The sequence below is a fragment of the Salipiger pentaromativorans genome, assembly GCF_024721115.1.
GTDB lineage: Bacteria > Pseudomonadota > Alphaproteobacteria > Rhodobacterales > Rhodobacteraceae > Salipiger > Salipiger pentaromativorans.
Map to the genome: position 1 here is coordinate 1 of NZ_JAMDHK010000011.1, position 112360 is coordinate 112360.

Below are 112360 nucleotides of genomic sequence, written 5' to 3' on the forward strand. Positions count from 1 at the left end.
TAGAGCGGCTCAGTTTTTCTCTGAATCGAATTGGGATTCCCATTTGGTGGCGATTGTGATTCAGGCTTCATACTGGTGAGGGAGGCCAGCATGGATGACGAAAGCCTATTCGAATGACCTCAGGGAGCGGGTGGTCGGTGCGATGCAATCTGGAGAAAGCTGTCGCAGTGTGGCAGCGCGGTTCGGGGTTGCGCCGTCGAGTGCCGTGAAGTGGGCGGATCGGGCGCGGCGGACCGGCTCGGTCAGTCCGGCGAAGATGGGCGGGTATCGCCGCCCGATCCTGGAACCACACCGGGACTGGCTCCTGGAGCAGGTCCGCAATTGCCCCCATGTGACCCTCGCAGTCCTTCAGGGGCTGCTGGCGGATCGGGGCGTGATCGTCAGCCATGACACGGTTTGGCGGTTCCTGCGGGGGTGCGGGTTCAGTTTCAAAAAAAGACGCTGGTTGCGGACGAGCGCGAGCGCCCGGACGTGAAGCGCCGCCGCGAACGGTGGCAACGGCATCAGGACAAGATCGACCCGATGCGGCTTGTGTTCATCGACGAGACCTGGGTGAAGACGAACATGGCACCGCTCCGGGGTTGGGCACCGAGAGGCGAGCGCCTGCCGGGCGCGGCGCCGTTTGGTCATTGGAACACCTTGACCTTTATCGCGGCGCTCAGACACGATCGGATCGACGCGCCCTGGGTCTTCGACGGCCCGGTGAACGGCGATATCTTCCGAACCTATGTCGAGCGGGTCCTCGTCCCTACACTCACACCCGGCGACATCGTCGTGATGGACAATCTCGGCAGCCACAAGAGCCAGGCCGTTCGTCAGGCGATCCGCGCGGCAGGTGCCCATCTTCTGTTTCTGCCGCCCTACAGCCCAGATCTGAACCCCATCGAACAGGCCTTCTCAAAACTCAAACACTGGATGCGAGACGCCAGCGCGCGAACGCGAGACACCCTCTGGCGAACCGTCGGAACCATCCTCGACCGCTTTACGCCAGAAGAATGCTCAAACTACTTCAAAAGTGCAGGCTACGCTTCCATAAAACCATGAACCGATCTANGGAACCATCCTCGACCGCTTTACGCCAGAAGAATGCTCAAACTACTTCAAAAGTGCAGGCTACGCTTCCATAAAACCATGAACCGATCTATTTCCGGGACGGCTATTGCAACACCTGCGCGGAGGACAGCGGCAGCCATACGGTCTGCGCGGTGATGACGGCAGAGTTCCTCGCCTTCTCGGCCTATGTGGGCAACGATCTTTCGACGCCGCGCCCAGAGCTGCATTTTCCTGGTCTCGAACCCGGCGACCGCTGGTGCCTGTGTGCGCTGCGCTTCCTTCAGGCGCATGACGAGGGCTGCGCGCCCAGGGTCGCGCCGGAGGCGACGCATATCCGGGCGCTCGAGGTGGTGCCGCTGGAGGTCTTGCGCCGCCACGCGGGCTGAGCGCCGACGGGCTGTCAGCCGTCGCCGGGTTCGGTCAGGCGGGTGATCATATCGTGAATACCCTTGGCGCCCCCGCCCAGCACAAGCGTCGTGACGACCACGTCGAGCAGCGTCAGAAGCGCGTGCTGCATGCCGGGCAGGGTGTTCGGGTCGGGCAGTTGCAGGACCGGCGCCAGCAGCCGGTAACCGCCCATGGCGATGGCCCCGCCGAGAACGGTCAGGCAGATGGTGGAGAGGTATTGCTTCTGGATGGTCAGCGCGGCCGCCTGCTCGGTCCGTGTCTCGATGCTGCGGCTGTCGCCCATGGCGAGCGCCGACAGGCGCTCGGCGCTGCCGCCGGCGGACAGGAAGGTCATCCGCTCGTCGGTCGTTTCCAGCATGTCGAACACCGCCTTCTCGCGGGCCATCGCGTCTTCCTGAGATTGCCGCATGACCGCCTGACGCGCCCGGATCTCGGCTTCCTGCGGCCCGCAGATCACCTGAAGCAGCACCTCGACCGCGCGTTCCAGCAGCAGCGCGATGGCCAGCGCCGACCCCAGCGCGACGACAAGCTGCTGCGCGAGGGTGCTGTAGTCGAGCTGGAGAACCTCGACCTCCTGAAAGCCGAGTGTGCCGGCCAGCAGGATGAGCAGCGCCACGACGCCAAGACGCCGGGAGGCGCGTTTCGGGACAAGGGCGTTCGGGGTCATTCCCTGGGACGGCATGGCAGAGCTCCTCTCGTGATCGGTCGGGACTGGTCAGGACTGGGGCGCTGCGGACCAGAGGTCGGCGATCGTGAGCAGCGCGGGGGGCGCGCCTGCCGCCTTTTTCGGCACCGTCACCGTTTCCTGAAGCTGGAGCGCCAGCGCGATCAGCCCGCCAGCGATGGCGGTCGCGCCCGAGGTGCCGCTGAAGCGACAGAAGAGCGACCCCAGATCGAGGTGAAGATCGGCCGCCCTCGGTTCCCATTCATGCGGCGAGGGGTTGTAGCCGAAGGGCCCCGGAACGTCGGTCGAGATCAGATCGAGGAACGAGACCTCCTCGCCGCCGGAGGCGTTTGCCGGCAGGCCGAAGGGCTTGAAGCTGTAGGGGTCGAGGCGCACCGCCTCGCGATCGAGGCGGCCCGCGTCTCCGCTGGGGGCATAGACATCGGCCTCGGCGGTGGAATAGGGAGCCAGACCGCCTTCCGAGGTCAGCGCGCCGACCGACACGATCAGGTTGGTCGGGTCCGACAGCCGCGCGGGGTAGGTGGGGGCCGTTTCGCCGGTGTTGCCCGCCGCGCAGACGATATGGGTCTGCTGGCCGATCTCGCGGATCTTGTCGTCGAGCGCCTGCCAAGCGCTTTGAACGGCCGCATCGATCGCAAGATCGGCGTCGAGCGCCGGCGCGCTGTTGGCATCGGGCGCGGGGATGCCGCCAGCGGGGGGAAAGACCGGTTCGAGTGCGGTGGCGAAGACGATCACATCGGCGCCGATGGACTGGGCGTAGGTGAAGGCGTTTTTCAGAACCACGGGGTTCGGCTCGGACGTGGTGCTGATCGGCACGATCCGGCAATAGGGGTTCACCCCGGCGAAGGGCAGATCCTCGATGGTGCTGCTGGCCGGCTGGCCGGCGTAGCGCGCGGGCCTGTGCAGGCGGATGCCCGAGGCGGGCGGGCGCCCGCCGATCAGCCCGGCCATCGCCGTCCCGTGACCGGAAAAGGCCCCGCGCACGGCGGCACGCTCGGGCGCCTGGGGCAGTTGCGCGGCTGCGGGCAGCGCCTGCCGCTGCGCCAGCTCTGGCGGGGTGAGCGCCGCGTCGGGCACCGGAAAGACGCCTTCGGGATCGACCGAGAAATCCGCCAGGCGCGCGCGATCGACGGCATCGTAGAGACAGGGGTTTTCCCAGGCCACGGAGGTGTCGATCAGCGCGACGGTCACGGTTTTCTGCGCCGCTTCGGCGGCGTCCCAGGCCGGGCTGGCAAAGCTCTGGGCATCGCTGACCACGCCGATCTTGAGCAGCGGCCAGAGCGCCGGATATTCCGGATAGCTGTCGACGCCCTCGGGCTCTCGTGTGGTCGGGTTGAGGATGGGGGTGTTCGAGGTAACCATGCGTCCGTCTCCCTCAGCCCAGCCATTCCAGGCGGGCGGCATTCATCTGTCTTTCCAGCACGATCTCGAGCGCGGGCAGAACGCGGCGCGCAAGTTCCTGCCCGGCCAGCGTGTCGGCGGCGTAATGCAGCCCCGCCCATTCCCGGTTCTTGGCGATCTCGTCGCAGGAGCGGAACAGCGCCGGAATGCCCGGATGTTCGGGCAGGGTGCGTGACACGATCAGCGCGATGGCGCGCGACTGGAAGGCGTGGTTCGACGGGTAAGACGGGTGCCAGGGAACGGGCACGAAAGGCGTGAGCCCGGGCGACAGCTCGCTCGGCCGCAGCACATCGAAGCGCGCCTTGTAGTGCAGGCCGATTTCCTCGGTGATCGCCGCCGTGGAGGTGATCAGCCGCGCCAGCGCCTCGATCCCGCCGGCATTGGTCGCGCCCAGCGGCACGACATAGCCCTTCAGCTCGAGATCGACCTCGCGCAGAATCGCCGCCCGCCGCCATTCCAGCTCGGGCCGGGTGCGCAGCAGCTCCAGCCGTTCGCGCAGCACCGGGATCTCGTGTTCCAGCAATTCGGTATAGGGCCTGGGCAGCGTCAGCGACAGGTCCTTCCAGAGCGCCTTGACCTCGGGCAGATGCAGCATCTCGCGCTCCTGCCAGGGCGGGGCGATGTCGGCTGCGGGATATTCGAACCCGTCGGTATCGAAGGTGCTCCCCCGGTTGCCTCGGTTCCCCCGGTTTCCGCGATTGCCCCTGTTGCCGCGATTGCCCCGGTTCCCCCGGTTGCCTCTGTTCCCGCGGTTGCCGCGATTGCCCCGGTTGAGGCGGCCGCCGATCACGGTTTCGCCCGACGGGGCGCTGAGCGCCAAGGCCGCCCGGGGCGCGGCGCCGAGCGCGCCACCCTCGATGGCAATCTCAAGATCGCCCATCCCGATCCCGGCCACCTCTTTCGCCAGTGCGGGCGCCCCGGCGACCCGGCGCGCGTCGATCTTGCCCAGTTCGGTCAGCTCGGAGAGCATCTCGGGCGCGAAGGCATCGGGCGTCGCGCGGTAGGTTTCAAGCGCCGCCGAGAACGGCTGGCCTTCCAGCGTCTCGTCCTCGGCGAGCACCTCGGCGAATTTCGACAGCGGCAGCCGCATGCTGCCGGTTCTCCGCTCGAGACGGATGTCGTCCTTCCGGACGATCAGCGCGCGGCCCGCGAGCCGCTGCGAAATGGTCGATGACATGTCTTCTTCTCCCCTTGTCAGCGCAGTCCCGCGCGCTTCAGACCTGCGGTCAGTCGTTCCGGAAACTCCGCCACCCGGGGCAGATGCCCGGCGTCGAGAATTTCGGTCGTGCTGGTGCCCGGTTGCAGGAGCTGTAGCTGCCGCACCAGCCGGTGGCCGTCATTCGGATGCCCGAGATGCGCCATCGCCGCCGCCGTATAGCGGATGGCCGAGGTAAAGCGCGGCATGCGGAACAGCGCCCGGTTGCCGTATTTCGCCGCCGCGACATAGTCGCTGCGGGCGAAGGCGATGATCGCGGCGGTGGTGTCGTAGGTGTAGCGGATCGGGCTGTGCATCCCCAGGGCCTGGGCCCGCTGCGCGGCAATGGCGCCGGCATCCAGTTCGCCGAGGCTGAACAGGCACAGCGCAAGCTGATCCCAGCAAAAGGCCTGCGCCGGAGCGATTTCGACTGCCTTCTTCGCCAGATCGAGCCCCAGCTCGGCTTCGCCCGCGAGATAGGTCAGTGCATAGCCCGACATCGAGAGGCTGAAGGCGTGAAACCGGTCGGGCCGCAGCGCATCGCGCGCCAGATCCCGGACCGCATCGGGTGCGGCAAAGCCGCTTTTTCCCAGCTTCTCGCCTGTCCGGATCGTCGACAGATAGCACAGGAGCGCATGGTGGATCGGCGAGCGGCGATCCTCCACCGCCGTTTCCAGCATGGTCTGTAGCCGGTCGAGCCGGTCCTGCCGCAGATGAAACATCGAGACGATCGCCTGATAGGGCGACAGGACCTCGGTCTCGCCATAGCCGTCGTTTTCCGCAAGCATCGGGACAAGCTCTTCGACAAGTCGCAGAATATCGTGATCGCTGGTGGCGCCCGCCGCGGCGGCGGGCGAGGCGATGCCGCTCAGCTCGCCGGTCCAGAGGATCTCGCCGGATTGCGTGTCGAGGAGCTGGAAGGAGACCTGATTGCGGGCGCGATGGCAGCTCGCGCGGATCATCAGGCGCGGTCCGTTGCTTTGATCCAGCTCCGGTCCGCCGCGACCGTTGAGGCCGAAATTGTCGCGATAGTCGAACAGACGGAGCGCCAGAACGCCGGAGAGCGCGTCAAGAAACCGGTCGAGCGCCAGATTGGCCGACAGCTCGGACGAGGGGTCGCGCCCGTCCGATCGGCAGGGCAGCAAGCCGATGGCGACCGCCGCCGGCGGGGTGATCATCGGTTCGATCAGCGCCAGCAGGGCGCTGGGCTCGAGCGCCTGCTCGGCGGGCGGCGGTTCCTGGTTCAGCCGCTGATCGCGCAGCCAGGTTTCGAACCCCTCGGCGCCCCGCAGGCTGAGGTCGATGCCTTCGAGGAAAGCCGCATCGCGCCGGGCCGAGGGGGCGAGGCCGGCGGTGATGCGGTCGGGGTCAATCCGGATACTGTAGCGGTCGGCGATGATGCAATCGGGCCCGAGCGGCGCCAGATCCTTGCGCAGCTCGCTCAGCGCGGTGCGCAGGCTGGCGGCGGATTTGGCGGGGTCGGATTCCGCCCAGAACATCTCGATGAGAGATTGTCGGGTGCAGATCTGATCGCGCGACATCAGCAGCACCGCCAGCATGGCACGGCGCAGCTGTCCTTTGGGCGTGACGTCCTGTCCGGTGGCGGTGACCACACGGAACGGCCCGAACATGCGCGCCTTGGCGGTCACGAGACCGGTCTGTTCAAATATCGGGTCAGTTGTACTTGCCAATGGCCCGCACACGAATGAAGGATCATCTATCGCGCAAAGGCTATTGTCTTGAAGCGGCGCTGTATAGGCCTTCTTTGACCTTGCGGAAGCTCTTCGGCCCAAGAAACCTGTGGTCTCTGGCAATCTGGCCGTCGATTCTTGCATCATGATCCTGACCCCGGTTCCGTCGGTTTGCCCGCCCGCCCGTCAGCCCGCGCCGTGGCAGGCGGGGCCGAGGGTGAGATGGGGCTGCCCCTGTCGAGAGGGGAACGCGAGGGAGGTCCGGACACGCCCCGCCCGCCGGACGCGACAGGCGCCGTTTCCGCAGCGGTTTGGCGACAAGATGGGCATGAGTTCCTCCGCAGGGTCGTTTTGGAGAACTGTCGCTGCCTTGCCGTCAGCGAAACGTTAATAAACAGGAAATCATGAAGATTTTCGGGCGCGGTTCCCGGGGCGCCCCCGAATCTTTGTCCCCGGGAGGCCGGTCTCCCGGGGTGACGGCGGGCGGATCCCGGCTCTTCTTCGGGGGCTCTTGTTCCGCTGTCGCGAAAGATGCCGTCCGTTCCGGTCGGCGAAAACAGCCCCCGGTCTCGGCCAGGCTGTTCGCGCGGGCAGGCAGGGGCGCGCTCCACTCCGCCACGAAGAACCCGCCTTTGCCGTTCAAGCCCATACCGACGGGCGGACTGACCCCGTCCCAGAGCCATTGCGCGGCACGGGACCAGGCCAGAGGCAGAACAAGCGACTGCGCCACGGCGGCGCGTCGGGTCAGGCTCAGGCCCGCGCCTCCGCGCCGGCGTAGGCGGCATAGACCTCCTTGGCGGCGAACAGCCCGTTCAGGGCCGCCGGAAAGCCGGCATAGACAGCCATCTGCATCAGGATCTCGGTAATCTCGGCTTGCGACAGCCCGACGTTCAGCCCCGCCTCGATATGAACCTTGAGCTGCGGCTGCGCGGTGCCCATCGCCGCGAGCGCCGCAATGGTGGCGATCTCGCGGTCGCGCAGGCTCAGCCCCGGGCGGGAATAGATGTCGCCAAAGGGGAACTCGAACAGATAGGTGGCGAAATCGGGGGCGATGTCGGCCAGCGCATCGACGACGTTCCGGCCAGCCTGCCCGTCGATGGCGTCAAGGGCGCGCCGCCCGCGCTCTGCTCTGGTCTCCTGCGGTGGAGTATCGTGTATCGTCATGGGGTTGCGTCCTTTTCTCCGCTTCGACATAGGTGTCGATCTTGGTGTCGAGGACGAGAAGGCAGGCTTGCAGCTCGGAGAGATGCGCGCGGACCCGGTCGCGATGCGCTTCCAGAAGGGCACGGCGCGCGGGACCGGTGTGATCGCCCTCCGCGCGCAGCGCCGCATAATGCAGCATCTCGCGGATCGGCATGCCGGTGGTCTTCAGGCGGTCGAGAAAGGCGATCCAGACAAGGATCGACTCGTCGTAATCCCGCCGCCCGCCGGCATCGCGATCGGCAAAGGGCAGCAGCCCGATCCGCTCGTAGTAGCGGATCGTGTGGGCCGACAACCCGCTGCGTTTCGCAAGCTCGCCGATTTTCATGACACCCTGCTTCTCATCAAGACGCCCCCGACCCTAGGGGTTTGAGCGCACTCTAAGTCAAGGGCCGATTTTCGGCGCTCAGCGCCGTCGCAGCGGGGTCCGCCGCGCTCTGCCTGCCTGTCCATGTTTTTGACCGCCATACCAGCTTGCCCAAACGCCGCTGCCCGGACATCTTGCTCAACGCGATGGTTCAGGGCGTGCTTGTCAGGGGCGTTGAACCGCACCGGGTTTGCCGGAGGCTCCAACTCGTGAGAAGGATGGAGCATCATGAGCAAGACGACGAACAGGTTTTCCCCCGAGGTGCGTGAACGCGCTGTGCGGATGGTTTTGGACAACGAGGGCCAGTATGTCTCTCGCTGGCAGGTTCTCCGTCCATCTGGAGACTACGGTCGGATCGCCAATTGCGCACATACAAAGTCGGCGCGTGTTGCAACGTCGGCGCGCGTCAGCTCCGTGATTTGGTATCCGAGGGCGGCGTATGTCTCTCGCATGACGGTGCATGTTGCTTCCGCCTCGGCAGGGCTCTGCTTGCGCTCGCTGTCCTGTGCAAAGATCTCGTCCCAATAGGGCGCCAGAAAGACGCGGCGGTTGTAGCGGGTCGTCCTGGCCGCTGCGGTGACGTGCGGCGGAACAGGCAGGCCGCAGAGCGTCAGGTAGCCAAGGATGTCGGGAATGCCTCGGTCGAAGATCACGGGGCCTGGTAACGCCTGTGCGGCGCTGTCGGCGCTCAGGTCCCGTTCCAGCATCCGTTCGGCATAGGCCATGCGATCCGCCCACGGAAGGGCGTCTCCGCAGCTGGCCATCTCCTCGCGAATGATCGCGCGGCCGGATTCGGGAATGTTCTGAAAGCCACGGCGGGCAAGCTCGGTGATCAGGCTGGTTTTGCCCGCACCGGGACCGCCCGTCACGACGAAGAAATGGTCGCTCATGGGCCATCCTCGGATTTGACAGGGGAAAGCGCTGCGAAGCTATCGACACGCTAGGAGCGGCGATCAAGGCAGCATGGATTTTCGTAGGGAAAACAGCACCGGTCTGCGTGGCAGAGGCAAATCCTCTGACGAGAAAGGCAGAACTACCTGGTGCTTTTCAAGGAGGATTTGGTGGAGCCTAGGGGGATCGAACCCCTGACCTCTTGCATGCCATGCAAGCGCTCTCCCAGCTGAGCTAAGGCCCCATCCTTGCGCCGTCTCCAGCGCTGTGCGCGTCGATCTACGCAATGCCGCGGGCGGGTTCAAGTGAAAAAATCACCGCCCACGGCAGAAATCCGTCAGCCTTAGCTGTCGTCGTCCTCGCCGGCGACATCGGTGATGTCGTCAAGCGAAACGTTGTCGTCGTCCTCGTCCTCGAGAACGTCGTCGTCGTCGAGATCGACCTCGACGTCGTCTTCCAGCAGATCGACGTCATCGACGTCTTCCTCGGTCGCGCGGCGCTTGGCGCCATCGGCGGAATCGGCCACGAGCATCGCCCGCTTGCCGGTATCGAGTTGCAGGACCTCACCCGTGTACGGGCTGACGATCGGGTCTTTGTTCAGGTCATAAAACCGCTTGCCAGTGGTCGGGCAGACGCGTTTCGTACCCCATTCTTCCTTGGGCATGGGTGATCCCCTTCAGCTTGTCCGGTCATGTCGACAATCCGCGCCCTCTGCCATATCACGGCAATGGTGTCAAAGGCTTTGGCCGCGTTGGTTCTTAGGCAGAGCATATGGGGCAGATCACACTTCCTGGCAACCCGCCGATCGCGGTGACATTGCGCCGGTCCGCGCAGGCGCGGCGGTTGTCGCTGCGGATGAGCCAAATCGACGGGCGCGTGACGCTCACCATGCCGCGCCGGCTGCCCGAGCGCGAGGCGCTGGGGTTCCTGCGCGACAAGGAAAGCTGGCTGCGCGGGCATCTCGATGCGCGCGGTGCGGATGTGCGAATCGTGCTCGGTGCGGTGCTGCCGGTCGAAGGCGTCGCGCATGAGCTGCGACCGGGGCAGGGGCGCAGCGTGCGGCTGGTGCAGGGTGCGGTCGAGGTGCCGGGCCCGGAGGACCGCATGGCGGCACGGCTGCAAGGCTGGCTGCGCACGCTGGCGCGCGAACGGCTCGCCGCGGCCTCCGACCGTTATGCGGCGGCGCTCGGGCGGCCCTATGCGCGGCTTACCCTGCGCGATACCCGGTCGCGCTGGGGATCCTGCACCGCAGACGGGGCGCTGATGTACTCCTGGCGGCTGATCCTCGCGCCGCCCGAGATTCTCGACTACGTCGCCGCGCATGAAGTGGCGCATCTGGCCGAGATGAACCACTCCCGCGCCTTCTGGGACACGGTCGAACGGCTGTATGGCGACTGGCGCGATGCCCGTGGCTGGCTGCGTGCCGAAGGCGGCGGGCTGCATCGCTACCGTTTCGGAGATTGACGTGCTGTGTATTTGTGATCACATAGCGCGATCATGACCTCCACAGCTTCCCGCCCCGCCGACATCGCCTCTTCCGCTCATGACCGCGTCTATCGCGGGCTGCGCACGCGCATCATGCTGGGGCAGATGTCGCCCGGCGAATCGCTGACGCTGCGCGGCATCGGCAAGGAGTTCGAGGTGTCGATGACGCCCGCCCGCGAGGCGGTGCGCCGGCTGGTGGCGGAGGGCGCGCTGAGCATGTCTTCCTCGGGCCGGGTGGCGACGCCGGAGCTGTCGAACGAACGTATCGAGGAACTGGCGGCGCTGCGGGCGCTGATCGAGGTGGAGCTGGCGTCGCGGGCGCTGCCGCGGGCGCATATGGCGCTGATCGACCGGTTGCAGACAATCAACGGCACCATCGCGGATGTCGTGCGGAACCGCGATTCGGTGGGCTATATCCGGACCAACCTGGAATTCCATCGCACGCTGTACCTGCGCGCCCAGGCCCCGGCGATGCTGGCGATGGCAGAAACGGTCTGGCTCCAGCTCGGTCCGACCATGCGGGCGCTCTACGGGCGGCTGCGGCGCAGCGAGGCGCCGCAGTTCCACCGGCTGATCATCGCAGCGCTCAAGGCCGGCGACGAGCCGGGCCTGCGCCTGGCGGTGCGCTCGGATGTGACGCAGGGGCTGAGGATGCTGACGAGCTGAGGGGCGGCGTCAGGCCGCCAGCCCCTTGGCGCCCATGTTGAGGAACTTCTCGCGCCGGGCCTTGATCAGCGCCTTGGGCTTCATGCCGTCCATTTCCCCCAGCATCGAGCCGATGGTCTGGCCCACCGCCGCGATGGTGGCATCGCGGTCGCGATGCGCGCCGCCCAGCGGCTCGGGGATCACGCGGTCGGTCACGCCGAGCTTCAGCAGCTCCTGCGCGGTCAGACGCATCGCCTCGGCGGCTTCGCGCATCTTCTCCGCGTCTTTCCAGAGGATCGAGGCGCAGCCCTCGGGGGTGATCACCGAATAGACCGAATGTTCCAGCATCGCGACGCGGTTTGCCGTGGCAAAGGCCACCGCCCCGCCCGATCCGCCCTCGCCGATGATCACCGAGACCAGCGGCACGCCGATCTGAAGGCATTTTTCGGTCGAGCGTGCGATGGCCTCGGACTGGCCGCGCTCTTCGGCGCCCTTGCCGGGATAGGCGCCGGGGGTGTCCACCAGCGTGATCACCGGCAGGCCGAACCGGTCGGCCATGTCCATCAGCCGCACCGCCTTGCGGTAGCCCTCGGGACGCGCCATGCCGAAATTGCGTTCGATCCGGCTTTGCGTGTCGTTGCCCTTTTCATGACCGATCACCATGACGGGGCGGTCTTCGAAACGTGCCAGCCCGCCCATCACCGCGTGATCGTCGGCAAAGCCCCGGTCGCCGGCCAGCGGCGTGTATTCGGTGAACAGCGTCTCGATGTAATCGCGGCAATGCGGCCGGTCGGGATGCCGGGCGACCTGGCATTTCCGCCAGGGGGTCAGCTTCTTGTAGAGGTCCTTGAGAAGCTCCTGCGCCTTGCGATCGAGCGCGGCCGCCTCGTCCTCGACATGCATCTCTTCGTTCTTTTGCGCCATGGTGCGCAGTTCTGCGGCTTTGCCTTCGATCTCGGCGAGCGGTTTTTCGAAGTCGAGGTAATGCGTCATGCCCGGATACCCTTATTACGCGGGGCCTATATGGCGTCTGGGGCGGTGGGATGCAACAAAGCAAGATTTCTCCCGTTGCGTCGGGGCAGACTGTCGTTGCGATAGCTGGAAGGACATGGAGGCTGAGCCCGCGTCAGGAAGACCGCATCCGCGGGCTGCCGCACAACGTCCGCGCGCCCCAAAGGGCGGATTGCCGCTCGATCCGCTGGCCCCGTAGGGTGGGCAATCCTGCCCACCTTCCCCCGGACCTAGGGCTGTCCCTGCGCCAGTACCGGGAGCAGCGATGCGATCAGCAGCGCCGCCATGGTCCAGTTGAAGGCCCGCAGCCGGCCGGGGTTGTTCAGCACCCGCCGCATTTCCCGCCCGAGCACGGTCCAGGTGCTTGTCGAGATCACCGACATTGCCACATAGGTTCCGGCGACCAGCATCACCGATCCCAGATCGCGCCCGGTCGCATAAAGCGTGATCGCGCCCAGAGCCATGGACCAGGCCTTGGGGTTCACCCATTGGAACGCGGCGGCCTGCACAAAGCTCAGCGGGCGGCCCTGGGGCTCCGTTCCCGCCTCGGCGGGGGGCGCGGCATGAGCGATCTTCCAGGCCAGCCAGAGCATGTAGATCACCGAGGCCACCAGCAGCACGTCATGCGCCACGGGCCAGGCCTCGAAGACCTGCATCACCCCGAGCCCCACCAGCAGCACCATGGCCGGAAACCCCAGCCCGATCCCGAGCATATGCGGGATCGACCGGCGAAAGCCGAAATTGGCCCCCGAGGCGAGCAGCATGAGGTTGTTGGGGCCCGGCGTGATCACCGTGACGAGCGCAAAGGCGGCAAGGGCGAGAAGAAGATCCTGTGTCATGACGCAATAATTGCGCAGGATTCGCGGATATGGATTGCGAAGATGAGGTTCATGCCGGAAATAGTGCAACTTATGACGGATCTTGACGGAATAGACGAAAAGATATTGCAGGAGCTGTCGCGCGACGGGCGGATCAGCAATCTCGCGCTTGCGGATCGGGTCGGGCTGTCGCCGTCGGCCTGTCTGCGCCGGGTGGCGGCGCTGGAAAAGGCCGGGGTCATCAAGGGCTATCGCGCGGTGCTGAGTCCGGAAAAGACCGGCGTCGGGTTCACCGCCTATGTGATGGTGGGGCTGAACGCGCATACGAAACAGGCGCAGGAGGCCTTCGAGCGCGCGATGAGCCATGCACCGGAGGTGCGGGAGTGTCACAACATCACTGGCAATGTGGAATATCTGCTGCGGATCGAGGCAGCGGACCTTGCCGCCTACAAGCATTTCCACACCGAGGTGTTGGGCACACTGCCGCAGGTCAATGCCATCACCTCCTATGTGGTGATGGGCTCGCCCAAGGACGAGCGCGCCTAGCGACGGGGTCTTTGGCGGGCCGGGCGCTGTCGGGCGAACCTGCTGGTAATAGACCCTGTGGCCAATAGGAAAGGGCGGCGCCGGTGCGGCACCGCCCTTGCAGGATTTCCCGGGACGCCGGTGGCGCCCTGACGGATCAGATCTGCCGCACCGCGCCCTTGGCGGCGGAGGTGGTCAGCGCCGCGTAGGCCTTGAGCGCCTTCGACACCTTGCGCTTGCGCTTTTCGTCCGGCTGCCAGCCCTTGGCGTCGCGCGCCGCGCGGCGCTCGGCCAGCACCGCCGCGTCCACGGCGAGGTTGATCTTGCGCGCGGGGATGTCGATCTCGATCAGATCGCCCTCTTCCACCAGACCGATGGCGCCGCCCTCGGCCGCCTCGGGCGAGACGTGCCCGATGGAGAGCCCCGAGGAGCCGCCCGAGAAGCGCCCGTCGGTGACCAGCGCGCAATCCTTGCCGAGCCCTTTCGACTTCAGATAGCTCGTCGGATAGAGCATCTCCTGCATGCCGGGCCCGCCGCGCGGCCCCTCGTAGCGGATCAGCACCACGTCGCCGGGATGGATCTTGCCCGTCAGGATCGCGCTCACCGCGCTGTCCTGCGATTCAAAGATCCGCGCGGGGCCCGAGAAGACAAGAATGCTCTCGTCCACTCCGGCGGTTTTCACGATGCAGCCGTCCTCGGCGAGATTGCCGTAAAGCACCGCCAGGCCGCCATCCTTGGAAAACGCATGTTCCGCATCGCGGATCACGCCGTTTTGCCGGTCGAGGTCCAGCGTGTCGTAACGCCGGTCCTGCGAGAAGGCGGTGGTCGAGCGCACGCCGCCGGGGGCGGCGCGGAAGAACTCGTGCACCGTCTCGGAATTGGTGCGGGTCACATCCCAGCGGTCGAGCGCATGGGCCATGGTCTCGGCATGCACGGTGGGCACCGAGCTGTCGATCAGCCCGGCGCGGTCGAGCTGGCCGAGGATCGACATGATCCCGCCGGCGCGGTGCACGTCTTCCATATGCACATCCTGCTTCGCGGGCGCGACCTTGCAGAGCACCGGCACCTGACGCGACAGCTTGTCGATGTCCTCCATGTCGAAATCGACCTCGCCCTCATTCGCGGCGGCCAGCAGGTGCAGCACCGTGTTGGTCGAGCCGCCCATGGCGATATCCAGCGTCATGGCGTTCTTGAAGGCCTCGAACGTGGCGATGGAGCGCGGCAGCACGCTTGCATCGTCCTGCTCGTAATAGCGCTTGGCCAGATCCACGATCAGATGCCCTGCCTCGACGAACAGCCGCTGACGGTCGGCATGGGTGGCCAGGGTCGAGCCGTTGCCGGGCAGCGACAGGCCCAGCGCCTCGGTGAGACAGTTCATCGAGTTGGCGGTGAACATGCCCGAGCAGGAGCCACAGGTCGGACAGGCGGCCTCCTCGATGGCCTGAACCTGGGCGTCGGTGTATTTGTCGTCGGCGGCGGCAACCATGGCATCGACCAGATCCAGCGCTTTGGTCTCGTCGTCCCACTGCACCTTGCCGGCCTCCATCGGGCCGCCCGAGACGAACACCACCGGGATGTTCAGCCGCATGGCCGCCATCAGCATGCCGGGGGTGATCTTGTCGCAGTTCGAGATGCAGACCATGGCGTCGGCGCAATGGGCGTTGACCATGTATTCCACCGAGTCGGCGATGATCTCGCGCGAGGGCAGCGAATAGAGCATGCCGTCATGGCCCATGGCGATGCCGTCATCCACCGCGATGGTGTTGAACTCCTTGGCAACGCCGCCCGCCTTTTCCACCTCGCGGGCCACCATCTGGCCCAGATCCTTGAGATGCACGTGGCCCGGCACGAACTGGGTAAAGCTGTTCACGATCGCAATGATCGGCTTGTTCCAGTCGTTCTCGGTCATGCCGGTGGCACGCCATAGGCCACGGGCGCCGGCCATGTTGCGGCCATGGGTGGTGGTGCGGGAGCGGTAGGCGGGCATGGGTTTCCCCCTCGTTTGCGGTATCGGAGTTGTTTAACGCTGCGCGGCCCCTGCGGCAAGGGTAGCGCGCATGCCCAAATCCGCGCCAGCTTTGCCGCCGAAAAGGCGCGTATTTGGAAAGAGAAGAAGATCAGGATGCGCGCCCTTGCCCTTCTTCTCTTGAAAAATACGCCCGCCGGAGGCGTCCGGCATCGCGGCCGGGCGCGGGGGTTAGGCGCCGCTGCGCTTCGTTCGGCTGCGCGGCGGTTTCGGTGCCACCTTGGCCTCGATATAGTCGATCACCAGCCCGGCGATGTCCTTTCCCGAGGTTCTCTCGATCCCCTCCAGACCGGGCGAGGAATTCACCTCCAGCACCTTGGGCCCGTCCTCGCCGCGCAGCAGGTCCACCCCGGCCACATCGAGCTTCATCGCGCGGGCGGCCTTGACCGCCGCCTCGCGTTCGGTCCGGGTGATCTTCACCGGCTCCGCCGTGCCGCCCTGATGCAGATTCGAGCGGAAATCGTCGGGCTTGCCCACCCGGCGCATGGCGGCGACCACCTTGCCACCCACCACGAAGCAGCGGATGTCCTCGCCCGCCGCCTCCTTGACGAAGCTCTGCACCAGGAAATCCGCCTTCAGCCCCTGAAAGGCCGAGATCACCGACTCGGCGGCCTTCTTGGTCTCCGCCAGCACCACACCCTTGCCCTGGGTGCTCTCCAGCAGTTTCAGCACCAGCGGCGCGCCGCCCACCAGGCTGATCACATTGCCCGAATCCTTTGGGCTGCGGGCAAAGGCGGTGGTGGGCATGCCGATCCGGTGCCGCGCCAGCACCTGATGCGCGTGCAGCTTGTCGCGCGACACCGTGATGCCGTCGGACCCCGCCAGGCAATAGGTGCCGAGGCTCTCGAACTGCCGCACCACCGCCGTGCCGTAGGAGGTGATCGAGGCGCCGATGCGTGGGATCACCGCGTCGTAATGCGGCAGGCGGCGGCCGTCGTAATGCACCTCGCCGCCCACGGCGCGGATGTTCATGTAGCAGCGCGAGGTGTCGATCACCTCCATCGTATGGCCGCGCGCCTCCGCCGCCGCAATCAGCCGGCGGGTGGAATAATTCTCGGGCTCGCGGGTCAGCACCGCCAGCCGCAGCGCCCGGCGGTGGCGTTCGCTGCGCGGAATGTCGCGATAGGCCTCGTAGGAGAGCGCGGGCTGACAGAAGCTGTGGCTGGGCGCCACCATCATGTCGTCGGCCAGCGCGGTACGGCCGAGCAGCATCCGGTAGGCCATGTTGCCCCGGTCGGTCAGCGTGACCTCGATGGGCCAGCGGTGATCGCCCATCTCGAGCGTCGTCTCGATGACAAAGCGCAGCTCGGTCTCGCCGTTCGACGAGGTCACCTCGCGCCGGTCCTTGAGCGGGGCGGAGCAGATGATCTCCAGATCGGGATCGGCGGGATCGGGGTGGATCGCAAAGCGCACCATGGGTTTTTTCGCCGAGCCGAAGGGCTCGATGGCGAAGGCGTGCAGGGCCGAGGTCTTGGCGCCGGTATCCACCTTGGCGCGGATCGCGGGCAGGCCGAGATCGGGCAGGGAAAGCCATTCCTCCCATCCGAGCGTGAACAGGGTCATTGCGAATCCTCTCGATGCGCCCGCGCGCCGGGCCGGAGCGCCGCTCTAGCGGGCGGATGTGACAGGCGCAATACGCTTGGATCCCGCGGCCGGTTTGGCCCCTCTACCAGACCTTCAGAACACGGCGCGACAGCAGGAAACCGTGACCGTCCGCGTTGCGGCAGGTGAGCCCGGTGCGCTCGGAGATGCAGGAAATCCCGCCCCAGTCCGCCGAGACGCCATAGGGCGCCACATCGACGCCAGTTGCGGATTTCCCCCGCACCGGCGCACCGCATTCCATCGTTGCGGGACCGCGCGCGAGCAGCACGTATTTATGCCCCCAGGGGCCCGCGCAGGAGGCCGGGCGCGCGACATTCGGCGTGCCGGTGAACGCGACGATCTCACAGGAAAGATCCGGCGGCCCCTCTCCGGTGCCGACCCAGCAGCGGATATTGTCCGACGGGGTGCGGAATGGCGACACATCCGCCATCGCGGGGCCGGCAAGACACAGGCCGGCCAAAAGCAGCGATCTGAACATTATGAAGGTCCTGAAAATACGGTCGGGATAAAGTCTGCCCGCAGCGTCTGACGCGGGCCTCGGGCCTGTCAAGTCCGCCATTCCGGAAACGACCGTCCCCGGCATGGCGTGCTAGAAATGTTGTCACGGACCGCTGCCGGTCCGGGCAGCAGAGAAGGTTTCGATCATGACCGTGACGCTCGACATCCAGCAGCCGCAGCCCTTCGACCTTGTGGGGCCGACCATCCTCATCGCGGGCAATGCCGCCGCCTTCGAAGGTACGCTCTCCATCACCGTGTCGGAGGGCCATGACGAGGTTACCGGCTTCACCCAGGTGGGGTCTCTCGGGCTGCGGCAGTTTCAGGCGCAGATCGCGATCCCGCCCGGCACCGCCTTCACGCTCAACCGGCTGTTCCTGACGCTGGCGGACGATACCGGCAACGAGAACGGGCCGAGCGTGACCGTTCCCGTGCTCTACGGCCCGCTGATCCTGCCGGGCTATGCGGGCTGGCAGCCCTATACGGTGCAGCCGGGCGACACGCTGACCTCCATCGCGCAGGCGCAATACGGCAACGGGGATTTCCAGCCGATCTTTCAGGCCAACCAGCACATCCTCGCCAATCCGAACCTGATCTTTCCCGGTCAGGTGCTGCGCATCCCGCGCAACGATCTCTGAACCCTTGAGACATGAAAAAGGCGCGGGCCGCTCGGGCACCGCGCCTGAAACCGTCGGGCGGACGGGATGGGTCTCTTAATGCCCGGCGATCATCTCGGATTGCTTCACGATGACTTCGGCCTGCTTGATCGAGGCGATGTCCACCAGACGGCCCTTGTAGACCGTGGCGCCCTCGCCCTTGGCCTTGGCCTCTTCCATGGCGGCGAGGATCTCGCGCGCCTCGGTCACCGCCGCCTCGGAGGGGGTGAAGACCTCGTTCGCGAGCGCGACCTGCTTGGGGTGGATGGCCCATTTGCCGACCATGCCCAGCGTCGCCGAGCGCAGCGCCTGGGCGCGGAAGCCCTCGTCGTCGGAGAAATCGCCGAACGGGCCGTCGACCGGCAGGATACCATGGGTGCGGCAGGCGGCGACGATGGCGGCCTGCGCCCAGTGCCACGGGTCGGACCAGTATTTGGCCCCCTCGCGCAGCATGTAATAATTCTCCTGGGTGCCGCCGATGCCGGTGGTGGCCATGCCCATGGAGGCGGCGAAATCAGCCGCGCCGAGGCTCATGGCCTCAAGGCGCGGCGAGCCGGCTGCAATCTCCTCCACATGCGAGATGCCGGCTGCTGACTCGATGATCACTTCGAACTTGATCGGTTTGGTGCGGCCCTTGGCGCGCTCGACAGCGGTCACCACCGCGTCCACCGCGTAAAGATCGGCGGCGCAGCCGACCTTGGGGATCATGATCTGGTCGAGCCGGTCGCCCGATTTCTCCAGCAGATCCACCACATCCTTGTACCAATAGGGCGTGTCGAGCCCATTGATGCGCACCGACAGGGTCTTGTTGCCCCAGTCGATATCGCCGATGGCCTGGATGATGTTCTCGCGCGCGCTGTCCTTGTCGGAGGGCGCGACGGAATCCTCGAGATCGAGATTGATCACATCCGCAGCGGACCCGGCCATCTTTTCGAAGATCGCGGGGCGCGAGCCCGGGCCGAACAACTGGCAGCGGTTGGGACGTGCCGGAGCGGCGGGCTGAATGCGGAAGCTCATGATTCACCTCGTCGAGTAACGATATTACGTGCGGCTTGCCGCGAGAGTTATTAAATTGCGGGATGCTGCGCAAGCAGAAACCTTGCCCAAGGTCATGCGGCAACGCGGCGAAACTCAGCGGAGTTTTTGCACGATTCTTCGGCGTCGCGCGGGAAACGCACGAAAATTCGGCGCGGGCCCTGGCGAAACGGTGGTTTTCGCAAAGGATTTGCGTGTCATGCGGGGCAGAATGCCGCGAATCCAAACGACAGGGACCCAAAATGATCGAGACCCCGTATCTGCTCTTCCTCGGAGACGCTCCGGACCCGCTGGCCGCCAAGGTTGCCCAAGGGATCAAGGACTGGCGCCCGGAGAACTGCGTGGGCCAGTTCCGCCTCGAGGGCTGCAAGGCCGACCTCAAGCTGCCGGACATGACGCTGGCCGAGGCCAAGGAAGCCGGCGCCAAGACGCTGGTCATCGGCGTGGCGAACCGGGGCGGGGTGATTTCCCAGACCTGGAAAAAGGTGCTGGTCGAGGCGCTGGAAGAGGGGTTCGACCTGGCCTCGGGCCTGCACAACCTGCTGCGCGACGAAGAGGATCTCGCGGCGGTCGCCAAGGCGACCGGCCAGACCCTGCACGATGTGCGCATCCCTTCGGTGAAATACCCGATCGCCAATGGCGAGCCGCGCAAGGGCAAGCGTCTGTTGGCGGTGGGCACCGACTGTTCGGTCGGCAAGATGTACACGGCGCTGGCGCTGGATGCGGCGATGCGCGAGAAGGGCATGAAATCGACCTTCCGCGCCACCGGCCAGACCGGCATCCTGATCACCGGCGACGGCGTGCCGCTGGACGCGGTGATCGCCGATTTCATGGCGGGTTCCATCGAATATCTGACGCCGGATAACGATGACGACCATTGGGACATCATCGAGGGCCAGGGCTCGCTGTTCCATGTCAGCTATTCCGGCGTGACCATGGCGCTGGTGCATGGCGGTCAGCCCGACGCGCTGATCCTCTGCCACGAACCGACCCGCAGCCATATGCGCGGTCTTCCCGGCTATCAGCTTCCCTCGCTCGAGGATGTGCGCGACGTGGCGCTGAAGCTGGCGCAGGTGGCGAACCCGGCCTGCAAGGTCATCGGCGTCTCGATCAACACCCAGCATATGGGCGAGGAGGAGGCCGCGGCCTATTGCGCCGAGGTCGAGGCGCGTCTGGGGCTGCCCTGCGTCGATCCGTTCCGTCATGGCGCGGCGCGTCTGGCCGAGGCGGTTGCCGCCTACTGATCCTGCTGGCAGGGTTGCGACGATCACGGGCGGCGGCACCTCAGGGGCCGCCGGGCCGTGCGTATTTGGAAAGAGAAGAAGGGCAGGGGTCTTGAGCATAGAGGTGACGCGCGACACGTTCCGGCTGGCGCAGGTCTTTACCATTTCGCGCGGCAGCCGGACCGAGGCGAAGGTGCTGACGGTCAAGGTCACCCGGGACGGGGTGACCGGCTGGGGCGAATGCGTGCCTTATGCGCGCTATGACGAGACGCTGGAGAGCGTCGAGGCCGAGATCGCCTCGCTGCCCGCGGATGTGACCCGCGAGGCGCTTCAGGGGCTGCTGCCGCCCGGCGCCGCGCGTAACGCGGTGGATTGCGCGCTTTGGGACTGGGAAGCCAAGCGGGCCGGCAAGCCCGTCTGGGCGCTGGCGGGGCTGCCGGAGCCCGGGCCGGAGATCACCGCCTATACCCTGTCTCTGGGCACGCCCGAGTCGATGCGGGAGCAGGCCGAGAAGAATGCTTTTCGCCCGTTGCTGAAGGTCAAGCTGGGCACGCCCGACGACATGCCGCGGCTCGAGGCGGTGCGCGCCGGGGCGCCCTTGTCGAAGATCATCGTGGATGCCAACGAAGGCTGGACGGCGGAGGTCTATGCCGAGCTTGCGCCGCATCTCGTGCGGCTGGGCGTGGCGATGGTCGAGCAGCCGCTGCCGGCGGGCGAGGACGCGGCGCTTATCGGGATGGACCGGCCGGTGCCGGTCTGCGCCGACGAGAGTTGTCACGACCGCGCCAGCCTGCCCGGGCTCAAGGGCAAATACGACATCGTCAACATCAAGCTCGACAAGACCGGCGGGCTGACCGAAGCGCTGCTGCTGCTGGAGGCCGCGAAGGCCGAGGGCTATGGCATCTTCGTCGGCTGCATGGTGGGCTCGTCGCTGGCGATGGCGCCGGCGGTGCTGCTGGCACAGGGCGCGGCCTTTACCGATCTCGACGGGCCGCTGCTGCTGGCCGAAGACCGCCCCACGCCGCTGCGCTACGACGCGGCCGGGGTGCACCCCGCCGCGCCGGCGCTTTGGGGGTGAGCGTGGTCAGTCCGTGTCGACCACGATGCAGGCGTTCTTGTCTCTCAGCGTGATGTCGTATCGCGAGATTGCCGTGGGGAACTCCACCTCGGTGCACAGCTCGAAGCGGGTGGGGTCGATCCGCCGGTATGTGATCTCTGCCGCGAAGGCGGTGAGATTCTGCGGGTTTCTGGCGCAACTCAGCGGATCGAGCGTTTCGGGAAGCGCGTCATGATCGACCTCGGCGCAATAGCGCACGTCCTGGGTCAGCGTGCGCAGATCGGAGAGGCGCCAGCGGTCGCGCTGCTCCATCTGCCCTTGCAGGGGGCCGCCGACGATCCAGAAGGACAGGCCGAGCGCCAGCGCCGCAAGCCCGAGCAGGGCTGCGGCGGGCAGCCCCGGTATCAGGCGGGCGGCAATGCTGCGATCCTGCCGGAAATAGGCCAGCACGACCGTGGCGATGACCGCGACAGTCAGGGATTTCGCGAGAAAGCGCGCGGTCATCTGGCCGTCGAGGAAAGTGTAGATCAGGACCAGCGCATCGCCCATCAGGGTGATGACCGCGATGAGCATCGCCAGCGACGAGAGCCAGCGGCGAATCGTGCCGTGCCGGCGCGACGGGTCGCCGCGCAGCGCGCGGGCATCGGCGCGGTCGAGAAGCCAGAAGGCCGGGGCGAAGACGATGAGCGCCGCCATCGACCAGCGCAGGCCGCTTGCGGCATAGGTCGGGGTGCGGCCGGTTTCCGGCAGCCAGACCTGGATCTGCCCGAAGAACAGCGTGAGGACGTTGCCCGCGACCATGCCGAAAGCCACGAAGAGCAGCGCGTAGAAAAACGCATCCCGCGCCGCGGTAGAGCGGATCGGGCGGGGCACGGGGCCCGTGGACGTGGCGGTCTCGGACCAGCCGGCGAGCGCGGCGTCGGCCTCGGTTTCGGTCCATTCCGCGGCGAGGAGATGCGCGCGGATGGCGTCGCGCGACTGGCCGCTCTTGAGCGCGTCATGCACGAAGTCTGTGAGATCCTTGGGCAGAGACATGGGCGATTTCCTCCATGAACTTTGTTCACGAAATATTTTGAACGACGTTCATTGTCAATGCGAAACGTCGTCTTTTTCCGTCTACCGCGGGCGGAGCCCCCGAAATGGCTTGAACATGGGGGACCGGCCCCGCAAACCAAGAACATCCCCGGTTCCGGGACCACCTACACCATCCTATGTCGCACAAGGAGTATGACATGAGCCGCACCGTTTACCTCAACGGAGAGTATCTGCCCGAGGCCGAAGCCAAGGTTTCGATCTTCGATCGCGCCTTTCTGATGGCGGACGGGGTCTATGAGGTGACCTCGGTGCTGGGCGGCAAGCTGATCGACTTCGACGGCCACCTGGCGCGTCTGGAACGCTCGTTGACCGAGCTCGACATGCCGAAGCCGGCCGCGTTCGACGAGCTGCTCGAGATCCACCGCAAGCTGGTGGAGCTGAACGGCATCGACGAGGGGCTGATCTATCTGCAGGTTACCCGGGGCGCACCTGGTGACCGCGATTTCGCCTTTCCCGACCCCGAGAGCTGTGAGCCGACCCTGGTGCTGTTCACCCAGTCGAAGCCCGGTCTGGCGGACAGCCCGACCGCCAAGACCGGCATCAAGGTGATCTCGATCGAGGACATCCGCTGGGGGCGCCGCGACATCAAGACGGTGCAGCTTCTCTACCCCTCGATGGGCAAGATGATGGCCAAGAAGGCGGGCGCCGACGATGCCTGGATGGTCGAGGACGGCGCGGTGACCGAGGGGACCTCGAACAACGCCTATATCGTCAAGGACGGCAAGATCATCACCCGCAACCTCAGCACCGACATTCTGCATGGCATCACCCGCGCGGCGGTGCTGAAATTCGCCCGCGAGGCGCAGATGATCGTCGAGGAACGGCCCTTCACCATCGAAGAGGCGCAACAGGCGGACGAGGCGTTCTATACCTCGGCCTCGGCCTTCGTCATGCCGGTGGTCGAGATCGACGGCGCCAAGATCGGCGACGGCACGCCCGGCGGCGTCGCGTTGCGGCTGCGGGAGATCTATCTGGATGAAAGCCGCAAGGCCGGGATCTGACCGCTTGCACCGCGTCGCCTGAACGGGGACAACCTCGGACAAGGAGGCGCGGAGATGCGGGATTTCTTTGCCATCGTGGCGATCATTCTGGCGGTGGTGTCGCTGGGCGTCTTTCAGGTGCCCGGCGACAATGCGCTTTTGGATGCCGGGATCCGCGCCGAGGCACAGGGCGCGGTCTATCAGCAGAAACATCCGATCGGCATCGCGGTGACGCGCGGCGTGGTCACCGCCACGGGCCGGGTCGAGAGCGATGAGGAGCGCGCGGCGCTGATCGCCACGCTGGCGGCGCTGGAGGGTGTCGAGGGGGTGACGGACGACCTGACGGTGCTGCCGCAGGTGGCGCCCTTCACGCTGGAGATCCGCAAGGGACCCGAGGGCGTCGCGTTGGCGGGGCATGTCGTCTCGGAGGCGCAGGGCGTCGCGTTGCAGGAGATGCTGGGCCCCTCAGAGGCGCTGGTGGTCGCGGCGGGTGCGCCGGACGAGCTTTGGTCCGGGGTGGTGGCGCGGGCGGCCTCGGTCCTCGCGCGGATGCTGGATGCACGGTTGGAGGTCGAGGACCGGGCGCTGCGCCTGTCGGGCCGGGTGCATCTGCCGGCGACTCTGGACGAGATTCGCGATGCGCTGGCCGATCTGCCCGAGGGTTACGATCTGACGCTGGATCTTGCGGCGGTCGATGACGGGTTGCCCTATCGCCTGACGGTCTCGCGCGATCCGCATATGGGGCTGCGTCTTGACGGAAAGCTGCCGCCGGAATTCGACCGTGCGCCGCTGGCCGCGCTGGGTGCAGCGCAGGAGGAGGCGCTGGTCACGGCGCCGCTGCCGCTCCCCCAGCCGCGTTTCGAGCCGGCGTTGGCGGTGGCGCTGCCGGTCTTCGCCGGGCTGAAGGCGGGGCAGATGACCGTCACCGACACGCTTGTCTCGCTTTCGGGCGGGCCGGTCCCGGAGGCGGAGATGGCGGCGGCCGAGGCGCTGCGCGGGGATCTGCCGGCAGGCGTGGCGCTGTCTCTGGCGCTGGTGCCCGAGGACGACGGCGCGCCGCTGGTGCTGCGTGCCGAATGGCGTGGGGATGCGCTGCTGCTGTCGGGCAAGGTGCCGGCGGATTTCCCGGAAGATGCAGGCGGGGCCTTTGACGTACCGGTGCAGATGCAGGATCTGGCGCGCTCCCCCTGGCCGGACCTGACCGGCTGGAACGCCACCGCGCTGGCGGCGCTTTCGGCGCTGGCGATGCTCGAACGGGGGGCGTTGCTGCTGTCCTCCGACGGGCTGGAGCTGTCGGGGGTGGCCGCCAACCCGGAGGAGCGGGATCGGGCGCTGGCCTCGGTCGCGCCCGACACGGCCCGTATCGCGCTTCAGGACGATGGCACGCCTCCGGCCTTCTCGCTGCGCTACGATGTGGCCCGGGGGGCGGAGCTGACGGGCAAGCTGCCCGCCGGTCTGGAGCCCGAGGCGATGGCGGGGGCGCTTGGTCTGACGGCGGTTGACGGCGCGCCCAAGGTGTCGCCGGAGACCAGCCCGGCGCCGGTTCAAGAGGTGCTGGAGGCGCTGGGCCGCTGGCTGCCCGAGATGGATTCGGCGGTGCTGACCCTTGCGGCGGGCGGGCTGAGCGTCGCCGTCACGGTGCGCCCGGCGAGCGATGCGCGCGCGCTCGAGGCGGAGCTGCGCGCGTCGCTGCCGGAAGCGGTGGCGCTCAGCGTCGCGGCGCCGGAGGCGCTGCCCGGCACCGGAGATCGCCGGGACAATGTGCTGAGCGGCGGGACCGAGGTCTTTGCCGCCGGGGTCTGGCTGCCGGAGCTGTTTTTCACGCCCACGGAAGAGAGCTGCAACGCCCGCTTCCGGTCGGTGCCGCAGGTGCCCTTTGCGCGGGGCGGCTTCTCGCCCCTGCTGGGCTCGGCGCGGCCGCTGGCGGAGCTCACCGCGCTGGCCCGGGCCTGCACGCGCTTTGCCGGGTTGGAGCTGACCGTCACTGGCCACGCGGGCAGCGCCGAGATCCCGGTGCTGAACCGCCAGCTCAGCCGCCGCCGGGCGGAGGCGGTCCGGGCGATCCTGGCGGCGCGGGGGGTGCCGGCGGGGCTGATCGTGGCGCAGGGGCTGGGTGACGATGGATCGGGCGACCGGCTGGGCTATGCGGTTGCGGCGCCGTCCAGATAACGCGCCGCGTGCCGTCCGGCCCAGAGCCCGGTGGCGAGGCAGGCGGTGAGCAGATAGCCGCCCGTGGGCGCCTCCCAGTCGATCATCTCGCCCGCGCAGAAGGTGCCGGGACGGGCGCGCAGCATAAGCCCCTCGTCCAGCGCCGCGAAGGGCACGCCGCCGGCGGTCGAGATCGCCTCGTCCAGCGGGCGCAGGCCGGTATGGGGCACCCGCAGGGCCTTGATCCGCCGTGCCAGCGCCGCCGGGTCGCCGGGCAGAGGGCGGCCGCATTCCATCAGCAGCGCCCGCGCGGCGGATGACAGTCCGAGCTGCTTGCGCAGATGGTTGGAAAGGCTCTGCTTGCTGCGTGGCCGGGCGAGGCGGGCCTGCACCTCCTCAAGCGGCAGATCCGGTGCCAGATCGACCTCGAGCGCCGCCCCCTCGCGCAGCGCCGGCGAAAGCGGGTAGAGCCCGCCGCCCTCGAGCCCGCGCGCCGTGATCACCGCTTCGCCGCGCGAGTGCAACGGGCCGGCCCGGAAGGCCACGGTTTTCAGCGGGGCGCCGAAATGCGGGGCCATATGCGCGGACCACCCGACGGTGAGCCCGGCATTGGCGGGCAGGAACGGCGCAAGGGCGATCCCCGCCGCCGCAAGGGGTTCTGCCCAGGCCCCGTCCGAGCCGAGCCGCGCCCAGCTCGCGCCGCCCAGGGCCAGCACCGTGGCGCGTGGGGTGAGGCGGCGCGGGCCCTCGGGGGTGTCGAAGAGACAGGCGGCCCCCTCCCAGCCGGTCCAGCGCCAGCGCAGCCGCCGGTCGAGGCCCATCGCCTCGAGCCGCGCGAGCCAGGCGCGCAGCAGCGGCGAGGCCTTCATCGCGGTGGGGAAGACCCGTCCGGTGGAGCCGGCGAATGTCGTCTGCCCCAAGCCCTCGGCCCAGTCGCGCACCGCCTCGGGTGTGAAACCCGACAGCATCGGGCGCAGCGCCGCTTCGGCGCCGCCATAGGCCGCGAGGAACGGGCCGAAGGGTTGGGCGCGGGTCAGGTTCAGCCCCGATTTCCCGGCCATCAGGAACTTGCGCCCGACCGAGGGCTTGGCCTCGGCCAGACAGACCGAATGGCCGGCAGATAGCAGCGCATCCGCCGCCATCAGCCCCGCCGGGCCGCCGCCGATGACCAGCGCATCGCTCATGCCGCGGGGGGCGGCGCCATATGGATGACGCGCTGGGGGAAGGGAATCTCGATCCCGTGTTCCCTGAGCGTGTTCCAGATGATGAAACGCACCTCTGAGCGGATCTTGTTCCGGCCGTCGTCGATGCCGTTGATCCAGAATTCGACTTCGAAGTCGATGCCGCTGTCGCCGAACCCCGCCAGTTCGACATCCGGGTCCTCGGGCTCGCTCAGCACGGCGGGATGCTTGGCGATGGCGGCGCTGATGAGATCGGGAATGAGATTGATGTCGGTATCGTAGCTTACGTTGAATTCGACCGAATAGCGGTTGGCCGAGCCCTGATCGGAATAGTTGATCACCCGGGTGGTGATGAAATCCTCGTTCGGCACCACGATCCAGCGCCCGTCGAAGGTTTCCAGAAACATCGCCCGGGCGGTCGTCTTGACGATGGTGCCGGCCTCGCCGCTGTCCAGCTCGACATAGTCGCCGATGGTCGCCTGGCCTTCGAGCAGCAGAATCACCCCCGATATATAATTCGACGCGATCTTCTGCAGGCCAAAGCCCAGCCCGACGCCGATGGCGCCGCCCAGCACCGCCAGCGAGCCGAGCGGAATGCCCATGATGTTCATCAGCAGCAGGAACGCGAGGCCGAAGATGGTGATCTCGGCGGCCTTGGCGGCAAGCTGCCGCGCGGCGGGGCGCATCTCTTCCTGCTTTTCGATATAGGCGCCGGTCTGGTCGTTCGACCAGCGGCCGAGCCAGAACAGGATCGCCCCGGCGATGACGCCCCGGATCAGCGACATCACCGAGAACTCGATATTGCCGAGGCTCACGGTGGTGTCGTTGAGTTGCACGATGATGTCGTCCAGCAGCCCGACGATATAGAGCGCCAGAATGGGCAGCAGAATGAATCGTCCCAGCACCTTCAGCAGCGGATCGGTGACGATCTCGCGCACCAGCGCGCGGGCGGCGAGGAAAAGGAACACGCGCTTGCCGAAGGCGATCACCGCGCCCGAGCCGAAGAGCGACCGGATCACCTGCTCTCCGGCGGCGGTGACGGCCCAGGCGAGCAGCGGCAGCATCAGCGGCACGAAGATCAGGAAGAAGCGGCGGATCGTCGCGAGGATCGAACGCGCCTCCTGCGGCGGGGTCAGCAGCCGGGCGATGCGCGGGCGCAGCGCCTTCGTGACCAGCCAGGAGAGGAGGAAGGCCACCAGCAGCAGGCCGAACTGCGACCAGGCGGCGGGCGAGAGCATCCAGGCCTGTGCGATCTCCCAGCCCCGGAGCGCATATCCTGCGGCGTCCTGCACAATTTGCGGCTGGGCCGAAAGGTCCCATTCCATGCCTGTCCCCTTGATCCTGCCGAGATTGGCGCCAGTCTCTTGCCTTGCCGAGACCGTCCGCACAAGAGGTGCCGTTGCCCGATCCCGTCTGCCCGCTCTGCCGGCGGCCCATTCCGCCGGATGCAAAGCAAAGCCTGCACCATCTTGTTCCGAAGCTGAAAGGGGGAAAAGGCGGGCCGGTGGCGCTGTTGCATCAGATCTGCCACAACGAGATCCACGCCACGTTCACCGAATCCGAATTGGCCCGAGAATACAACAGCATCGAGGCGTTGCGGGCGCATCCGCGGTTGCGGCGTTTCCTGGATTGGGTGAGCAAACGTCCGCCGGGGTTCCATGCGCGCAGTGCCGGGGGCCGGCGCAAGCGGTAGCGGCGCCCTGACCTGTGCGCCGAAGGGGGTCGGGCGGCACGGCCTGCAAGCCGTCCCGCCCGGGGGCGCTGCCGTTCTGCTGTGCCCTACCCGGGAGCAGGGGCTGGCCTGGCAGACGACGGCGCCGCTGTGGCGGGGCCGCTCCGGGCCCCGCGCCGTTGGGTTATTCGGCGGGAACGCCGGTCAGATCGTCATTGCGCTGGGCGTTGCGCTTGGGGCTTTCGCGGAAATGCGTGGCGTAGATCATGCCGCCCACGAAGGTCAGGCCGCCGACGAGATTGCCCAGAACCACCGGGATCTCGTTGTAGATGAAATAATCCGCCCAGGTGAACTGGCCGCCGAGGATGATGCCCGAGGGGAACAGGAACATGTTCACGATCGAGTGCTCGAAGCCGAGATAGAAGAAGACGAGGATCGGCATCCACATCGCCATGATCTTGCCCGAGACCGAGTTCGACATCATCGCGGCCACAACGCCGGTCGAGACCATCCAGTTGCACATCACCGCGCGCACGAAGACGGTCAGCAGGCCCGCGCCGCCGGCGGCGGCATAGCCCAGCGTCCGTGCCTCGCCGATATGGCCGATCTTCTCGCCGACGGCGTTCGGCTCGGTCGAAAAGCCCATGGTGAAGATGATTGCCATAAAGATCGCGACGGTCATCGCCCCGGCGAAATTGCCGCAGAACACCAGACCCCAGTTGCGCAGCACGCCGCCCCAGGTGCAGCCCGGGCGCTTGGCGATCACCGCCAGCGGAGCCAGGGTGAACACGCCGGTCAGCAGGTCGAAGCCCAGCAGGTAGAGGATGCAGAAGCCGACCGGAAACAGCAGCGAGGCGACGAGGAAATTGCCGGTGTTGACCGCGATGGTCACGGCAAAGGCCGCGGCGAGCGCCAGGATGGCGCCGGCCATATAGGCGCGGATCAGCGTGTCCTTGGTGGCCATGAAGATCTTGGATTCGCCGGCGTCGACCATCTTGGCCGCGAATTCCTTGGGCATGACATACGACATGTCTAGGTCCTTTCGAGGAGGGGTTGGGCCTGAAGATCAGGCGTCGGAGGGGAGGATCGTGAGGGGGTGCCGTCAATCGGGACGGGCGGTGAATGCGGCGGAGGGGCTTTGCCGATGCGTCGCAATTCGGTTGGAGACGGGCGCTGTCCGTCCGGATGCCGGCGCGCTGACGGCTGTGAGGAAACGGGGCATGGCTTCTCCGGGTCGGTCTGCGGAACCGGAAGCCCGGGCCGCGGCGGTTTCGGTCAGGGAGAGCAGGCCAATGGCGCATGGTGCTCCCGCGGTCTGAAAGTCTCAGAACGTCGAACAGCGCCGTTGCTGCGTGCCCGTTCGGGCGGATGTGACTGAAATCGCCGCGCCGTTGCGGCTGAAAGAGGCGGCCACGCCTCTATTAATCATTCGGATAATGGGAATGTTTTAATCCGGCAAGCTCAAACATGCCATTTCGTGCCGGGCGAGGCTTTGATGCGCAGGATCGCTGCGAGGTTGTGCAGCCTGTAGGCAGTTTTCGGGCGCGCTTCCTACCTTTTGGGCGGTTTGCATTCCGGTTTCGCCTTCGTCCCGGTGGGCAATCCGATGCGCGCCATCCCCTGTCGGCGCGGGCGGGGGCGCCGATTCGGAAGGGGTTACGAACCCGGCGACAGCGCGGCGGCGTCGGAGGCCGCGCTTTGCAGGATGTTGAGCGTGCGCGGATGCGCAAGGACGGAATCCGCCAGGCTGAACCTGTCAAGATTCTGATAAAAAGCGTCTTTTGCCTCTTTCAGCCCGCCAACAAGGCCACAGGCGCCACGCAGGATGCAGGTCGAGCAATCGACCATCTGGGCATCGCCTTCCATATAGCGCGTGACTTCGCCCACCCGAATCTCTGCTGCCGGGCGGGCAAGCGCGATCCCGCCAGAGCGTCCGCGGGTGCTTTTCAGAAACCCGCCATCGACCAGTTGATGGACCACTTTCATAAGATTGCTCTGCGACAGCCGGTGCGCCCGGGCAATCTCGGAGATGGGCACGAGCCGGTCCTGATGCGCGCCCAGATAGAGGCACACGCGCAGCGCGTAGTCGGTGAATTTTGACAAGTGCATCGGGAAAACTCGGCTGTGAATGATGCAAGTATTGTGAATGTATCACTCCGGGTCAACCCGGCCCGAGCATGGAGCGGGCGCCCGCCCGGTCTTGCCGTGGCTCAGTCCAGCGGCGGGCGCGGCGCGAGTGTCGCCAGCCGGTCGACCCAGCTTACATGACGCGGCAGGCAGCGTGTCTGGAGGTCGTAGGTCTCGCGTACATAGGCACGCGCGTTGCGCCCCAGCCTTGCCCGCGTCTCGGGGTCGTCGAGCAAGGCGCAGAGCCGGTCCACCAGCGCCGCTCCGTCGAAGAAATCCACCATCCAGCCGGTTTCGCCCTCGGTCATCACCTCGCGCACCGGTTCCGTGCCGCTGGCGATGATCGCGCATTCCGCGCTCATAGCTTCCAGCAGCGACCAGCTCAGAACGAACGGATAGGTGAGATACACATGCGCCCGGCTCACCTGCATCATCGCGAGGAAGCGCTCATAGGGCACGCGGCCGAGGAAATGCACGCGCTGCCAGTCGGCCTCGGAAATCTGGTCTTTCACCTCGTCGATGAAGATCTGCTTCCAGGTCTGGCCCTTGGGCGGTTTCGAGCCATAGCTCACCTCGTCGCCGCCGATCACCGTGATCTGGGCGTTCGGGCGGCGGCGCAGGATCTCGGGCAGGGCGCGCATGAAGATGTGATAGCCGCGATAGGGTTCGAGATTGCGGTTGATGAAGGTGATGACCTCGTTATCGCGGGTCAGCGCCCGCCCGTCATCCAGCTCCAGCCGCGCGGCCGGGTCGGGCCGGACCAGATCCGTGTCGATGCCGTCATGCGCGACGGTGATGCGGTCGCGCCACTGCGCTGGAAAGGTCGCTGCCTGGAACCGCGTGGGCGACAGGCCCGCGTCCATGATCTCTTCGTGCAGCCGGTTGTTCAGGTTCTTCATCCGGATGCGCAGCGCGTCGGAGCTGGGGGCGGATTTCTGGAACTCCGGATCGAACGCGACGAAGGTGTCCGTCGTCAGATGATAGAGCTCGCAATAAAGCCCCATACGCGCGCGCGGCCAGACATCCTTGAGAAACAGGCTTTCGCCCCAGCCGTGATGGGCGAGAATCACGTCGGGCTCAAAGCCCTTCTCCTTCAGAGTCAGCGCCGCGCGATAGCAGCTCGTGGCGCGGATGAGCTTGGTTTCGAAATCCGCGAGCAGGGGCTGAATCCCTTGGGTGCTCGATCCCTGGATCCGATAGGGCAGCACGGTGATGCCGCTCCAGCGCGTGGCCTTCTTGACCTTGGGCGTCAGTGCCACGACCTGATGCCCGTTCTGGACCAGCGCAGGGGCCAGATGCTTGTATTGGCCGGGGAAATTCTGGTGGATACAGAGGATCTTCATGACAAACGGGATTTTGTGGAACGACAGGCCGCCTTTCTCGCATGCCGCGTCCGGCAGGCCAATGCCCGTGGCGGTGGCGGCGGGCAAAGACGTTGCGCGGGTTGCAGAAATGCCCGCCGGTCTTGGCCCGCGCTACCCGTCTCGTCCAGGTTCGTGCGGATCGCTGGAGAAAACGGCGATCTTGTTGCCCTGAGGATCGCGCATGTAGCCGACATAGAAGCTGGCTCCGTATGAGGCCCGAAAGCCCGGCTGGCCCTCGTCCGACCCGCCTGCGGAAAGGGCGGCGGTATGAAGATCGCGGACCTGCTTTTGGTTGCGCGCCTCGAAGGCGACCATCGACCCGTTGCCCGCCGAAGCCGGACGCCCGTCGAAGGGTGGCTTGACGTAAAAGTCAGGCAGTGTGGGAGACTGGCCCGGTTCGACGGGCAGTGCGTAGCTTAGCCCCTCGGGGCCCTCTTCCAGTTCATAGCCAAGGGCTGGCAGGAAAGCGGAGTAAAACCGTTTCGCGCGGGCGAGGTCATCCGCACCGACTGTGACATAGGCAATCATGCGTCTAGGGCTTTCCGGGCGAGCTGTAAGAGATGGTCTTGATTGCGGTCACAATGTCATTGTGACAGGGGCAGCGCCAGAGATGGGGAGCCGGTGTTTTCCGAGAGGTCTCTAGGTCTGGTTTGCCGAGGATGCTCCGCTTTGAGGTCCTTCAGACATGAACGGGGTCAATCAAGGATGTCCACGGTCGGGGCGGCATCCCACGGGCCGCCGTTGGGTCTGGCTTTCGTTGCACCTTGTTGAAGGCCAACACCACAGTTTTCCGCGCCTCGACCGCCCCGCGCCAAGCCACGGGGCACACTGGCACTGGACGCCCGTGCCCCTTGGCCCTATCACCCCGCCCCGAGACCCGTCCGTTCCGAGGGAAACAAGATGTCGCGTTACGACCCCGCCGCAATCGAGCCGAAATGGCAGAAGATCTGGGATGAGGCCCTGACCTTCAAGGCCACCCGCACCGCGGGCAAGCCGAAATACTACGTGCTGGAAATGTTCCCCTATCCCTCGGGGCGCATCCATATCGGCCATGTGCGCAACTACACCATGGGCGACGTGATCGCGCGGTATAAAAAGCAGAACGGCTTCAACGTGCTGCACCCGATGGGCTTCGACGCCTTCGGCATGCCCGCCGAGAACGCCGCCATGGCGAGCGGCGGCCACCCCAAGGACTGGACCTATTCCAACATCGACACGATGGTCGCGCAGATGAAGCCGCTGGGCTTCGGGCTCGACTGGTCGCGGATGTTCGCCACCTGCGACCCGGACTATTACGGCCAGCAGCAGGCGCTTTTCCTCGACATGCTCCACGAGGGGCTGGTCTACCGCAAGAACGCCGTGGTGAATTGGGATCCGGTCGACATGACCGTGCTGGCCAACGAGCAGGTCGAGAACGGCCGCGGCTGGCGCTCGGGCGCGCTGGTCGAGCGCAAGGAACTCACCCAGTGGTTCTTCAAGATCTCGGATTTCTCGGGCGAGCTGCTCGATGCGCTCGACGGGCTCGATGACTGGCCCGCCAAGGTCAAGCTCATGCAGGCCAACTGGATCGGCCGGTCGCGCGGGCTGCAATTCGCCTTCTCGACCGTCGAGGCGCCCGAGGGGTTCGACCGGATCGAGGTCTATACCACCCGCCCCGACACGCTGATGGGCGCGAGCTTTGTCGGCATCTCGCCCGACCATCCGCTGGCCAGACATCTGGAGCGCGAGAACCCCGAGGTCGCGGCCTTCGTCGCCGAATGCCGCAAGGGCGGCACCACGGAAGAGGCGATCGAGACCGCCGAGAAGCTGGGCTTCGACACCGGCATCACCGTGCGCCACCCGTTCGACACCTCGTGGGAGCTGCCGGTCTATATCGCCAATTTCATCCTGATGGATTACGGCACCGGCGCGATCTTCGGCTGCCCCGGCCACGATCAGCGCGACCATGATTTCTGCGTGAAATACGGGCTGCCCATCGTCGAGACCTTCCTGCCGCTGGATGGCGAGATCGACATTCAGGCCGCACCCTTCGTGCCCGCGAAATCCGAAAAGGTCCGCTATACGCGGCTCATCGCGGGCGAAGAGGTGCAGACCGGCGACGAGGCCGTCAACGCGGCGGTGGATGTCTGCGAGGCCAACGGCGTCGGCCAGGGCGTGACCAAATACCGCCTGCGCGACTGGGGCCTGTCGCGGCAGCGCTACTGGGGCTGCCCGATCCCGGTGGTGCATTGCGATAGCTGCGGCGTGGTGCCGGAGAAGAAAGAGAACCTGCCGATCCAGCTTCCCGACGACGTGAGCTTCGACGTGCCCGGCAACCCGCTCGACCGGCACCCGACCTGGCGCGACTGCGCCTGCCCGCAATGCGGCGCGCCCGCCAAGCGCGAGACCGACACGATGGACACTTTCGTGGACTCGAGCTGGTATTTCGCCCGCTTCACCGCGCCCGATGCCGACACGCCCACCGATCTGGCCGAGGCCGAGTACTGGATGAATGTCGACCAGTATATCGGCGGCATCGAACACGCGATCCTGCACCTGCTTTATTCGCGCTTCTTCGCGCGGGCGATGCACCTCACCGGCCACCTGCCGGAGAAATGCAAGGAGCCGTTCAATGCGCTCTTTACCCAGGGCATGGTGACCCACGCGATCTACCAGACCCGCAACGCCGAGGGCCGTCCGGTCTATCACTACCCCGAGGCGGTCACCCTGAAGGATGGCAAGGGCTATCTTGAGGACGGCACCGAGGTCGAGATCATCCCCTCGGCCAAGATGTCGAAATCCAAGAACAACGTGGTCGATCCGGTGGCGATCATCGGGCAATATGGTGCCGACACCGCGCGCTGGTTCGTGCTTTCCGACAGCCCGCCCGAGCGCGATGTGGAGTGGACCGCCGCCGGCGCCGAGGCCGCGCACAAGCACCTCGCGCGGGTCTATCGCGCCTGCGCCGAGGTCGCCGGGGCCGATGTGCCTGCGACGCAAGAGGACGAGGCGCTGCTGCGCGAGATGCACAAGGCCATCCACGATGTGACCATGGGCGTGGAAAGCTTCGGCTTCAACGCCGCCATCGCCCGGCTTTACGCCTTCACCAACGCGCTGACCAAGTCGCGCGCGGGCTCTGCGGTCAAGCGGCAGGCGGCGCTCACGCTGGCGCAGCTCATGTCGCCGATGACCCCGCATCTGTCGGAAGAGATCTGGCAGCTTCTGGGCGGCGAGGGGCTGATTGCCGATGCGCCCTGGCCCAAGGCCGACGAGGCGATGCTGGTCGAGGATACGGTCACGCTGCCCATTCAGGTCAACGGCAAGCGGCGCGGCGAACTGACCGTGCCCAAGGATATGCCGAAGGAAGAGGTTGAAAAGCTGGTGCTGACGCATGAAGCTGTGGAGCGGACCCTGAACGGGGCCGCGCCGAAAAAGCTGATCGTCGTACCGGGCCGGATCGTCAATGTGGTTGTCTGATCGCAGAAATTTCCTTCTTGCCGCCGCAGCGCTCGCGGGCTGCGGCTTTACCCCGGCCTACGGGCCGCAGGGGGGCGGGTCTGCGCTGCTGGGCAGTATCGCGCTGGAAGAGCCCGCCAATCGCTACGGCTATGATTTCAACAGCCGGTTCGAGGAACGGCTGGGGCGCGCCTCGGGTCCCTATGCGCTGAAGATCCGGCTCGAGACGCAGTCGCAGGGGCTGGGCTCTCTCGCCGACGGGCAGACCACGCGCTACCGGCTTGTGGGGCGGGTGTTCTATACGTTGACCCCGGTGGGCAGCGAAGAGGCGCTGATCGCGGGCCGCACCAACGCCTTCACCAGTTATTCCGCCACCGGCTCCACCGCCGCGACCCAGGCCGCCGAGCGCGACGCCAAGCGGCGGCTCATGGTGATTCTCGCCGATCAGGTCATCGACCGGCTGCTGCTCGACGCGGACACGCTGCCGAAATGAAGCTGACGGGCCGCGACGCACAGGCCTTTTTCCGCAAGCCGGATCCGACGCGTGCGGGCGTGCTGCTTTACGGCGAGGACGCGATGCGCGTGGCGCACCGGCGGCAGGAGGTCATCTCCGCGCTGGTCGGCCCCGAGGGCGAGGCCGAGATGCGGCTGACGCGCATCTCCGGCGCCGAGCTGCGCCGCGATCCGGCGATGCTGCTCGACGCGATCAAGGCGCAAGGGTTCTTTCCCGGGCCCCGCGTGGCATTCGTCGAGGACGCGAGCGACGGGCTGACCGACATCGTATCGACGGCGCTGGGCGATTGGCGCGAGGGCGATGCCCAGGTGATCGTGACCGCCGGTCAACTGGCGGCGAAATCGAAGCTGCGCAAGCTGTTCGAGGGGCATCCCAATGCGCTGGCCATCGGCATCTATTCCGATCCGCCGGGCCGCGACGAGATCGAGGCGGCGTTGAGGAAAGCGGGGCTCGAACAGGTCGACCGGGCTGCCTGGGACGCGCTCGAAGCGCTGGCCCGGGCGCTGGAGCCCGGCGATTTCCGGCAGGTTCTGGAGAAGGTGGCGCTCTACAAGCTCGACGATCCGGCGCCGCTGACGCCCGAAGAGGTGGCCGCCTGCGCGCCGGCCTCCATCGAGGCGGAGCTGGACGATATTCTGAACGTGGTGGCCGAGGGCCGCAGCGCCGAGATTGGGCCGCTGGTGCAGCGGCTGGAAGGGCAGGGGGTGGCGCCGGTCACGCTGCTGATCATGGCGATGCGCCATTTCCGGGTGCTTTATGCGCTGGCTTCGGCGCCGGGCGGGCCGCAGGCGGGGCTGCAACGGTTGCGCCCGCCGCTTTTCGGTCCGCGCCGCGACCGCATGCTGCGGCAGGCGCAGGGCTGGTCCGCCGACCGGCTGGAGGCGGCGCTGGGCATGTTGATGGACACCGATCTCTCGATCCGCTCGGCGGGGCAGCGGGCACCGGCCATGGCACTGGTCGAACGCGGCTTCGTCCGGCTCGCCTGGCTCTGTGGACGGCGCTAGCGGGTCTTTGGGGGGCGAAGAGTGCGGCAGAGCCTGACGAGGGGCCTTGCCATCGCTTGAAACGCTGACGCCCTCGGTCATTCCACCGGCGTGCCGAAAACCGCGATCGCCATCCCCAGCGCCGCCAGCGCGGCGAATCCTGCCGCCAGGGCCCGGCGCTCCTCTGCCCAGGCGCCCCGGCAGGCGATGGACGATTGCACGGCGTAATAGGCGGCAAAGGCGCGCGAGGCGTGGCTGATGATCTCGAACACGTTGAATCCCCAGGTCAGCGCCAGCCCGACCCCCACCAGCAGCGCATAGGACAGCCGCACCGGGATCCTGCCGCTGGTCAGCTCTTCGATGAGCCCGCCGGAACCGCCGGTATCGGCCACCGCCGCGCTGAACTGCGCCGCGAGCGCCGCGGCGGTCAGCATCAGCGGCAGCACCGGCGCGACCAGCGCCATCAGCCCGATGATCGAGGTTTCGCTCAACGCCTCGGTGCCGGGCACGAAGACATAGGCGATGAGCAGCACATAGACCATGTAGATCGCCGTCGAGAGCCCCTGCGCCAGCCGCATCGACCGGATGCGGGTGCGGGCGTCGTATTCCTCGCCCAGATAGCGCGAGGTTTCGAACCCCTGCACCGTGACGATGAGACCGAAGGCCAGCGCCAGCCCGTCCCAGCCGGTCTGTGTCGCCGGGTTGTTCAGCAGCGCGCCGGCCGCGGCCTTTTCGGCAAAGAACCACGCCAGCCCGGCCAGAAGCCCCGCGATGATCGCCAGCTTCACCCCCACCGTGACCTGTTCCAGCCGCTCCAGCGCGGTAAAGCCCCGCGACCAGCCGATGACGAGGATGACCAGCAGCATGGCGCTGGTGAGCAGCCGCGCATGAAAGCTGTCGTTCCAGGGCGTCAGCCGCATCCCGAAGGCGCCGAAAAGGTTGAGGTAATAGGCCACAGAGATGAAATAGGCGAAGGCCAGCGTCCAGGAGGCGAGGGTTTCCAGCCATGCCTCGCCCGCGCTGCGGGGGGCCGTGCCCGCGCGTCTTGCGATGTTGAACCGGATGGCCGCGCCGAAGGCATAGGCCACCAGACAGAGCGCCGCCATGACCAGCGGTGCGAGGGCGCCATAGGAGGCATCGAGGATCGGCCCCAGAACCAGGAACCCACTGCCGATGATCGAGGCGAGCGGGGTCAGCGACGCACGCCAGAGCCGCGCCCGTGCGAGGCGTGGCCAGAGCAGCAGCGCCCCGGCAGCGAGAGACGTGGCAAGGATCAGGGCGGCCAGCATGGCGCGGACGCTAAGCGCTTTTCCGGGTTGGGGAAAGGGGGCTGGCGCTCTGCTTGCACCCGCCGCCCGTGCCGCCTAGGGTCGCGGCGCGGAGAGACGGAGCGCGCAAGATGCTGCATGAGTTTCAGGTCCGGGTCTATTACGAAGACACCGACATGGCGGGGATCGTCTATCACGCCAATTACCTCAAATATATCGAACGGGCCCGCTCGGATTGGGTGCGCGGGCTTGGCATCGACCAGAACGCGCTGCGCGAGGACGACGGGGTGGTCTTTGTCCTGCGTCGGGTCGAGGCGGATTTCCGCGCCTCGGCGCATTTCGACGACGAACTGACGGTACAGACCCGGGTGCAGTCGGTCAGCGGCGTGCGCCTGATGCTGCACCAGGAGGTGCTGCGAGACGGAGAGACGCTCTTTTCCGCCGAGGTCACGCTGGTCGCGATGCATCTCGACGGCCATCCGACCCGCCTGCCCGAGCAGCTTCGCCGTCGCGTGCACTAAGCGCCCGCCCCCGCCGGGCGGGGTGCGCGGCGCGGAAAGCGGCATTGCGCCGGCGGAAGCCCGCCCATGCCGTTCCGGTGGGGCGCTATGACGCCAATGTGTTGGCGTTTCCCCTGCAAATCAGGTACACAGAGCCGTAATGAGAGCTCCGACAACAGGGGCCCAGAGGAAGAGCAGGCTTATGGATCCACAAACCCTCGCGCTCGCGCAGGAGATAGATTTCTCCATGTGGGGGCTGTTCGCACGCGCCACGCTCACCGTGAAGGTGGTGATGGTGCTGCTCATCTTGGCCTCGGTCTGGGGCTGGGCGATCATTCTCGAAAAACTGGTCAGCTACCGCAAGGCGCGCCGCGAGGCGGCCAAGTTCGACCGGGCCTTCTGGTCGGGCGATCCGCTGGACGAGCTGTTCGACCAGATCGGCACCGAGCCGAAGGGGCGGGCCGAGCGCGTCTTTGCCGCCGGCATGACCGAATGGCGCCGCTCGCACCGCGACGACGGCGGGCTGATCGCCGGCGCCCATGCCCGGATCGACCGGTCGATGGACGTGTCGATCCAGAAGGAAAGCGAAGAGCTCCAGCGCGGGCTGCCGGTGCTGGCCACCGTCGGCTCGACCGCGCCTTTCGTCGGGCTCTTCGGCACGGTCTGGGGCATCATGCACGCCTTCATCGAGATCGCCCAGCAGCAGGATACCTCGCTGGTCGTGGTGGCGCCGGGCATCGCCGAGGCGCTGTTCGCCACGGCGCTGGGACTGATGGCGGCCATTCCGGCGGTGATCTTCTACAACAAGCTGTCGGCGGATGCCGATCGGGTCATCGCGGGCTACGAGGCCTTTGCCGACGAATTCTCGACCATTCTCTCGCGCCAGTTGGATTCCTGAGCCATGGGCGCTGGGGTCGTGAAATCGGGCGGAGGCGGCGGTGGCCGCAGACGCCGCCGGGGCGGGGCGCGCAGCCAGCCCATGGCCGAGATCAACGTCACGCCGATGGTGGATGTGATGCTGGTGCTGCTCATCATCTTCATGGTGGCGGCGCCGCTTCTGACCGTGGGGGTGCCCGTGGAACTGCCCAAGACGGCGGCCAGCGCGCTGCCCTCCGAGGCCGAGGAGCCGCTGACGGTGACGATCACCGCCGAGGGGGTGGTGATGATCCAGACCACCGAGGTGCCGATGGGCGATCTGGTCAACCGGCTGCGTGCCATCGCGGTGGAACGCGCCGACGACCGGATCTTTCTGCGGGCCGATGGCGCGGTGCCCTATCAGACGGTGGCTCAGGTGATGGGGGCGCTCAACCGTGGCGGCTTCTCGTCGATTGGGCTTGTGACGGACACCGGTGGCCCGGCGCTGGAAGGCGCGGACGGCGGCTGAGGGGGCCTTTGTGCGGAAAAGCCTCTACATATCCGCCGGGGCGCATGCCCTGGTCATTCTGTGGTTGCTGGTCGGAAACGTGTTCCGTCCGGATCCGCCGGAATTCGAGGTGGCCGAGGTCTCGGTGATCTCCGAGGCGGAATTCGCGGCGCTGACCCGCGAAAGCCAGGCACCCGAACTGCCTCAGGAGGTGGAGGCCCCGTCGGCGCCCGAACCCGAACCTGCGCCCGAGCCGGTCCCGCAACCCGCGCCCGAGCCCGCGCCAGAACCGCAGCCCGAGCCCGAACCCGTGCCGGTCCCCGAGCCGCCTGCGCCGGAACCCGAGCCCGCGCCGCAGCCGGTGCCGCCGGCGCCCGAGCCGGCCCCCGAACCCGAGCCGGTTCCGGAACCGTTGCCACCGGCCGCCGAGCCGGTGCCACAGGTGCTTGCGCCTGAAACCGCCCTGCGTCCGGTGCCGCGCCCGGCCCCGCGCGTCACCCCCGAGCCGGTGGCGCCGCCGGAGCCCGAAGCGACCGAGGCGGACGAGGTCCAGCAGGCCGCGACGCCCGATGCCGAAAGCCCCGAGCTGGCGGAGCAGGAGCAGGAGGCCACGGCGCCCGAAGAGACCGCGACGGAAATCGTGACCGAAGCAGAGACGCCGGCAGGGGCACCTGCGGCTTCGGTGCGTCCGCGCCCGCGTCCGCGCGATCTGGTGACCGCTGCCGCCCCGGCGACACCGGCGGCGGAGCCCGCGCCCGCGGCCCCAGCGCCCGCCGAACAACCCGCCGATGCCGTTGCCGACGCGATTGCCGAGGCGCTGGCGGGCGGTGGCGCGGCGGCGTCCGAGACCGCCCCGACCGGCCGTCCGCTGACCCGTGGCGAACAGGAGGCGCTGCGGCTCGCGGTGCAGCGCTGTTGGCTGGTCGATGTCGGCAGCGAGGCCGCCAATGTGACCGTAACCATTGCCATGGACATGGAGCCCACGGGCCGCGTGGTGTCGTCGAGCCTCAGGCTGGTCGGCTCCGAAGGCGGCAGTGGCGCCGCGGCGGAAACCGCCTTTCAGGCGGCGCGCCGGGCGATCCTGCGCTGTCAGGGCGACGGGTATGAGTTGCCGGAAGAGAAATACCAGCAATGGAAGCGCATCGAGATGACCTTCAACCCCGAACAGATGAGGCTGCGATGAGCCGGACAATGGCAAGGAACCGCGCATTTTCCCCCCTGCGGCCCTTTGTCGGCCGAGGCAGCGGGCGCTATCCTTCCCTCCAGATCGGGGCGCGCGCAGGCCGGCCCCGCAAGGAGAGCTTTGGGATGAAACATGTCTTGGTCCTCTGTCTGGGGCTGCTCGCGCTGCTTGCGCTGCCCGTCCCGGCGCAGGCACAGAACGGTCCGTTGCGGATCGAGATCACCGAGGGCACGGTCGAGCCGATGGCCTATGCGGTGCCCGATTTCGTGTCCGAGACGCCCGGGGCCGCGCAATACGCCCAGGACATCGCACGGGTCGTGGCCGACGATCTGACCGGCACGGGTCTGTTCCGCGAGATCCCGCGCGAGGCGCATATCAGCCGGATCACCTCGTTCCAGAGCCCGGTGCAATTTGCCGACTGGAAAGCGATCAACGCATTGGTGCTGCTGACCGGCGCGGTTTCGGAAGAGGGCGGGCGGGTGACCGTCAAGTTCCGCATCTGGGACGTGTTCGCGGGCACCGAGCTGGGGCAGGGGATGCAGTTCGCCGCCACCGCCGACGGCTGGCGCCGGCTTGCCCACAAGGTGGCCGACCAGGTCTATTCCCGGATCACCGGCGAGACCGGCTATTTCGACAGCCGGGTGGTCTTTGTCTCGGAAAGCGGTCCCAAGGATCAGCGCGCCAAGCGGCTGGCGATCATGGATTACGATGGCGCGAATGTGCAATATCTGACGGATTCCCGCTCGATCGTGCTGGCGCCGCGGTTCTCGCCGAATGGCGACCGGGTGCTCTATACCAGCTACGAGACCGGAGAGCCGCGCGTTCATGTGCTGAACGTGGGATCGGTCCAGAGCCATATCCTGCAATCGGGCAGCGGTGTCATGAGCTTTGCACCGCGGTTCTCGCCGGATGGCAGCCGGGTGGTCTATTCGGTGACCTCGGGATCCAACACCGATATTTTCGCGATGGACATCGCTTCGGGCGCGACGATGCAGCTCACCTCGGCCCCGTCGATCGAAACCGCCCCCAGCTTTTCGCCCGATGGCAGCCGGATCGTGTTCGAAAGCGACCGCTCTGGCACGCAGCAGCTTTATGTGATGCCGGCGAATGGCGGCGAGGCGACGCGCATCAGCTTCGGTCAGGGGCGCTACGGGACGCCGGTCTGGTCGCCGCGCGGCGATCTGATCGCCTTTACCAAGCAGAATCAGGGCCGGTTCCATATCGGCGTGATGCGCATCGATGGCAGCGAAGAGCGCCTGCTGACCGCCTCGCGCCTGGACGAAGGCCCGAGCTGGGCCCCCAATGGCCGGGTGATCATGTTCGCGCGGGAAACTCAGGGCGCGCAGGGCACGTCCTCGCTTTACACGGTCGATGTCGCGGGGCGCAAACTGACCCGGGTCCGGACGCCCGACGGGGCCTCGGATCCGAGCTGGGGTCCGCTGCAATGACAGCGCCTTCCGCGCAAAATCTTCCTGCGAAGATTTTGCGCGGCACGACCCGCGTGTGGCGAGATTTTTCGGACGAAAAATCTCGGTCATGCCGGCCTCATTTCCAACACCCGCAGCCTGTGTTAGCCTGCGGGCAATACTCGAGCAGGATATCTCCATGACACATCTTTCCAAGGCTCTGATGATGGCCGCGGTCCTGGGCCTTGCGGCCTGCACCAACGGCAACCGTTTCGACAACGAGGCCGGCGCGGGCTATGGCGCCGATGCCGGTGCCGGCAGCGGTATCGTGCCCGGCAGCGCCAGCGATCCCGCATCGCCCGCCTATTTCAGCCAGACCATCGGCGACCGGGTGTTCTTTGCGGTCGACCAATCGACGCTGAGCCCCGAGGCGCGCGCCACGCTGGACGGCCAGGCAGGCTGGCTGCTCTCCAACAGCGATTATCTCGCCGTGATCGAAGGGCACGCGGACGAGCAGGGCACGCGCGAATACAACATCGCGCTGGGCGCCCGCCGCGCCAACGCGACGATGGAATATCTGATCTCGAAGGGCGTGCCCGCCAGCCGGCTGAAATTCATCAGCTACGGCAAGGAGCGTCCGGTCGAGATCTGCTCTGAAGAGGCGTGCTATTCCAAGAACCGCCGCGCCGTCACCGTGATCTCGATGGGTCTCGGGAGCTGAGCGGGATGCGCCGTACCGCCCTTGCGCTGTGCCTGAGCCTGGCCGCCACGGGTGTGGCGGCGCAGCAGACGGAAACGCTGGCCGACATCCGTCAGGACCTGACGGTCCTGACGGGCGAGCTGCAACGGCTCAAACAGGAGCTGAACACCACCGGGATCAGCGATCTTCAGGTGAGCGGCGGCACACTCGACCGGGTGAATGCCATCGAGGCAGAGCTGCAACGCCTCACCGCCCGGACCGAAGAGCTGGGGCACCGGATCGACCGGGTGGTCCAGGACGGCAGCAACCGGGTGGGCGACCTGACATTCCGCCTGTGCGAGCTGGAGCCGGGCTGCGACATCGGCGCGCTGGGCGATACCCCCCTTCTGGGGGGCGAGGCGCCCGCCACGGTCACCGCGCCGGCGCCGGCGCCGCAGGCGCTGCCCTCGGGCGGCGCGGAACTCGCCATCGGCGAACAGACAGACTACCGGCGGGCGCAGGAGGCGCTCGCCTCCGGTGACTTTCAGGGCGCCGCGAACCAGTTTGCGGCCTTTCGCGAGACCTTTCCCGGCAGCCCGCTAGAAGCCGGCGCGCTGGTTGGCGAGGGCCGCGCGCTGACCGCTGTCGGCGACACCCGCGAAGCCGCGCGGCGTTTTCTGAACGCCTATGCCAACTATCCCGACAGCGAGGCGGCGCCCGAGGCGCTTTGGCGGCTGGGCGCATCGCTGGGCACACTGGGCAGCCTGACCGAAGCCTGCGTGACGCTGGGCGAGGTCGCCGCGCGCTACCCCGACAGCGCTGCCGTCACCGAGGCGCAGGCCGAGATGGGCCGTCTGAACTGCCCGTGAGCGACAGTCTCGACCGGCGCTTTGCCGGGGCCATGGGCGCCTTGCTGGGCCCGGATTTCCCCTCTGCCATCGCGCTGGCCGTCTCGGGTGGCGGCGACAGCATGGCGATGCTCACGCTGGCGCATAACTGGGCGCATGTCTGGGGCGTACGGCTCTGGGTGGTGACCGTCGATCATGGTCTGCGCCCGGAGGCCGCCGGAGAGGTCGCGCTGGTCGCCGAGACCTGCGCCGAGCTCGGGCATCCGCATGCGCTGCTGCGCTGGCGCTGGGACGGGCAGGGCAATCTGATGGATGCGGCGCGGCGCGGCCGGCTCGAGATGATCGGGCGCTGGCGCGGCGGGCTTGCCCATGTGCTGCTGGCTCATACGCGCGACGATGTGGCCGAGACCTTTCTGATGCGGCTGGCGCGCGGCTCCGGGGTGGACGGGCTGTCGGCCATGGCACCGATGCGCGAGATCCGGCAGCCATGGCCGCGCGCGCCGCTGAGCGAAGCCGAATGCGCGGGCGCCTGCCCCTCCGCCACGCCGGTCGTCGACCTGGCGACACAGCATCCCGACCGGTTCCACATCTTGCGGCCCTGTCTGGATATGGGGCGCGAGGAGCTGCGCCATTATCTGCGGGTGCTCAAGGGCCGCTGGGCGGATGACCCGTCGAACCAGGACGACCGCTACGAACGGGCGCGGATCCGCAAGCTGCTTGCAGAGCTGCGGTCGCACGGGCTCGGGGCCGAGACGCTGGCCGCGACTGCGGGCCGGATGTCACGCGCACGGGACGTGCTGCGGCAACGGGCGGTGGAGGTCTGGGCGCTGTGCGGCCGGGCGGGCGAGGTGCGGGGCGCGGCGACCGGGGAGATGATCTTCGACCGCGCCGTCTTTGAAACCGTCGAACGCGACACGCAACTGCGGCTGCTCGCCGCGGCGCTGCAATTTATCGCCTCAGCGGAATACCGCCCGCGCGCGGCCCCGCTCGAGGCGCTGCTCGACCGGCTTCTGGCCGGCGGTGCCGGAACCCTGCATGGCTGCGAGGCGCGGACCACCCGCGACGAGATCCGCCTTTTCCGCGAATACGCCGCCGTGGCGGATTTGCGCGGATCACTGTCAGAGACCGCGCTTTGGGATGGCAAGTGGCGGGTTTTCCACAAGGATCTGACCGGGCTGGAGATCCGCGCGCTGGGCGACGAGGGCTGGCTACAGGCCGGCGCGGCGCGCGAGGGCGGGCCGTCCCATCCCGTCGCACGCGGTTTGCCGGCGGTCTGGGAGGGCGGCCGGCTCGTCGCCTGCGACGCGCTGGGCATCGGTCCGGGCGAAACCACGCAGCTCTGGCCGATGGGAACGCGGCACATCGGTTTCCCGAGCTTCCTTCTTTCGCATTGAACCAGCGCGCCCGATCCTTATGTTAGGACCATCGCGCCCGGGCCCGGGCGTGCGACGCATGTTTGGAGGCTTTCCTTGGGCAACGCACGTAATATCGCCTTCTGGGTGGTGCTGTTTCTTCTCATCCTGGCGCTTTTCAATCTGTTCTCCGGTGGCGGCAACACGCTGCAAAGCCGTGAGATCAGCTATTCGGATTTCGTGCAGGCGGTGGACAGCAACAATGTCAGCTCGGTCACCATCGACGGCGAGCAGATCCGCTACCGCAGCAGCGACGGCACCGATTACGTCACGGTCAAACCCGAAGACGCCCAGGTCACCGACATGCTGATCCAGAAAGGCGTCGTCGTGCGTGCCGAACAGCAGGAGCAGTCGGGCTTCCAGGCCTTCCTGCTGTCGCTTCTGCCCTTCCTGCTGCTGATCGGCGTGTGGATCTATTTCATGAACCGCATGCAGGGCGGCGGCAAAGGCGGCGCCATGGGCTTTGGCAAGTCCAAGGCCAAGCTGCTGACCGAAAAGCACGGGCGGGTGACCTTTGACGATGTCGCGGGCATCGACGAGGCCAAGGAAGAGCTGGAGGAGATCGTCGAATTCCTCCGCAACCCGCAGAAATTCTCGCGTCTCGGCGGCAAGATCCCGAAAGGCGCGCTGCTGGTGGGCCCTCCGGGCACCGGTAAGACGCTGCTGGCGCGCGCGATTGCGGGCGAGGCGGGCGTCCCGTTCTTCACCATCTCGGGCTCCGACTTCGTGGAAATGTTCGTGGGCGTCGGCGCCAGCCGTGTGCGCGACATGTTCGAACAGGCCAAGAAGAATGCCCCCTGTATCGTCTTCATCGACGAGATCGACGCCGTGGGCCGCAACCGGGGCTCCGGTTATGGCGGCGGCAATGACGAGCGCGAACAGACCCTCAACCAGCTTCTGGTCGAGATGGACGGGTTCGAGGCCAACGAAGGCGTGATCATCATCGCCGCGACCAACCGCCGCGATGTGCTCGACCCGGCGCTGCTGCGTCCGGGCCGGTTCGACCGTCAGGTCACCGTGCCCAACCCCGACATCAAGGGCCGCGAAAAGATCCTCGGCGTGCACGCCCGCAAGACCCCGCTGGGCCCGGATGTGGATCTGCGCATCATCGCGCGCGGCACGCCCGGTTTCTCGGGCGCGGATCTGGCGAACCTGGTGAACGAGGCGGCGCTGATGGCCGCGCGTGTGGGCCGCCGCTTTGTCACGATGGAAGATTTCGAGAACGCCAAGGACAAGGTCATGATGGGCGCGGAACGCCGCTCCATGGTGCTGACGCCCGAGCAGAAGGAAAAGACCGCCTATCACGAGGCCGGCCACGCGGTGGTGGGTCTGTCGCTGCCGCAATGCGATCCGGTCTACAAGGCGACGATCATCCCGCGCGGTGGTGCGCTGGGTATGGTTGTGTCTCTGCCCGAGATCGACCGTCTGAACTGGCACAAATCCGAGTGCGAGGAAAAGCTGGCGATGACCATGGCGGGCAAGGCCGCCGAGATCATCAAATACGGCGAAGAGAACGTCTCGAACGGCCCGGCGGGCGACATCCAGCAGGCGTCTGCGCTGGCGCGGGCGATGGTGCTGCGCTGGGGCATGTCGGACAAGGTCGGCAATATCGACTATTCCGAAGCGCATGAGGGCTATCAGGGCAACACCGCCGGTCTCTCGGTCTCGGCCCATACCAAGGAGCTGATCGAGGAAGAGGTGCGCACCTTCATCCAGGAAGGCTATGACCGCGCGTTCCAGATCCTGACCGAGCGCAAGGAAGACTGGGAGCGTCTGGCGCAGGGGCTGCTGGAATACGAGACCCTGACCGGCGACGAGATCAAGCGCGTGATGAAGGGCGAGCCGCCGCATGCGGGCGACGATGCCGGCGCGGATTCCGGTGGCGACACGCCCAGCGTGACGGCGATCCCGAAAACCAAGCCCAAGGCGAAACCTGCCGGCGACAGCGGGCTGGAGCCCGAACCCTCCGCATGAGCGGGACAGCGCAAACAGATTGGGACCCCGGACTCTATCACAGATTCCGGGGTCTTCGTTTGCGCCCCGCCATCGACCTGCTGCGCAGCATTGGCCCATTGCCGGAGGGAGGTATCGTGGATCTCGGCTGTGGCAGCGGGGCCGCCGGGCCGGCGCTGCAACAGTTGGGCCGCGCGCTGACCGGTGTCGATCTGAGCCCGGCGATGCTGGAAAAGGCGCGGGCGACGGGCTGCTACGACCGTCTCGATTGCGCCGATCTGAGCGACTGGTCGCCCGAGCAGCCACCGGCGTTGATCTTTTCCAACGCGGCGCTGCACTGGGTGGGCGATCATGCGGGGCTGATCCCGCGCCTGGCCGAGACGCTGGTCCCCGGCGGGGTGCTGGCGGTGCAGGTGCCGCATCAGAACAACGCCCCGTCGCACCGGCTCTGGCTGACGCTGGCCGACGAGCTGTTCCCGGGCCGGGTCGATCATGCGGCGATCCCCTCGGTGCTGCTGCCGGCGGAATATCACCGTCTGCTGCGCCCGCTGGGGCAGGTTTCGCTCTGGGAAACGGAGTATTATCAGGAGCTGGCGCCCGACGGCTCGGGCCATCCGGTCCGCCGCTTCACCGAGGCCACGTTCGGGCGCCCGGTGCTCGAGCCGCTGTCCGAGGCCGAACAGGCCCGGCTGATCGCGGCCTATGAAGAGGTGATCGGCAGCGCCTATCCGACGCTTGCCTCGGGCCATGTGCTGTTTCCCTTCCGCCGGCTCTTCTTCACCCTCACGCGGTGACGGGCCTGCGCGAATTTTTCATTAATTCGCGCAATTTATTCGTAAATGCGCAGGATCCGGCTTGGCGATGCGGGGCGCTTTGCGCAGAGTCGCGGCAGAGACGAGGAGTTGCCGCCCATGCCTGCCCTGAAGCCCACCGATTTTCACGCGACGATCCGCTGGCTGGGGCGGGTTCCGGAAGAGGGAAAGGGGCTGCAATCGGTCGCGGTGGATTGGCTGGAACTGGGGTTCGAGGGGCCGGTGGGCGAGCGCCACTCGGGGCTGACGCGCCCCTCTTGCAGCCGCGTACTGTCGCAGCATCCGCGCGGGACGGTGATCCGCAACAGCCGGCAGGTCTCGATGATCTCCGCCGAAGAGATCGCGGGGATTGCCGAGCGCATGGCGCTTGATGCGGTGGAGCCGGAATGGCTCGGGGTTTCGGTGGTGGTCGCAGGGCTGCCGGATTTCTCGCATATCCCGCCCTCGTCGCGGCTTCAGGGGCCGGACGGGGTGACGCTGGTGGTGGATATGGAGAACCGCCCCTGCGTGCTGCCCGGGCGCGAGATCGAGGTTGCGCATGAGGGGGTCGGCGCGCGGTTCAAGCCGGCGGCCAAGGGCCGGCGCGGGGTGGTGGCCTGGGTCGAACGCCCGGGCGTTCTGCGCCCGGGGGATGTGCTGCGCCTGCATGTGCCGGACCAGCCGCTCTGGGCGCATTATGAGGCGGTGCGGTAGGAAAAGCCCCCGCTCATTCCTCCGCCCCGGCGCGGAACAAGGCGAAGCCGCCGCGTCATCGCCGGCCCGTCCTCCGGGCTGGCGATTTGGTGAAATCAGCGCTCCGTTGAGGGGTCTTTCGGATTTGACCACGATAAATCGAAGGGCTCATACCCAAGGATCGCCCTCCCACGGGCCGGCGATGGCGCGGCTCCCCAAGCAGACCCCCCTATTTCCGTCTGTCCTCTGCCCGCTGCATGGGCCATGGTCGCCCTGACCGCCCAGCAAGACAAAGGACGAGACCGTGGCCGTAAAAACCGACATCCAGATCGCCCGCGAGGCCCGCAAACGCCCGATCCAGGACATCGGCGCCAAGCTGGGCATCGGGCCCGAGCATCTGCTGCCTTACGGCCATGACAAGGCGAAGGTGGATCAACGCTTTATCGCGGGCCTCGGCGATCGGCCCGACGGCAGGCTCATCCTCGTGACGGCGATCAACCCCACCCCGGCGGGCGAAGGCAAGACGACGACCACGGTGGGCCTTGGCGACGGGCTGCAACGCATCGGCAAGAAGGCCGCGATCTGTATCCGCGAGGCCTCGCTCGGGCCGAATTTCGGCATGAAGGGCGGGGCCGCGGGCGGCGGCTATGCGCAGATCGTGCCGATGGAGGAGATGAACCTCCATTTCACCGGCGATTTCCACGCCATCACCAGCGCCCACAACCTGCTGGCGTCGATGATCGACAACCATATCTACTGGGGCAACGCGCAGGACATCGACCTGCGCCGCGTGGTCTGGCGCAGGGTGCTCGACATGAACGACCGGGCGCTGCGCCAGACGGTGACCTCGCTGGGGGGCGTCGCCAACGGCTTTCCGCGCGAAACCGGCTTCGACATCACCGTCGCCTCCGAGGTCATGGCGATCCTCTGTCTGGCCGAGGATCTCGCCGATCTGGAACGCCGCCTTGGCGATATGATCGTGGCCTACAGGCGCGATCACTCGCCGGTCTTTGCCCGTGACATCGGTGCCGACGGGGCGATGACGGTGCTGCTCAAGGAGGCGATGATGCCGAACCTCGTGCAGACGCTGGAACATACCCCGGCCTTTGTGCATGGCGGCCCCTTCGCCAATATCGCCCATGGCTGCAATTCGGTGATCGCCACCCGTACCGCGCTGAAACTGGCCGACTATGTGGTGACCGAAGCGGGCTTCGGCGCGGATCTGGGGGCCGAGAAGTTCTTTGACATCAAGTGCCGCAAGGCCGGGCTGCATCCCGATTGCGTGGTGCTGGTGGCGACGGTGCGGGCGCTCAAGATGAACGGTGGTGTCGGCAAGGACGATCTTGGCGCCGAGAATGTGCCGGCGGTCACCAAGGGCTGCGCCAATCTCGGGCGCCATATCCAGAACCTCAAGGGCTTCGGCGTGCCGGTGGTGGTGGCGATCAACCATTTCACCGGCGATACCGAGGCCGAAATCGCGGCGGTGCGGGACTATGTGGCGGAGCAGGGGGCGGAATCCTACCTATGCAAACACTGGGCCGAAGGCTCGGCGGGCACCGAGGCGCTGGCCACCCGCGTGGCCGAGATCGCCGATGCCGGGCAATCGCAGTTCGCGCCGCTCTATCCCGACGAGATGCCGCTCTGGCAAAAGATCGAATGCGTGGCCGAGCGGATCTATCACGCCCATGAGGTCACCGGAGACACGCGCATCCGCGAGCAGCTGCACCAGTGGGAGGCGCAGGGCTATGGCCACCTGCCGGTCTGCATGGCCAAGACGCAATATTCCTTCTCGACCGACCCCAACCTGCGCGGCGCGCCCGAAGGCCATGTGGTGCCGGTGCGCGAGGTGCGGCTCTCGGCGGGGGCCGGGTTCATCGTGGCGATCTGCGGGGAGATCATGACCATGCCCGGCCTGCCCAGCCACCCTGCGGCCGAGAAAATCCGGCTCAACGCAGACGGCGAGATCGAGGGGCTGTTCTGATCGGCGGCGCCGAAACGTGCATCGGAACGCATTTCCACGCTGCAACGTCGCAAACGGCGCTCTCGGGGCGTTGAACATTGATACACCGGCGGGCATCAGAGCCTGGGCGGTCAGGTAAGGAGACACCACATGCGCAACCCTGCGGATCTGGCGGACATGGCGGCGCTGCGCGCCGAGATCGACACGACCGACAAGGCTCTGAGTGCGCTTCTGGGGCACCGCGCGCGGCTGATTTCCCGCGCGGCGGAACTCAAGGCGGAGAACGGCTGGCCGGCGCGCATCGCCGACCGGGTGGACGAGGTGATCGCCAATGCGATGGCCAATGCCGAGGCCGAAGGCTACGACCCGGTGCTGGCCGAGACGCTCTGGCGGGAGCTGGTGGAATGGGCGATCCGGCGCGAAGAGGCTGCGCTCGGGCGGGAATGAAGGAGAGGGCCATGGCGGCCAGGATCATCGACGGCAAGGCCTTCGCGGCCGATGTGCGGGAAAAGGTGGCGGCGCATGTGGCGCGGCTGAAGCAAGAGAACGGCATCACGCCGGGCCTTGCGGTGGTGCTGGTGGGCGAGGATCCCGCGAGCCAGGTCTATGTCCGCAACAAGGGCAGGCAGACGGCCGAGGCGGGCATGAACTCCTACGAGCACAAGCTGCCGGCGGAAACCTCGGAAGAGGTGCTGCTGGAGCTGGTGGCGCAGCTCAATGCCGATCCCAGGGTGCATGGCATCCTCGTGCAGCTGCCGCTGCCGGATCACATGAACGCGGATGCGGTGATCAACGCCATCGACCCCGCCAAGGATGTGGACGGGTTCCACATCTCCAACGTGGGCCTGCTTGGCACCGGGCAGAAAAGCATGGTGCCCTGCACGCCGCTCGGCTGCCTGATGATGCTGCGCGATGTGCATGGCACGCTTTCCGGCATGAACGCGGTGGTGATCGGGCGCAGCAACATCGTCGGCAAACCGATGGCGCAGCTCCTGCTGGGCGAAAGCTGCACGGTGACCATCGCGCATTCGCGCACGAAGGATCTGCCCGAGGTGGTACGCCGCGCCGACATCGTGGTGGCGGCGGTGGGTCGCCCGCAGATGGTGCCGGGCGACTGGATCAAGCCGGGCGCCACGGTGATCGACGTGGGCATCAACCGCATTGACGCGCCCGAGAAGGGCGAGGGCAAGACCCGGCTGGTGGGCGATTGCGATTACGACAGCTGCGCCGAGGTGGCCGGGGCGATCACCCCGGTGCCGGGCGGGGTGGGGCCGATGACCATTGCCTGCCTGCTGGCCAACACGGTCACCGCCTGCTGCCGCGCCAACGGTCTGGCCGAGCCCGAGGGGCTGACTGCCTGATAGGAGGTGGGCAGGATTGCCCACCCTACCGCCTGTGGCGGTGCAGAGCGGTCAGACGGGCACGGTGGTGCCGGTGAGCAGGGCGGCATGGGTCTCCCTGCCGTCCTTCACCGCGTAGACATCGGCGCTGACGATCACCAGCCGCCGCCCTGGCCTGATCACCCGTCCCCGTGCGATCAGCCTGTCCCCCACGGCAGGGGCCAGAAGATGGATCTTCATTTCCGACGTCACGATCTCCTTGTCCTCCGGTGTCACGGTGAGCGCCGAGTAGCCCGCCGCGCTGTCGCCGATGGCAAAGGCCAGAGCTGCGTGGGCATACCCAAGCTGTTGGTGCAGATCGGGGCGGATCGCCGCCTCGATGGTCACCGCGCCGGGCGCGACCGAGATCAGCCGCGCGCCCAGCGTTTGCATCATGCTCTGTCGGCCGAAGCTGGCCCTGATACGAGTCTCGAGATCCATGGCGCGCACTCGATCACGGGCGCGGAGGAAGGACAAGCCTCAGCCGCGCGGCATCGGGATCGCAACCGGCTGCGGCCCGGTCAGGATCGCCCGTGCCTCCGGCGCCATCAGCGCGGTCAGCGCCGCGTGATCGCTGCGCAGCCCGCCGGCATAGGCGCCATAGGCGGGCAGGATCAGCCGCGCATGATCGACCAGGAAACATGGCCGCGACAGGCTGCGCCCGCGCAGCCGCAGCCGCGCCTTGGGATGGTAATGCCCCGAGACCTCGCCCTCTGCCCCCGGCACCGCGATATGGCGGAACACCAGCGCCCCGAGCACCATCTCGGCACGATGGGTGCCGCCCAGATCCACCGGGCCGGGATCGTGATTGCCCTCGATCCAGACCCAGTCGCGCCCCGCCATCAGTCGGGCGATCCACAGCCGCTCCTCCTCGGGCAGCTCAAGTGCGATGCCCTCCGCGTCGAAACTGTCGCCGAGGCAGATCACCCGTCGCGCGCCTGTCACCACCAGATCCGCCTCCAGCCGCAGCAGCGTCTCGCGCGTCTCATAGGGCGGCAGCGCCGCGCCGCCTACCGCCGAGAGCCGCGCCGATTTTCCGAAATGCAGGTCCGACACCACCAGCAGCGCCTCATCCGGCCAGAAAAGCCCGCCCGAGCCCAGGGCCACCAGCTCTGCCCGCCGAAATCCGAATGCCAGCCCCGTCATCCGCTCCGCCCCGGCCCTTTCATCTTTCCGATAAATACTCACGTCACCCCGCCCGCCAAAGGGCACCGCGCCGGACAAATGTCACACAACTCAGCCATGCCCCGCCCCGATCCGCGCCAGCCCCGATTCGTCCAGAAGCGCCGTGATCTCCTCCTGTATCAGCCGCTCATCCGCCGAGCCCGCGATAGGCACCCGCCCGGGCTCGAGGAACAGCGGCGCCGAGAGCGGCGAGACGCGCTCCAGCCGGACGAGGTCGATCCGCTCGCCCACCCGCTGGCACATCTCGCGGATGCGGGCGAAATCCACCAGCCCGCGCATCGCCTCTTCGCGGGTGATCCGCAAGAGCAGATGGCCTGGGTCGTATTTCACCAGCGTGTCGTAGAGAATATCCGACGACATGGTGGCCTGCCGCCCGCTCTTGCGCTGCCCGGCGGTGTTGCGCTCGATCAGCCCGGCGATGGTGGCCGAGGCGCGGAAGGTGCGCTTCATCACCGCGTTGCCCGCGAGCCAGGTCTCCAGCCCCGCCTCCAGCCGCTCCAGATCGAAGAGCGGCGCGGGATCGGTCACCGCGTCGAGCCCCCAGATCAGCACCGCGTAATCCGAGGAGACAAAGCCCATCGGTGCCAGCCCCTCCTCCTCCATGCGCTTGGTCAGCAATAGCCCCAGCGTCTGCATCGCGTTGCGCCCGGCAAAGCCGTAGACCACGAGCTGCTCGCGCCCGTCATGCGGAAAGCTCTCGATCAGCAGCCGGCCGGGTTCGGCCAGGCGCGAGACCTCGCGCTGAAGCCGCAGCCAGTCGGCGGTGTGTCGCGGCAGCTCCGGCCAGCTTTGCTGCTGGAACATCTCGACGATGCGGGCGGAAAGCTGGGTGGAGGTGGAGAATTTGGTGCCCATGAAGGTGGCGATCTTTGGCTTGCGGGCGGCGTCGCGGGTGACCTCGACCACCAGCTCGCGCAGCCCCTCATAGCGCACGATCTGCCCGCCGATCAGGAAGGTGTCGCCTCTGGTGAGCGAGGCGGCAAAGCCCTCCTCGATCTCGCCCAGCGGTGCGCCGCCACGGCCGCGCCATTTCACCTTGAGCGTATCGGTGTCCTGGATCGTGCCGAGATTCTGCCGGATGCGCGTCGCCGAGCGCGGGTCGCGAAGCTGCCAGAGCCCGTCCGGGCGTCTGAGCAGGCGTTGCCAGCGGTCATAGGCGCGCAGCGCGTACCCCCCGGTGGCGCAGAAATCGAGACAGGCGTCGAATTCCTCCCGCGTCAGATCCGCATAGGCGCCCGCCGTGATCATCTCGGCATAAAGCGCGCCCGCCTCGAACGGCCCGGCGCAGGCGGCGATCAGGATATGCTGACAGAGCACATCGCGCGGCCCGCGCCCGCGCGTCTCGCCATCCAGATCGCGATCGCGCACCGCCTCCAAGGCGGCGCGGCATTCCACCACCTCGAAACGGTTGGCGGGCACCAGCAGCGCCTTTGACGGCGCGTTGTAGCGGTGATTGGCCCGCCCGATCCGCTGCACCAGCCGCTTGACGTTTTTCGGCGCGCCGATCTGGATCACCAGATCCACATCGCCCCAGTCGATGCCCAGATCCAGCGAGCCGGTGCAGACGATGGCGCGCAGGTCGCCACGGACCATCGCGGCCTCAACCTTTTCGCGCTGGCCGCGATCCAGCGAGCCGTGATGGATGCCGATGGGCAGCGCGTCCTCGTTGGCGAGCCAGAGCTTGTGGAAAAAGATTTCCGCCTGGGCGCGGGTGTTGTGAAAGATGAGCGTGGTCCTGTGGCGCTTGACCTCTTCCAGCACGGCGGGGATGGCATAGGCCGCGCCGCCGCCGGACCAGGGCGGCGCCTCCTCGGTGACCAGCATGGATATATCGGGCTCCGGCCCCGGATCGGCCTGAAGGATCTCGCAGGGGTCGGGGTGGCGCGCCAGCAGCGTGGCGATGGCCTGCGGGTCCTCGACCGTGGCCGAGAGCCCCACCCGCCGCAGACCGGGGCACATGGACTGAAGCCGCGCCAGCGCCAGCATGAGCTGGTCGCCGCGCTTGCTTTCGGCCAGCGCGTGGATCTCGTCGACCACCACCCGTTGCAGCCCGGCGAACATGCGCGGCGCGTCCTCGTAGGAGGTGAGCAGCGCCAGCGATTCCGGCGTGGTGAGCAGGATCTGCGGCGGGTCGGCGCGCTGGCGCTTCTTGCGGCTTGCGGGCGTGTCGCCGGTGCGGTCCTCGACCCGGATCGGCAGCCCGGCCTCCTCGATGGGGATCAGAAGATTGCGCCGGATGTCGGCGGCCAGTGCCTTCAGCGGCGAGATATAGAGCGTGTGCAGCCCGTCGCGCGGCGCCTCGGCCAGCTCGGTCAGCGTCGGCAGGAAGCCCGCCAGGGTCTTGCCGCCGCCGGTGGGCGCGATGAGCAGCAGACAGGGCGCACCGGCGCGGTCCAGCATGTCGCGCTGATGCGGGTGGATCTGCCAGCCGCGCCGGTCGAACCAGCCCTGAAGGGAGGCGGGAAGCTCTGTCATGCCTCGATAGATAGGACGGCGGGAACAAAAGCGAAACACGCTTGTGGCGGCGGGACGCCGATTTCCCGACGCCCGGCGCTGCGGGGTCGGGTATCCCGGACTGCCCTCCGGCGCAGGTGGGGCTATACTGTGGACCTGACTTTTCATGACGGATTTATGACGGAGAAGATTATGATCATCACATCCATCGACCAGCTTCTGAGCGGGCGGCCGCTGATTTCCGTGGCGCCCGAGACCAGCGTCGAAGAGGCGTGCAGTCTCATGGCCCGGCGGAATGTCGGGGCGGTCGCGGTTCTGCGGGACGGGCGCCTTGCCGGCATCGTCTGCGAGCGCGACGTGCTGCGCCGCTGCATCTCGGCGGGGCGTCCGGTGGCGGAAACCCCGGTGGCCGAGATCATGACCACCGAGCCGGTCACCGTGCGCCGCCGCGAGAGCCTTGCCGATGCGCAGACCAAGATGAGCGAGGGCGGTTTCCGTCATCTGCCCGTTGTGACCGGCGACGGCCGGCCGGTGGGCATCGTCTCGATGCGCGACATTCCCACCGAATACCGGCTGATGGTCGAGCGGTTCCGCGACAGCCGCCGCAGCGTTCTCGCGGGGTGATGCGGGGCGGGGGCGCCCGGCCTTCAGCCTGTGCAGGCCCCGCTCCGGCGCGCTCTGCGCGCCTGGCCGCAAAGCCTTTGTGCATTCCGGCACAGTGCAGCGGCTGGCATTCTCGGCGCGCGGGCTTAGGTTCGGAAAGCGAACAGCACAGGAAGCGCATCCATGAGCGAAGACTACACCCCTCCCCGCGTCTGGACCTGGGAGCAGGATAACGGCGGGGCCTTTGCCTCGATCAACCGCCCCATCGCGGGCGCCACCCATGACAAGGAGCTGCCGGTCGGCAAGCATCCGTTCCAGCTTTACAGCCTGGCCACGCCCAACGGGCAGAAGGTGACCATTCTTCTCGAAGAGCTGCTGGCGGCGGGGTTCAGCGGCGCCGAATATGACGCCTGGCTCATCCGCATCAACGAGGGCGACCAGTTCGGTTCGGGCTTTGTCGAGGTGAACCCGAACTCCAAGATCCCGGCGCTGCTCGACCTGTCGGGCGAAAAACCCGTGCGGGTGTTCGAATCCGGCGCCATCCTGCTGCACCTGGCCGAGAAATTCGGCGCCTTCCTCGGCGCGCCCGAAAACCGCGCCGAAATGCTGTCCTGGCTGTTCTGGCAGATGGGCAGCGCGCCCTATCTGGGCGGTGGCTTCGGGCATTTCTACGCCTATGCGCCCTACAAGATGCAGTACCCCATCGACCGCTTCACCATGGAGGTGAAACGCCAGCTCGACGTGCTCGACCGGCATCTGGCGGACAAGCCCTTTATGGTGGGCGACAGCCTGACCATTGCCGACATCGCGATCTGGCCCTGGTACGGGCGCACGGTGCAGGGCGGCTCTTACGACGCGGGCGAATTCCTCGACGTGCAGAGCTACAAGAATGTGGTGCGCTGGGCCGACGAGATCGGCGCGCGTCCGGCGGTGCAGCGCGGGCGCATGGTCAACAAGGCCTTTGGCGAGCCGCATGAGCAGCTGCACGAGCGTCATGACGCGTCGGATTTCGAGACGCGGACGCAGGACAAGATCGGCTGATCCCGCGCCCGGTTCGGCGGCCGGAGGCCTCCGGCGGGCGTATTTGGAGAAAGATGAAAGGGCGTGCGCGGCGGCGCGCGTCCGTTTGCGGATTGGTCCGGGGCCCGCGTTGCATGGACAAGCGCGGGGGCGCCGGTATAGTGCGGGCTTCGGGTATCGCGAGGGCGCATTATGGCGGAAGAGACGGTCAAGGTCGGCATCATCATGGGCAGCCAGTCGGACTGGCCCACCATGGAAGAGGCCGCGCGGATTCTGGACGAGCTGGGGGTGGCCTATGAGGTCAGGATCGTCTCGGCCCACCGCACGCCGGACCGGCTCTGGACCTATGGCAAGGAAGCCGCCGGGCGCGGGCTTCAGGTGATCATCGCGGGCGCCGGTGGCGCGGCGCATCTGCCGGGCATGATGGCGTCCAAGACCCGTGTGCCGGTGATCGGCGTGCCGGTGCAGACCCGCGCGCTCTCGGGTGTCGACAGCCTTTATTCCATCGTGCAGATGCCGCGCGGCTTTCCGGTCGCCACCATGGCCATCGGCGGGGCGGGGGCGGCCAATGCCGGGCTCATGGCGGCGGGCATTCTGGCGTTGCAGGACGCGGCGCTTGCCGAGCGGCTCGACGCCTGGCGCGAGGCGCTGTCGGCCTTGATCCCCGAAGAACCGGAGCGCGGCTGAGCCGCGATTGCCCGCTTGCGGGCGGGCGCGTTTCGCGGGACAAGCGCCGCAGCACATCAGAGCGGAGGCAGATCATGTCCGACCCACTTCCCCAGGGCGCGACCATCGGCATTCTCGGCGGCGGCCAGCTAGGCCGCATGCTGTCCGTCGCGGCCAGCCGTCTCGGCCTGCGCTGCCATATCTTCGAGCCGGGCGAGGCGCCGCCCGCGGGCCAGGTCGCCGATGCCGTGACCACCGCCGCCTATGACGACCGCGCGGCGCTGGAGGCGTTTGCCGCCTCGGTCGATGTCATCACCTATGAGTTCGAGAACATTCCGACCGAGGCGCTGGATCTTCTCCAGGCGCTGAAACCGATCCGTCCGGGGCGCGAGGCGCTGCGGGTCAGCCAGGACCGGCTTACCGAAAAGACCTTCCTCACCGATCTGGGGCTCCGGACCGCGCCCTTTGCCGACATCACCGATGCCGACAGTCTGATGCAGGCGCTGGAGATCATCGGCGCGCCGGCGATCCTCAAGACCCGCCGCTTCGGCTATGACGGCAAGGGGCAGGCGCGCATCCTCAAGCTGGAGGACGCGGGCCCCGCGCTGGAGGAGATGCGCGGCGCGCCTGCCATCCTCGAAGGATTCGTCGAGTTCTCGCACGAGGTGTCGGTGATCGCCGCGCGCAGCGCCGACGGCGCGGTCGCCTGTTTCGATCCGGGCGAGAACGTTCATCGCGAAGGCATCCTGCGCACCACCACCGTGCCCGCGCGGCTGACCACGGCGCAGCGCACCGACGCCGTGCTGCTGGCGGCCAAGATCCTCAACGCGCTGAACTATGTGGGCGTGATGGGGGTCGAGCTTTTCGTGACCCCGCAGGGGCTCTTGGTGAACGAGATTGCGCCGCGGGTGCATAATTCCGGCCACTGGACGCAGAACGGCTGCACCATCGACCAGTTCGAGCAGCATATCCGCGCGGTCGCCAACTGGCCTTTGGGCGACGGCAGCCGCTATGCGGATGTGCAGATGGAAAACCTCATCGGCGACGATCTCGACAAGTTGCCGGATCTGTCGCACGAGGCGGATACGGCGATCCATCTCTATGGCAAGGCCGAGGTCAAGGCGGGCCGCAAGATGGGTCATGTCAACCGGATCGTGCGCGGGTAGCCATCGTCTCGGGTCGGGGGGCTTGGCCGGTGCCGGGCCTTCTGGCGCAGGGGAGCGGCCCGCCCGGGGTCAGATCAGGCGCTCGGCAATCTCGCCGGAGAGCCATGCGATCTGACCGCCGGCCACGGTCATGACGATGCGCCGCGTGTCGCGGGTCATCACCACCAGATCGGCGCGCAGCCCGGGCGCGAGCCGCCCGCGGTCGTCCAGCCCCAGCAGCCGCGCGGGCCCGTCCGAGACCAGCCGCCAGGCGGCGGCCTCGTCGAGCAGGCCCAGTTCCACGCAGCGCCAGGCGGCGCGGGCGGGGGCGGGGTAGTGATAATCCGAAGCGAGCGCGTCGCAGAGCCCGGCGCCGATCAGCTCGGCGGCGGCGATGTTGCCCGCATGGCTGGCGCCGCGCACCACATTGGGCGCGCCCAGCACCACGGAGTCCCTACCGTCGCGGGCGGCCTGCGCCGCCTCGCGGGTTTCGGGGAATTCGGAAATCCGCACGCCGCGCGCGCGCCAGAGGGTGCGACCGGCGGTGGTGCGGTCGTCATGGCTGCCCATGCGGATGCCTTGGGCGGCCAGCCGCGCGCAGAGCGCGTCCAGGGCCGCGGGCACCTCGTCCTGGCGCGTGTGCAGGGCTTGCATCAGTGCCAGATGCGTCTCGGGCGAGCGGCCGGATTTCAGCGCCTGCCCGGTCAGGCGGGGCGGTTTGCGCCCCTCGGCCAGCCGGGCATGGGGAAGATGGTCGTTGAACACCACATAGCCGATCTTCCAGCGGGCCAGCGCCGCTTCGGCGCGGTCGAAGGCATCGAGGTAATGGGTTTCGAGCCGGAGTTGCAGGCGCAGGTCCACGGGCACGGTCGGCGCCACCTCGGCGACCGAGGCAAAGACCTCCTCGGCGAAATCTGGGCCGCGCATGCCGCCTTCCCAGGACCAGAACTGCGCCAGCATGGCGGTGGTGATGCCGTTGGCCGCAAGCTCGGCGGCACAGGCCAGCACCCCGGCGGAACGCTCGCGCAGGGCGCCCCGGCGCGGCGCCATGTGGCGTTCGAAGCCGTCGCCATGGGCATCGACGATTCCGGGCAGAATATCGTAGCCGCGCAGGTCGATCCGTCGCCCTTCGGGGGCGGCGGCGATGCGCCCGCCGGCGATGGCCAGCGGCGCCGTGTCCCAGCCCTCGGGCCGCATCACCCGGGCGCCCTCGAAGCTCAGCGACAGCATGTGCGGTCTCCCCTCCGATATGCTTGCCGCGCCCGAGCGCGACCAAGATCTGTGCCGCGACAGCTCTGCCCGCAGGATGCGGCGGACCGGGCCGGTTGGGCGGGCGGCGAAAGAGGGGGCGGCAGTGGGCACATGAGGCGGGGATACGGCCTTCCGCCTCCCGGCGAAAGGTGCAAAGCTCCGGCCATGTCCAGATCGCCCCGCCTTGCCTGCCGCGCCGTGCTTCTGCACGAGAACCGATTGCTCCTGGTCAATGCCTGGCCCGGGGCGCAAAGCGATCTCTGGTGCGCGCCGGGCGGCGGCGCGAATCCGGGGGCCTCGCTGCCCGACAATCTCGCGCGTGAGGTGCATGAGGAAACTGGCCTGCAAGTCACTGTCGGCGCGCCCTGTCTGGTCAACGAATATCACGATCCGCAAAGCGGGTTTCATCAGGTCGAGATCTTCTTTCGCTGCACGCTTGTGGCGGGGGCGCTTTCGGAGGCGTGGCGCGATCCCGAGGGCATTGTGCACACGCGCCGCTTCGTCACCCGGGACGAGATGGCGGCGCTGCGCTTCAAGCCCGACAGCCTGCCGGATGTCGCCTGGGGGGAGGGGCCGGGCTATGATCCTCTGGAACTGCTCGCGCGGTAGGCGCGGCGATCGCCGCTGGACCGGCGCCGCGCCGCGGCATAGGCTCTGACCATGCTTGCCTACGCTTTGAAACGACTGGCCTTTCTCGCGATCAGCCTGGTGGTTGCCTCGCTGGTCATCTTTCTGGTGGTCGAGGTCGCGCCGGGCGATCCGGCAAGCTATATGCTGGGGATCAACGCGCGGCCCGACACCGTGGCGGCGCTGCGGGCCGAGCTGGGGCTCGATCTGCCGAAACACGAACGCTATCTGAGCTGGCTTGCGGGAATGCTGCGCGGCGATTTCGGCACCTCCTACACCTACCGCGCGCCGGTCGCGCAGATGGTGGCCGAGCGGCTCTGGGTCTCGCTGCCTCTGGCGCTTTATGCGCTGACGCTGTCGACGCTCATCGCCTTTCCGGCGGGGATCTATGCCGCCGCGCGCCGGGGCCGGGCGGGCGACATGGGGGTGATGGCGGCGACGCAGCTCGGCATCGCCGTGCCGAATTTCTGGTTCGCCATGCTGCTGGTGCTGCTCTTCGCGCTGAAGCTGCGCTGGTTCAGCGCCGGAGGCTTTCCCGGCTGGGAGACGCCGCTGCTGGGTCTGAAGGCGCTGACCCTGCCCGCGCTGGCGCTGGCGCTGCCGCAGGCGGCGATCCTCGCCCGGGTCATGCGGTCGTCGCTGATCGACATTCTGCACGAGGATTTCATCCGTACCGCGCGCGCCAAGGGGCTGTCGCGCCGGCAAGCGCTCTGGCGCCACGGGGTGCGCAATGCGCTGATCCCAGTGCTGACCATCATCGGGCTGCAATTCTCGTTCCTGCTGGCCGGGGCGATCATCATCGAACAGGTGTTCTTCCTGCCGGGTCTGGGGCGGCTGATCTTTCAGGCGATCACCCAGCGCGATCTGATCGTGGTGGAATCGGTGGTCATGCTGCTGGTCTTCGCGGTGATCGCGGTGAATTTCCTCACCGATCTCGCCTATGCCGCGGCGGATCCGCGGCTGAGGAGCCGGACATGACCCGCAACCTGCTGCTCGGCGCGGCGCTCACCTCGGTGTTTCTTGTCGCCGCGCTGCTGTCCTTCGTCTGGACCCCTTACGACACCGGCGCCATGGCCATCGCCGAGCGGCTGCGGCCGCCCTCGGCCGCGCATCTTCTGGGCACCGACCATTTCGGCCGCGACATCCTCAGCATGATCATGGTGGGGGCGCGGACCTCGATCGCCGTGGCGCTGGTGGCGGTGGGCATCGGCATGGGCGCGGGGGTGCCGCTGGGACTGGCGGCGGCGGCGCGCCGGGGCGGCTGGCTGGACGAGCTGATCATGCGGATGAACGATCTGATCTTCGCCTTCCCCAGCCTGGTGATCGCGATCCTGATCACCGCGATCTTCGGGCCCGGCGCGACCAATGCCATCATTGCCATCGGCATCTTCAACATCCCCGTCTTCGCCCGCCTCGCGCGCGGGGCGGCGCTGCCGCTCTGGAAGCGCGAATTCGTCATGGCGGCGCGGGTGGCGGGCAAATCCGCGCCCCGCATCAGCGCCGAACACATCCTGCCCAACATCGCCAACCTGCTGATCGTGCAGGGCACCATCCAGTTCTCGCTGGGCATTCTCGCCGAGGCGGGGCTTTCCTATGTGGGCCTTGGCACGCAGCCGCCGGTGCCGTCCTGGGGGCGGATGCTGGCCGATGCGCAGACCATGGTGGCGCTCGCGCCGCATGTGGCGATCCTGCCGGGCCTTGCGATTGTCTTCATGGTGCTGGGGCTCAATCTTCTGGGCGACGGGCTGCGCGACCGGTTCGATCCGAAGCTGCGGAGCCTGCGCGCATGAGCGGGTCTGTCGAGACGCAATCCTCCGGGGCGGCAAAGGCATTGCTGGAGATCGACCGGCTGTCTCTGAGCATTCATGGCAAACCCATCATGACGGATCTTTCGCTGAGCATCGCCCCCGGCGAGATCGTTGCGCTGACCGGCGAATCCGGATCGGGGAAATCCATGACGGCGCTGGCGGCGATGGGGCTTTTGCCCCATGCCGCGCGCTGCACGGGGGCGCTGCGTCTCGATGGCACCGATCTTCTGGGGCTCTCCGAGGACAGGCTCTGCGGGATTCGCGGCCGCGAGATCGGGATGATCTTTCAGGAGCCGATGACCGCGCTCAACCCGGTGATGCGGATCGGTGATCAGGTCGCGGAGACGATCCTCGTGCACCGCGCGATGGGCCGTGCCGCCGCCCGCGCCCGGGCGGCGGAGGTGCTGGCGCGGGTCGGCTTGCCGCCAGAGCGGGTGCCGCCCGCGCGTTTTCCGCACGAGCTGTCGGGCGGGCAGCGGCAGCGTGTGGTCATCGCCATGGCCATCGCCCTGCGCCCGCGCCTGCTGATCGCCGACGAGCCGACGACGGCGCTGGATGTGACGACGCAGGCGCAGATCCTCGATCTGCTGCGCGACCTGGTGCGCGCGGAGGGGATGGGGCTGATGATGATCACCCACGATCTGGCCGTGGTTTCGGAGATGGCCGACCGGATCGCGGTGATGCGGGGCGGGGAGATCGTCGAGCAGGGCTCGACACGGGCGCTTTTCGCGCAGATGCGGCATCCCTATACGCGCCAGCTTTTCGACGCCTCGGGGCATCGCGCCGATCTGCCTCAGGCGCGGGCCGGGGCGCCGCTGCTGCGCGTCGCCGAGGTCACCCGCAGCTATCCGGGGCCGCGGCGCGCGCTCTTCGCCCCGAGACCGGGGCTCATCGCGGTGAACGGGGTGAGCTTCGACATCCGGCGCGGCGAGCGGGTCGGGCTGGTCGGGGAATCGGGCTGCGGCAAGTCCACGCTGGCGCGCGCCATCCTTGGGCTGGAGCCGGTGCAGGCCGGCGAGATCACGCTGGACGGGCAGCCGGTGCTCTCGCATGGCCGGCCGGATCCGGAGGTGCGCCGCCGTGTGCAGGTGGTGTTTCAGGATCCTTACGGGTCGTTCAACCCACGCCACAAGGTGGGCCGGCTTGTCTCCGAGCCCTTCCACCTGCTGCCGGACCCGCCCAGGGGCGCGGCGCGGGACAGGGCCATCGCCGAGGCGCTGACCGCCGTCGGGCTCGAGCCCGGCCATGCGGAGAGCTATATCCATGCCTTCTCGGGCGGGCAGCGGCAGCGCATCGCCATCGCCCGGGCGCTGATCATCCGGCCCGAGCTGGTGATCTTCGACGAGGCGGTCTCGGCGCTGGACGTGCGGGTGCGGGCGCAGATCCTCGATCTAATCGCCGATCTGTCGCGGCAATACGGGCTCACCTATCTCTTCATTTCCCACGATCTGAGCGTGGTGCGCGGCATCACCGACCGGGTGCTTGTCATGCGCGCGGGCGAGATCGTCGAGCAGGGGCCGACCGAGGCCGTGTTTGACAAGCCCGGGCATTGGTATACCAAATCCTTGCTGGCTGCGGCGCCCATCCTGCCGCGGCTGTCGGGAGGAGGAGACAAGGATGCGGAACAGCCTGTGGCGTGACAGCGCCCGGATGCTGATCGGCGGCACATGGCGCGAGAGCGCCGCGACGCTGCCATTGGTCAATCCATCGACGGGAGAGGAGATCGGGCGCATCGCGCGCGGCACGGCGGCGGATATCGACGCCGCCGTGGGCGCCGCGCAGGCGGCGCTTGCGGGCGAGTGGGGCCGGAAGACGGCGCTGGAGCGCGGGCGGCTGCTGACGCGGCTTTCGGCGCTGGTGCTGGAGCAGGTCGATTTGCTGGCCGAGCTCGAGGCGATGGATGTGGGCAAGCCGCTGTCGCAGGCCCGCGCCGATGCGCTGGCGCTGGCGCGCTATTGCGAGTTCTACGGCGGCGCGGCGGACAAGGTGCATGGCGCCACCATCCCCTATCTCGACGGCTACACCGTCTACACGCTGCGCGAACCGCATGGGGTGACCGGCCATATCGTGCCCTGGAATTACCCGATGCAGATCATCGGGCGTTCGGTCGGCGCCGCGCTGGCCATGGGCAATGCCTGCGTGCTGAAACCGGCGGAGGATGCCTGCCTGACGGCGCTGGCCTTTGCCGAACTGGCGCAGGAGGCGGGGCTGCCCGACGGCGCGCTGAACGTGGTGCCGGGGCTGGGCGCCGAGGCGGGCGCGGCGCTCGCGGGCCATCCCGGCATCCAGCATGTGAGCTTTACCGGCTCGGTCTGCACCGGCGCCGCCGTGCAGCAGGCGGCGGGGGCCAATGTGGTGCCGGTGACGCTGGAGCTGGGGGGCAAGTCGCCGCAGATCGTGTTCGCCGATGCCGATCTGGACGAGGCGCTGCCGTTTCTGGTGAACGCGGGGTTGCAGAACGCGGGGCAGACCTGTTCGGCCTCGTCCCGGATTCTGGTGCAGATGCCGCTGCTGGAAGAGGTCTGCCGCCGCATGGCCGAGGCTTATGCCGCCAAACTGGTCGGCCCGGCGATGGCGGATTACGACGTGGGGCCACTGATCAGCGCGGTGCAGAAGACCCGCGTCGAGGGGTTTCTGGCGCAGGGCGCCGACCTGCCGCTGCTGGCGCGGGCGCGGCTGGCGCCGGATCTGCCGGAGGGCGGCAACTACGTGCAGCCGAGCCTCTTCGGCCCGGTGCCGCCCGACCATGTGCTGGCGCGGGACGAGGTCTTTGGCCCGGTGCAGGTCATCATCCCCTTCACCGACGAGGAGGAGGCTCTGCGCATCGCCAACGGCACCGATTACGGGCTGGTGGCCAGCGTCTGGACCCGCGACGGGGCGCGTCAGATGCGGCTGGCGAAGAAACTGCGGGCGGGGCAGGTGTTTCTGAACAATTACGGCGCCGGGGGCGGGGTGGAGCTGCCCTTTGGCGGGGTCGGAAAATCCGGGCACGGGCGCGAGAAGGGCTTTGAGGCGCTTTACGGGTTTTCGGTGCTGAAGACGGTGGCGGCGCGGCACGGCTGACGCGGTGTGAGACGGGAGGAGAGGATTATGAGATTGCAGGGAAAATGCGCCATCGTGACGGGCGCCGGATCGGGCTTTGGCGAGGGCATCGCCATGCGCTTTGCCGCCGAGGGCGCTCGGGTCATGCTGGCCGATATCAACATGGAGGGCGCCGAACGGGTGGCAGCCGCCTGTGGCGGCATCGCGCAGCAGGTCGATGTCGCCGACGGGGCGAGCGTGGCCGAGATGGTGGACCGGGCGCTGAGCGAGATGGGCCAGATCGACATTCTGGTCAACAATGCCGGGATCACCCATCTGCCCGCGCCCATGGAAGAGGTGAGCGAGGCGGATTTCGACCGAGTCTTCGCGGTGAACTGCAAATCGGTCTATCTGACCGCAAAGGCGCTGGTGGGGCATATGAAGGCGCGCGGCTCCGGCACGATCCTGAACATCGCTTCCACGGCGGGGGTGTCGCCGCGTCCGCGCCTCAATTGGTACAACGCTTCCAAGGGCTGGATGAACACGGCCACCAAGGCGATGGCAGTGGAGCTGGCGCCCGCAGGCGTGCGGGTCAATGCGCTGAACCCGGTGGCGGGGGATACGCCGCTGCTCGCGAGCTTCATGGGGGAGGACACGCCGGAGATGCGGGCGAAGTTTCTGGCGACGATCCCGCTGGGGCGGTTCTCGACACCGGAGGATCTGGCGAATGCGGCTCTGTATCTTTGTTCCGACGAGGCCGCGATGGTGACCGGGGTCTGCATGGAGGTGGATGGCGGGCGCTGTATCTGAGCGCGCGCGATTTGGCACGGGCGTGCCGTGCGTATTTGGAAAGAGAAGAAGGGCAAGGGCTTGCGCCTTGACGGCGGGCGTCGGACAACTGCGGAAAGCCTGAGGAGGAGTGCCATGCGGCCCGGAGCCCGGAACCTGATCACAGATGTGCCCGGCCTGCGGGTCGGCAATGCCGAGGATGCGGCGCTGAAATCCGGCGTCAGCGTGGTGACGGCGGAGACGCCGTTCGTGGCTTCGGTGGCGGTGATGGGCGGGGCGCCGGGCACGCGCGAGACCGATCTTCTGGCCCCCGACAAGACCGCGCCGGGGGTGGATGCGCTGGTGCTCTCGGGCGGCAGCGCCTTCGGGCTGGCGGCGGCGCAGGGGGTGATGGATGCGCTGCACGAGGCCGGGCGCGGGTTCGAGGTGCTGTCGGCGCGGGTGCCCATCGTGCCGGCGGCGATCCTTTTCGACTTGCTCAACGGCGGCGACAAGGCATGGCGCGAGAATCCCTATCCGGCACTGGGCCGCGCCGCATTGGCGGCGGCGGGCGAGGCGTTTGCGCTGGGCAGCATCGGCGCGGGCTGCGGGGCGCAGACGGCGATGCACAAGGGCGGGCTCGGCTCGGCGAGTCTGGTGCTGGAGGACGGCATCACCGTGGCGGCGCTGGTGGCGGTCAATCCGATGGGCAGCGTGACCACGCCCTCGGGGCGGTATTTCTGGGCGGCGCCCTATGAGATCGGCGCGGAGTTCGGCGGGCTGGGGAGCGACCCTGCGGGTTTTGCCGCCCTGCCGGAAAGCCGCAAGCTCTCGGCCATGGCGGGGATCGGCAATACCACGATCGCGGTGGTGGCCACCGATGCGGCGCTCGACAAGGCGCAGTGCCACCGCATGGCGGTGGCGGCGCATGACGGGATCGGGCGGGCCATCGTGCCGGCGCATTCGCCGATGGACGGGGATCTGGTCTTTGCCGCCGCCACGGGCGGGCAGGCGCTGGTGGCGCCTGCGATGCAGCTTGCCGCCATCGGCCACGCGGCAAGCGTCTGTCTGGCGCGGGCCATCGCGCGGGCGGTCTGGGAGGCGGCGCCGGCGCCGGGCGATACGTTGCCGACGCTGCGCGAGGAGCTGGGGCGCGGGTGAGCCCGAGGCCGGGCACCGCATGCGCCGGGCCTGGCCCGCGACCGCGCTAGCGTAGGATCGGCGGGCTGTCCGGGTCGGAGCCCGGGGCGATGCGTTCCACCCGCTCGGGCTCCTGGAGTTCCGGCAGATCGAAGCGCAGGCCCACGCGGGTCAGGCTGGCCGCCAGCGGATCGCTGTCGCGGATGAACAGCACGTCGAGCGCGCCCGCCTCGATGCCGGAAAACACCAGCGCCTCGTTCACCGCGCGGGCCAGCGCGTCCTCGGCGCCGGGGACCGTGCCCGCGAAGGCCAGAAGGTGACTGCGGGTGTTGTCGGAATAGGCGACCCCCGCCAGCCAGGCGCAGCGCGCGAAACCGGCGGCGGTGGCGAGCTTGGTGTCGAGCGCCGTGACCAGCACCTCGGGCAGCCCCGCCGGGGCGGTGACCTCTTCGATATGCGCCTCGGTTTCCTGCGGCCCGTGGCCCAGCGTCTCGGCCAGCCAGTCCACCGCCTGCGCCGGCAGCAGGATCGAGGAGGGCGCGACCTCGATATTCACCGCAAGCCCGATCCCCTGCCCGGCGAGCATCGACGCCACCGCACGGCCCGACAGCGCCGCATAGGGCGCGGCCTTGCCCACGAATTGCGACAGCCGCTCTTCGCGGTCGAAGACCAGCACAAAGCTGGCGTCGGCCAGTTCGAAGAGCTCGGGCTCGATCCGGTCGCCTTCGGCCTCGCGGGTGAGCAGCAGGAACAGCTCGGAATCGGCGAGCCGTTCGTAAAAGCGCAGCCGGGCGGCATCGTCCTGCGGCGCGGCCTCCATGGCGGCATGGGCCAGATCGAGCGGGGTGTCTTCGGTCATTCCAGTTCCTCGCGGACGCGGGTGCGCAGGACGGGCAGCAGCTCGTCCTCGAACCACGGGTTGCGTTTCAGCCATGCCGTATTGCGCCAGGACGGATGGGGCAAGGGGATTGCGTCCGGCAGGAAGTCGCGCCAGCGCCGGACCGTCTCGGTGACGCCGGTCCTGACCCCCAGGTGATAGCGCTGCGCATAGCCGCCGACATAGATCCGCAGCCGGACCTCTCCCAGCGCCGCGAAAAGCGCGTCGTGCCAGGTGTCGCGGCAGATCGGCGGCGGCGGCAGATCGGCGCCCCTTGCGTCGTAGCCGGGGAAGCAGAAGGCCATGGGGATGATGGCCACGCGGCTCTTGTCCCAGAAGGCGGTCTCGTCGATCCCCAGCCAGTCGCGCAGGCGGGTGCCGGAGGGATCGTCGAAGGGGCGTCCGCGCTCGTGCACCTTCAGCCCCGGGGCCTGACCGGCGACCAGCAGCCGCGCGCCGGGGGCGAACCAGACCACCGGGCGCGGTGCGTGGCGGGTGGCCGTGGCGGCGAAGCGGTCGGCGCAGAGGCGGCAGGCAGAGAGCCGGGCGGAGAGATCGGCAAGCGTTTCGGTCATGTCCCGACAGGTAAGCGCGCAGGGGCCGGGGGGCCAGAGGGAAGATCATTTCGAGATTTGTCGAAATAAAACTTGCGCCAGAGAATTATTTCGATAATTCTAGAAATATGAAACACGACTCGTCCTCCGATCCGTCTCCCGACATGGCGCTTGAAATCGCCGCGTCGAAATTCGCCGCGCTGGGCTCGGAACAGCGCCTGAACGTTCTCAAGACGCTGGTGCGCTCCGGTCCCGAGGGGCTGAGCATCGGCGAGCTGGGCAAGCGCACCGGGGTCACCGGGTCGACGCTGACCCATCACCTGCGGATTCTGACGCAGGCGGATCTGGTGCGGCAAAGCCGTGCCGGACGCAGCATCATCTGTGCCGCGGCGGCCTATGAAGAGGTTCGGGCGCTGTCGGCATTCCTTCTCACCAATTGCTGTGCGGATTGCGCGGCGGCGGAGCATGACCATGGCTGATACCAGTACGCTTACAAACCGGTTGCCCCGGATCGACAAGGCCTGGGCGGCCAGCGCGGCGGTGCTCGCCGCGGTCGCGCTGATGGATACGGGCCAGGTCTGGCCCACCGCTAGCTTTGCGCTCGAGGCGCTCTGGCGCACCGCGCCCTTCATCCTCTTCGCTGTGCTGGCGGTGGCCTATGTCAAGGCGGCGGGGGCCGAGACGCTGCTGTCGCGCGCCTTCGAGGGGCGCGAGACGCGGATGATCGTCTTCGCCGCGCTGCTGGGCGGGCTGTCGCCGTTCTGCTCCTGTCAGGTGATCCCCTTCATTGCCGCCCTGCTGGCGGTGGGGGCGCCGCTGAGTGCGGTCATGGCCTTCTGGCTGGCCTCGCCGCTGATGGATCCGGCGATGTTCCTGATCACCTCGGGCACGCTGGGCTGGGATTTCGCCGTGGGCAAGGCCGTTGCGGCGGTCGGGATCGGGCTGCTGGGCGGGGCGGGCACGATGCTGCTCAAAAGCACCCCCGTCTTTGCCGATCCGCTGCGCGCAAAGCCCAAGGTTGGCGGCTGCTGCGGCGTGCAAAAGCCCTTCCAGGGCAAACCCGTCTGGCGCTTCTGGCAGGACGGGGCGCGGCGCGAGGTGTTCCGCGACGAGGCGCTGACCAATCTGGTCTTTCTGCTGAAATGGCTGCTGCTGGCCTATCTGCTGGAATCGGTGATGCTGCGCTACATCCCGGCCGATGCCATCGCGAGCCTTCTGGGCGGCACCGGTCTCTGGCCGATCCTGCTGGGCGCCTTCGTGGGGGCGCCGGCCTATCTCAACGGCTATGCGGCGGTGCCGCTGGTCGATGCGCTGCTGGCGCAGGGTATGGCGCCGGGGGCCGCGATGAGCTTTGTCGTCGCCGGAGGCGTGAGCTGCATTCCCGCCGCCGTCGCGGTCTGGGCGCTGGTCAAGCCGCGGGTCTTTGCCGCCTATCTCGGCTATGCTGTGCTGGGCGCGGTGATCGCCGGGCTGGTCTGGGGCGCCATCGCCTGAGCCGCCAGAAAACAGCCTTCGGCGGAGCCAGTTTCGGCTTCGCCGCCGGGACCAAGACCCCCGGAGGGGCGCCCGGTTCCGGCATGGGCGCCGACATTTACGGCGACAATTGTCCTTTGTTTCCAATTTGAGCCATAATATCACCAGAATCCGCACCTAAGACATGCTTAATCAGCCTCCGTTACAAGCGGAGAGAACACGGGCCGGGGCAAGGTGGATGTTAGAGTTCGATATGGTGAGCAAGTCCTTCTGGACGGGGACCAGGCGCAAGGTGATCCTTGACCGCGTGTCCTTCCGGGTGGAACTTGGCCAATCGCTGGGCATCCTCGCACCGAACGGCACCGGCAAGACCACGCTGATCCGGATGATGGCCGGGCTGGAGAAACCCGACGAGGGCGAGATCCGCCGCGGTTGCCGGGTGTCCTTTCCGCTGGGCTTCATGGGCGGGGTGATCTCCAAGATCTCGGCGCGGGAAAACGCCCGCTTCATCGCCCGGATGTACGGGATCGACCCGGATTACGTCGAAAGTTTCTGCCGCTGGCTCTGCGGGCTGGGGGAGTATTTCGACCAGCCCATCGGCACCTATTCCAGCGGCATGCGGTCGCGTTTCACCTTTTCGCTGATGCTGGCACTGGATTTCGACATCTATCTCATCGACGAGGGGATGCCGAACTCCACCGATGCCGAGTTCAACAGGAAGGCCGGCGACATCCTCGCCGAGCGGCTGCGCACGACGACGATCATCATCGTCTCGCACCAGCCGCCGATCCTCGAGAAATTCGCGCGCAAGGCCGCAGTCCTGATGGACGGCAAGTTGCACATGTTTGAAACCTTGGAAGAAGCGAAGCAGCTCTATGACTACGAAACCCAAGGCTAAGAAGTTCCGTATCCGCCGCAACGCCGCAAGCGAGGGCGCCGCGCCCGAGGCGCAGCCCGATCTCAGGGCGGCGCCGTCGCCGCAGGCCCAGCCGCGTCCGCAGCCCGCCGCGCCGCGCCCGGACGCCGTGCGCGCCGGCGAGGTCAGCTCTGCCGCGCAGGTGGCGGGCGAAACCGATATGGATGCCATCCGGCGCGAGGGGCTGACCGGCCGCCAGCTTCGCATGGCGCGCCGCGTGGCGCAGAAACACGGGCTCGCGCCGACCTCCGATTTCGACGCGGTGCGCCTGCTGCGTGCCCGTGGCATCGACCCGTTCCAGCGCACCAACATGCTGGAACTCGTGGTGCCGGAGACCGGGGGAGCCGGTGGCGGTGCCTCGGTGCCGCCGAGCGGCGCTCAGGCCGCGCCCACGCCGGCGCCGCGCCCCGATCCCAAGATCCAGTTGCCGCAGACGGTGCCCTCGGGCGGCAAGCCGCAGCTTCCCTCGACGCAGATGGCCAGCCCGGCCGAACGCCGCGCCGCCGAGATCATGCAGATCCAGAAGGAGCTGGCATCGCGCCGCCGCAAGAAGCTGATGCTTCTGCTGACCCGGCTGGCCTTCTTCGTGTTCCTGCCGACGATCATCGCGGGCTATTACTTTTATGTTGTCGCCACGCCGATGTTCTCGACCAAGTCGGAATTCCTGATCCTCAAGGCCGAGAACTCCGGCGGGCAGCTCGGCAGCCTGTTCTCGGGCACGCAATTCGCCACCAATCAGGATGCGATCGCGGTGCAGAGCTACCTGCTGTCCAAGGACGCGATGCTGCGCCTGGACCGCGACGAGGCGTTCAAGGCGCATTACGAGCAGGAGTGGATCGACCCGATCCAGCGGCTCGACGCCGGGGCGTCGAACGAAGAGGCCTACAAGCTCTACAAGCGCAATATCGAGATCGGCTACGATCCGACCGAAGGCGTGGTCAAGATGGAGATCATGGCCGCCGATCCCGAAACCGCGGCGCGGTTCAGCAAGGCGCTGATCGGCTATGCCGAGGAGCGGGTCGACAACCTGTCGCTGCGCAAGCGCTCGAACGCGGTGATGGATGCCGAGACCGGGCTTGAAGATGCAGAGCAGGCCCGTTTCGACGCGCAGGAAAAGCTGGTGCGTTTGCAACAGGAGGGGGCGGTGATCGACCCCGAGGGCCGTATCGCGGCGCTGCGCGGGCAGATCAACAATGTCGAGATCCAGCTTCAGGAAAAGCGGTTGACGCTACAGGCGCTGCTCGACAACGCCCGGCCCAACCAGGCCAAGGTCGATGGCGCCCAGGGCGATGTGCGGCGGCTCGAAAACCTGCTGGCCGAGCTGAACGCCGAGATGACCACCGCCACCACGGGCGAGGATTCGCTGGCCGAGATCGCCGTGCAGATCAAGCTGGCCGAGGCCGATCTCTCGACCCGCGACCTCATGCTGCAAACTGCGCTGGAGCGGCTGGAACAGGCCCGGCGCGACGCCGACAGCCAGGCGCGCTACCTGACCACCTCGGTGGTGCCGGTCGCCTCCGAAGATCCCAGCTATCCGCGCAAGTTCGAAAACACGATCCTCGCCTTCCTGATCTTCTCGGGGATCTACCTGATGATCTCGCTCACCGCGTCGATCCTGCGGGAGCAGGTCTCGAGCTGAGCCTCGGTCGAGGCACGAAAAAGGGCTGCCGGGTTTCTCCGGCAGCCCTTCGCGCGTTTCCGTGAGTGGCGGAAAAATTCTCAGGCGCGGGCCGGCTTCAGCGCCTCGGCCCAGACAAGCAGTTCGTCGAGCATGCCTGCGGTGCCCTTGGCCACCTCGGCATTGGGCGACAGCTTGCCTTCTTCGGTGATGTCGCCAAAGACCATCGGCATCGGCACGACCTGCTTGATCGGCATGACGTTCATGTTGGCCAGCAGCATCCGCAGCTCTTGCGCGGCGCGCATCCCGCCCGAGATGCCGCCGTAGGAGACGATGGCCGCGGGCTTGCGCGCCCATTCGACGACCAGAGCCTGGATCGCGTTCACCACGGTGGCCGGCGGGAAATAGTTGTATTCCGGGGTCACGAAGACAAAGGCGTCGGCGTCGGCGACAGCGGCGCTCCAGGCTTTGGTGTGATCCTTGGTGTAGTTCTGCATCGCAGGGTGGTTCGGCTCGTCGAGCAGCGGCAGGCCGAAGCTGTCGAGGTCGAGGATCTCGACCTCGAACTTGCCGTGTTCGGTGGCCTGTCCGGCGACCCAATCGCTGATGATCGGGCCGATGCGGCCGGGGCGGGTGCTGGTGGTGATGACCTTGAGTTTCAGTGCCATGGGGCAGTCCTTTGCCTATGCGTTCGCTTGCGTTCGTTGAGGGAAAGCTAAGGGCTCGCTGCAGCGCGGCAAACGGCCCGAAGCGCACAGTGCGCGTGCATTGATGCACGCAGCGGAACGGCAAAGAAAAAGGCCCGCCTGAGGCGGGCCTTTCCATCGCGTCTGTCGGGGAAGTCCCCGCAGGCGCTCAGAGTTTTTCGGTCAGTTCCGGCACGGCCTGGAACAGATCGGCGACAAGGCCGAAATCGGCGACCTGGAAGATCGGCGCCTCTTCGTCCTTGTTGATCGCGACGATGATCTTGCTGTCCTTCATCCCGGCGAGGTGCTGGATCGCCCCCGAGATGCCCACGGCCACGTAGAGATCCGGTGCGACGACCTTGCCGGTCTGGCCGACCTGCCAGTCGTTCGGTGCAAAGCCGCTGTCGACCGCCGCGCGCGACGCGCCGACTGCCGCGCCGAGCTTGTCGGCGAGCTTCTCGATGATCGCGAAATCCTCTTCCGAGCCGACGCCGCGCCCGCCCGAGACCACGATGCCGGCCGAGGTCAGCTCGGGACGGTCGCTTTCGGCCACCTTGTCCTCGATCCATTCCGACAGGCCGGGATTCTCGCCCGCCGCCACGTCCTCGAGCGCTGCCGAGCCGCCGGTGGCGGCTGCATCGAAGGTCGAGGTCCGGAAGGTGATGACCTTGGTCGCATCCTTGGACTTCACCGTCTGCATGGCGTTGCCCGCATAGACCGGCCGTTCGAAGGTATCCGCATCCACCACGGCGGTGACATCGGTCAGAACCATCACGTCCAGCAGCGCGGCGACGCGCGGCAGGATGTTCTTGGCGTCCGTGGTCGCCGGGGCGACGATGTGGCTGTAACCGCCGGCCAGCGACACGATCAGCGCTGCGGTGGGTTCCGCCAGACGGTGGCCGTAAAGCGCGTCTTCGGCGACCAGAACCTTGGCCACGCCCGCGATGGTCGCGGCTTCGGCGGCGGCGTCCTTGGCAGAGGAGCCCACGGCCAGAACCGTCACCTCGCCCAGAGGCTGCGCGGCGGAAACGGCCTTGGCGGTGGCGTCCATTGCCAGTGCGCCGTCGTTGATTTCTGCAAGAAGGAGTACAGCCATCAGATCGCCCCCGCGTCTTTCAGTTTCGCCACCAGCTCATCGACCGAGCCGACCATGATGCCCGCGGCACGTTCCGCCGGCTCTGCGGTCTTGACGATCTCGAGCCGGGGCGCGGTATCGACGCCGTAATCGGCGGCGGTCTTCTCATCGAGCGGCTTTTTCTTCGCCTTCATGATGTTCGGCAGCGACGCATAGCGCGGCTCGTTGAGGCGCAGGTCGGTGGTGACGATGGCGGGCAGCGTGACCTTGATGGTTTGCAGACCGCCGTCCACCTCACGCGCCACAATGGCGGCATCGCCGTCGACTTCCAGCGTGTTGGCATTGGTCGCCTGGGCAAATCCGGTGAGCGCCGCCAGCATCTGGCCGGTGGCGTTCAGGTCGTTGTCGATGGCCTGCTTGCCGCAGATCACCAGACCCGGCTCTTCTTCCTTGACGATGGCGGCGAGGATCTTGGCCACGGCCAGAGGCTCGATGTCCTCGTGCACATCGTCGGCGGCGACCACGAGGATGGCGCGATCGGCGCCCATGGCGAGCGCGGTGCGCAGGGTTTCCTGCGCCTGTTTCACACCGATGCTGACCGCGATCACTTCGCTGGCCTTGCCGGCTTCTTTCAGACGGATCGCCTCTTCCACGGCGATCTCGTCGAACGGGTTCATAGACATCTTCACATTCGCAAGATCGACACCGCTCCCGTCCGCTTTCACGCGAACCTTCACGTTGTAGTCGATCACACGCTTGACAGGCACCAGGACCTTCATATGCGGTTCTCTCCCTTGTGTGTGTCGTGCCTTGGCACGGCTCCTGAAAATTGCTCTCCCACGGGGTGATAACGAAGTGAACGCGAGGGAAACAGGTCTAAAACGACGTGTTAGCGCCAAAGGGACGCCGCGTTTCGTCACGAAACCTGCGGTTGCCCCCGGGCGGGGGCTGCGCCGCAGAGACTCAGCCGCGGTCCTTGCAAATCGTGCGCAGCGCCTGCCAGTCGGCGGTGCCGAGCGCCGGGCGGTGCGGGGTCTCTTGCGGCGAGGCGGCATTGGCGGCGTCGATGCGGGTGGCGAGCCGGGGGTGCGAGGCGAAATGCGCCATCGGGCCCTCGACATCGCCAAATTCCTTGCGGAAGGTCTCGAACATCTCGGCCAGCGCCGAAGGCGGCAGCCCCGCCGCGATCAGCATGTCATAGGCATATTGATCGGCCTTGGCCTCGGCGTCCTGGCTGTAGCTGGCATTGATCAGCCGTTCGGCCAGCAGCACCATCACCGTGCCGCCGGTGAAATCGCCGAAGACCAGCCCCAGAAGCCCGACAGAGCCGGCGGTGCGCAGCGCGTGGCGGGTGGGGTCGCGATGCACCACATGGCCGATCTCATGCGCCAGAACGGCGGCCACCACATCGGGGCTTTGGGCCTTGTCGAGCAGCCCGCGCAGCACGACGATCTGCCCGCCGGGCGCGGCGAAGGCATTCATCATCTTGTGGTCGATGACCGACACGGAGAGCGGATAACCCAGATCCTGCCCGCCGGTCAGCCGCGCCACCATGCGGTCGAGCGCGGCGCGCCCGGCGGGGGCATCGCAATCGAGCGCGCCCAGTTCGCTGGCGCCGAGAAAGCGCTCCATCTGCGCCTTGACCCCCTGACCGAAGGCGATTTCCTTATCCAGCGGCAGGAGACCGGCCAGCGTGTTGGCCAGCGCCGGGAGGATGACGAAGATCATCGCGGCCACCGCCGCCAGCGCGCCGCCGAGCCGCAGCGCGATCCGCCGCCCGGTGCCGTCGCGCAGATCCTTGCGGTGCAGGCGCGGGCGGGTCCGGTGCAGCCAGGCGACCATCTCGGGGTCTTCCACCACCAGCCGCGCCGGATCGCGCGGGGATTCGTCGGGCGTGTCGAGATGGCGGGTGAGCACGATCTGCGAGGGGTCGGCGTGATCGCCAAGCGCGCGCAGATCCGGCAGCGGCCAGACCACTGGGGCAGCAAGGCTGTCGCCGGTGATCACCAGCGCGTTGCGGTCCTCCGACAGATCCACCTGCACCGCGTGCCGGGCCGCCGACTGGCCGTCATAGAGATGGGCGTTGCCCTTCATGGCTCAGATCGCCCCGCCGATGTCGAGCGCATCGGCAAAGCCTTCGGCATCGGCGCCGGGATCGGCCAGACGCTGGTGGATCTCGGCCAGCGCCTCGATATTGATCACCGTCAGGCTCTGCACGTAATGGCGCAGGATCGGCTGGGTGATCAGCGCTAGCGCGCCCGCCTGCGCGGCGATCAGCGTCAGCAGATAGCCCGCGACCGAGATCACGATGGGCGGGATCATTCCGGGTTCGAACGTGCTGTCCGGTGCCGTGAGATCGAGCCCCGACAGCATCAGCGCCGCGATGCCGCCGAACACCGCGACCGCAACGGAGAGCAAGAGGCTGAGGATCAGGCTGCCGACGATATAGGTGCCGATCACTTTTGCGGTGCGGGGCTGGGCGTGGAAGGCGATCTTGCCCATCAGCATCTTGTGCCGGGTCAGATAGGCAAAGCACTGCACGCGGTAGGAAATCACCCCGATGACGAACCAGACGAGCCCCGTGGGGATCGCCAGAACCGCCAGCATCGTGAGCAGCGAGGCGGGCTCTTCGATGAAGGCGGCGGCGGTGCCGCCCAGAGCCATCAGCACCAGGCCGATGAAGATGTGCTTCATCTTGGCGTAAAGCGCGGTCCAGCGGCCTTGCTGTTCGAATTGCGCATCGCCGAACCAGGACCGGTCGGTCATGTATTTTTCCAGCCGGAAGGTCATCAACGGGGTCAGCAGACCCAGGCTGATCAGGGTCAGAAGCCAGTATCCGAGGGCACGGAAGGCATAGCCCCAGGCGGCCTTGTCCATGCCGAACCGGATGCCGCGCCAGCGCGAGCGGGCGAGCTTGTAGCGGCGGGCGCGGTAGATGGCGAAGAAGATGAAGGGCATCAGCGCAAGGGCCGAGACCGAGAAGCCCGCGGTCTGGGCGAGGGCCTGTTCGGGTGTCTGCGGCGCGGCAAAGATCCGCAGGCCGAAATAGAACAGCACGATCTGGATCAGCCCCAGATAGACCGCGAGGAACACCACGGCGAGCAGGAAGCCGAGGAATTTCTCCAGCCCGGTGCCGGTATATTCGAAGCGCGATCCGTCGAGCCGGGCAGAGGACCAGATATAGCGGCGGATGCGGGTCTTGGCCCAGAAGCGGTAGATCCCGAGGGTGAGGAGGGTCAGCAGCCCGGTGCACAACGCCAGCCAGAACAGCGCCTTGCCGTGACCGGTGTAATCGCCATGGGCATAGTTGCCGTCGCTCATCGCTTCTGCCGTTCGGTTACGCGCCCTGCCGGGCCCACGGGAAACAGATCCCGCCCGGGGGGGCGGGATCAGGTAAAGGTATTGTCCCTCGGGAAGCCGCGCGGCGCCATGCGCCCCGTCCCGGCGCGTTTGCCGATCCATTCGTCAAGCGCCGTTTCGGTGCGGGTGCGGCCCGCCGGATCGTGCCACGAGAGCCCGTCGGCCAGCGTGAAGGTGGTGGCGTCGGACAGGCCGCCATCCTTGTATTTTTGCAGCCGCACACCCTTGCCGCGGCCCATTTCAGGCAGCTCGTCGGCCATGAAGACCAGCACCTTGCGGTTCTCGCCCACCACGGCCACCGCATCGCCCGCGACCGGCTTGCAGATCTTGGCCTTCACCCCGTCCTTGACGTTCAGAACCTGCTTGCCGGAGCGGGTCTGCGCCAGCACCTCGTTTTCCGGCACGACAAAGCCGTCGCCCGCTGAGGAGGCGACCAGCAGCCGCCGGTCGGGCACGTGGATGAAGATGTCAACGATCTCCACATCGTTGGGCAGATCGACCATGATGCGCAGCGGCTCGCCCATGCCGCGCCCGCCGGGCAGGTTGGCGGCAGAGACGGTGTAGAAGCGCCCGTTGCTGCCGAAGACCAGCAGCCGGTCGGTGGTTTCGGCGTGGAAGATGAAGCGCGGGCCGTCGCCATCCTTGAACTTCAGTTCGCGGGTGAGGTCGATATGGCCGGTCATGGCGCGGATCCAGCCCATCTGGGAGCAGACCACGGTGATCGGCTCGCGCTCGATCATCGCCTCGAGCGGCACCTCTTCGGCTTCGCCGGCCTCGGCAAAGGAGGTCAGACGGGCGCCACGCTCCAGATCCTTGGCGAATTTCTTGCGCGTGTCGCGGAGCTGCTCGGAGATCTGCTTCCATTGCAGATCGTCGCTGTCGAGCAGATCTTCGAGCCCGGCGCGCTCTTCCATCAGCTTGTCGCGCTCGTTGACCAGCTCCAGCTCTTCGAGGCGGCGCAAGCTGCGCAGGCGCATATTGAGGATCGCCTCGGCCTGCACGTCCGAGAGCCCCTCGGACCGGCCGATGAAGCGGTGCGGGATCTGCGCCGGGCCGCCCTCGTCGGCCAGCACGCCGCGCGCCACAGCCTCGGGATCGGGTTGCAGCTCCAGCGACTTGACGTCGATGCCGGTCAGCGGCGAGCGGTAATCGCTTTCATCCGTGGCGCGGGCGATGGTGGCCTGGTGCGGTTTCGACCAGTCCTCGTACATCAGCGCGGCCTTGGGGTCGTCGTCGTAGCGGATGATGTCGATCACCCGGTCGAGGTTCAGGAAGGCGACGATCAGGCCCTCGAGCACCTCCAGCCGGTTGTCGATCTTGGCCATGCGGTGGCGCGCCCGCCGGACCAGCACGTCGCGGCGGAAATCGAGGAAGGCGCGCAGCACCTCTTTCAGCGAGCAGACCCTGGGGGTGAGCCCGTCGATCAGCACGTTCATGTTCAGTGAGAAGCGGATTTCCAGATCGGAGTTGCGGAACAGCATGTTCATCAGAACATCCGGGTCCACGTTCTTGGTCTTGGGTTCCAGCACCATGCGGATGTCTTCGGCGCTCTCGTCGCGGATGTCGGCGAGGATCGGCACCTTCTTGGTCTGGATCAGCTCCGCCAGACGTTCGACCAGCTTGGATTTCTGCACCTGATAGGGGATCTCGGTGACCACGGCCTGCCATTGGCCGCGGCCCAGGTCCTCGACCTCCCATTTGGCGCGCAGGCGGATGCTGCCGCGCCCGGTGCGATAGGCTTCGGCGATGTTCTCGCGCGGCTCGACGATGACCCCGCCGGTGGGGAAATCGGGGCCGGGGACGTAGTTCAAAAGGGTTTCGTCGCGGGCATCGGGGGTCTTGATCAGATGCAGGCAGGCGTCGATCAGCTCGCCGATATTATGCGGCGGGATGTTGGTGGCCATGCCCACCGCGATGCCGGATGCGCCGTTCGCCAGCAGGTTCGGATAGGAGGCGGGCAGCACCACCGGTTCTTCGAGGCGGCCGTCGTAGTTGGGGCGAAAATCGACGGCGTTTTCGTCGAGCCCCTCCAGCAGCGCCTCGGACATGATGGTCATGCGCGCTTCGGTATAGCGTGAGGCCGCTGGGTTATCGCCGTCGATATTGCCGAAATTGCCCTGACCGTCGACCAGCGGGTAGCGGATCACGAAATCCTGCGCCAGACGCGCCATGGCGTCGTAGATTGCGGCGTCGCCATGGGGGTGGAAGTCGCCCATCGTGTCGCCGCTGATCTTGGCGGATTTCAGGAAACCGCCCGACGAGCTGAGCCGCAGCCGCCGCATGGCGTAGAGAATCCGCCGGTGCACCGGCTTCAGCCCGTCGCGCGCGTCGGGCAGGGCGCGGTTCATGATCGTCGAGAGCGCGTAGGTCAGATAGCGCTCGCCAATGGCGCGGCGCAAAGGCTCGGCCACGTCACGGGGGTTCATGTTGGGGTCATCGACGATGTCGCTCATAGATGCTGTGATACCTCTGTGGCCCGGAGCGGTAAAGCGATCCTCTGTGACGGGGGAAAAATTTTCGGCATTTCCCTTCGGTATTATGGGGGAATCGGATAAGACAAGAGCAACGCCGCGTAGTCTGCCTGCGGCGATGTGACATTTTAGGAAGAGTTCGGTGGGGGGCCGCGTTCGATATGACGCGCTTTATTCTTTTGACGTTCGGATTTCTTGGCTGGGCCTGGTACGAAATGTCCGGCGGAGCAGGGTTTGAAGCGGGCACGCCGCTGGAGCCCGTCGCGTCGCTCGAAGAAGACCGTCTGCCCGAAGTCGCCCGCGCGGAGACCGGCGCGGCCGACCTGACCTCGGTCGCACAGACCCGCGCCAAACCGGCGATTGCGCCTGTCCCCAAGCTCGACATCACGCTGGTTGCGGCCAAGCCCGTGGAGCTGCCCTCGGCGGCGCCGGTCCGCGCCGTCGATGTGGCGGCCGCGCCGGTGGTGAGCGATGCCGCGCCGGTTGTGCCCGCGCTGGAGAGTCTGCCCGATCTGCGTCTGGTCACCGGCAGCCGCGTCAACATGCGCAACGGGCCGGGCACCGGGTTTTCGGTGGTCAGCCGGCTGGTGCGCGGCGACAAGGTCGAGGTGCTGGCCGATCCGGGGCAGGGCTGGGTCAAGCTGAAGGTTGTCGAGACCAACCGCATCGGCTGGATGTCCGACGATTTCCTGCGCGTCGCGGTGAACTGAGCGCGGCTTGCCCCGCTCGGCGCTTTCGCTTAGGCGAGGCGAAACGGGCAGGGAAAGACGCGCATGACCGGCAAATCCGTTCTGATCACGGGCTGTTCCTCGGGGATCGGCTATGACGCCGCGCAGGGGCTGCGCGCGCGGGGCTGGCGGGTCTTCGCCGCCTGCCGTCAGGAGGCCGATTGCGAACGGCTGCGCGGCGAGGGGTTCGAAAGCCCGCAGCTCGATTATACCGACGAGGCGAGCATTTTGCGCGCGCTGGACGAGGTGCTGGCGGCCACCGGTGGCACGCTGGATGCGCTTTACAACAACGGCGCCTTTGCGGTGCCGGGCGCGCTGGAGGATCTGCCGACCGGCGCGCTGCGCGAGATCTTCGAGGGTAATCTCTTTGGCTGGCACACGCTGACGCGCGCGGTGATTCCGGTGATGCGGGCGCAGGGGCATGGGCGGATCGTCAACTGCTCCTCGGTGCTGGGGCTGGTGCCGATGCCCTGGCGCGGGGCTTATGTTTCGACCAAATTCGCGCTTGAGGGGCTCACCGATGTGCTGCGGATCGAGATGCGCGACACACCCATCAAGGTGATCCTGATCGAGCCGGGGCCGATCACCTCGCGCATCCGGGCAAACTCGGTGCCCTATTTCGAGAAATGGGTGAACTGGCAGGGCTCGCCGCGCAAGGCGCAATACGAGGCCTCGCTGCTGAAGCGGCTTTATGCGGCGCCCTCGAAAGACAGTTTCGAGCGACCGCCCTCTGCCGTGACCGCCAAGCTGGTGCAGGCGCTGGAGCATCCGCGCCCGCGACCGCGCTATTACGTGACCTTTCCCACCCATCTCATGGGGCGGCTGCGGCGGATCCTGCCGACCGCCGCGCTGGATGCGCTGATCGACCGCGCGCGATAGGCGTTCGCTTTTTGCCGGCGACCGGCTATGTCAGGGGCAAAGCCCGGAAGGAGACGAGATGAAAGACGATCCGCTGTTCCTCGTGATGGCCGCCGCCATGCTGGCGGTGGTCGCGGTGCTGCTCTTCGGCATCGGGTCCTTTGCCAAGGGCGGAGAGTTCAACAAGAAATATGCGAACAAGGCGATGCGCTGGCGCATCATCGCGCAATTCGTCGCGGTGGTGCTGATCGTGTTGTTCGTTCTGATCCGCAGGGGCTGACCATGGTTGTTCTGAACAAGATCTACACCCGCACCGGCGACAAGGGCGAAACCGCGCTGGTCAACGGCACCCGCGTGCCGAAATACGCCGCGCGGGTCGAGGCTTATGGCACCACCGACGAGCTGAACTCGGTCGTGGGGCTGGCACGGCTGCACGCCGAAGGCGATCTGGACGCGGCGCTGGCACGGATCCAGAACGATCTGTTCGATCTGGGTGCAGACCTCGGTCGGCCCGAGATGGAGAAGGATGCCGAGGCGGGCTATCCCGTGCTGCGCATCATCGCCACGCAGGTGGACCGGCTGGAAGCGGAAATCGACGCGATGAACGCCAAGCTGGAGCCGCTGCGCAGCTTCGTGCTGCCGGGCGGCTCGGCGGCGGCGGCCTTTCTGCACCAGTGCCGCACGGTGGCACGCCGCGCCGAGCGTCGGGCGGTCGAGCTGGCCTCGGTCGAGGATGTGAACGAGCACGCGGTGAAGTATCTCAACCGGCTCAGCGACTGGTTCTTCGTCGCCTCGCGCATCGCCAATGACGATGGCCGGGCGGATGTGCTCTGGGTGCCGGGAGCGAACCGCTAGACGGTTCCCGGACCCGCGCGGCTCAGCGGATCATCTCTCCGATCACGCCATAGACGGCAGTCGGGATGTCGGTGAGCCGATAGCCGCCGGGCTGCTTGGTGTTGCCGTGCAGCAGGACCGCGGCGGCGGCGACCGCAACCACGGCGCCGACGCGCGGCGGGCGGCTGTCGGAATAGGCCGAGATGATCGCGGGAATCGCGATCACCGCCAGGAACAGGCCGAGGACAAGATACTGATCCGGGTGCATGTTGGCCCAATCCGCCGCGTGAGAAATGCATTCTGCGACGTCAGGTTAGCACGGAACGGGGGGCCGTGACAGCGGGCGCTGTCATCGTCGCTTTCGGCTGGCCGCAGGCGCAGGTCAACATGGGACATGTGCCGCAGCCGCGGAGAGCGGCGGGGCCACGATTCGCGCGTTGCGCGGGCCCCGCGCCGGATCACTCCGGATCGGTGGAGTAGATCATCCGTTCGTCGCAGGGCGCGACGCGCAGGATGTTCGTGGTCCCCGGCATGTTGAAGGGCACGCCGGCGGTCACCACGATCTGATCCTCGGACCCGGCATAGCCCTGCGCCCGCGCGGCCCGCGCCGCGTTCACCACGGCCTGCTTGAAGCGCTCCAGCTCGCCGGTCATCACGCAGTTCACCCCCCAGGTCAGCGACAGCCGCCGCGCGGTGCCGCGCAGCGAGGTCATGGCGATGATCGGCACGCGGGGCCGTTCGCGCGCCACCTTGGCCACGGTGGTGCCCGAGGAGGTGAAGCAGCAGATCACCTTGATATTCGCGGTCTCGGCGATCTCGCGCGCCGCGGCGACGATGCCGTCGGCGACGCTGACGCGGTCGATGTTGCGGCTGGCCTCGATGATCTCGGTATAGGTCGGGTCCTTCTCGACGCCCACGGCGACATTGTTCATCGTCGTGACCGCCTCGACCGGGTATTGCCCCGCCGCCGATTCCGCCGAGAGCATGATCGCGTCGGAGCCTTCGTAGATGGCGGTGGCCACGTCCGAGACCTCGGCCCGCGTGGGCATCGGGCTTTCGATCATGCTTTCCAGCATCTGGGTGGCCACGATCACCGGCTTGCCCGCCTTGCGGCAGGCGCGGATCAGGCGTTTCTGGATCGGCGGCACCGCCTGCACCGGCAGTTCCACCCCGAGATCGCCGCGCGCCACCATGATGCCGTCGGACACTTCGAGGATCTTGTCGAAGGCTTTCACGGCAGAGGGTTTTTCGATCTTGGAGAGGATGGCGGCGCGCCCGTCGCAGAGCTTGCGCGCCTCTTCCACGTCCTCGGGGCGCTGCACAAAGCTCAGCGCCAGCCAGTCGACGCCCAGAGCGGCGGCGAATTCCAGATCCTTGCGGTCCTTTTCCGACAGTGCCGCCAGCGGCAGCACCACATCGGGCACGTTCACGCCCTTGCGGTTCGAGATCGTGCCGCCGGCCTCGACCACGCAATTGGCGAAGTCGGGGCCGCATTCCTCGACCCGCAGGCGGATCTTGCCGTCATTCACCAGCAGATGCGCGCCCACGCCGAGCGCCTGGAAGATCTCGGGATGCGGCAGGCAGACGCGCTTCTTGTCGCCTGGTGCCGGATCGAGATCGAGCCGGAACGTGTCGCCCCAGTCGAGCTCTTCGGTGCCGTTCGCGAACTCGCCCACGCGCAGCTTGGGCCCCTGGAGGTCGGCCAGGATGGCGATCGGGCTGTCGAGATCCTTTTCCACCTGACGGATCAGCCGGTGCATCTTGGTGATGTCCTCGTGGCTGCCGTGGCTCATGTTGAGACGGAACACATCGGCGCCGGCCTCGTGAAGCGTGCGGATCGTCTCGTATGTGTTGCTGGACGGGCCCAGCGTGGCCACGATCTTGACTTTGCGCAAACGTCTCATCTTGGTCTCCCTGCTCCGGTGCGATGGCGCCGGCCCCATTGTTCACCCTTAAACCAGTTACCGCTAACGCCCCTTTGCGGTATTGCCCAATTCCCTTCGCGGTGCAACTGCACTAAGTGAAGCAGGCAGGAATAAGACAAGAGCCATGACCTACACGCCATACCATATCGAGGGAGGGGGCCGGAAAGGACGGTTTCTGGTCACCTGCGATCATGCGACGAATACCGTGCCGCCCGATCTGGGGGGAAGCCTTGGGCTGCCCGAAGAGGACATGGCGCGGCACATTGCCTATGATGTAGGCGCTCTGGGGGTTGCGCAGGCCCTTGCCGAAGCGCTGGACTCGCCGCTGATCTGGGCGGATTTCTCGCGTCTGGTGATCGACCCGAACCGTGGCGAGGACGATCCGACGCTGCTGATGCGGCTTTATGACGGGTCGGTCATCCCGGGCAACCGGCAGGCTTGCGGAGTGGAAAAGGAGCGCCGGCTCAACGCCTATTACCGACCGTATCACGGCGCGCTGGAATCGCTTGCGGCGTCGCGGCGGGAGGTCGCCATCGTGGCGGTGCATTCCTTCACCCGACAGCTTCGCGGCCGGCCATCGCGGCCCTGGCATGTGGGCATCCTGCATGCCTGGGATGCGCGGCTGTCGGATCCGCTGATCGCAAGGCTCGAAGCCGAGCCGGATCTGACCGTGGGTCGCAACGAGCCTTATCCCGGGCATCTGCCGGGGGATTCGATCGACCGCCACGCATTGCGCCATGGGCGGGTGAACACGCTGATCGAGCTGCGCAACGATCTGATCGAAACCGGTCAGACGCAGAAACAGTGGGGAGAGCGCCTGGCGCCGGTGCTGGACGCGGCGCTCGACGAGGTGCCGGAATGACGGAGGACAAGATGGACGACCAGACCCGGATCGAGATCGAGGCAGCCGCCTTTCGCCGGCTGCGCAAGCATCTGATGGAAGACCGTGCCGATGTGCAAAATATCGACCTGATGAACCTGGCGGGGTTCTGCCGCAACTGCCTGTCGCGCTGGTATCAGGAAGCCGCCGCCGAGCGGGGCATCGAGATCGGCAAGGCCGAGGCGCGTGAGATCTATTACGGCATGCCCTATGACGACTGGAAGACACAGCACCAGAGCGAGGCGGACGAGGCCAAGAAAGCCGCGTTCGAGGTCGCGTTCCGCGAGAACGTCGGCAAGGACGGCTGAGACCTCAGGCGGTGCCCCGGGCGGGGCGCTGCAACGCGGGTCGGGCGGGAATGCTTAGAGCTTGCTGTCGCGGCCGCGAAGCTGGCGGGCCCGGGTCAGGATGGCATCCTCGACCGCGCGCACGGTGGCGGCATCGGCAGGGCCCGAGCGAGTCATGATGGCGACATTGAGCGAACGGGCGTCAAGCGCGGGATCCGAGACATAGACCGTCGCGCGATAGGCGCGTCCGCCGCCGGGCGGGGTGCCGTAACCGGTGGTGATCACGCCGGTAAACGGATCGACCGATTCTACCGGCAGGAAATCCAGCACCTCGAGCGAGGCGTTCCAGATATACTTGTTCACCGCGCCGACCTTGCCGGCATCCTCGCGCGCGCGGAAGATGTCCCAGATCGTGGATCTGGGGCGCCCCTCGCGGCCGTAAAGCTCGTTCTCGATGATTTCCTGGGACCGTTCGGCATTGCCGGGAGGCACCGTCTGCGTGTCCGAGCCCTGGCCGTCGAACCAGCCACGAACCGTGCCGCAGCCCGACAGAACCAGCATTGCGCCGATCAGGCCGACTCTCGCTGCCTTCCGCATGTCTTTCATCCGCCCAAGCTCCTGCCCGTCCCGTCTCTTCTGCCCCCTGCATACTCGGCGGCAGGGCGCGCGACAAGACGTCAATACCTATGGAGTCAGGCGCTTTGCGCGGCATCTCTCCGGGGTGTCCGGATTTTTGTGGCAATTGCGCATCACTGCCCGCCTTGTTCGGCGGCCCGTCTAGCGACCGGTTGCAAACGCGGCGGGGGAAAGCGCATAGAAGCGTCATCAAGGCCGGGCTACCCGGATTGGTACGTGCCTTACGAACACATGAGGGAAACAATGAAAAAGATTCTGTTTGCTACCACTGCGCTGGTTGCAACCGCAGGCGTCGCCTCGGCAGAGATCGCGCTGACCGGGATGGCCGAAATGGGCATCTACGACAACGGCAACGACGACACCCAGTTCTTCACCGACATCGACGTCACCTTCACCATGTCCGGTGAAGCCGACAACGGCCTGACCTTCGGTGCCAACGTCGACCTCGACGAGTCGGACGGTTCGGGCTCGGCCGCTGGCTCCTGTGAAACCCGCACCGCAGGCGTTGACCTGAACGGCGGCGGCGTGATCGGCGTCAACGACGACTACAGCCTCTGCACCCCGGGCACCTGGGCCGTGAACGGCGCTTCGGGCTCGTTCTCGGGCAACACCCAGGGCGGCGAAGCCATCTTCATCTCCTACGGTGGCGCGACCCTGACCATGGGCGACACCGACGGTGCATATGACGCGGCTCTGCCCGAAATGGCGCTGGCCGGCGGCTCGCTGAACGACGACGAAACCGTCCACCTCGGCTTCAACCACGCTGACGGTGACGGCGGCGCGCTGGGCCTCGACGGCTTCGGCGACGGTCAGATCGCTCGCTTCGACTACGCCTACAACGGCTTCACCTTCTCGCTGTCGGCTGAACAAGTCGCAGACGGTGCCGACGTTCCGGGCATGGGCGAAACCATCTGGGGCCTGGGTGTGACCTGGAGCGGCCAGCTGAGCGCCGTGGACCTGACCGTTGGTCTGGGCTACCAAGCTCTGGACGACTGGGGCAGCATCGTGGGCGTCGCGGCCACCGGCGGCTTCGCCAACGGCATCTCGGCCGGTCTGACCTACTCGAACTTCGACAGCGATCTGGCTGGCGTGGATGACATCGAGCACGTCGGTGTTGGCTTCGGCTACGAAATGAACGCCCTGGCCGTTGGCCTGAACTGGGGTCGTTTCGAGCAGGGCGGCGACGAGACCTCCGGCTGGGGTCTGGCAGCTACCTATGACCTCGGCGGTGGCCTGGAAGCCCGCTTCGGCTACGGCTACTCCGACTTCGACATCGGCGGCGTGACCGGCGATTTCGACACCTACTCGCTGGGTCTGCGTATGAACTTCTAATCTCCCCGGAGATTGAGGTAAGGAAAGAGCGGGCATTCGCCCGCTCTTTTCTTTTGTCACACAGCCAAGGTGTCCGATCCGATGCTGCCCCTTTCCGCCGCAACGAAAGCCCGGCTGTTCCAGCAGGCCACCGCCCATATGGCCCAAGGCCGCTTCGCGCAGGCAAAAGCCGCGCTGACGCAGCTTGCCGCCGCCGATCCGACGCGGCCGGAATTCGTTTTTCATCTCTCGAGAATCGCCTTTGAAGAGGGCGACCGCGAGGCTTGTCTGGCCAATCTACGCAAGGCCGTGGCGTTGGCGCCCTCCCATCCCAAGGTGACGCAGCACGCCGCCGAACGGTTCCGGTATTTCGGCTGCGCCGAAGAGGCGCTTGCCGCCTATGATCGGCTGATCGCCGAGGGCAGCCAGGTGCTGAAGGCCCGCGCCGACAAGGCGCATTATCTGCAATTGCTCGGCCGGTTCGACGAGGCCGAGAAGATTTTCCGCAAGCTGATCCGCCAGCATCCGGACGAGGCGCAGCTCTACCGGATCTTCCTCACCACCAAGACGCTCCGGTCCGGGGATCCGCTGCTGCAAGCGATGGAGCGGCTTTGGCCGCGCAAGGATCTCAGCGACGAACGGCGCATTCACCTGGGCTATGCGCTGGGAAAGGCGCTGGAGGAAACCGGGCAGCCGGCCCGTGCTTTTGCCTGTTTCAAGCGCGCCAATGCGTTGCAGCGCAAGGCCGCGCCGTTCGACAATGCCGCGCAGGACCGGGAATTTGCCGGTGTGCTTGCGGCGCAGGAAGGGCTGGACCCCGGGGCACCGCTTCGGGGCGCGCCGTTGTCGCCGCGCCCGATCTTCGTGACCGGCATGCCGCGTTCGGGCACGACGCTGGTCGAACGCATTCTCGCCGCCCACAGCGATGTCGCGGCGGGCAACGAGCTGGGGCTGGCGCTCAAGCTCGCCTACGGCATGTTCGGGGTGGGCGAAGACATGCGCCCGCTCGCGGCGGAGCCCCCCGAGGCCCTGCGCGCCTTTGCCGAGCGCTATTCGCTGCTTGCGCGCCGCGATGTGCCGGGCGAGAGCCCGGTGATCACCGACAAGTCGATCCTGTCCTATCTCATCGTCGGGCTGCTGCATCACAGCTTGCCCGGCGCGCGCTTTATCGTGGTGCAGCGTGACCCGCGGGACATCGCCCTTTCGATTTACAAGAACTTCTTTGCGACCGGCACCCACCGTTACGGGAACGATCTGGCCGACATCGCGCATGCGATCAAACGGTTCCGCGACATGATCGGCCATTGGAAAACCCGCTTGCCGGGGGTGATCCACGAAATCCGCTACGAGGATCTAGTGGCCGATCCCGAGCCGCAATCGCGGGCGCTGGTGGCCGCCGCGGGGCTTGACTGGCAGGACGCCTGCCTTGATTTCCACAAGAACACCGACGCCGTGAAGACGTTGAGCGTCAGCCAGGTGCGCCAGCCGATCTATCGCGGATCGGCGCGGGCCTGGGCGAAATACGAGCGAGAGCTGGAACCCTTCATCGAGGCCTGGGGAGACGAACCATGGGACTGACCGACATCCGCGACCGCGTTGCCAAAGCCGAGGCCGCCGCAGGCCGCGCGCCGGGATCGGTGCAATTGATCGCGGTCAGCAAGGTGCAGCCGCTGGAGCGGGTCGAGGCGGTGCTGGAACAGGGCCACCGGGTCTTTGGCGAGAACAAGGTGCAGGAGGCGCGCGGCAAATGGCCGGCCTTCATGGAGCGCTTCGAGGGCGTGTCCGTGCATCTCATCGGCCCGTTGCAGACCAACAAGGCGCGGCAGGCGATGGAGCTGTTTTCGGCGATTCACTCGGTGGACCGGCCCAAGCTGGCGCAGACGCTGGCGCGGCTGGCGCAGGAAACAGGGGCCTGTCCCGATCTCTTCATCCAGGTGAATACCGGAGAGGAAGAGCAGAAGGCCGGCATTCTGCCGGGCGAGGCGGATGCGTTCATCGCCGAGGTGCGGGCGCTGGACCTGCCGCTGAAGGGGCTGATGTGCATTCCGCCGGTGGACGAGACCCCGTCGCTGCATTTTGCGCTTCTGGGCAAGATCGCCGCCCGCAACGGGCTCGAGGGGCTGTCGATCGGGATGAGTTCGGATTTCGAAGAGGCCATCGCGTTCGGAGCGACCCATGTGCGCGTCGGCTCGGCGATTTTCGGCGAGCGCGATTACGGCTGAGCCTCGGGCGCCGGGCGCTTGCCGGCGACCGGCCGCGCCTCGATCACCACGAACGCCTGCGCCCAGGGGTGATCGTCGGTCAGGGTCACATGGATGATGGCCTCGTGCCCGGGCGGGGTCATCGCGTCCAGCCGCTCCCTGGCCCATCCGGTCACATGCATCACCGGCTGGCCGGTGCGCAGGTTGGTGACCGCCATGTCCTTCCACGAGATGCCCATGCGCAGCCCGGTTCCCAGCGCCTTGGAACAGGCCTCTTTCGCCGCCCACCGCTTGGCATAGGTGCCGGCGGTATCGGCGCGGCGCTCGGCCTTCTGCTGCTCGGCCTCGGTGAAGACGCGGTTGCGGAACCGGTCGCCGAAGCGCGCCAGCGTCTTTTCGATCCGCTCGATATTCGCCAGATCGGTGCCGATTCCGAGGATCATCCGGGCCGCCTAGCGCGCCAGCCGTGGGGTGACCGCTCCGGTGGCCTGGTTCACCGTCACCGAAAGCGCGGCCCGGCCGAACCCGGCGGTGGCCTGATTGTAGAGCTGCACCGGCAGGGTGAAGGTCAGACCCCGCGCGGGATCGTAGCTGGCGCCGAGATCGGCAAGGCTCATGCCCGAGAACCCGCCGCCGTTATAGCCGACGACACGGCATTGCCGGTCGCCAAGCTCGTTATAGGGCGGCGACAGGATCAGCAGCCAGAAGGCGCCCGCCGCGGGCTCGATCGTGTCGAGCACCGCCAGCCGGACCGCGCCATTGGCGAAGGTCCGGGTGTTCTGCTCCCAGGGTTCGGCGATGGCGTTGGCCCGGGCCTGCCACTCGCAGGGCAGGACCTCTTGCGCGGCGAGCGGTGTGGCCAGCGCGATCAGGGCGAGACCGGCGGCGCGCAGCATCAGGCGCGGGCCTCGTCCATCAGGCGGCGCATCTCGGAGATGGCCGGGCCGAGGCCGCGAAAGATCGCCTCGCCGATCAGGAAATGGCCGATGTTCAGCTCCATCACCTCGGGGAAGGCGGCGATGGGCGCGACCGTTTCATAGGTCAGCCCGTGGCCGGCATGCACCTCGAGCCCCAGCGAATGGGCGAAGGCGGTCATCTCGCGCAGACGCTCCAGCTCGGCGTCGCGTTCGTCGAACCTGCCCTCGTAATGCAGATCGCAATACGCGCCGGTGTGCAGTTCGACCACCTGGGCGCCGATGCGGGCCGAGGCCTCGACCTGCGGCTTGTCGGCGCCGATGAACAGCGACACGCGGCAGCCCGCCGCGCGCAGCGGTGCGATGAAATGCGCCAGGCGGTTCTCGTCCTTGGCCACTTCGAGCCCGCCCTCGGTGGTGCGCTCCTCGCGCTTTTCCGGCACGATGCAGACCGCATGCGGCTTGTGGCGGAGCGCGATGGCCTGCATCTCGTCGGTGGCCGCCATCTCGAGGTTCAGCGGCAGGGTCAGCGTGTCCATCAGCCCGTCGATGTCGGTATCCGAGATATGCCGGCGGTCTTCGCGCAGATGCGCGGTGATGCCGTCGGCGCCGGCCTCTTCGGCGATCTTCGCGGCGCGCAGCGGATCGGGGTAGGCGCTGCCGCGTGCGTTGCGCACGGTGGCGACGTGGTCGATGTTGATGCCAAGCCGCAGGCGTCCGGCATAATCGGTCATGGAATCCTCATGAGGCGCAGGGTTTGCGCGGACAGTAGACCGCAAACCGCGAGGGGGAAACCGGTTTTCACGCAGAACGCCACCGGGCGCGGCGCAGGCGCGTTGCGTGGCTGGCGAGAGGCGCCGGGGTGGCGGAGTGACGCGGGCTGCGGGTTTGCCTTGCTCCCGCGCGGGGGCTAAGACGATCCGATAAGGGACATCTTCGGGGATTTTCTTGGCCAAACGCTCGTCACCGGACCGCCTGCTGCCGAAGCAGGCCCAGAGCACGCTGCGTCGCGCCGCCCTGCTGTCGGCTGTCGCCGCGGCCCTCTGGCCGTTGCAGGCGCTGGCGCTGGCCTGGGGGATCGGCGGCTGGGTCGCGGGCGCCGGGCCGCAGGCGGGCTTCGTGGCGGCGGGCTGTTTCGCGCTGCTGGGTGTGGTCCGCGCGGTGATCGACCGTGTCGCGGCGCGGCTTGCGTTCCACGCGGCCGATGGGGTCATCCACGACCTGCGCCAGAGCCTGCTGACCCGCGAGGCGCGCCGGCCGGGGGCGGCGGCCTCCTCCGCCGCGCTGGCGGCGATGCTCACCGAAAAGCTCGCCATTCTCGGCCCCTGGATCACCCGTTACCGCCCGGCCATGGCGCGCACGAAGCTGGTGCCGCTGCTGATCCTTGCGCTCGCCTTCTATGTCTCCTGGGCGGTCGGGGTGATCTTTCTGGTCGCCGGGCCGCTGATCCCGGTCTTCATGGCGCTGGTTGGGATGGCCGCGAAAGAGGCGAGCACCCGCCAGATGGTCGAGATCGGCGATATGAACACGCTGCTGATCGACCGCATCGCCGCGCTGCCCGACATTTTGCTGCTGAACGCCGGCGACGCCTCGCGCGCCGCCTTCGAGGCGCGGGCCGAGGGGCTGCGGGCGCGTACCATGGCGGTGCTGCGCGTGGCCTTCCTGTCCTCGACCGTGCTGGAGCTTTTCTCGGCCATCGGCGTGGCGCTGGTGGCGGTCTATGTGGGGTTTTCGCTGCTGGGAGAGCTGAATTTCGGCACCTGGGGCACCGGGCTGACGCTGGGCGAGGGGGTGTTCCTGCTGCTGCTCGCGCCGGATTATTTCCAGCCGCTGCGCGATCTGGCCGCCGGCTGGCACGACAAGGCCGCCGCCGAGGCGGTGGCCGACGAACTGGACGCGCTGGAGGCGGACGAGACCACGCCGGTGCTGGGGCAGGGCGCGCGGGCCGAACCGCTGGCCGGCCCGGCCTCGGTCGTGCTGAGCGGTGTCGCGGTCACCCGCGGAACGCTGGCGCTGCGCCTGCCCGATCTTGCGGTGGCGCCGGGAGAGAGCGTGGCATTGTCCGGGCCGAGCGGGGTGGGCAAATCCACCGCGCTCGATCTGATCGCCGGGCTGCTGACCCCCGCCGAAGGGCAGGTTACGGTCGCCGGTCAGGTCCTTGGCTGCGAGATCGCCGATGCCTGGCGCGCCCGCGTCGCCTATGTGCCGCAAAGCGTGCATGTGCCGGATATGACCCTGCACCGCTTCCTCGATCCGCACGATCTGGGCGCCGATCTGGAAGCCGCGCTGCGCAAGGCTCGGGCCGAGGGCATCGTCGCCGCCTTGCCGGAGGGGCTGGAGACCGTTCTGGGGGAAACCGGCGCTGGCGTCTCGGGCGGCGAAGCGCGGCGGCTGCTGCTGGCGCGGGCCTTCCTGACCGGGGCGGACGTGATCCTGGCCGACGAACCGACGGCGGATCTGGATGCCGCGAACGGCGCCGCGATCATCGAGGCGCTGGCCGCACTCGCGGCCGAGGGGCGCACGGTGATCGTGGCCACGCATGATCCGGCGCTGGCGGCGGCCATGGGACGGGTCGTGCGGTTCGGGGAGGATGCGGCATGAGGCGGCTCTGGCAGGTTCTGCGGCTGTTGTGGCGGGCCGAGCCCTGGGCGATGTGGCGCGGTGCGGCACTGGCGGTGGCGGTGCTGATCATGGGCGCCGCGCTGCTGGGGCTGTCGGGCTGGTTCATCACGGCCACCGGCATCGCCGGGATTGCCGGGATCGGCATCGCCTTCGACGTGTTCCGCCCCTCGGCGGGCGTGCGCTTTCTGGCGCTGGGCCGCGCGGCGGCGCGCTATGGCGAGCGGCTGCTGACTCATGATGCCACGTTGCGGGCGCTGGCGCGGCTGCGGGTGACGCTGCTGCAACGGCTGGAGCGGTTCTCCATGCCCGATCTGCGGCGCCTGCGCGGGGCTGCGGCGCTGACCCGGATCACCGCCGATGTCGATGCGCTCGACGGGGTCGTGCTGCGGCTGGCCTTGCCGGTGGCGGCGGCGCTGATCACCCATGGCGCGGCCTTTGTGGCGCTCTGGGCGCTGACCTCGCACGCCATCGCGGCCTCGGTCGCGCTGGGCTACCTGCTGGGCGGCGGTGTGGTGCTCTGGCGCGTGGGGCGCGCGACGCTGGCGCCCTCCAGCCTGGCCGAAGAGGCGATGCAGACCCTGCGTCAGCGGGCCATCGGGCTGTTCCGGGGCCGGCGCGAGGCGATCCTCCAGGGCACGCTGCCGCGCTGGCGGGCGGCGCTGGATACGACCGAACAGGAGGCGCGCGGCGCGATGGACCGGCTCGATGCCATCGACACCGGTGCCGGGATGATCCTTGCGATCATCGTGACGCTGGTGACGGCGGCGGCCTTTGCGCTGGCGGGCTGGCTGGTGGCGGGCAGCGGGCTCGATCCGGCGCTGGCCGCGATTGGCGTCTTCGTGTCGCTGTCGCTGGCCGAGACATTGCTGCCGCTGCGCCGGGGCATGGCCGAGATCGGCCGGATGCGCGACGCCGCCGAGCGTGTGATGGCCGAGCCGGCGCCGCATGCGCTGCCCAGGCGCAGCGGCCCGGCCGAGCCCGCCGTCGCCGGCGCGGCGTTGGAAGTGCGGCATCTGTCGCTGGCGCGGCCGGGCTGGACGCGGCTTTTGCTGCACGATCTGTCCTTTGCCGTGATGCCGGGCGAGATGCTCGCCATCCGGGGCGAAAGCGGCGCGGGCAAGAGCACGCTTCTCGACGTGCTGGCGGGGCTGGAACCCGCGACGGCGGGCGAGGCGCTGCTGCTGGGCAAGCCGCTGCCGTCGTGGGAAACGGTGGCGCTGCGCGACGCGCTGACGCTGGTGCCGCAGCGCGCGGCGCTGCTGTCGGGCAGCATTCTGGAAAACCTCGCGCTCGCCGATCCGGGTTTGACCGAGGACAAGGCCCGCGCGGTGCTGCGCGCCGTCGCGCTGGACGAGACCGTTTCCGCCCGTGGCGGGTTGCAGTCACAACTGGGTGAGGGCGGCGCCGGGCTGTCCGGCGGACAGGCCCGCAGGCTGGTTCTGGCGCGGGCGCTGCTGCGCGCGCCGGCGGTGCTGCTGCTGGACGAGCCGACCGAGGGGCTCGACGGACCGACCGCCCGCCAAGTGCTTTCGGGCGTTAAGGAATTTCTGCCTTCGGCGGCGATTGTCACGGCGTCGCACCGGGCTGCCGAGCTTGAGGCCGCGGATCGGGTCCTGACCCTCGAAAGCTACATTCCGAAAATATGATATTTTTGATCCAGATCAAATCATGACCCTTTGAGTCGGGTGTAGCACGAGCCCAAATCTGACTCTGCAAAATAGGTTTATGGCGCAGATATAAACATGAATCTGTGGCGCATCTTTGTTCGTAAAGCTGAAACAGCTTCGTGCAACACAGAGATGAGCCACGTAAACCGAGGAGACTAGAAATGGAGCTCGATCTCGTCGAGCTGTCGCGCCTGCAATTTGCGATGACGGCGATGTATCACTTCCTCTTCGTGCCGCTGACGCTGGGTCTGTCGATCCTCGTGGCGATCATGGAGACGGTCTATGTGATGTCGAACCGCCCGATCTGGCGGCAGATGACGAAGTTCTGGGGTACGCTGTTCGGCATCAACTTTGTGCTGGGCGTCGCAACAGGCATCACCATGGAATTCCAGTTCGGCATGAACTGGAGCTACTACAGCCACTATGTCGGCGACATTTTCGGCGCGCCGCTTGCGGTCGAGGGGCTGATGGCCTTCTTCCTCGAGGCGACCTTTGTGGGGCTGTTCTTCTTCGGCTGGGACAAGCTGTCGAAGGTGGCGCATATGATCGTCGCCTGGCTGGTCGCCATCGGGTCGAACTTCTCGGCGCTGTGGATCCTGATCGCCAACGGCTGGATGCAGAACCCGGTGGGCGCCGAGTTCAACCCCGACACCATGCGGATGGAGATGACCTCGTTCTTCGAGGTGGTGTTCAACGAGGTGGCGCAGGCGAAATTCGTGCATACCGTGTCCGCCGGCTACGTGACCGCCTCGGTCTTCGTGCTGGGCGTTTCGGCCTGGTACATGCTGAAGGGCCGCCATATCGAGCTGGCCCGCCGCTCCATCGCGGTGGCCGCGAGCTTCGGTCTTGCCTCGGCGCTGTCGGTTGTGGTTCTGGGCGATGAGTCCGGCTACTCCGCCTCGCATACCCAGAAGATGAAACTCGCCGCCATCGAGGCGATGTGGGAAACCCATGACGCGCCGGCCCCCTTCACGCTGGTCGGCTTCCCGGACAAGGAAGCGCGCGAAACCCACTATGCCGTCGAGATCCCCTGGGCGATGGGGCTGATCGGTACGCGATCGCTGACCAAGGAGATCCCGGGCATCAACGATCTGGTGGAACAGGCCGAGGAGAAGGTGCGCTCGGGGATCATCGCCTATGACGCGCTGATGACCATCCGCGAGCAGCGCGACGCAACTCCGGAAGCGGTGCGGCTCTCCTTTGAAGAGCATTCCGCCGATCTGGGCTTTGCCTTCCTGCTGAAACGCTATGTGGACGATCCGCGCGAGGCGACCGAAGCGCAGATCGCACAGGCCGCCGAGGACACGATCCCCGGTGTGGCACCGCTGTTCTGGGCGTTCCGGATCATGGTGGGGCTGGGCTTCAGCTTCATCGCGGTGATGGCCTATTTCTTCTTCATGGCCAATTTCCGCACCATGCAGTTCCCGCGCTGGGCGCTGCGGCTGGCGGTCATCATCATCCCGACGCCCTGGCTTGCCGCCGAACTGGGCTGGTTCGTGGCCGAGTTCGGCCGTCAGCCCTGGACCGTGGACGGCGTGCTGCCGACGGCGCTCTCGGCCTCGCATCTTTCGGTGGGCGATCTGCTGATCACGCTGGCGGGCTTTGTCACCTTCTATTCGGTGCTCTTCGTCATCGAGATGAGCCTGATGGTCAAATACATCCGCAAAGGCCCGTACATGGATGTCGCGGAAACCGACGCGTGGATGGAGCGGCATGAACACCGGCTGCGCACCCACGATGGCAAAGGGCCCTTTGCCGATCCTTCTGATCCGCGCACCTCTGGTGCGACCCCTGCGGAGTAAGTCACATGATCCTGCATGAATTTCTGAGTTTCGAGCTTCTGCGCGTGGTCTGGTGGGCGCTGCTGGGCGTGCTGCTGATCGGCTTCGCGCTGACCGACGGGTTCGACATGGGGGTGGGCGCGCTCCTGCCCTTCGTCGGCCATAACGATGTGGAGCGGCGCGTGGTGATCAACACCATCGGGCCGGTCTGGGAAGGCAACCAGGTGTGGTTCATCCTGGGCGGCGGTGCGATCTTTGCCGCCTGGCCGCCGCTCTATGCGGTCAGCTTCTCGGGCTTCTACCTGGCGATGTTCGCCGTGCTCGCGGCGCTGATCCTGCGGCCCGTGGGGTTCAAGTACCGCTCCAAGCGCGACAGCCAGCGCTGGCGCAACGGCTGGGACTGGGCGCTTTTCGTGGGCGGCGCGGCGCCTGCGCTGCTCTTCGGTGTGGCGGTGGGCAACGTGCTGCTGGGCGTGCCCTTCCATCTGACCGAAGATCTGATGCCGATGTATGACGGCACCTTCTACGGCAAGTTCCTGGGCCTGCTGCACCCCTTCGCCATCCTCACCGGCGTGGTGTCGCTGTCGATGCTGCTGATGCATGGCGCCGCCTGGCTGACGCTGAAGACCGAGGGCATGGTGCAGATCCGCGCCCGCAACATCGGCACCATCGCCGGGATCGTGGCCGCCGTGACCTATGCGCTCGCCGGTGTCTGGCTGGCCTTCGGCATCGACGGTTTCCAGATCGTCGGCGAAGTGGTCAAGGACGGCCCGTCGAACCCGCTGCATTCCGAAGTGACGCGCGGGGGATCCTGGCTTGCGGCCTATACCGCCCGCCCGTGGATCGCCATCGCGCCGATCATGGGCTTTGCCGGCATCGCCCTGGCGGTGCGCGGGCTGCGCGAGGGCTTTGAAGTCTCGACCCTGCTGTGGTCGAAGCTGGCGATCACCGGCATCATCGCCTCGGTCGGTCTGACCATGTTCCCCTTCATCCTGCCCTCGACGGTGGATCCCAACAGCTCGCTGACGGTGTGGGACAGCTCGTCTTCGCATCTGACGCTTTTCGTGATGCTGGTGATGGCGCTGATCTTCATGCCGATCATCCTGGCCTACACGGCCTGGGTCTACAAAGTGCTCTGGGGCAAGGTCACCGAAGAGGATGTGACCGGCCATTCCGACAGCGTCTACTGAGAAAGGAGAGACGATATGTGGTATTTCGCCTGGCTTCTCGGCCTGCCGCTGGCCGCCCTGTTCGCGGTTCTGAACGCGATGTGGCTGGAACTGCGTGTGGACGCCTGCTTCACCGACGAAGGGGATTGCCCCGTCGGCGAGCACAAGCGCTGAGGTTCCGAGTTCTGCTGTCACTTCGTCCCTGACAGCGGGAGCAAGGGCGGGGCGGGCCCGTGTGCGGCCCGCCCCATCTCATCGGAAAGAAAAGAAGCAAAGAAAACTCGACTTTGATCTGGGTCATCGTGAGTCCGGATCGAAAATTCGAAAAAAGCGATGTGTCGAGGAGGGTAACAATGACCGACATCAGAGATTTCATGCCCAGCCGACGGGGTTTCCTGGGGCTGGCAGCCGGCGCGGGGGCGCTGGCCGCAGCGGGGGCCGCTGAAGAGGCGCAGGCGCAGGTCGCCACCAACGCCCATATCGTCATTCTGGGTGCGGGTGCCGCCGGCACCGCGCTGGCCAACCGGCTAGTGCGTCGCTTGGATGGCGCCAAGATCACCATCGTGGATGGCCGCAAGGAGCACTGGTATCAGCCGGGCTTTTCGCTGATCGCGGCGGGCCTCAAGGCGCCGAACTATTCCGTGAGCCAAACCACCGACTGGCTGCCGTCGGGCGTGGAGCTGAAGCAGGACTTCGCCGCCAATATCGACCCCGAGGCCAAGACCGTCGCGCTGCAAGGCGGCGAGGTGCTGAGCTACGATTACCTCGTGGTCGCCACCGGCCTGACGCTGGACCATGCCGCCATCGAGGGGTTCGACCTCGATCTGGTGGGCAAGGAGGGCATCGGCGCGCTTTATGCGGGGCCGGAATACGCCGCGCGAACCTGGGAGGCCGCGCGGGCCTATACCGAGACCGGCGGCGTGGGGCTTTTCACCCGCCCGGCGACCGAGATGAAATGCGCCGGCGCGCCGCTCAAGCACACCTTCCTGATCGACGACATCGCCCGCAAGGCCGGTGGCCGCTCGAAGATGGATGTGCATTACATGGCGCAGAACGACACGCTGTTCGGCGTGCCGATCGTGTCGGAAAAGGTGCGGATGCTGTTCGGTCAGCGCCAGATCACCCCGGAATATTCGCATGTGCTGAAGGCGATGGATCCGGGCGCCAAACGCGCCACCTTCGCCACGCCGCAGGGCGATGTGGAGATGGATTACGACTATATCCACGTCATTCCGCCGCAGCGCGCGCCGCAGGTCGTCCGTGACAGCGGGCTGAGCTGGGCCGACAAATGGGTCGGCGAGGGCTGGATGGAGGTCGATATGGCCAATCTCCGCCACCTCCGCTACCCCGAGGTCTTTGCGCTGGGCGATGTGGCGGGCGTGCCGAAAGGCAAGACCGCGGCCTCGGTCAAATGGCAGGTGCCGGTGGTCGAGGATCACCTCGTGGCGCAGATCGAGGGCACGACCTCCGACAGCGCCTATGATGGCTATACCTCCTGCCCGATGATCACCCGCGTGGGCCGCGCCATGCTGGTCGAGTTCGACTATCACAACAACCTCGTGCCCAGCTTCCCCGGCATCATCGCGCCGCTCGAAGAGCTGTGGGTGAGCTGGCTGATGAAAGAGATCGCGCTCAAGGCGACCTATAACGCCATGCTGCGTGGCCGGGCCTGAGGAGGAGAGACCATGAAAGAACTTACCTTCGGCACCCTGATTGCCGTTTTCGAGGAAATCTTTGGCCAGGGCCTGTTCTGGGCGATGGTCGTGGCGGCTGTGATCGTCACGGTCGCCTATCTCTACGTGCTGATCCGCGACCGTGCGGTGAGCTGGCGCAAGTTCCTCTGGGCGCAGCTCTCCATGCCGGTGGGGGCGGTGCTGGCCGTCTGGTTCGTGCTGTTCGAAACCCGGTCGAGCCTGGCCGATATCGGCGGGCCGATCGACGTGATCCTGCTGCTGGCGATTGCCGCCGCAGGCGCCATCGGCATCGCAATCCTGGTCTACACGCTCGAATCCCTCTTCCTGCGCAAATCGGAGGACTGAGCCATGTCCGACGTCACCCCCCAAGCCTCGGGCGCGGCCGCTCAGGCCGCCGCCGTGCCGCATAGCCGGCTCGCACATTTCCCGGTTACCTTCTTCGCGTCGGTGATGGGGCTTGCGGGGTTGGCGCTGGCACTGCACCGGGCCGAACTGAGCTTTGGCTGGGCCCATTGGGCAAGCCATGCCGCGCTTTGGGCGGCGGTTGCCGACTTCCTGATGATTGCCGTCTTCTTCGCGCTCAAGGCATTGCGTGAGCCCAAGGCGTTCATGGGCGAATGGCATCACCCGGTGAAACTTGCCTTCTTTCCGGCGATCTCGATCTCGATCCTGCTGATCGCCACGGCGATGCGGCCGGTCTCGGCCGATGCCGCGCGGGTGGTCTGGGTTGTGGGGATGCTGCTTCAGGGCACGCTGACGCTGGCGGTGCTGTCCGGCTGGATCGGGCACCGCCCGTTCCAGCATATCCATATCTCGCCGGCGTGGTTCATTCCGGCGGTGGGCAATATCGTGGTGCCGGTCGCCGGGGTCAGCCTCGGGTTTCCCGAAACCTCCTGGCTCTTCTTCTCCGCCGGGCTGGTGTTCTGGATCGTGTTGCTCACGCTGGTGATGAACCGGTTGATCTTTCACGACCCGCTGCCGGGCCGTCTGGTGCCGACCCTGGTGATCCTGATCGCGCCGCCCGCCGTCGCCTTCCTGAGCTGGCTTCAGCTCAATGGCGGCGTACTCGACGGGTTTGCGCGGGTTCTCTATTACACCACACTGGTTTTTCTGGGGCTGGTGCTGACCCAGGCGCCGGGCATTCTGAAGCTGCCCTTCGCCATGTCCTGGTGGGCGCTGAGCTTTCCGGTTGCGGCGCTGACGATCTCGACCCTGCGCTATGCCGAGCTGGCACAGCTTCCGGCACTTGTGGCGGCGGGCGGGGTCTTTCTTGCGGTGCTGCTGGTGATCGTCGCCTATCTGATCCTCCGCACCGGTCTGGCGATCCTGCGCGGAGAGATCTGCCAGCCGGAATAGGCCGGCCCCGGCCCAACTGGAGACACGACGCAGCCTTCTGCGGAATTTCCCTGCCCGGGCGCCCCAAACGGCCGGGCAGGGAATGGGCCCGGACGACCCTCCTGTCCGGGCCCGACTTATAGCAGCCTTTCCCGCATTTGTGAGGGGCAGCCGCCCCGGCCCGGCATTTTTGCCGAAATCCCGCGATTTCTGTCGCGGGACCACATGCATTTTTGCGAAACTGTCATACTTGAGTTAAGAAAACCGCATATTCCGATGTGATAATTTCGAGCGGTGTGTATTCGGATGACCAAGCTAGGCGAACAGATCGCGGCTTTGCCCATGCATTGGGACAAGAAGGGCAACCTTCAGGTGCTCATGGTGACCTCGCGGGACACCGGGCGCTGGGTGATGCCCAAGGGCTGGGAGATGGACGGCAAGAAGCCTTGGCACGCAGCCGAGATCGAGGCGCTCGAAGAGGCCGGGGCGAAGGGCTATGTCAGCAGCGAGCAGATCGGCAGCTATCGTTACGGGAAACTGCTGGACGATGGCGAGGTTCTGCTTTGCGAGGTGCGGGTCTATCCGATGATCGTCGAAAAGCTGCTCCGCAACTGGAAAGAGCGCCACCAGCGCCGGCGCAAGTGGTTCACGCCCAAGGCTGCCGCCAAGCGCGTGCACGAGCCGGAATTGTCCGAGCTGCTGATGACGCTGACGAAGAAGCCCAAGAAACAACCGGTGATTCAGGGGCTCCTGCGGGTGTCGTGACCTGTCCGGGCGGCGGCTGTGCGGCGTTTAATCGACCGGCAGGCCGCTGGGCACCGTGTCGGGCCGTCCCAGCGGGCGTTCGGCGGCGCTGGCGCCGGTGAGGGCGTGAAGAAAGGCTTCGATGTCGTCGACCTCGGCGCTGTTGAGCGGCACGCGCGGCACCTCGACGGTTTCGAGCTGTCGCGCGGTTTCCAGCCGGTCCTCCATCAGCACGAAATCATACTCGGCCAGGCGCGCGACCGTGGGCAGGTGGGCAAGTTGCGGCTGCCAGCGCATGCGTTCGCCGACCGGGTTGGCCATGTGGCGGATCATGCCGCGCAGCGTCGGGTAGGCGCCGTTATGGCCGTAAGGCGCGGTCAGGGCGACGTTGCGCAAGGGCAGGGTGCGGAAGCGATAGGCATCGTCCGGATCGTCGGTCACCCCCATGCGTCCCACGTCGCGCGGGATCGGATCGTGTTTGCGAATCCGCCCAGGCCCGAACCCGGGCAGCCCCATCGCGTGATAGGACTGATCGCTGAACAACGGTCCGGAATGGCAGCCCGCACAGCCCGCCGCGCCGAAGAAGAGCTGCCGTCCGCGTTCGGCGGCTTCGGGCAGCGGTGTGCCGCTTTGCAGAAAGGCATCGTAGGGGCTGTCGAAGCTCTGCCACTCGGTGCCGATAAAGGCCGCAAGCGCGTTGGCAATCTGCACGATGGTGATGTCCTCGGCGCGCGCGACCTCGGGAAAGGCCGCGGCGAACAGGTCGGCATAGGCCGGGATCGCGGCAACGCGCGCGGTCAGCAGCGGCCATCCCTCCCAGACGGCGCCGGCCACCGCATCGGCCACGGGGTTTTCGCCCGGGTTGCCCGCCATCTCGAATTCGGCGGTCATCGGAAACAGCGCCTGCACGGCGAGGGCCGAGGTCAGCCCGTCCGGCAGATGCCGCCCCGCCGGGCTGGCAAAGCCGCTGGGAAAGCCCGGGTCGCGTTCGACCCGGCCGTCGTGAAACAGCACCGAGACGCTACGGTGGCCGAGGTTCCATAGCCCCGGCGCGTTGCGGGGGATGCGTTTGGCGATGTCGCCGGGGGCCCGCGCGGGGCCAAGCCCGGCGCCGCCCTCGCCGATGCCGAGGCTGAGCCGGTCGGTGCTGTTGAGATCGTGGTGATGGCAGGTGGCGCAGGCGATGTTGCGGTTGCCGCTGAGGATCTTGTCGTAGAACAGCAACTGCCCGATCCGGGCTTGCGCCGGATCGAAGGGCAGGAAATCATGGGCCTCGATGGGTTGGGCGCCGGCCCCGCCCGCGATCAGCAGCATCAGGCCCGCCAGACCATGCGCCACCTTGGCTTTGCCCTTTGCCTTCTGCTTGCGTCCCCGGCGATGGCCGGGCGCGTCGGCGAGGCGCGCGCGCTGCTGGCCGAGGGGCGGATCGAGGAGGCGCTCACGCTGCTCGATCCGGTGGCGCGGTCGGGAAATGCCGATGCCGAGGAGATGATCGGCGTCATCTACGGCATGGGGCTGGGCGGGGCCGCCGATCAGGCGCGGGCCTTCGAATGGCATCAGCGCGCCGCGCTCAAGGGCCACGCCGGCGCGCAGATGTCGCTGGGCTGGTGTTACGAGCAGGGCATGGGGCTGCCCGCCGCCGATCTCGCCCGCGCGTATCTCTGGTACAGCCTCGCGTCGATCGGAGGGCATCCGGACGGTGCCGGGGCCGTCGAGGCGCTGCGCGCGAAACTGGCGCCGGAAGAGATCGAGAAGGCTCATGCGATGATCGCCGATTATCAGGGCTGGCTCTATCCTTACCGCTAAGTCTGCGCGGCTTGCCGGTTTCGGGCAAGCGCGGAATCAGGGCTCTGGAACAAAGGCGCCGTAACGCCCGCCAGAGAAGATCAGCGGCTCGCCGGGCAGCGTATCGACCCGGCGCACGCGGCCGATCAGGATCGTATGGTCGCCGCCGTCATGCTCGGCCAGTTTTTCGCAGTCGAAACGCGCCAGACATCCGTCGATAAGCGGCACGCCCTCGGCGTTCGGCTGCCAGCGCGCGGCGTCGAACGACTCGCCCGACCGGGCGAAGGCCTGACAGAGCGGCGCCTGGTCCGCGCGCAGGACGTGAATTGCGAAATGAGCGGCGGCCACGAAGAACGGGTAGCGCTGCGAGCGCTTCGCGGGCGACCACAGCACCAGGGGCGGATCGAGCGATACGCTGGCAAAGCTGTTCGCGGTGATCCCCAGCGGGCCGTCCGGGGTGTTGCAGGTCACGATGGTGACGCCGGTCACGAACCGCCCCAGCGCGTCTCGGAAGGCACGGGGGTCGGCGGCGGCGGGATCGAAGCTCTCTCCCTGCGGGCTCATGCGGTCCGGTCCGGTCGTGTCGGCAATGCGTCTGGCACGCTGCGTCTCCTGTCTTGGGCGATTTGCGCCATCCTTGCCGATGTGCCGCAGAGGGTCCAGATGGGGGCGCGGCGGAGGGGTCAGGGAAACGGTCATGTCTGGTCCCAATCGGGTCGGTTGCGGCGGGGTCTGCGGCCAGCGGTATTGGGTGTTTCAGAAGGGTGAAACATAAAGATGTATGTTTTCAGCATCTTATGTCTCAATTTTTGGTTGTGCTAAGCGCTGGAACTCGCTGTTGATTTTTGACAACAGCCCCCGGATGCGGCGAGGTTTTCTGCATTCGAGCAAAATTGTCGCTGGCGAATATGGCGAAAATAAGGTAGCTGGTTACCAGAACAAAAAAGCCGCCAAAAACATAATAATCGGCGGCCTGAGGTAGAGTGGTGTTATCATGAATGCGATTGGTTTCGTAGTTCGTACCCGTGCGGGTGCGGTCTCTAAAGGTAGTGTCGGCGGCGAGGGCGAAGGGTTCCTGATCGACGCCGGAAGCGGGAACCAGGTTTCCCTCAATCTTCATCAGGCAGATGTGACGAGCTACGAGCGCTCCGGAAGCGATCTTCTGGTGACGCTGGCCGATGGCCGCGAGATCGTGCTCGAGGGCTATTTCAGCGGCGGCACGCCGGCGCAGCTTTATCTCAGTGCCGACAACGTGCTGCACGAGGTCACCTTCGTCGATAGCGGCACCGGCACGCTTTACGCGCAATACGGCAATACCGAGACCTGGGGCAAATGGAGCCCCTCCGACGACCTGCTCTTCTACGAGCGCCCCGCCGTGGTGGCCGAGGGCTATGGCGAGGAAGAGGTCAGCATGTTCGCCCCCGGTCTGCTGGGCGCGGGGATGATGGGCGGCGCCGGCATGGGCGCGGCGGTTCTGGGCGGTGCGGCCCTGCTGGGGGCCGTCGGCGGCGGCGACAGCGGCGATGGCAGCGGCGGCGGCACCGGAGGTGGTGGCGATGACGGCGGCAGCGATGGCGGCGCCTGGATCCCCCCGACCGTCAACGACGCGAATATTCCGATCGTGGTGGGCGGCACCGACGATCCGAGGATCGTGATCACCGGCACCGGCACCCCCGGATCGACCGTGACCGTCACCATCGGAACGGCCACCGGTCAGGCGGTGGTTGATTCCGACCGAACCTGGGAAGTGGTGTTCGAAGAAGACAACATCCCCGAAGACGGCACTTATGACGACGTGAACGTCACCGTGGTCGAGCCCGACGACACCGTCACCGATCTGGATGGGCCGGACGTGACCGTCGACCTGACTCCGCCGGATCTCGAGATCGTCGACGGGACCGTTTCGGTGGGCGATATCGTCAATGCCGAGGATTATCAGGACGGTGTGACCGTCGATGGCACCGCCGAGGTCGGATCGACCGTCCAGATCAATCTGGGCGATTACTCCGAGACCGTCGTCGTCGGCGATGACGGCCACTGGAGCTTTACCTTCGACGGTACGGTGGTGACCGAGGGGGAATATGTCACCGACATCACCGTGTCGGCGACCGATCCCTATGGCAACACCACGGTTGTGACCGATGCGCTCGACATCGACACGGTGCCGCATCCGCTGACCATCGACCCGGTGGCCGGCGACGATCTGGTCAACGCGGCCGAGGCCGAAGAGGGCTTTGCCATCACCGGCACCTCGACCGCCGGCGCGACGGTGATCGTGGGCTTTGGCGATGCCACCTATGAAACGGTGGTCGGAGCCGATGGCATCTGGTCGGTTGCGGTCAGCGAAGAGGATTTCGCCGGCGGCGAATACATCGCGGAGATCACCGCCACCACGGTGGACCGGGCGGGGAACATCTCCAGCGCCGGGGCGGAGGTGCAGATCGACACGGTGGGCGCGCTCCAGATCACCGGCACGCCGCTGACCGGGGACGATATTTTCAACGCCGAGGAATTTGCCGGCGGTGTCACGCTGACCGGCACTTCGCAGCCCGGCTCGACCGTGATGGTCGAGATCGGCGGCATGAGCCAGGAAGCGGCGGTGGCCGCCGATGGCACCTGGTCGGTCACGGTCACCGGGCTGAGCGCGGGCACCTATGTGACCGAGGCGGTGGTCACCGCCACCGATCCCTCGGGCAATGTGGAAACAGCCAGCCATTCCTTCACCGTCGATACCGAGATCTCGGTGACGCTCGACAGCCCGATCGCGGGCGATGGGGTGGTGAATGCCAGCGAGGCAGAGGGCGGTGTGGCCCTGACCGGCAGCGCCGAGGCCGGCGCCACGGTCACCGTCGAGATCGGCGGCACCAGCTACACCACCGTTGCGACCGATGCGGGCCTTTGGAGCGTGACCGTGCCCTCCGGTGACATCGCCGGCGGCACCTATACGACCGGGATCACCGTGAGTGCTGTGGATGTGGCGGGCAATGCCACCACGACCACCGGCACGCTCTCGGTCGATACCGAGACCAGCGTTGCCCTCACGGGCACGCCGCTGACCGGAGACGATGTGATCAACGCCCAGGAGATGGCCGGCGGGCTGACCCTGACCGGCACTGCCGAGCCCGGCGCGACCGTCATGGTTGCCGTGGCCGGTCTGAGCCAGGAGGCCTCGGTCGATGCCAGCGGCGCCTGGACCGTCACCTTCACCGGGCTGCCGAGCGGCAGCTACGACACCGAGGCGACGGTCACCGCGACCGATGCGGCGGGCAACAGCGCGACGGCGACCCATGCGTTCGCCGTCGATACCGAGGCCGGCGTGACGCTGGATGGCGGGATCGCGGGGGATGGCGTGGTGAACGCGGTCGAAGCCGCGGGCGGCGTTGCGCTTTCGGGCAGTGCCGAGCCGGGCGCCAGCGTGGTGGTCGAGGTGGGGGGCAACAGCTACACCACCATGGCAACCGCCTCGGGCGTCTGGACGGTGACGCTGCCGGCATCGGATATTGCCTCTGGCACCTATGGATCGGCTGTGACCGTGACGGCCACCGATGCCGCCGGCAACGTGGCCACCACGTCCGGCAGCTTTGCGGTGGATACCGAAACGGCGGTCACGCTGAACGGCGGCATCGCGGGCGACGGTGTGGTGAATGCGGCGGAAGCCGCGGGCGGGGTCGCGCTTTCGGGCAATGCCGAGCCGGGCGCCAGCGTGGTCGTCGAGGTTGCAGGCACCAGCTATACCACCACGGCCACCGGCGCCGGTGTCTGGACGGTGACGGTTCCGGCGGCGGATGTCGCGGCAGGGACCTACAGCAGCGGCGTGACCGTGACGGCCACCGATGCGGCGGGCAACGTCGCCACCACCACCGGCGGCTTTGACGTCGATACCGAGACCGCTGTCGCGCTGTCCGCGACGCCGGTCGAGGGCGACGGCATCGTCAACGCGGCCGAGCGCGGCGACGGCGTGACCCTTACCGGCACCGCCGAGCCGGGCGCGAGCGTCGCCGTGACGCTGGGCGCCGTGACCCATGCGGCCACCGTGGACGCTTCGGGCAATTGGGCGGTGAGCTTTGCCGCCTCCGAGATTCCCGAAGGCGAAACCACGCTGCCGGTCACTGCGGTCTCGACCGATGCGGCGGGCAACAGCGCGACCGCCAGCGGCGAGATCGCGGTGGATACGCTGGTGCGCAACTTTGGGATCGCCTCGACCCCGGGCGGTGCGGATGGTGTCATCAATGCCGAAGAGGCCGCCGAGGGGTTGACCCTCACCGGCACCACCGAGCCGGGCGCGAGCGTGCAGATCACGCTCAATGGCCTTGCCCGGACCGCGACCGTGGATGCGGATGGCAACTGGACGGTGACCTACAGCGCCGCCGAGCTGCCTTCGGGCGAGCAGACCGTGGCGCTGACCGCGACCTCGACCGATGCGGCGGGCAACACCGAGACGCTGACCCAGAATGTCGTTATCGACACCGAGGCCGGGCTGCTGACCATCAGCCCCGATCCGGTGGAGGGCGACGATGTGGTCAATGCCGCCGAAGCCTCGGACGGTGTGGTGATCACCGGCACCTCCACCCCCGGGCAGATGGTCGAGGTGACGATGGAAGGTGTCACCCACACGGTGCAGACCGGCAGCGATGGCGTCTGGGAGGCGCCCTTCTCTGCGGCAGAGATCGCACCGGGCACCTATACCGCCGAGATCACCGCGACGATCACGGATGCGGCTGGCAATACGCTGACCCGGACCGATACCGTTGCCGTGGATACCGAGGTGGTGAATTTCGCGATCTCCGACACACCGGTCGAGACCGACGATGTGGTGAACGCGGCCGAAGCCTCGGACGGGATCGTGCTGACCGGCACCACCGAACCGGGCAGCAGCGTCACCGTCACCTTCGAGGGCACGACCCGCACCGCCACCGTGGATGCCGCCGGCAACTGGAGCGCCAGCTTCACCGCCGCCGAGATCCCCGACGGGCAATACGATGCGGTGGCCGAGGTCTCGACCACCGATCCGGCGGGCAACACCGCCACGGCCTCCGCCAGCTTCGCGGTCGATACCTATGTGGACAGGCTTGCCACCTCGGATGAGCCGATCACCGAGGACAACGTCCTGAACGCAGAGGAGGCGCGTGCGGGCTTTACCCTGACCGGCGTCGTCGAGGCGGGGTCGACCGTCGCGGTGACCGTCGGCGGAGTGGTGCACGAGGCGACGGTGGAGGTCTCGGGCGCCTGGAGCGTGGACATCCCCGGTGCCGTGATCCCGACCGATGCCACCGCGCTTTCGATGCAGATCGAGGCGGTGGACGCCGCCGGCAACAGCAAGACCATCACCGAGAGCGTCGCGCTCGACACGGTGGCGCCGGACACGCCGGATGTGGAAAGCTATACCCGCGACCATACCGGTCTGCGCGGGATCACGCTGGAAACCGGCGAGGGCGATGTGGCGATCTCGCATGTCACCGACGAATCCGGCGCGGTGATCGAGAGCGTGGATTACGACGCCTACGACATCGCGGTGCTGGGCGAGACGGCCTATTCCTTCAAGGATGTTGTGCCGGACGGCTCGCATCTTGTGGTGACTGCCACCGACGATGCGGGCAACCTGTCGGGCACCTATCTGGTGGTCGATGACACGACCACCTCCGAGGTGACGATGACCGGCCAGCTCGCCAATGCGCTGTCCGAGTTCAATATCGAAACGATTGATCTTCAGTTCGCCGAGGAAAGCGCACTGACGATCACCGAGGCGCAGCTTGTGGCGCTTTCGTCGCATACCGACACGCTCACGGTTGAGGGTGGCAGCGACGACAGCGTGACGATCCTCGGCGCCAGCCATGTGGGTAACGATGGCGAAGGGTACAATATTTTCTCGCTCGGTGACGCCACGCTGCGCATCGACGAGGACATTACCAACGTAGTGATCTGAGTACGAGTAGACGTCCGGAGGCCCGGGAGCGGGCCTCCGGATCCCGACATCATAATGAAAATCGGGCCGTTAACGGGGGCACGGATGAGGCAGACAAGCAGGCGAAGCCTGGGCATGATCGCCGTTTTGGCGGTCTTGCCGGGGTGTATGAAGGGCACGGGCGAGGGGGTCGTCTCGCGGTTCATGGGCATGGAGCCCACCGCGACGGCGCCCGGCACCAACAGTGCCCGGCCGGTTTCGGCAAACGTGGCGGACGCATCGCCGATCATTGCGACACTTCAGGGCAGGCGCAGCGCGATCAGCCCGGGAACGCCCTATGCCCGGGTGGCCGAGGCGGTGATTGCCAGCGATGCGCGCGTTGCCGAGGCCGAGCTGCGGGTGGCACGGCTTCGGGCCGAGGCGGCGCAAAAGAACTGGCTGCCCAAGATCGGGCCCAGCGTGTCGCTGAACTCGCTCGGCGAGTTCGTGGCCGAGCTGGTGATCGAGCAGGTGCTGTTCGACAACGGCCGCAAGATCGCCGAGCGCGACAAGGCCAAGGCCGATGTCGAAGTGGCGGCGGTGGCGCTGGTCGAGGATGGCAACACGCGCGTCTTCGAGGCGCTGTCGCTGTACCTGGTCGCCGAGGAAGGCCGCGAGGCCGGGGCGCATTTCGCGCGGGCGCACAAGGATATGGCCCAATTCGAATGGGTGATGAACGAGCGGGTGGCCGGCGGCGTGTCGGATATGTCCGACCTCAACGTGCTGCGTCAGAAGCTCGCCTCAATCATGGCGCGGCAGCAGCGCGCCGAGGAAAGCACCCGCACCGCATTGGCCGAGCTGAACGCCATGTCGTCGCGCCGGCTCGATGAGCTGCGGGGGCTGGGCGATCTGCGCGCCGCGACCGAGAACGCGCCGCTTGCGGTGCTGCGCGCCGAGGCGGAGCGCGAGGTGTCGATGGCCGAGGCCCGCATCCTGCGGGCGGGCCATCTGCCGGGGCTGGGCGCCACGGGCAGCGTCTCGAAATCCGGCGATGTGACGGGCGGGCTCGAGATCACCACCGACTCGCTTTTCGGGCTGGGCACCATGGCCGAGCTGAACGCCATCGAGGCGGGCAAGGAAAGCGCCGACCGCCGCGTCGCGCAGGCACGCGAGACCGCCGAGCGCGAGATCGCCAGCCAGTCGCGGCAGATCGAAGCCTATCGCCGTCAATTGTCCGAGGCCCGGCTGCTGACGGTGCAGGCCAAGCAGAACCTAGACCTCTTCCAGCGCCAATACGAAGGCGGGCAGCGCCAGGTGATGGATGTGGTGGGCGTCTACGAGACCTATGCCTCGGCGCTGGAGACCGAGATCGACCTGCGCTATCAGGCAGCCCGCTCCGAGCTGGAGCTGGCCCGTCTCAAGGGCGCGCTTGCCGAGGGGGCGAAGATTTGAGCGGTACGCCGCTCTCGATGCTGGCGGGCCAGGCCCGCAAGGCGGCGCTGCGTGCGGTGCCACAGGATGCCCCGGCCAATACACCGGGGCCCGCGCCGCGCCATTCCGACCGGGTGCGGGCGCGCAGCGACCTGATCCGGGTGCTGGCGGGATTGCGGGGGATCGAGGCCAAGGCGCCCGACATCCTCGAGGCCTTGTCGCGTCACGAAGGCGCCGATGGCGGCATCGGCGCAAATGCGCTGCGCGCGGGGTTGACGGCGGCGGGGTTGCTGCCGGAAACGCAGGAGCCCGACAGACTGGTGCCCGGTCTCTGGCCGGCGCTGGCGCTGATGACCAACGGTCAGGCAGTGCTGGTGCTGGAGCAGGAGGCGGGCGGGCTGACGATCTACGATGCCGGCGCTCCCGGCCGCCGCGCCGAGGTGCCGCTTGGCGAGTTCGCGCCCTATTTCTCGGGAACGCTGCTGCGGGCCGAGGCGCCGGTGCAGGCGCTGTCGGAGACCCATGCCGCAACGGCGGGAGAGGCGCATTGGTTCTG

107 protein-coding genes, 1 tRNA gene and 1 pseudogene (1 of these 109 cut by a window edge) are annotated in these 112360 nt (G+C 67.1%); 65 read left to right on the forward strand and 44 right to left on the reverse strand.

Annotated features, from left to right (window positions below):
- Positions 1–94 precede the first annotated feature (94 nt).
- Positions 95–1044 (forward strand): IS630 family transposase gene (locus tag M4578_RS15770; protein WP_258094250.1). Its coding sequence is split into 2 segments (ribosomal slippage): positions 95–430 and positions 433–1044, totalling 948 coding nucleotides; the frame shifts between segments, so codons are not numbered across the junction.
- A gap of 98 nt (positions 1045–1142) precedes the next feature.
- Positions 1143–1439: pseudogene (locus M4578_RS15775) on the forward strand (DUF2237 family protein); the annotation flags it as partial.
- A 14-nt stretch (positions 1440–1453) separates the two neighbouring features.
- Here the strand turns inward: M4578_RS15775 and M4578_RS15780 are convergent.
- The 9 genes from M4578_RS15780 to M4578_RS15820 form a co-directional block, all read right to left on the reverse strand.
- The gene (locus M4578_RS15780) at positions 1454–2143 is read right to left on the reverse strand and encodes a hypothetical protein (RefSeq protein WP_258094251.1); all 690 of its coding nucleotides are present in this window, start codon (positions 2141–2143) and stop codon (positions 1454–1456) included.
- A gap of 33 nt (positions 2144–2176) precedes the next feature.
- Positions 2177–3508, reverse strand: a complete 1332-nt coding sequence (locus M4578_RS15785) for a S8 family serine peptidase (RefSeq protein WP_258094252.1) — start codon at positions 3506–3508, stop codon at positions 2177–2179.
- Positions 3509–3521: 13 nt separating this feature from the next.
- The gene (locus tag M4578_RS15790; protein ID WP_258094253.1) at positions 3522–4724 is read right to left on the reverse strand and encodes a phosphatase PAP2 family protein; all 1203 of its coding nucleotides are present in this window, start codon (positions 4722–4724) and stop codon (positions 3522–3524) included.
- Between the two features lie 17 nt (positions 4725–4741).
- Positions 4742–6391, reverse strand: a complete 1650-nt coding sequence (locus M4578_RS15795; protein WP_258094254.1) for an AfsR/SARP family transcriptional regulator — start codon at positions 6389–6391, stop codon at positions 4742–4744.
- 792 nt (positions 6392–7183) lie between these two features.
- On the reverse strand, positions 7184–7597 hold the full coding sequence (locus M4578_RS15800; protein WP_258094255.1) for a carboxymuconolactone decarboxylase family protein: 414 nt from the start codon (positions 7595–7597) through the stop codon (positions 7184–7186).
- Positions 7536–7961 (reverse strand): MerR family transcriptional regulator, encoded by a 426-nt coding sequence (locus M4578_RS15805; protein WP_258094256.1) that lies wholly within the window; start codon positions 7959–7961, stop codon positions 7536–7538. Before M4578_RS15805 ends, M4578_RS15800 begins: the two co-directional genes overlap by 62 nt.
- 383 nt (positions 7962–8344) lie before the next feature.
- The gene (locus M4578_RS15810; protein ID WP_258094257.1) at positions 8345–8890 is read right to left on the reverse strand and encodes an AAA family ATPase; all 546 of its coding nucleotides are present in this window, start codon (positions 8888–8890) and stop codon (positions 8345–8347) included.
- A gap of 169 nt (positions 8891–9059) precedes the next feature.
- A tRNA-Ala gene (locus M4578_RS15815) sits at positions 9060–9135 on the reverse strand.
- A 99-nt stretch (positions 9136–9234) separates the two neighbouring features.
- Positions 9235–9555 carry a TIGR02300 family protein gene (locus M4578_RS15820; protein ID WP_258094258.1) on the reverse strand — a complete coding sequence of 107 codons (321 nt, stop codon included), beginning with the start codon at positions 9553–9555 and terminating at the stop codon, positions 9235–9237.
- Positions 9556–9662: 107 nt separating this feature from the next.
- On the opposite strand from M4578_RS15820, the gene M4578_RS15825 reads away from it, so the two are divergent.
- Complete coding sequence (locus M4578_RS15825) at positions 9663–10355, forward strand: M48 family metallopeptidase (RefSeq protein ID WP_258094259.1); 693 nt, start codon at positions 9663–9665, stop codon at positions 10353–10355.
- A 33-nt stretch (positions 10356–10388) separates the two neighbouring features.
- Positions 10389–11042, forward strand: a complete 654-nt coding sequence (locus M4578_RS15830) for a GntR family transcriptional regulator (RefSeq protein WP_258094260.1) — start codon at positions 10389–10391, stop codon at positions 11040–11042.
- A gap of 9 nt (positions 11043–11051) precedes the next feature.
- On the opposite strand, the gene M4578_RS15835 is transcribed toward M4578_RS15830, so the two are convergent.
- Together M4578_RS15835 and M4578_RS15840 are read right to left on the reverse strand one after the other, a co-directional pair.
- The gene (locus M4578_RS15835; protein WP_258094261.1) at positions 11052–12014 is read right to left on the reverse strand and encodes an acetyl-CoA carboxylase carboxyltransferase subunit alpha; all 963 of its coding nucleotides are present in this window, start codon (positions 12012–12014) and stop codon (positions 11052–11054) included.
- Between the two features lie 248 nt (positions 12015–12262).
- A complete protein-coding gene (locus M4578_RS15840) occupies positions 12263–12871 on the reverse strand; it encodes a LysE family translocator (RefSeq protein ID WP_258094262.1) in 609 nt (202 codons plus the stop codon).
- A gap of 72 nt (positions 12872–12943) precedes the next feature.
- Between M4578_RS15840 and M4578_RS15845 the strand changes: the two genes are divergently transcribed.
- The gene (locus tag M4578_RS15845) at positions 12944–13396 is read left to right on the forward strand and encodes an Lrp/AsnC family transcriptional regulator (protein WP_258094263.1); all 453 of its coding nucleotides are present in this window, start codon (positions 12944–12946) and stop codon (positions 13394–13396) included.
- Between the two features lie 136 nt (positions 13397–13532).
- Here the strand turns inward: M4578_RS15845 and ilvD are convergent, their stop codons facing one another.
- From ilvD to M4578_RS15860, 3 genes are all read right to left on the reverse strand, one after another.
- Positions 13533–15362 carry a dihydroxy-acid dehydratase gene (ilvD, locus tag M4578_RS15850; RefSeq protein ID WP_258094264.1) on the reverse strand — a complete coding sequence of 610 codons (1830 nt, stop codon included), beginning with the start codon at positions 15360–15362 and terminating at the stop codon, positions 13533–13535.
- A 210-nt stretch (positions 15363–15572) separates the two neighbouring features.
- The gene (gene rimK, locus M4578_RS15855; protein ID WP_258094265.1) at positions 15573–16964 is read right to left on the reverse strand and encodes a 30S ribosomal protein S6--L-glutamate ligase; all 1392 of its coding nucleotides are present in this window, start codon (positions 16962–16964) and stop codon (positions 15573–15575) included.
- 103 nt (positions 16965–17067) lie between these two features.
- Positions 17068–17481 (reverse strand): DUF6636 domain-containing protein, encoded by a 414-nt coding sequence (locus tag M4578_RS15860; RefSeq protein ID WP_258094266.1) that lies wholly within the window; start codon positions 17479–17481, stop codon positions 17068–17070.
- A 166-nt stretch (positions 17482–17647) separates the two neighbouring features.
- Here M4578_RS15860 and M4578_RS15865 point away from each other — a divergent pair, with 166 nt between their 5' ends.
- The gene (locus M4578_RS15865) at positions 17648–18136 is read left to right on the forward strand and encodes a LysM peptidoglycan-binding domain-containing protein (RefSeq protein WP_258094267.1); all 489 of its coding nucleotides are present in this window, start codon (positions 17648–17650) and stop codon (positions 18134–18136) included.
- A gap of 75 nt (positions 18137–18211) precedes the next feature.
- Here M4578_RS15865 and M4578_RS15870 read toward each other — a convergent pair whose 3' ends face one another.
- On the reverse strand, positions 18212–19171 hold the full coding sequence (locus M4578_RS15870; RefSeq protein WP_258094268.1) for an L-malyl-CoA/beta-methylmalyl-CoA lyase: 960 nt from the start codon (positions 19169–19171) through the stop codon (positions 18212–18214).
- A 260-nt stretch (positions 19172–19431) separates the two neighbouring features.
- Between M4578_RS15870 and dgcN the strand changes: the two genes are divergently transcribed.
- Both dgcN and dgcA read left to right on the forward strand, forming a co-directional pair.
- Positions 19432–20433, forward strand: coding sequence for an N-acetyltransferase DgcN (gene dgcN / locus M4578_RS15875; protein ID WP_258094269.1), 1002 nt, complete (start codon positions 19432–19434; stop codon positions 20431–20433).
- 91 nt (positions 20434–20524) lie between these two features.
- Positions 20525–21490, forward strand: coding sequence for an N-acetyl-D-Glu racemase DgcA (gene dgcA / locus M4578_RS15880; RefSeq protein ID WP_258094270.1), 966 nt, complete (start codon positions 20525–20527; stop codon positions 21488–21490).
- 6 nt (positions 21491–21496) lie between these two features.
- On the opposite strand, the gene M4578_RS15885 is transcribed toward dgcA, so the two are convergent.
- Positions 21497–22504, reverse strand: coding sequence for a DUF5671 domain-containing protein (locus M4578_RS15885; protein WP_258094271.1), 1008 nt, complete (start codon positions 22502–22504; stop codon positions 21497–21499).
- A gap of 197 nt (positions 22505–22701) precedes the next feature.
- Between M4578_RS15885 and M4578_RS15890 the strand changes: the two genes are divergently transcribed.
- Together M4578_RS15890 and M4578_RS15895 are read left to right on the forward strand one after the other, a co-directional pair.
- Positions 22702–23565: a D-amino-acid transaminase gene (locus M4578_RS15890; protein ID WP_258094272.1), complete on the forward strand. Its 864-nt coding sequence runs from the start codon at positions 22702–22704 to the stop codon at positions 23563–23565.
- A gap of 54 nt (positions 23566–23619) precedes the next feature.
- On the forward strand, positions 23620–25713 hold the full coding sequence (locus tag M4578_RS15895; RefSeq protein ID WP_258094273.1) for an OmpA family protein: 2094 nt from the start codon (positions 23620–23622) through the stop codon (positions 25711–25713).
- On the opposite strand, the gene M4578_RS15900 is transcribed toward M4578_RS15895, so the two are convergent.
- Both M4578_RS15900 and M4578_RS15905 read right to left on the reverse strand, forming a co-directional pair.
- A complete protein-coding gene (locus M4578_RS15900; RefSeq protein ID WP_258094274.1) occupies positions 25686–26876 on the reverse strand; it encodes a TIGR03862 family flavoprotein in 1191 nt (396 codons plus the stop codon). The two genes, M4578_RS15895 and M4578_RS15900, sit on opposite strands and share 28 nt — an antisense overlap.
- A complete protein-coding gene (locus tag M4578_RS15905; protein ID WP_258094275.1) occupies positions 26873–28198 on the reverse strand; it encodes a mechanosensitive ion channel family protein in 1326 nt (441 codons plus the stop codon). Before M4578_RS15905 ends, M4578_RS15900 begins: the two co-directional genes overlap by 4 nt.
- Positions 28199–28272: 74 nt before the next feature.
- Between M4578_RS15905 and M4578_RS15910 the strand changes: the two genes are divergently transcribed.
- The gene (locus M4578_RS15910; protein ID WP_258094276.1) at positions 28273–28566 is read left to right on the forward strand and encodes an HNH endonuclease; all 294 of its coding nucleotides are present in this window, start codon (positions 28273–28275) and stop codon (positions 28564–28566) included.
- A gap of 163 nt (positions 28567–28729) precedes the next feature.
- Here M4578_RS15910 and M4578_RS15915 read toward each other — a convergent pair whose 3' ends face one another.
- The 4 genes from M4578_RS15915 to M4578_RS15930 all read right to left on the reverse strand — a co-directional run bounded on the left by M4578_RS15915 (position 28730) and on the right by M4578_RS15930 (position 32564).
- Positions 28730–29575, reverse strand: coding sequence for a formate/nitrite transporter family protein (locus tag M4578_RS15915; protein ID WP_258094277.1), 846 nt, complete (start codon positions 29573–29575; stop codon positions 28730–28732).
- A gap of 626 nt (positions 29576–30201) precedes the next feature.
- Complete coding sequence (locus M4578_RS15920) at positions 30202–30654, reverse strand: RrF2 family transcriptional regulator (protein WP_258094278.1); 453 nt, start codon at positions 30652–30654, stop codon at positions 30202–30204.
- A gap of 101 nt (positions 30655–30755) precedes the next feature.
- Positions 30756–32015 (reverse strand): glycosyltransferase family 4 protein, encoded by a 1260-nt coding sequence (locus M4578_RS15925; protein WP_258094279.1) that lies wholly within the window; start codon positions 32013–32015, stop codon positions 30756–30758.
- A gap of 132 nt (positions 32016–32147) precedes the next feature.
- Positions 32148–32564, reverse strand: a complete 417-nt coding sequence (locus M4578_RS15930; RefSeq protein WP_258094280.1) for a VOC family protein — start codon at positions 32562–32564, stop codon at positions 32148–32150.
- Between the two features lie 372 nt (positions 32565–32936).
- Here M4578_RS15930 and leuS point away from each other — a divergent pair, with 372 nt between their 5' ends.
- Genes leuS through holA form a run of 3 tightly spaced genes read left to right on the forward strand, consistent with a single transcriptional unit; the run spans position 32937 to position 36989 of the window.
- Positions 32937–35492 (forward strand): leucine--tRNA ligase, encoded by a 2556-nt coding sequence (leuS, locus tag M4578_RS15935; RefSeq protein WP_258094281.1) that lies wholly within the window; start codon positions 32937–32939, stop codon positions 35490–35492.
- Positions 35479–35964, forward strand: a complete 486-nt coding sequence (gene lptE / locus M4578_RS15940) for an LPS assembly lipoprotein LptE (RefSeq protein ID WP_258094282.1) — start codon at positions 35479–35481, stop codon at positions 35962–35964. The genes leuS and lptE overlap by 14 nt, the downstream gene beginning before the upstream one ends.
- Entirely contained in the window at positions 35961–36989 is a 1029-nt protein-coding gene (gene holA / locus M4578_RS15945; RefSeq protein ID WP_258094283.1) for a DNA polymerase III subunit delta, read from the forward strand. The genes lptE and holA overlap by 4 nt, the downstream gene beginning before the upstream one ends.
- A gap of 77 nt (positions 36990–37066) precedes the next feature.
- On the opposite strand, the gene M4578_RS15950 is transcribed toward holA, so the two are convergent.
- A complete protein-coding gene (locus tag M4578_RS15950) occupies positions 37067–38257 on the reverse strand; it encodes an APC family permease (RefSeq protein ID WP_258094284.1) in 1191 nt (396 codons plus the stop codon).
- Between the two features lie 110 nt (positions 38258–38367).
- On the opposite strand from M4578_RS15950, the gene ybgC reads away from it, so the two are divergent.
- The 14 genes from ybgC to folD all read left to right on the forward strand — a co-directional run bounded on the left by ybgC (position 38368) and on the right by folD (position 52385).
- The gene (ybgC, locus tag M4578_RS15955) at positions 38368–38757 is read left to right on the forward strand and encodes a tol-pal system-associated acyl-CoA thioesterase (protein WP_258094285.1); all 390 of its coding nucleotides are present in this window, start codon (positions 38368–38370) and stop codon (positions 38755–38757) included.
- 181 nt (positions 38758–38938) lie between these two features.
- Positions 38939–39634: a protein TolQ gene (gene tolQ, locus M4578_RS15960; protein ID WP_258094286.1), complete on the forward strand. Its 696-nt coding sequence runs from the start codon at positions 38939–38941 to the stop codon at positions 39632–39634.
- Positions 39635–39637: 3 nt separating this feature from the next.
- Entirely contained in the window at positions 39638–40120 is a 483-nt protein-coding gene (gene tolR, locus M4578_RS15965; RefSeq protein WP_258094287.1) for a protein TolR, read from the forward strand.
- A gap of 10 nt (positions 40121–40130) precedes the next feature.
- Positions 40131–41282, forward strand: a complete 1152-nt coding sequence (locus M4578_RS15970) for a cell envelope biogenesis protein TolA (protein WP_258094288.1) — start codon at positions 40131–40133, stop codon at positions 41280–41282.
- A 125-nt stretch (positions 41283–41407) separates the two neighbouring features.
- Positions 41408–42730 carry a Tol-Pal system beta propeller repeat protein TolB gene (gene tolB / locus M4578_RS15975; RefSeq protein ID WP_258094289.1) on the forward strand — a complete coding sequence of 441 codons (1323 nt, stop codon included), beginning with the start codon at positions 41408–41410 and terminating at the stop codon, positions 42728–42730.
- A 157-nt stretch (positions 42731–42887) separates the two neighbouring features.
- Positions 42888–43409, forward strand: coding sequence for a peptidoglycan-associated lipoprotein Pal (gene pal, locus M4578_RS15980; RefSeq protein WP_258094290.1), 522 nt, complete (start codon positions 42888–42890; stop codon positions 43407–43409).
- A 5-nt stretch (positions 43410–43414) separates the two neighbouring features.
- The gene (gene ybgF, locus M4578_RS15985; protein WP_258094291.1) at positions 43415–44236 is read left to right on the forward strand and encodes a tol-pal system protein YbgF; all 822 of its coding nucleotides are present in this window, start codon (positions 43415–43417) and stop codon (positions 44234–44236) included.
- Positions 44237–44268: 32 nt separating this feature from the next.
- Positions 44269–45609, forward strand: coding sequence for a tRNA lysidine(34) synthetase TilS (tilS, locus tag M4578_RS15990; protein WP_258094423.1), 1341 nt, complete (start codon positions 44269–44271; stop codon positions 45607–45609).
- Between the two features lie 75 nt (positions 45610–45684).
- The gene (gene ftsH / locus M4578_RS15995; protein WP_258094292.1) at positions 45685–47601 is read left to right on the forward strand and encodes an ATP-dependent zinc metalloprotease FtsH; all 1917 of its coding nucleotides are present in this window, start codon (positions 45685–45687) and stop codon (positions 47599–47601) included.
- Positions 47602–47660: 59 nt separating this feature from the next.
- Positions 47661–48374, forward strand: a complete 714-nt coding sequence (locus tag M4578_RS16000; protein WP_420854817.1) for a methyltransferase domain-containing protein — start codon at positions 47661–47663, stop codon at positions 48372–48374.
- Positions 48375–48491: 117 nt separating this feature from the next.
- A complete protein-coding gene (locus tag M4578_RS16005; protein WP_258094294.1) occupies positions 48492–49085 on the forward strand; it encodes an MOSC domain-containing protein in 594 nt (197 codons plus the stop codon).
- A 283-nt stretch (positions 49086–49368) separates the two neighbouring features.
- The gene (locus M4578_RS16010) at positions 49369–51045 is read left to right on the forward strand and encodes a formate--tetrahydrofolate ligase (protein ID WP_258094295.1); all 1677 of its coding nucleotides are present in this window, start codon (positions 49369–49371) and stop codon (positions 51043–51045) included.
- A gap of 129 nt (positions 51046–51174) precedes the next feature.
- Positions 51175–51471 (forward strand): chorismate mutase, encoded by a 297-nt coding sequence (locus M4578_RS16015; RefSeq protein ID WP_258094296.1) that lies wholly within the window; start codon positions 51175–51177, stop codon positions 51469–51471.
- 11 nt (positions 51472–51482) lie between these two features.
- Entirely contained in the window at positions 51483–52385 is a 903-nt protein-coding gene (folD, locus tag M4578_RS16020) for a bifunctional methylenetetrahydrofolate dehydrogenase/methenyltetrahydrofolate cyclohydrolase FolD (RefSeq protein WP_258094297.1), read from the forward strand.
- Positions 52386–52436: 51 nt separating this feature from the next.
- Here folD and M4578_RS16025 read toward each other — a convergent pair whose 3' ends face one another.
- From M4578_RS16025 to M4578_RS16035, 3 genes are all read right to left on the reverse strand, one after another.
- Positions 52437–52844, reverse strand: a complete 408-nt coding sequence (locus M4578_RS16025; protein WP_258094298.1) for a PaaI family thioesterase — start codon at positions 52842–52844, stop codon at positions 52437–52439.
- A gap of 39 nt (positions 52845–52883) precedes the next feature.
- Positions 52884–53549, reverse strand: a complete 666-nt coding sequence (gene pdeM, locus M4578_RS16030; protein WP_258094299.1) for a ligase-associated DNA damage response endonuclease PdeM — start codon at positions 53547–53549, stop codon at positions 52884–52886.
- A gap of 90 nt (positions 53550–53639) precedes the next feature.
- Positions 53640–56063 (reverse strand): ligase-associated DNA damage response DEXH box helicase, encoded by a 2424-nt coding sequence (locus M4578_RS16035; protein WP_258094300.1) that lies wholly within the window; start codon positions 56061–56063, stop codon positions 53640–53642.
- Between the two features lie 171 nt (positions 56064–56234).
- On the opposite strand from M4578_RS16035, the gene M4578_RS16040 reads away from it, so the two are divergent.
- The 4 genes from M4578_RS16040 to M4578_RS16055 all read left to right on the forward strand — a co-directional run bounded on the left by M4578_RS16040 (position 56235) and on the right by M4578_RS16055 (position 59497).
- On the forward strand, positions 56235–56666 hold the full coding sequence (locus M4578_RS16040; protein WP_258094301.1) for a CBS domain-containing protein: 432 nt from the start codon (positions 56235–56237) through the stop codon (positions 56664–56666).
- Positions 56667–56828: 162 nt separating this feature from the next.
- Positions 56829–57686 carry a glutathione-dependent disulfide-bond oxidoreductase gene (yghU, locus tag M4578_RS16045; protein ID WP_258094302.1) on the forward strand — a complete coding sequence of 286 codons (858 nt, stop codon included), beginning with the start codon at positions 56829–56831 and terminating at the stop codon, positions 57684–57686.
- Between the two features lie 171 nt (positions 57687–57857).
- Positions 57858–58352: a 5-(carboxyamino)imidazole ribonucleotide mutase gene (purE, locus tag M4578_RS16050; RefSeq protein WP_258094303.1), complete on the forward strand. Its 495-nt coding sequence runs from the start codon at positions 57858–57860 to the stop codon at positions 58350–58352.
- A gap of 74 nt (positions 58353–58426) precedes the next feature.
- Positions 58427–59497, forward strand: coding sequence for a 5-(carboxyamino)imidazole ribonucleotide synthase (locus M4578_RS16055; RefSeq protein WP_258094304.1), 1071 nt, complete (start codon positions 58427–58429; stop codon positions 59495–59497).
- A gap of 69 nt (positions 59498–59566) precedes the next feature.
- On the opposite strand, the gene M4578_RS16060 is transcribed toward M4578_RS16055, so the two are convergent.
- The gene (locus M4578_RS16060) at positions 59567–60706 is read right to left on the reverse strand and encodes an alpha-D-ribose 1-methylphosphonate 5-triphosphate diphosphatase (protein ID WP_258094305.1); all 1140 of its coding nucleotides are present in this window, start codon (positions 60704–60706) and stop codon (positions 59567–59569) included.
- A 186-nt stretch (positions 60707–60892) separates the two neighbouring features.
- Between M4578_RS16060 and M4578_RS16065 the strand changes: the two genes are divergently transcribed.
- From M4578_RS16065 to M4578_RS16095, 7 genes are all read left to right on the forward strand, one after another.
- Positions 60893–61336 (forward strand): NUDIX domain-containing protein, encoded by a 444-nt coding sequence (locus tag M4578_RS16065; RefSeq protein ID WP_258094306.1) that lies wholly within the window; start codon positions 60893–60895, stop codon positions 61334–61336.
- A 51-nt stretch (positions 61337–61387) separates the two neighbouring features.
- Positions 61388–62332, forward strand: coding sequence for an ABC transporter permease (locus tag M4578_RS16070; RefSeq protein WP_258094307.1), 945 nt, complete (start codon positions 61388–61390; stop codon positions 62330–62332).
- Positions 62329–63144 (forward strand): ABC transporter permease, encoded by an 816-nt coding sequence (locus M4578_RS16075; RefSeq protein WP_258094308.1) that lies wholly within the window; start codon positions 62329–62331, stop codon positions 63142–63144. The genes M4578_RS16070 and M4578_RS16075 overlap by 4 nt, the downstream gene beginning before the upstream one ends.
- The gene (locus tag M4578_RS16080) at positions 63141–64802 is read left to right on the forward strand and encodes an ABC transporter ATP-binding protein (protein WP_258094309.1); all 1662 of its coding nucleotides are present in this window, start codon (positions 63141–63143) and stop codon (positions 64800–64802) included. The genes M4578_RS16075 and M4578_RS16080 overlap by 4 nt, the downstream gene beginning before the upstream one ends.
- Complete coding sequence (locus M4578_RS16085; RefSeq protein ID WP_258094310.1) at positions 64780–66225, forward strand: aldehyde dehydrogenase family protein; 1446 nt, start codon at positions 64780–64782, stop codon at positions 66223–66225. Before M4578_RS16080 ends, M4578_RS16085 begins: the two co-directional genes overlap by 23 nt.
- Positions 66226–66252: 27 nt before the next feature.
- Positions 66253–66993, forward strand: a complete 741-nt coding sequence (locus tag M4578_RS16090; RefSeq protein ID WP_258094311.1) for an SDR family oxidoreductase — start codon at positions 66253–66255, stop codon at positions 66991–66993.
- A 114-nt stretch (positions 66994–67107) separates the two neighbouring features.
- Positions 67108–68112, forward strand: a complete 1005-nt coding sequence (locus M4578_RS16095; RefSeq protein ID WP_258094312.1) for a P1 family peptidase — start codon at positions 67108–67110, stop codon at positions 68110–68112.
- A 46-nt stretch (positions 68113–68158) separates the two neighbouring features.
- Here M4578_RS16095 and M4578_RS16100 read toward each other — a convergent pair whose 3' ends face one another.
- Together M4578_RS16100 and M4578_RS16105 are read right to left on the reverse strand one after the other, a co-directional pair.
- Positions 68159–68950 carry an SseB family protein gene (locus M4578_RS16100; RefSeq protein ID WP_258094313.1) on the reverse strand — a complete coding sequence of 264 codons (792 nt, stop codon included), beginning with the start codon at positions 68948–68950 and terminating at the stop codon, positions 68159–68161.
- Positions 68947–69543 carry a uracil-DNA glycosylase family protein gene (locus M4578_RS16105; protein ID WP_258094314.1) on the reverse strand — a complete coding sequence of 199 codons (597 nt, stop codon included), beginning with the start codon at positions 69541–69543 and terminating at the stop codon, positions 68947–68949. The genes M4578_RS16100 and M4578_RS16105 overlap by 4 nt, the downstream gene beginning before the upstream one ends.
- A gap of 107 nt (positions 69544–69650) precedes the next feature.
- Between M4578_RS16105 and M4578_RS16110 the strand changes: the two genes are divergently transcribed.
- From M4578_RS16110 to M4578_RS16125, 4 genes are all read left to right on the forward strand, one after another.
- On the forward strand, positions 69651–70001 hold the full coding sequence (locus M4578_RS16110; protein WP_258094315.1) for an ArsR/SmtB family transcription factor: 351 nt from the start codon (positions 69651–69653) through the stop codon (positions 69999–70001).
- The gene (locus M4578_RS16115) at positions 69994–71016 is read left to right on the forward strand and encodes a permease (RefSeq protein ID WP_258094316.1); all 1023 of its coding nucleotides are present in this window, start codon (positions 69994–69996) and stop codon (positions 71014–71016) included. The genes M4578_RS16110 and M4578_RS16115 overlap by 8 nt, the downstream gene beginning before the upstream one ends.
- A gap of 217 nt (positions 71017–71233) precedes the next feature.
- Entirely contained in the window at positions 71234–71893 is a 660-nt protein-coding gene (locus tag M4578_RS16120) for an ABC transporter ATP-binding protein (protein ID WP_258094317.1), read from the forward strand.
- Entirely contained in the window at positions 71871–73550 is a 1680-nt protein-coding gene (locus M4578_RS16125) for a KpsE/RkpR family capsule polysaccharide export protein (RefSeq protein WP_258094318.1), read from the forward strand. The genes M4578_RS16120 and M4578_RS16125 overlap by 23 nt, the downstream gene beginning before the upstream one ends.
- A gap of 80 nt (positions 73551–73630) precedes the next feature.
- On the opposite strand, the gene M4578_RS16130 is transcribed toward M4578_RS16125, so the two are convergent.
- The 6 genes from M4578_RS16130 to M4578_RS16155 form a co-directional block, all read right to left on the reverse strand.
- Entirely contained in the window at positions 73631–74197 is a 567-nt protein-coding gene (locus tag M4578_RS16130; RefSeq protein ID WP_258094319.1) for an NADPH-dependent FMN reductase, read from the reverse strand.
- A 187-nt stretch (positions 74198–74384) separates the two neighbouring features.
- Entirely contained in the window at positions 74385–75311 is a 927-nt protein-coding gene (locus M4578_RS16135; RefSeq protein ID WP_258094320.1) for an electron transfer flavoprotein subunit alpha/FixB family protein, read from the reverse strand.
- A complete protein-coding gene (locus tag M4578_RS16140) occupies positions 75311–76069 on the reverse strand; it encodes an electron transfer flavoprotein subunit beta/FixA family protein (RefSeq protein WP_258094321.1) in 759 nt (252 codons plus the stop codon). The genes M4578_RS16135 and M4578_RS16140 overlap by 1 nt, the downstream gene beginning before the upstream one ends.
- A 184-nt stretch (positions 76070–76253) precedes the next feature.
- The gene (locus M4578_RS16145; RefSeq protein ID WP_258094322.1) at positions 76254–77384 is read right to left on the reverse strand and encodes a M48 family metallopeptidase; all 1131 of its coding nucleotides are present in this window, start codon (positions 77382–77384) and stop codon (positions 76254–76256) included.
- 3 nt (positions 77385–77387) lie between these two features.
- Positions 77388–78611: a YjgN family protein gene (locus tag M4578_RS16150; RefSeq protein WP_258094323.1), complete on the reverse strand. Its 1224-nt coding sequence runs from the start codon at positions 78609–78611 to the stop codon at positions 77388–77390.
- Between the two features lie 68 nt (positions 78612–78679).
- Positions 78680–81103 carry a DNA topoisomerase IV subunit A gene (locus M4578_RS16155; protein WP_258094324.1) on the reverse strand — a complete coding sequence of 808 codons (2424 nt, stop codon included), beginning with the start codon at positions 81101–81103 and terminating at the stop codon, positions 78680–78682.
- A gap of 179 nt (positions 81104–81282) precedes the next feature.
- Here M4578_RS16155 and M4578_RS16160 point away from each other — a divergent pair, with 179 nt between their 5' ends.
- The 4 genes from M4578_RS16160 to M4578_RS16175 all read left to right on the forward strand — a co-directional run bounded on the left by M4578_RS16160 (position 81283) and on the right by M4578_RS16175 (position 83562).
- Positions 81283–81831, forward strand: a complete 549-nt coding sequence (locus tag M4578_RS16160; RefSeq protein WP_258094325.1) for an SH3 domain-containing protein — start codon at positions 81283–81285, stop codon at positions 81829–81831.
- Positions 81832–81894: 63 nt separating this feature from the next.
- Complete coding sequence (locus M4578_RS16165) at positions 81895–82728, forward strand: SDR family NAD(P)-dependent oxidoreductase (RefSeq protein ID WP_258094326.1); 834 nt, start codon at positions 81895–81897, stop codon at positions 82726–82728.
- Positions 82729–82786: 58 nt separating this feature from the next.
- On the forward strand, positions 82787–82987 hold the full coding sequence (locus M4578_RS16170; protein ID WP_258094327.1) for a twin transmembrane helix small protein: 201 nt from the start codon (positions 82787–82789) through the stop codon (positions 82985–82987).
- A gap of 2 nt (positions 82988–82989) precedes the next feature.
- Complete coding sequence (locus M4578_RS16175) at positions 82990–83562, forward strand: cob(I)yrinic acid a,c-diamide adenosyltransferase (RefSeq protein WP_258094328.1); 573 nt, start codon at positions 82990–82992, stop codon at positions 83560–83562.
- A gap of 22 nt (positions 83563–83584) precedes the next feature.
- On the opposite strand, the gene M4578_RS16180 is transcribed toward M4578_RS16175, so the two are convergent.
- Entirely contained in the window at positions 83585–83809 is a 225-nt protein-coding gene (locus M4578_RS16180; protein ID WP_258094329.1) for a hypothetical protein, read from the reverse strand.
- Between the two features lie 190 nt (positions 83810–83999).
- The gene (gene pyk / locus M4578_RS16185) at positions 84000–85445 is read right to left on the reverse strand and encodes a pyruvate kinase (protein WP_258094330.1); all 1446 of its coding nucleotides are present in this window, start codon (positions 85443–85445) and stop codon (positions 84000–84002) included.
- A 145-nt stretch (positions 85446–85590) separates the two neighbouring features.
- Here pyk and M4578_RS16190 point away from each other — a divergent pair, with 145 nt between their 5' ends.
- Both M4578_RS16190 and M4578_RS16195 read left to right on the forward strand, forming a co-directional pair.
- Complete coding sequence (locus M4578_RS16190) at positions 85591–86328, forward strand: N-formylglutamate amidohydrolase (protein ID WP_258094331.1); 738 nt, start codon at positions 85591–85593, stop codon at positions 86326–86328.
- Positions 86329–86339: 11 nt separating this feature from the next.
- Positions 86340–86654 carry a DUF1244 domain-containing protein gene (locus tag M4578_RS16195; RefSeq protein WP_258094424.1) on the forward strand — a complete coding sequence of 105 codons (315 nt, stop codon included), beginning with the start codon at positions 86340–86342 and terminating at the stop codon, positions 86652–86654.
- Positions 86655–86708: 54 nt separating this feature from the next.
- On the opposite strand, the gene M4578_RS16200 is transcribed toward M4578_RS16195, so the two are convergent.
- Positions 86709–87230 (reverse strand): DUF3576 domain-containing protein, encoded by a 522-nt coding sequence (locus M4578_RS16200; RefSeq protein ID WP_258094425.1) that lies wholly within the window; start codon positions 87228–87230, stop codon positions 86709–86711.
- A 282-nt stretch (positions 87231–87512) separates the two neighbouring features.
- Here M4578_RS16200 and M4578_RS16205 point away from each other — a divergent pair, with 282 nt between their 5' ends.
- From M4578_RS16205 to M4578_RS16215, 3 genes are all read left to right on the forward strand, one after another.
- Positions 87513–88601, forward strand: coding sequence for a porin (locus tag M4578_RS16205; protein WP_258094332.1), 1089 nt, complete (start codon positions 87513–87515; stop codon positions 88599–88601).
- Between the two features lie 81 nt (positions 88602–88682).
- Positions 88683–90158: a tetratricopeptide repeat-containing sulfotransferase family protein gene (locus M4578_RS16210; protein ID WP_258094333.1), complete on the forward strand. Its 1476-nt coding sequence runs from the start codon at positions 88683–88685 to the stop codon at positions 90156–90158.
- Entirely contained in the window at positions 90149–90802 is a 654-nt protein-coding gene (locus M4578_RS16215) for a YggS family pyridoxal phosphate-dependent enzyme (RefSeq protein ID WP_258094334.1), read from the forward strand. The genes M4578_RS16210 and M4578_RS16215 overlap by 10 nt, the downstream gene beginning before the upstream one ends.
- Here M4578_RS16215 and acpS read toward each other — a convergent pair.
- From acpS to M4578_RS16230, 3 genes are read right to left on the reverse strand one after another with little or no spacing between them, the layout of a single operon-like run.
- Positions 90793–91224: a holo-ACP synthase gene (acpS, locus tag M4578_RS16220; RefSeq protein ID WP_258094335.1), complete on the reverse strand. Its 432-nt coding sequence runs from the start codon at positions 91222–91224 to the stop codon at positions 90793–90795. The genes M4578_RS16215 and acpS overlap by 10 nt on opposite strands.
- A 9-nt stretch (positions 91225–91233) precedes the next feature.
- Positions 91234–91677: a hypothetical protein gene (locus tag M4578_RS16225; RefSeq protein ID WP_258094336.1), complete on the reverse strand. Its 444-nt coding sequence runs from the start codon at positions 91675–91677 to the stop codon at positions 91234–91236.
- Complete coding sequence (locus M4578_RS16230) at positions 91677–92429, reverse strand: pyridoxine 5'-phosphate synthase (protein WP_258094337.1); 753 nt, start codon at positions 92427–92429, stop codon at positions 91677–91679. The genes M4578_RS16225 and M4578_RS16230 overlap by 1 nt, the downstream gene beginning before the upstream one ends.
- Positions 92430–92643: 214 nt before the next feature.
- On the opposite strand from M4578_RS16230, the gene M4578_RS16235 reads away from it, so the two are divergent.
- From M4578_RS16235 to M4578_RS16275, 9 genes are all read left to right on the forward strand, one after another.
- A complete protein-coding gene (locus tag M4578_RS16235; RefSeq protein WP_258094338.1) occupies positions 92644–94296 on the forward strand; it encodes an ABC transporter ATP-binding protein/permease in 1653 nt (550 codons plus the stop codon).
- Positions 94293–95963, forward strand: coding sequence for an amino acid ABC transporter ATP-binding/permease protein (locus M4578_RS16240; protein ID WP_258094339.1), 1671 nt, complete (start codon positions 94293–94295; stop codon positions 95961–95963). The genes M4578_RS16235 and M4578_RS16240 overlap by 4 nt, the downstream gene beginning before the upstream one ends.
- 182 nt (positions 95964–96145) lie before the next feature.
- On the forward strand, positions 96146–97786 hold the full coding sequence (locus M4578_RS16245) for a cytochrome ubiquinol oxidase subunit I (protein ID WP_258094340.1): 1641 nt from the start codon (positions 96146–96148) through the stop codon (positions 97784–97786).
- A 5-nt stretch (positions 97787–97791) separates the two neighbouring features.
- Positions 97792–98955 carry a cytochrome d ubiquinol oxidase subunit II gene (cydB, locus tag M4578_RS16250; RefSeq protein WP_258094341.1) on the forward strand — a complete coding sequence of 388 codons (1164 nt, stop codon included), beginning with the start codon at positions 97792–97794 and terminating at the stop codon, positions 98953–98955.
- Between the two features lie 15 nt (positions 98956–98970).
- The gene (gene cydX / locus M4578_RS16255) at positions 98971–99108 is read left to right on the forward strand and encodes a cytochrome bd-I oxidase subunit CydX (protein WP_258094342.1); all 138 of its coding nucleotides are present in this window, start codon (positions 98971–98973) and stop codon (positions 99106–99108) included.
- A 179-nt stretch (positions 99109–99287) separates the two neighbouring features.
- Positions 99288–100607, forward strand: a complete 1320-nt coding sequence (locus tag M4578_RS16260; RefSeq protein ID WP_258094343.1) for an NAD(P)/FAD-dependent oxidoreductase — start codon at positions 99288–99290, stop codon at positions 100605–100607.
- Positions 100608–100619: 12 nt separating this feature from the next.
- Positions 100620–100973, forward strand: coding sequence for a DUF5368 domain-containing protein (locus M4578_RS16265; RefSeq protein ID WP_258094344.1), 354 nt, complete (start codon positions 100620–100622; stop codon positions 100971–100973).
- Positions 100974–100976: 3 nt separating this feature from the next.
- Positions 100977–101984 (forward strand): SLAC1 anion channel family protein, encoded by a 1008-nt coding sequence (locus tag M4578_RS16270; protein WP_258094345.1) that lies wholly within the window; start codon positions 100977–100979, stop codon positions 101982–101984.
- Positions 101985–102269: 285 nt separating this feature from the next.
- Entirely contained in the window at positions 102270–102728 is a 459-nt protein-coding gene (locus M4578_RS16275) for an NUDIX hydrolase (protein WP_258094346.1), read from the forward strand.
- Between the two features lie 27 nt (positions 102729–102755).
- Here M4578_RS16275 and M4578_RS16280 read toward each other — a convergent pair whose 3' ends face one another.
- Entirely contained in the window at positions 102756–104045 is a 1290-nt protein-coding gene (locus M4578_RS16280) for a cytochrome-c peroxidase (RefSeq protein ID WP_258094347.1), read from the reverse strand.
- Between M4578_RS16280 and M4578_RS16285 the strand changes: the two genes are divergently transcribed.
- Positions 104037–104513 (forward strand): tetratricopeptide repeat protein, encoded by a 477-nt coding sequence (locus M4578_RS16285; protein ID WP_258094348.1) that lies wholly within the window; start codon positions 104037–104039, stop codon positions 104511–104513. The two genes, M4578_RS16280 and M4578_RS16285, sit on opposite strands and share 9 nt — an antisense overlap.
- Positions 104514–104549: 36 nt before the next feature.
- On the opposite strand, the gene M4578_RS16290 is transcribed toward M4578_RS16285, so the two are convergent.
- Complete coding sequence (locus tag M4578_RS16290; protein WP_258094349.1) at positions 104550–105056, reverse strand: flavin reductase family protein; 507 nt, start codon at positions 105054–105056, stop codon at positions 104550–104552.
- Between the two features lie 238 nt (positions 105057–105294).
- Positions 105295–105612, reverse strand: coding sequence for a hypothetical protein (locus M4578_RS16295; RefSeq protein WP_258094350.1), 318 nt, complete (start codon positions 105610–105612; stop codon positions 105295–105297).
- A 9-nt stretch (positions 105613–105621) separates the two neighbouring features.
- Between M4578_RS16295 and M4578_RS16300 the strand changes: the two genes are divergently transcribed.
- The 3 genes from M4578_RS16300 to M4578_RS16310 form a co-directional block, all read left to right on the forward strand.
- A complete protein-coding gene (locus M4578_RS16300) occupies positions 105622–110415 on the forward strand; it encodes an Ig-like domain-containing protein (protein ID WP_258094351.1) in 4794 nt (1597 codons plus the stop codon).
- Between the two features lie 114 nt (positions 110416–110529).
- On the forward strand, positions 110530–111825 hold the full coding sequence (locus M4578_RS16305) for a TolC family protein (protein WP_258094352.1): 1296 nt from the start codon (positions 110530–110532) through the stop codon (positions 111823–111825).
- 17 nt (positions 111826–111842) lie between these two features.
- Positions 111843–112360: the start of an ATP-binding cassette domain-containing protein gene (locus tag M4578_RS16310; RefSeq protein ID WP_258094426.1), read on the forward strand. The gene runs 1669 nt beyond the window's last position; 518 of the gene's 2187 nt are visible here — the first part of the coding sequence; it begins with the start codon at positions 111843–111845; the stop codon falls past the right edge of the window.

Coding starts and splice junctions, on each gene's coding strand:
- M4578_RS15780 (WP_258094251.1), bottom strand. CDS start 2,143: ATGCCGTCCCAGGGAATGACCCCGAACGCCCTTGTCCCGAAACGCGCC.
- M4578_RS15785 (WP_258094252.1), bottom strand. CDS start 3,508: ATGGTTACCTCGAACACCCCCATCCTCAACCCGACCACACGAGAGCCC.
- M4578_RS15790 (WP_258094253.1), bottom strand. CDS start 4,724: ATGTCATCGACCATTTCGCAGCGGCTCGCGGGCCGCGCGCTGATCGTC.
- M4578_RS15800 (WP_258094255.1), bottom strand. CDS start 7,597: ATGACGATACACGATACTCCACCGCAGGAGACCAGAGCAGAGCGCGGG.
- M4578_RS15805 (WP_258094256.1), bottom strand. CDS start 7,961: ATGAAAATCGGCGAGCTTGCGAAACGCAGCGGGTTGTCGGCCCACACG.
- M4578_RS15810 (WP_258094257.1), bottom strand. CDS start 8,890: ATGAGCGACCATTTCTTCGTCGTGACGGGCGGTCCCGGTGCGGGCAAA.
- M4578_RS15820 (WP_258094258.1), bottom strand. CDS start 9,555: ATGCCCAAGGAAGAATGGGGTACGAAACGCGTCTGCCCGACCACTGGC.
- M4578_RS15825 (WP_258094259.1), top strand. CDS start 9,663: ATGGGGCAGATCACACTTCCTGGCAACCCGCCGATCGCGGTGACATTG.
- M4578_RS15830 (WP_258094260.1), top strand. CDS start 10,389: ATGACCTCCACAGCTTCCCGCCCCGCCGACATCGCCTCTTCCGCTCAT.
- M4578_RS15835 (WP_258094261.1), bottom strand. CDS start 12,014: ATGACGCATTACCTCGACTTCGAAAAACCGCTCGCCGAGATCGAAGGC.
- M4578_RS15840 (WP_258094262.1), bottom strand. CDS start 12,871: ATGACACAGGATCTTCTTCTCGCCCTTGCCGCCTTTGCGCTCGTCACG.
- M4578_RS15845 (WP_258094263.1), top strand. CDS start 12,944: ATGACGGATCTTGACGGAATAGACGAAAAGATATTGCAGGAGCTGTCG.
- ilvD (WP_258094264.1), bottom strand. CDS start 15,362: ATGCCCGCCTACCGCTCCCGCACCACCACCCATGGCCGCAACATGGCC.
- rimK (WP_258094265.1), bottom strand. CDS start 16,964: ATGACCCTGTTCACGCTCGGATGGGAGGAATGGCTTTCCCTGCCCGAT.
- M4578_RS15860 (WP_258094266.1), bottom strand. CDS start 17,481: ATGTTCAGATCGCTGCTTTTGGCCGGCCTGTGTCTTGCCGGCCCCGCG.
- M4578_RS15865 (WP_258094267.1), top strand. CDS start 17,648: ATGACCGTGACGCTCGACATCCAGCAGCCGCAGCCCTTCGACCTTGTG.
- M4578_RS15870 (WP_258094268.1), bottom strand. CDS start 19,171: ATGAGCTTCCGCATTCAGCCCGCCGCTCCGGCACGTCCCAACCGCTGC.
- dgcN (WP_258094269.1), top strand. CDS start 19,432: ATGATCGAGACCCCGTATCTGCTCTTCCTCGGAGACGCTCCGGACCCG.
- M4578_RS15885 (WP_258094271.1), bottom strand. CDS start 22,504: ATGTCTCTGCCCAAGGATCTCACAGACTTCGTGCATGACGCGCTCAAG.
- M4578_RS15890 (WP_258094272.1), top strand. CDS start 22,702: ATGAGCCGCACCGTTTACCTCAACGGAGAGTATCTGCCCGAGGCCGAA.
- M4578_RS15895 (WP_258094273.1), top strand. CDS start 23,620: ATGCGGGATTTCTTTGCCATCGTGGCGATCATTCTGGCGGTGGTGTCG.
- M4578_RS15900 (WP_258094274.1), bottom strand. CDS start 26,876: ATGAGCGATGCGCTGGTCATCGGCGGCGGCCCGGCGGGGCTGATGGCG.
- M4578_RS15905 (WP_258094275.1), bottom strand. CDS start 28,198: ATGGAATGGGACCTTTCGGCCCAGCCGCAAATTGTGCAGGACGCCGCA.
- M4578_RS15915 (WP_258094277.1), bottom strand. CDS start 29,575: ATGTCGTATGTCATGCCCAAGGAATTCGCGGCCAAGATGGTCGACGCC.
- M4578_RS15920 (WP_258094278.1), bottom strand. CDS start 30,654: ATGCACTTGTCAAAATTCACCGACTACGCGCTGCGCGTGTGCCTCTAT.
- M4578_RS15925 (WP_258094279.1), bottom strand. CDS start 32,015: ATGAAGATCCTCTGTATCCACCAGAATTTCCCCGGCCAATACAAGCAT.
- M4578_RS15930 (WP_258094280.1), bottom strand. CDS start 32,564: ATGATTGCCTATGTCACAGTCGGTGCGGATGACCTCGCCCGCGCGAAA.
- leuS (WP_258094281.1), top strand. CDS start 32,937: ATGTCGCGTTACGACCCCGCCGCAATCGAGCCGAAATGGCAGAAGATC.
- lptE (WP_258094282.1), top strand. CDS start 35,479: ATGTGGTTGTCTGATCGCAGAAATTTCCTTCTTGCCGCCGCAGCGCTC.
- holA (WP_258094283.1), top strand. CDS start 35,961: ATGAAGCTGACGGGCCGCGACGCACAGGCCTTTTTCCGCAAGCCGGAT.
- M4578_RS15950 (WP_258094284.1), bottom strand. CDS start 38,257: ATGCTGGCCGCCCTGATCCTTGCCACGTCTCTCGCTGCCGGGGCGCTG.
- ybgC (WP_258094285.1), top strand. CDS start 38,368: ATGCTGCATGAGTTTCAGGTCCGGGTCTATTACGAAGACACCGACATG.
- tolQ (WP_258094286.1), top strand. CDS start 38,939: ATGGATCCACAAACCCTCGCGCTCGCGCAGGAGATAGATTTCTCCATG.
- tolR (WP_258094287.1), top strand. CDS start 39,638: ATGGGCGCTGGGGTCGTGAAATCGGGCGGAGGCGGCGGTGGCCGCAGA.
- tolB (WP_258094289.1), top strand. CDS start 41,408: ATGAAACATGTCTTGGTCCTCTGTCTGGGGCTGCTCGCGCTGCTTGCG.
- pal (WP_258094290.1), top strand. CDS start 42,888: ATGACACATCTTTCCAAGGCTCTGATGATGGCCGCGGTCCTGGGCCTT.
- ybgF (WP_258094291.1), top strand. CDS start 43,415: ATGCGCCGTACCGCCCTTGCGCTGTGCCTGAGCCTGGCCGCCACGGGT.
- tilS (WP_258094423.1), top strand. CDS start 44,269: ATGGGCGCCTTGCTGGGCCCGGATTTCCCCTCTGCCATCGCGCTGGCC.
- M4578_RS16005 (WP_258094294.1), top strand. CDS start 48,492: ATGCCTGCCCTGAAGCCCACCGATTTTCACGCGACGATCCGCTGGCTG.
- M4578_RS16015 (WP_258094296.1), top strand. CDS start 51,175: ATGCGCAACCCTGCGGATCTGGCGGACATGGCGGCGCTGCGCGCCGAG.
- folD (WP_258094297.1), top strand. CDS start 51,483: ATGGCGGCCAGGATCATCGACGGCAAGGCCTTCGCGGCCGATGTGCGG.
- M4578_RS16025 (WP_258094298.1), bottom strand. CDS start 52,844: ATGGATCTCGAGACTCGTATCAGGGCCAGCTTCGGCCGACAGAGCATG.
- pdeM (WP_258094299.1), bottom strand. CDS start 53,549: ATGACGGGGCTGGCATTCGGATTTCGGCGGGCAGAGCTGGTGGCCCTG.
- M4578_RS16035 (WP_258094300.1), bottom strand. CDS start 56,063: ATGACAGAGCTTCCCGCCTCCCTTCAGGGCTGGTTCGACCGGCGCGGC.
- M4578_RS16040 (WP_258094301.1), top strand. CDS start 56,235: ATGATCATCACATCCATCGACCAGCTTCTGAGCGGGCGGCCGCTGATT.
- yghU (WP_258094302.1), top strand. CDS start 56,829: ATGAGCGAAGACTACACCCCTCCCCGCGTCTGGACCTGGGAGCAGGAT.
- purE (WP_258094303.1), top strand. CDS start 57,858: ATGGCGGAAGAGACGGTCAAGGTCGGCATCATCATGGGCAGCCAGTCG.
- M4578_RS16055 (WP_258094304.1), top strand. CDS start 58,427: ATGTCCGACCCACTTCCCCAGGGCGCGACCATCGGCATTCTCGGCGGC.
- M4578_RS16060 (WP_258094305.1), bottom strand. CDS start 60,706: ATGCTGTCGCTGAGCTTCGAGGGCGCCCGGGTGATGCGGCCCGAGGGC.
- M4578_RS16065 (WP_258094306.1), top strand. CDS start 60,893: ATGTCCAGATCGCCCCGCCTTGCCTGCCGCGCCGTGCTTCTGCACGAG.
- M4578_RS16070 (WP_258094307.1), top strand. CDS start 61,388: ATGCTTGCCTACGCTTTGAAACGACTGGCCTTTCTCGCGATCAGCCTG.
- M4578_RS16075 (WP_258094308.1), top strand. CDS start 62,329: ATGACCCGCAACCTGCTGCTCGGCGCGGCGCTCACCTCGGTGTTTCTT.
- M4578_RS16080 (WP_258094309.1), top strand. CDS start 63,141: ATGAGCGGGTCTGTCGAGACGCAATCCTCCGGGGCGGCAAAGGCATTG.
- M4578_RS16085 (WP_258094310.1), top strand. CDS start 64,780: ATGCGGAACAGCCTGTGGCGTGACAGCGCCCGGATGCTGATCGGCGGC.
- M4578_RS16090 (WP_258094311.1), top strand. CDS start 66,253: ATGAGATTGCAGGGAAAATGCGCCATCGTGACGGGCGCCGGATCGGGC.
- M4578_RS16095 (WP_258094312.1), top strand. CDS start 67,108: ATGCGGCCCGGAGCCCGGAACCTGATCACAGATGTGCCCGGCCTGCGG.
- M4578_RS16100 (WP_258094313.1), bottom strand. CDS start 68,950: ATGACCGAAGACACCCCGCTCGATCTGGCCCATGCCGCCATGGAGGCC.
- M4578_RS16105 (WP_258094314.1), bottom strand. CDS start 69,543: ATGACCGAAACGCTTGCCGATCTCTCCGCCCGGCTCTCTGCCTGCCGC.
- M4578_RS16110 (WP_258094315.1), top strand. CDS start 69,651: ATGAAACACGACTCGTCCTCCGATCCGTCTCCCGACATGGCGCTTGAA.
- M4578_RS16115 (WP_258094316.1), top strand. CDS start 69,994: ATGGCTGATACCAGTACGCTTACAAACCGGTTGCCCCGGATCGACAAG.
- M4578_RS16120 (WP_258094317.1), top strand. CDS start 71,234: ATGTTAGAGTTCGATATGGTGAGCAAGTCCTTCTGGACGGGGACCAGG.
- M4578_RS16125 (WP_258094318.1), top strand. CDS start 71,871: ATGACTACGAAACCCAAGGCTAAGAAGTTCCGTATCCGCCGCAACGCC.
- M4578_RS16130 (WP_258094319.1), bottom strand. CDS start 74,197: ATGGCACTGAAACTCAAGGTCATCACCACCAGCACCCGCCCCGGCCGC.
- M4578_RS16135 (WP_258094320.1), bottom strand. CDS start 75,311: ATGGCTGTACTCCTTCTTGCAGAAATCAACGACGGCGCACTGGCAATG.
- M4578_RS16140 (WP_258094321.1), bottom strand. CDS start 76,069: ATGAAGGTCCTGGTGCCTGTCAAGCGTGTGATCGACTACAACGTGAAG.
- M4578_RS16145 (WP_258094322.1), bottom strand. CDS start 77,384: ATGAAGGGCAACGCCCATCTCTATGACGGCCAGTCGGCGGCCCGGCAC.
- M4578_RS16150 (WP_258094323.1), bottom strand. CDS start 78,611: ATGAGCGACGGCAACTATGCCCATGGCGATTACACCGGTCACGGCAAG.
- M4578_RS16155 (WP_258094324.1), bottom strand. CDS start 81,103: ATGAGCGACATCGTCGATGACCCCAACATGAACCCCCGTGACGTGGCC.
- M4578_RS16160 (WP_258094325.1), top strand. CDS start 81,283: ATGACGCGCTTTATTCTTTTGACGTTCGGATTTCTTGGCTGGGCCTGG.
- M4578_RS16165 (WP_258094326.1), top strand. CDS start 81,895: ATGACCGGCAAATCCGTTCTGATCACGGGCTGTTCCTCGGGGATCGGC.
- M4578_RS16170 (WP_258094327.1), top strand. CDS start 82,787: ATGAAAGACGATCCGCTGTTCCTCGTGATGGCCGCCGCCATGCTGGCG.
- M4578_RS16175 (WP_258094328.1), top strand. CDS start 82,990: ATGGTTGTTCTGAACAAGATCTACACCCGCACCGGCGACAAGGGCGAA.
- M4578_RS16180 (WP_258094329.1), bottom strand. CDS start 83,809: ATGCACCCGGATCAGTATCTTGTCCTCGGCCTGTTCCTGGCGGTGATC.
- pyk (WP_258094330.1), bottom strand. CDS start 85,445: ATGAGACGTTTGCGCAAAGTCAAGATCGTGGCCACGCTGGGCCCGTCC.
- M4578_RS16190 (WP_258094331.1), top strand. CDS start 85,591: ATGACCTACACGCCATACCATATCGAGGGAGGGGGCCGGAAAGGACGG.
- M4578_RS16195 (WP_258094424.1), top strand. CDS start 86,340: ATGGACGACCAGACCCGGATCGAGATCGAGGCAGCCGCCTTTCGCCGG.
- M4578_RS16200 (WP_258094425.1), bottom strand. CDS start 87,230: ATGCGGAAGGCAGCGAGAGTCGGCCTGATCGGCGCAATGCTGGTTCTG.
- M4578_RS16205 (WP_258094332.1), top strand. CDS start 87,513: ATGAAAAAGATTCTGTTTGCTACCACTGCGCTGGTTGCAACCGCAGGC.
- M4578_RS16210 (WP_258094333.1), top strand. CDS start 88,683: ATGCTGCCCCTTTCCGCCGCAACGAAAGCCCGGCTGTTCCAGCAGGCC.
- M4578_RS16215 (WP_258094334.1), top strand. CDS start 90,149: ATGGGACTGACCGACATCCGCGACCGCGTTGCCAAAGCCGAGGCCGCC.
- acpS (WP_258094335.1), bottom strand. CDS start 91,224: ATGATCCTCGGAATCGGCACCGATCTGGCGAATATCGAGCGGATCGAA.
- M4578_RS16225 (WP_258094336.1), bottom strand. CDS start 91,677: ATGCTGCGCGCCGCCGGTCTCGCCCTGATCGCGCTGGCCACACCGCTC.
- M4578_RS16230 (WP_258094337.1), bottom strand. CDS start 92,429: ATGACCGATTATGCCGGACGCCTGCGGCTTGGCATCAACATCGACCAC.
- M4578_RS16240 (WP_258094339.1), top strand. CDS start 94,293: ATGAGGCGGCTCTGGCAGGTTCTGCGGCTGTTGTGGCGGGCCGAGCCC.
- M4578_RS16245 (WP_258094340.1), top strand. CDS start 96,146: ATGGAGCTCGATCTCGTCGAGCTGTCGCGCCTGCAATTTGCGATGACG.
- cydB (WP_258094341.1), top strand. CDS start 97,792: ATGATCCTGCATGAATTTCTGAGTTTCGAGCTTCTGCGCGTGGTCTGG.
- cydX (WP_258094342.1), top strand. CDS start 98,971: ATGTGGTATTTCGCCTGGCTTCTCGGCCTGCCGCTGGCCGCCCTGTTC.
- M4578_RS16260 (WP_258094343.1), top strand. CDS start 99,288: ATGACCGACATCAGAGATTTCATGCCCAGCCGACGGGGTTTCCTGGGG.
- M4578_RS16265 (WP_258094344.1), top strand. CDS start 100,620: ATGAAAGAACTTACCTTCGGCACCCTGATTGCCGTTTTCGAGGAAATC.
- M4578_RS16270 (WP_258094345.1), top strand. CDS start 100,977: ATGTCCGACGTCACCCCCCAAGCCTCGGGCGCGGCCGCTCAGGCCGCC.
- M4578_RS16275 (WP_258094346.1), top strand. CDS start 102,270: ATGACCAAGCTAGGCGAACAGATCGCGGCTTTGCCCATGCATTGGGAC.
- M4578_RS16285 (WP_258094348.1), top strand. CDS start 104,037: ATGCGCCACCTTGGCTTTGCCCTTTGCCTTCTGCTTGCGTCCCCGGCG.
- M4578_RS16290 (WP_258094349.1), bottom strand. CDS start 105,056: ATGAGCCCGCAGGGAGAGAGCTTCGATCCCGCCGCCGCCGACCCCCGT.
- M4578_RS16295 (WP_258094350.1), bottom strand. CDS start 105,612: ATGAAGATTGAGGGAAACCTGGTTCCCGCTTCCGGCGTCGATCAGGAA.
- M4578_RS16305 (WP_258094352.1), top strand. CDS start 110,530: ATGATCGCCGTTTTGGCGGTCTTGCCGGGGTGTATGAAGGGCACGGGC.